A 112,967-nucleotide genomic window follows, 5' to 3' on the forward strand; every position below is an offset into this window, starting at 1 on the left:
GTGGATGAAACCTCCGTACTCGGCCTTCCGGTCACCGAAGAGCTGATCCTGCCGCCGGGCCCTCGGGACGGCGCCGTGAAAGTCTTCCTGTTCTGGTTCAACAATGCACCGGACGTGAAAACAGTGCCCGATGCCGCCAATGGCGCGGATTTCGGCCTCTTCGGCCAGTGTCGCAACCTGCCGCTGTTTCCGGGGCCGGTCGAGGCCGTCGACGAATTCTGGCTGCCGGACGAGGCCGCCGGGCTTGCCTTCGCGCAGGCCTGCCGCGACGCCGCCCCGGCGTTCGCTCCCTCCGACACACGTTACTGCCTGGCGATTGCCCGCGAACATGTTCTCCACGCAGGCTGATCAAGACTTCGGAATAGAAAGGAATGTCCCATGAACATCATCGGGCCTGATTATCTCGTCTTCGGCGTCGACGATGTCGCTGCCTGTTGTGAATACCTGACCGCCTTCGGCCTGAAGCCGACGGACGTTACCCCTGCCGGCGGCCTGTTCGAGACGCTGGACGGTACAGGCATCATCATCCGCCACAAGTCCGATCCGTCGCTGCCTCCGCCGCTGCCGACGTCGAACATGCTGCGTCAGCAGGTCTATGGCGTGCGCTCCGCCGAGGATCTCGACGCGATCGAAACGGAGCTTTCCAAGGACCGCCGGGTGGCGCGCCTGTCCGACGGCTCGATCGAACTGAAGGATGACCATGGCTTCGAGCTGAGGTTCCAGGTCACGATCCGCCGCGAACTCGTCATGCCAGCGGAAAAGATCAATGCGCCGGGCGCACCGGCGCAACGCAAGCCGAACGAAATCGGCGTCTGGGAAGAAATGCCGGCGCTGCCGCGCTCGCTCAGCCATGTCGTGCTGTTCGTTCCCGACATCGAGATCGCGACCCGGTTCTACTGCGACCACCTCGGCTTCGTGATCACCGACATCCTGACCGGTGCCGGTCCCTTCCTGCGGCCGAAGGCGAACGACGACCATCACACGCTCTTCTTCATCCGCACGCCTGAATACATGAAGGGGTGCGAGCACCTCGCCTTCCACATGGGCGGCCCGACCGAGCTGATGGTGGCGGGTACGCGCTTCGTGAAGAAGGGCTATCAGAGTTTCTGGGGCCCCGGCCGGCACAAGTTCGGTTCGAACTGGTTCTGGTACTTCAACAGTCCGCTCGGCTGTCACTTCGAATACGACGCCGACATGGACAAGCACGACGACACCTGGGTCGCGCGCGAAGCCCCGAACGGAGCCGAGGCCTCCCAGATCGTCCTCTTCGAATATCGAGAGAAATGGGCTCCCGGCGGCGGCCCTCCGCCCGGCGCGAAGCGCTGACATATGCAGAGCGCCACACGAAAACTCCACTATGTGTGCCGGTCTGACGAGATCGGCGAGGCCGAGGCGAAGGGCTTTGGCCCCTTTGATGGAGCGCGCCGGAAGATCGTCCTGACCCGGCGCCGGGGCGTTCTGTACGCCTGGCTTGATGCCTGCCCGCACTATTCCACCGGCACGCCGATGGCATGGAAGACCGACGCCTACCTGAATGGCGAAAAGACCCATCTGACGTGCCACTCGCATGGCGCGCTTTTCGAAATCGATACCGGTGAATGCGTTCTTGGACCTTGCCTGGGACAAAAGCTGACAGCCGTAGACATTGCCGTGAGCGACGAGGGGGAGATTTTCGTCGCCGCGCCCGCAGAGGAGGAAACCACATGAATTCAAATATCAAAGTGCTTGTCATCGGCGGCGGCTTCGCCGGCATGACCGCGGCGCTGCAATTGTCCCGCCAGGGGTTTGAGGTGGATCTCGTCGAGATCGACGCAGGGTGGCGCTCCTATGGCGCCGGCATCAGCCTGCACGGCTCGACGCTCCGGGTGCTGCGGGATCTTGGCCTGATCGACCGGTTTCTCGAGGAAGGCTTCGTCAGCGACGGCGTGCAACTGCGCGGGCCGGACGACTCCGTGCTTGTGACGCTGCCGACCCCGCGCGTGGCCGGCGCCGACATCCCCGGCGGCGGCGGCATCATGCGTCCGGCGCTCGCCAAGATCCTTTCCGAAGCCGTGCGCTCCTCCTCCACCAAGGTTCGCTTGGGGCTAACGTTCACCGATATCATGCAGGGCGAAGACGGAGTGCGTGTTAGTTTCGGTGACGGCAGTTCGGATACGTACGATCTCGTCGTCGGCGCGGACGGCCTCTACTCCGCCGTCCGTTCCAAGATCTTTCCCGAGGCTCCCAAACCGCGCTTCATCGGCCAGTCGGTCTGGCGCGCCGTGCTCCCGAGGCCCGAGGGCATCGATACCGTCACCATGTGGATGGGCCCGAAGCTCAAGGTGGGATTGAACGGCGTCAACAAGGACCAGGCCTACCTGTTCCTGACCGAAGATCGCCCCACCAACGACTTCGTTCCGCCGGAGGTGCTGGTTGAAAACTTGCGGGGCCTGCTGGAGCGCTTCCCCTCCCCGATCATCCGCAGGATTGCGTCGGAACTGTCCTCCGAACATCAGATCATCTACCGCCCGCTCGAGCAGATGCTGTTGCCACGGCCCTGGTTCAAGGGCCGCGTGGTGCTGATCGGCGATGCCGTGCATGCCACGACACCGCATCTGGCGGCCGGCGCCTGCATCGGTATCGAGGACGCGATGGTGCTGGCCGAAGAGCTTGGCCAAGGCGCCGATGTCGGCTCCGCCCTTGCCGCGTTCGAAGCGAGACGCTGGGAGCGCTGCCGGATGGTGGTCGAGAATTCCGGCCAGTTGGCCGACATCGAGATCCATGGCGGCAGCCGCGACGCGCATGCCGCAATCATGCAGGCTTCCATGAAAACGCTGGCGGAAGCCATCTGAAAAAAGTCGCGGCGGTGCGGCGATTTGGGAGATCGCGCGCCGATTGCCGCCGTTCAATTTTGCTGGAGGAGCACGAATGTCAGGACAAAAGTTCGGAGTGGCCGGGGTAACCGCCCTCATCATCGGCCACTTCTCGGGGATGCTGGATCTCATCGCGCTGCCCGTCTGGGTCGGCGCGCTGGTCGAGCGTTACGGCTTCAGCCCGCAGCAGGCGGGCGCGCTGGCAACCCTGTTCCTCGTCGGCGCGGTCGTCGCCAGCGCCTTGGTCGCCCCACGCTTCAACAGGATGAACCAGAGACTGGCCGCGACCTTGGGCTTCGGCGTGGCCGCAGCGGCTTTCCTGCTCGCGTCCACACAGGCCGGCTTCATACCGCTCGCCCTGCTCCACCTCGTCGCGGGCCTGTCGGTCGGCGTTGCGCTCTCCATGGTGCACGGGACAATGGGACACGCCGCCAATCCGCATCGCCTAATCGCGCTGGCCGGCATTGCGCTTGGCTTGCTCGCCATCATTCTGCTTGCCGTCATTCCACAGTTGCTGATCGCCCGTGGCGGCCCGGTCCTGTTTCAGGTTTTCGCCGGGATCATGGCGGTCGCCACCATCAGTTCCGCGCTGCTGTTCCGCAACCCCGTGAGCGGCGCCGAACATCAAAGGCGGCCTTTCAGCCGCGCGACCTGGCTCACCATCTTCGGTATCAGCATCATGACCTTCAACCAGGCGATGGTGTTTTCCTTCGTCGAAGTCATCGGCAAGACGCGCGGCTTCTCACCCGATAGCGTTCTCGCCGTCCTGATCGCGCTGGGCTTCGTCAACTTCATCCTGCCGTCGCCGTTGGCGGCGTTCCTTCAAACGCGCGTTTCGGCGACACTGGTCACCCAGATCGGACCTGCGGTTCAGGCCGTTCTCGCGGTCATCGTCACATCGGCGACGATCTTCACCCTCTGGGCGCCTGCGGCGGCGGTGTTCGTGTCCATCCAGATATTCACCCACACTTTCGCTTTCGGGCGACTGGCCAAGCTCGATCCGACCGGGCGCGCGGTTGCCGCCACGCCGGCGATGCTGATGGTCGGCGCGGCACTCGGGCCGATCGTCGGCGGAGCACTCGGCCAGAACCTCGGCTACTCGGCACTCGGCGTCGCCGCCGTCGTGGTGGGCATCATCTCCATCGGCTTCTTCACCAAGGCGAAAAGCGCATGACAGACTTCCCCCCCATCACCCGCGTCGTGACCGGACACAGCCAGGACGGGCGCTCCATTCTGACCGAGGTCGGACCGCTGCCGACCGTCGTGGAGATCACGGCGATCCCCGGGACCACGTTTCATGAGGTCTGGTCGACGGCGGAAAGCCCCGCGCGCGTGACCAACGGAGACGATCCGACACTTGGTTCGCTCGTGCTGCCCCCGCCTCCCGGCGGCACCCGCATTCGCTTCGTCGACATTCCACCGGACACCGAGGATTTCCTGAAGTCGGGGGCCGGGCGGATGGGCGAGGCGTTCGAGCAGATCGGCGACAAGGCCGCCTCGACTGTCAAGGAGAGCTCTCCGCATCCGCTGATGCACCGGACGGAGTCGATCGACTACGGCATCGTCATCGAGGGTGAAATGACCCTGGTGCTCGACGATGGCGAGGCCCTTCTGAAGCCCGGGTCCGTGGTCATCCAGCGCGGCACCAACCATGCCTGGGCCAACCGATCCGGCAGGATGTGCCGAATGCTCTTCGTCCTCGTCTCCGGCACTTACGATCCCGCCCTCGCCGCGAGCCTCGCCGGGCGATGAAGCGCAATTCCACGAAGGCCTAGCACGCCTCGAACGGCACCAATGAGGTCCCCATGAAGTTCGCAACCTACCATGACGGAAGCCGCGACGGCCAATTGTGGGTCGTCTCGCGCGATCTGACGCTGGCAATGCCGGCAACCGGCATTTCGGCCTCCCTGCTCTCCGCCATCGAAGACTGGGATGCCGTTTCTCCGCGCCTCGCCAGCCTCTATGATCGGCTGAACGCGGGCGAGGAACCATTTGCGACCCGTTTCGAGCCGCAACGTTGCCTGGCTCCCCTGCCGCGCGCGCCGCAATGGCTGGATGCGTCGGCGTTTCTCAATCACGGGCGGCTGATGGACAAGGCCTTCGACAATCCGCCCAGTCCGGACTTCGAGACGATCCCGCTGATCTATCAGGGCGCCAGTGACGACTTTCGTGGTCCGCTTGCCGATGTCGAGTTCCCCGACGACGCGCTGTTGATCGACGTGGAAGGCGAATTCGGCGTCGTGCTCTCGGATGTGCCGATGGGGACGGCGGCTGAGCAGGCGGAAGCCCATATACGCCTGCTGGTGCAGATCAACGACTGGTCGCTGCGCGCGCTTGGTCCCCGCGAAATGCGCGCCGGGTTCGGCTTCCTGCAGGCGAAGCCCTCCACCGCCTTCGCGCCCTTAGCGATCACGCCGGATGAGCTCGGCCCGCACTGGGCGAAGGGACGCGTCAACCTCCCGCTGCATGTCGAGATCAACGGCCGTGAGGTCGGACGCGCCCGTGGCGACGAGATGCATTTCTCCTTCGGCCAACTGATCGCCCATTGCGCCCGCACCCGCAGGCTTTCGGCCGGCACGATCGTCGGCTCGGGCACGGTTTCCAATGCGGATCGGGATGCAGGCTCGTCCTGCATATCGGAAATCCGCGTGATCGAGCTTCTCGATCAGGGCGCCGCGCGCGCGCCGTTCCTCACCTGGGGCGATCGCGTGCGGATGGAGGCGCGTCTGCCGGATGGCTCAGCCCCCTTCGGGGTGATCGACCAGAGCGTGGTGCGGACCTGATGCGTATTCTGGTCACCGGCGCCGACGGCTTTCTGGGACGGGGTCTGACCGCCGCGCTTGCGACCGCATATCCGGCGGCCCGGCGGCTGGTCTTGACCGACCGGGCCTTTGCCGGACCGGCTCCGTCCGGTTCGGAAGCGGTCGCCGGCGATCTGGGCGACCAGGATTTTCTCAGGGACCTGCTGGAGCCGGGTTTCGATCTCGTCTTTCACCTGGCAAGCGTTCCGGGCGGTCTGGCCGAGCGGGAACAGGATCTTGGCCACCACGTCAATCTGCTGGCGCCCGTGGCTCTGGCGCGCGCAGTGGCGGCGAACCGCCCCGGCGCCCGCTTCGTCTTTGCCTCGTCGATCGCCGTATACGGCGACCTGGATGAGCGCCCGGTGACGGCGGAAACGCGGCCGGCGCCGCTTCTCACCTACGGCGCTCACAAGCTGATGATGGAGATCCTGCTGTCCGACATGACACGGCGCGGGACGCTCTCGGCGATAAGCCTGCGCTTTCCCGGCATCGTCGCCCGACCGATCGGCGAGAGCGGACACGGATCGGCGTTCATGAGCCAGATCTTCCACCGCATCGCGGCAGGCGAGACCTATGACTGTCCCATCCCCGCGGCCAGCACCTGCTGGTGGATGTCGAGGAAAGCGGCCGTCTCCACCCTGTTGCACGCCGCACGGCTCGCCGACCCCATTCAGACCGCCGTCCAACCGCCGGTCCTGCATGCCGATCTGAACGAGGTCTGTGACGCGATCTGCCGCCTCACAGGCAAACAGGCCCGTATCCGCTGGGGCGATGACGACAACCTGCGACGTATCTTCGGCGCCATGCCGCCGCTCGACGCCACGCCGGCGCTCGCCCTCGGCTTCCGCGCCGACGCCAATCTCGACACGCTGGCGAAAGCCGCACTCTCAGGAGACTGACTCATGAAGATTATCGACCTCTCGGTGGCCATCGAGAACGACATTCCCGCCGACCCACCGGGACTCGGTCCAAGGATCAGCTACACCAACCATGCGGAGGGCTCGGACGAAGTGCTCCGTTTCTTCCCCGGCCTCGATATCGCCGACGTTCCGGGCGGCGAGGGCTGGGCGGTCGAACAGTTGAATTTGACCGCCCATGCCGGCACGCACCTGGATGCGCCCTGGCACTTCGCCTCCACCATGAACAACGGCGAGCGTGCCTGGACCATCGACGAGGTGCCGCTGGACTGGTGCATCCGACCGGGCGTAAAACTTGATCTGCGCGAGCTTCCCGATGGCCATGTGGCGACCGCCGCCGACATGGAGGCTGCCGTGAAGGCCACGGGCCGCGCGCTGCAACCCTACGACATCGTGCTGATCAACACCGCCGCCGGCGCCGCCTATGGCCGCCCGGACTTCCTCGGCCGCGGCTGCGGCATCGGCCGTGAAGCAACGCTCTGGCTGATGGCACAGGGTATCCACATCGCCGGCACGGACGCCTGGTCGTGGGATGCCCCCTTCCCTGTCACGGCAAAACGCTTCGCCGAAACCGGGGACGCAGGTCTTATCTGGGAAGGTCACAAGGCAGGTCGTGAAGGCATTTTCATGCACATGGAAAAGCTGACGCGGCTCGACGAACTGCCGCCGTCGGGTTTCACGGTCTCCTGCCTGCCGGTCAAAATCAAGGGCGGCTCTGCTGGCTGGTGTCGCGCCGTCGCCATACTTGAGGAGAGCACGCGAGCATCGTGGCGGTAAACGGCCGGCGGCCGGATCGAATCCCCTACCGTCTCGCGAGAAAGGCCTCGATGCCTTCTGCGGCTTCTGCGCTCTCCCACCGGTCCGCAAGCAGGGAGGCGGTTCGCTCGGCGAGACCGGCGGGGTCGTCACCGCCGAGTTCGAGGCAGAGCGCCTTTGCCGCCGCGACGGCGCACGGCCGCGTCGTGAGAATCGCCTCGACTTCGGCCTCCACGCAGGCATCCAGCGTTTCCGCGTCTGTCACGGTCGAGACGAGGCCGCATTTCAATGCGAAGGCGGCATCGAACGGTTTGGCCGTGAAGAAGACCTGACGGGCATAGCCCTCGCCCATGCGGCGAACGACGAAGGGGCCGATCGTTGCCGGGATGAGCCCGAGGCGGGTTTCGGTAAGCGCGAAACGGGCGGTGTCCACCGATATCACGATGTCGCAGACCGCCATCAGGCCGATGCCGCCGCCGAAGGCATTCCCGTGGACCCGGGCTATGAGCGGCTTCGGCAGAGCGTTGAGCTTGGCAAGCATCGTCGCCAGTGTCCGGGCCTCTTCCATTTTGCCGGCGCGGTCCTTGTCCCGCTGCTCCCGCATCCAGCCGAGATCGCCGCCGGCGCAGAAGCTCGCCCCGTTGCCGGCGAGCACGACGGCACGGACGCTTTCATCCGCACCGAGGATTTCCGCGGCTTTCGTGAGTTCGCCGATCATCCGGGCGTTCAGCGCATTGTGCTTGTCGGGGCGGTTCAGCGTCAGGCAAGCGATGCCCCGTTCATCAGTTTCGATCAGGATCGTTTCGAATTCCGTCATGCGTTCCTCCCGGAAAGACGCCCAACACGTCCCTTGATGAAAGCCTCGGCGCGCTTCAGTTTCTCCGCGTCGATTCCGGTTTCAAACCCGCAGCCTTCGAGCAGTTCGACGAGCGGGCCAGTTGCGACATTGCCCTTGGCGCCCGGCGCGTACGGGCAGCCGCCGAGCCCGCCGACGGAGGAATCGAACGTCCTCAGCCCGTAGCCGAGAGCGGTTTCGACATTGGCGAGCGCGCGATTGCCTGTGTCATGGAAATGCCCCGCCAGTTGGCGGGCCGGCACCGACCGCAGGACCTCCTCCAGCATGACGGAAATTGTCTCCGGTGTGCCCGCGCCGATCGTATCACCGAGCGAGATTTCGTGGCAGCCGAGGTCGATCAGGCGCTCGGCGACCATCCGCACGGCCTCCGGCGCGACGGGACCTTCATAGGGACAGGCGACGACGCAGGAGACATAGCCGCGCACCGGAACGCCGGCCGCCTTCGCCGCCTCCGTGACGGGCGCAAAACGCTCGAAGCTTTCGGCGATGGAACAGTTGATGTTCTTCCGGCTGAAGGTTTCGGATGCGGAGGCGAAGATCGCGACTTCGTCGGCCTTTGCGGCGAGCGCCGCCTCCAGCCCCTTGAGGTTTGGCGTCAGCGCGCTGTAGACGACGCCCGGCCGGCGCGAGATGCCGGCCAGCACCTCGGCGGCGTCGGCGAGTTGCAGCACCCATTTCGGCGAGACGAAGCTCGTGACCTCGATCTTGCGGAAGCCGGCCTCGGAGAGATGGTCGACCAACGCGACCTTGTCCTCGACCGGAATGATTTCCTTCTCGTTCTGCAATCCGTCCCGCGGACCGACTTCGTAGACCGTGACAAACTCAGCCATCGAGCCTCTCCTCGGTGATCCGGATGAGAACGGCTCCACCTTCCGCCTGCCCGCCTTCGGTGCAGAAGACGGCGTCGACGTGGCCGTCGCGCGGGCTCCTCAGCGTATACTCCATCTTCATCGCCTCCATGACGACGAGCCTGTCACCGGCCTTCACGGCAACGCCCGCCCCGACGTCGACGAAGCGGACGATGCCCGTCATCGGTGCCAGGATCTCGCCGGAGTGGTGGTGCGCGGCATCCTCGCCTTCCAACGGGTCCGGCCTCTCGAAGGCGTACGTCTCGCCGTCGAGCAAGACGGAGATGCGTCGCTCGCCGCCATGGACGTCGACGACAAGGCGGGCGAGCACACGATCGCTGCCGTTCTCGCGGACCAGACGAGCCGAGAAGGTCCGACCGTCGAAGGCGATTTCCTCGAACAGGACCTCCTCGCCGCCAGCCGAGAGCCGGACACGTCCGCCGCGGGGGACGATCCGCCGTTCGATGACCTCTTCGCCCGCATGCAGGGTCACGCGATGACTGGCCTCGCCCCAGAGCCTGAAGCCGCAATGCGGTCCGTTCGGATCGAGGCCGGAGGCCGCAAGCGCCGCGATCAGAATGGCCTCTTCCGGCACGTCGGGCCGTGCAACGAGACTGTCCATGCTCCGCTCGATGAGGCCGGTATCCATGCGTCCCTGCCGGAAGGTCTCGTCCCTGCAAAGCGCGCGCAGAAAGTCTCGATTGCTGGTGAGTCCGGTAATGTGCATGCCGTCGAGCGCATTCTTCAGCCGGTCGATCGCCTCGTCGCGCGACTTGCCGTGTGTGATCACCTTGGCGATCATCGGGTCGTAATAGGGTGAGACCTGATCGCCGGCGCGAACGCCGGCGTCGACGCGGACGCCCTCGCCGTCTCCAAATTCCAGATGATCGATCCGGCCCGCCTGCGGCAGGAAGCCGTTCGCCGGATCCTCGGCATAGAGACGCGCCTCGGCCGCGTGGCCGAGAAGCCGGATCGCGTCCTGCAGCACCGGCAGCGGCTCGCCCGCCGCCACGCGCAATTGCCACTCGACCAGGTCGAAGCCGGTCACCATCTCGGTCACGGGATGCTCCACCTGCAGGCGCGTGTTCATCTCCATGAACCAGAACCCGTCCGGGCGGAGCGGTCCCGAACCGTCGGCGATGAACTCGACTGTCCCGGCACCTTTGTAAGCGACGGCTTTCGCCGCAGCGACCGCAGCCTCAGCCATCGCAGCCCGCACGGCATCCGTCATACCTGGCGCTGGCGCTTCCTCGATCACCTTCTGGTGCCGCCGTTGCAGCGAACAGTCGCGCTCGAACAGATGAACGGCGTTGCCCTGCCCGTCACCGAAGACCTGCACCTCGATGTGGCGTGGCGAGGAGATGTATTTCTCGATCAGGACACGTTCATCCCCGAAGGCAGCCTTCGCCTCCCGACGGCAGCTCTGAAGCGCGGCGTCGAAGTCATCGTCCGTGTCGACGCGCCGCATCCCCTTGCCGCCGCCGCCCGCAGACGCCTTGATCAGCACGGGGTAGCCGATCCTGCCGGCTTCGAGCTTCAGGAAAGCTGCGTCCTGATTGTCACCGTGATAGCCCGGCACCACTGGAACGCCCGCTTCCTCCATCAGCCGTTTGGCGGCGTCCTTCAGGCCCATCGCGCGGATCGAGGCGGCGTCGGGACCGATGAAGGTAAGGCTTGCCTTCCCCACTGCATCGACAAAATCCGGGTTTTCCGACAAGAACCCATAGCCGGGATGGATCGCTTCGGCGCCGCTGGCAAGCGCTGCCGCGACGACCTTGCCGATGTCGAGATAGCTTTCGGTCGCCGGTGCGGCTCCGAGGAACACCGCCTCGTCGGCGAGCGCGACATGCAATGCGTCGCGGTCGGCCCGCGAATAGACCGCGACGGTTCTGATTCCGAGTCGCCTCGCCGTCTTGATGATGCGGACGGCGATTTCACCACGGTTGGCGATAAGAATCTTCGAGAACATGGCTCGCCTCACATCCTGAACAGGCCGAATTTCGTCTCTTCGATCGGCGCGTTGAGTGCGGCCCGGAGAGAAAGGGCCACGACGTCGCGGGTCTTTTCCGGGTCGATGATGCCGTCGTCCCAGAGCCGTGCGGAGGCATAGAGGGGCGCCGACTGGCGCTCGAACAGCTCGAGCGTCGGCCGCTTGAACTCGGCCTCGTCCTCGACCGACCACGTGCCACCTCGCGCTTCGATGCCGGCGCGCCTGACATTGGCCAATACGCCCGCCGCTTGTGGCCCGCCCATGACGGCGATCCGGGCGTTCGGCCACATCCAGACGAAGCGCGGCCCGAAGGCGCGGCCACACATGCCGTAATTTCCGGCGCCATAGGAGCCGCCGATGATCACCGTCACTTTCGGCACGGCGGCGGTCGAGACCGCGGTCACCAGTTTCGCACCGTCCTTGGCAATCCCGCCCGCTTCGTATTTCGAACCCACCATGAAGCCGGTAATGTTCTGCAGGAAGAGAAGCGGGATCTTGCGCTGGCAACAGAGCTCGATGAAATGAGCACCCTTCAGTGCACTTTCGGAAAACAGGACACCGTTGTTGGCAATGATCCCGACCGGCACGCCATCGACATGGGCGAAGCCGGTGACCAGCGTCGTGCCGTAGCGCGGCTTGAACTCGTCGAAATCCGAGCCGTCGACGATGCGGGCGATCACCTCGCGCACATCGTAGGGCAGCTTCGGATCGGCGGGCACGAGGCCCATGATCTCGGAGGCCGGGTAGAGGGGAGCGCGGGGCCGGCCGAGTGCGATGGCTGGCTGCGGGGCCGGCCCGAGATTCCGGACGATCTGGCGGGCGAGCGCCAGCGCATGATCATCATTGTCGGCGAGATAGTCGGCGACACCGGAAAGACGCGTATGGGTGTCGCCTCCGCCGAGCGTCTCGGCATCGATGACCTCGCCGGTCGCCTCCTTCACCAGCGGCGGGCCGGCCAGAAAGATCGTCCCCTGGTTCTTGACGATGATGGCCTGGTCGCACATGGCCGGAACATAGGCCCCGCCTGCCGTGCACGAGCCCATGACGACGGCGATCTGCGCGATCCCCTTCGCGCTCATCCGTGCCTGGTTGTAGAAGATCCGGCCGAAATGATCGCGATCGGGAAAGACCTCATCCTGGTTCGGGAGGTTGGCTCCACCCGAGTCGACAAGATAGAGACAGGGCAGACGGTTTTCCTCGGCGATTTCCTGCGCACGCAGGTGCTTCTTGACCGTCAGCGGATAGTAGGTGCCGCCTTTGACGGTGGCATCATTGCAGACGATCATGCAATCGCGGCCCTCGATACGGCCGATGCCGGCGATCAGACCCGCCGCCGGAATGTCCTCGTCGTAAACACCTGTCGCCGCAAAAAGCCCGAGCTCCAGAAAGGGTGAGCCAACATCGAGGAGTCCGGCCACCCGGTCACGCGGCAACAGCTTTCCGCGCTTGACGTGGCGATCGCGCGCAGACTCAGTCCCCCCGGCCATGATGCGCAGGGCCTCCGCCTCGATGGTGTCTCGCTGGGCGAGCATTGCAGCGCGATTGGCCTCGGCTTCGGGGGTAAGCGGCGTGCCAATGATCGTCATCTGTAGACCCTCCCCGCCTCAGCGCATCGCATTCATCATCTCACGGCCGATCAGCATCCGGCGGATTTCCGAGGTGCCGGCACCGATTTCCATGAGCTTGGCGTCGCGGAAAATCCGGCTGACCGCGCTGTCATTGAGGTAGCCGGCCCCGCCCATCGCCTGAACAGCCTGGTGGGCAACCTCCATCGCCATCTCGGAAGCGTAGAGAACGCAGGCCGCCGCATCCTGTCGCGTGACCTCGCCACGGTCGCAGGCGGCAGCGACGGCATAGACGTATGCGCGGGCGGAATTCATCTTCGTGTACATGTCGGCGATCTTGCCCTGCATCAGCTGGAAGTCGCCGATCGACTGGCCGAACTGCTTGCGGCTGACCATGTAGGGCATGATCTCATCGAGGCAGGCCGCCATGATGCCACAACCGATCCCCGAGAGGACGACGCGCTCGTAATCGAGGCCGGACATCAGCACGTTGACGCCTCGACCCTCCGAGCCCAGCACATTCTCGAACGGCACCTCGACGTCCTCGAAGATCAGCTCGGCCGTGTTCGATCCGCGCATGCCGAGCTTGTCGAAATGCCTGGACGTCGAAAAACCTCGCATGGTCTTCTCGATGATGAAGGCCGTGATCCCCTTCGAGCCGGCCTCGGGGTCCGTCTTGGCGTAGACGACCAGCGTATCGGCATCCGGACCGTTGGTGATCCAGTACTTGGTGCCGTTCAGGAGATAGCAGTCGTTGCGTTTCTCGGCGCGCAACTTCATGGACACGACATCGGAACCCGCACCTGCCTCCGACATGGCAAGCGCGCCGACATGTTCTCCGGAAACAAGCTTCGGCAGATATTTCCGTTTCTGCTCCTCCGTACCGTTGAGCTTGATCTGGTTGACGCAGAGATTGGAATGGGCGCCATAGGACAGCGAGACGGAGGCCGAAGCCCGCGCCAATTCCTCGACCACGATCGTGTGGGCAAGATAGGTCAGCCCGACCCCGCCATATTCCTCCGGAACGGTGACACCCAGCAATCCGAGATCGCCCATTTCCCGCCAGAGTTCGTTCGGAAAGGCGTTGCTGCGGTCGATCTCCGCAGCCATCGGCTTCACGCGCTCCTGGGCGAAGCGATGAACCGTGTCGCGAAGCGCCTCCGTCTCCTCGTCAAAGCCAAATCTCATCGTGCTGTTGAACATTCCCGCCTCCCAACAGAAAACAACAAATATCAGTGCGCGCAGCCGACGCTGCGCAGCACCATTTCCGCGTAGATTTCCTCGATCTTCTTCTCCGAAAGCCTTCCGCCGCTGCGGTACCAGGTGTTGACCCCCGTCAGCATGGCTATGATCGCCATCGCGCAGACATGGGAGTCCTCGATCCGGAACAGGCCACGCTCGCTTCCGCGAACGAGGATCGCCTTCAGCTCGTTCTCGTAGGCTTTGCGCAAGCTCTCGATTTCCCTGAACCCGGCAGGTTCCAGCGCGCGAAGTTCCATGTACGAAATGAAAACCTCGTCGGCGCGCGTCAGGTGATAGCGAATGTGGAAGCGTGCAAAATGTTCGAGTGCCGCCGCCGGTGGCTCGCCTTCGATCCCCTCGGCCTTCAACGACGCCAGAAGTTCCTCCATGTGCTCGCGCATGAGTGTCACGAGGATCTGCTGCTTGGTCGGGAAATACTGGTAGAGCGCGCCGGGCTGCACGCCGACGGCATCCGCGATCATGCGCATGGAAACGGCGTCATAGCCGTGCTGGGCGAAGAGCCTGAGGCTCTGCCTGCGGATCGCCGCTACGGTCTTTTCACCCGCCGAGCCGGCCCGACGTGCCACGGCCTCGCCTCCTTAATTGAATGAACGTTCATTTCTTTAACTGAGAATTTTATCGGTCGTCAAGACGGCCACGCCGCCGAAGAGGCAACCGGCCGAGTTGAAATGGCCGCCCAGCCTTCGACGTCAATTGAGAATGGAAACTCCATGCAATCTCTGGTATGCATCGCCGGTATCAGCAGGTGCGCGGCGGAGCACCTCCGGAAAGAAGGGGGAAGGGAATGACGAAACAGATCGACTATATCGCCAACGAGCTTGCGACGCTGCTCGATCTGACAAAGCTGCAGAAGGAGGAACGTCTCGCCCATCTCATCGGTCTGGCGCTCAGCGAGGCGAAAGCCGAGAAGACACGCCGCACGGAGCGACGGCAGCCGGACGAGGCATCCGACCTCTGAGGCCTGCACGGGTCCCATTGACAGGCGATTCTCGTCCGCAGGCTGACCGGCAATCGGGTCCTCGTTCACCACGAGATTCATCCCTATGTCTTTCAGCAGCCCCCGCATGATTCAGCCGATGCCGAAGCCACGTAAGGCCTTAACGCCACGGTGCTCTCCCGCCGTCACCCCATCGCCAGAATGATCTGTGATGCCTTGATCAGGGCACCAAGTCGCTTGCCGGGCCGTATCTCCAGATCCTCCGCACTGTCGTCGGTGACGATCGCGCAGAGCGTCTTGCCGTTTCCTATATCGAGCACGACCTCCGAATTGACCGCGCCCTTCTCGACCGAGATCACAGTACCGGAGAGACGGTTGCGCGCGGACGTCCGAAGCGGCTCGTCCTCGCTGACGAGGATCGGCGTGCTCGCCTTGATCAGGGCATAGGCCTCCACCCCGGGCGCGATGCCGAGGTTGTCGATGCTGCGCTCGGTCACGATGACCGTCAGCACGACGTCTTCGGCCACCTTCAGTGCGACCTCCGCGTTGACCGCCCCGTGTTCGACCGAGGTGACGATACCGTGATATGTATTACGAGCACTGGTTTTCATGATCGGGCTCCAAAGCAGGGACTGGGCAGGAAAGGAAACGGAGGGATCGCCGGAAATCGTCGTTTCGAGATTGGCAACGATCTCGCCGATCGAGGCTGTGAGCAGGCGATGAACCGTCAGCGCGCGCAGGCCCTCCGTTGTCACGCAGGCGCCGCCGCCGTGTCTGCCGCCAGCAGCGGCGATCACGATGGGGCGGGGAAAGAGGTTGTTCAGCGAATTGACCGCATCCCAGGCAGCGCGATAGCTGAGGCCGACCATCTTCGCAGCAGCCGCGATCGAGCCGGTATCGTCGATGGCCGCCAACAGGTTGAAGCGATCCTCTCCGGCCCGGTGGCCGTCGGCGCCCCGGAAATCAAGCAAGGGTGTCAGAGCCTGACGCATGAAAGTTTCCTCTGTTGTCGTTATGCAGCTCGGCTTCATATCGGTCGGCAAGACCGACGAGGCTCGCGACGCAAGCTCCGTGCCGAGCCATTCATTCAAGTATTTTCAAGCACTTGGCAACGTCACGCCCGGAGACTTTCCGACAATGTCGGAGACCCGACAGGTCCCCGTGTCATCTATCGGACAAGAGAGCAGCCACCTCGTGACCATTCTTCCACCGGGCCAGATGACTTTGGCCGCTCTCGTCCCCGAAACAGGCGTCAAAATCGCTGCATTCGCGGCAGCTCGGTGCTGTGCAGAGCGAAAAGCCCTCCACCTCGCAGAGCTTTCGGTAGAAGTACTTCTTCCATTTCATGTTACCGGTGTTGCCCCGTGCCAGCTCGGGGAAATGGCGATTGAGCAGACGCGTCAGTTCCGCGCGTTCGAAGAGCCCGAGATCCTGCCAGAGATGATCATTGCGCATTGCCCGCCTTGCGACGATGCGGGCGAACCAGCGGCTGTCGGAAAGGCCGGGATCGGCGTGCTCCATGAGCAGATCGAGGAGCAGGTCCTCTTCCACGCCGCGCTCGGTTTCGCCGGTGTCGGGGCCGAGCCCGAGCCTCTCCGGAGACACACAGGGAAAGTGCCGGTGTATGAGGCGGAGGAGCTCACGCGGACCAAGCCCCGTCGCCTCCTCGATCGTGGCGCGGCCGCTCAGCCCCTCCTCGCGGGCGACCGACAAGACGCAGGCGAGGGCATGGCGGTCGAACGCGGTTCCCTCGTCGATCGCGGGCCACTGGCCGGCGATCAGGCTGGCATAGTGATCTGCGAACACGCGCGCTTCTCCTTCCTTGTCAGGCGGCGGCAAGCTCGCTCGCGGCGACATGCGTCTGGCAGTTTTTCGGGCAGACACGGGCGCAGGCTCCGCAGCCGATGCAGGCGCCGGCCCTGTCGACGACCATGATCATGCGGTTGAGCTCGCCGTCGAAATCGCCGCCTTCCTCCTCGTCGTAGAGGCCGAGCACTTCGCCATCCTCGTCGACGCCATAGAGATGCATCACATCTCGCGAACAGACCTTATAGCAGCGACCGCAGCCGATACAGGTCTTGCCGTCGATCGAGGTCAGGTATTCCGGCATCCAGACCGAGCCGTCACGGGTGGAGAAAGGGTTGCCCATCACGCTTTCTCCAGTGCCGCGAGTTCGAGCTTCGCCGCCTCGAGTTCCGCAAACACGGCGTAAGTGCGCTCGGCGACGGCCCTGATTTCCGTCCAGTTGATCGGAAGGTCCTCGGCGAGATCGTGCAATTCCATCTTCGCGGCACCGGCTCTGGAATTGAGCTTGCGAACCTTTTTCTGCAGGTCTTCGAGTTCCGACATGGCCTGGCCTCCCGTCAGTACTTCGCGACGTCGGGGAACCTGGCGATCATCTCCACCGCCTCCCGCACCAGCTTGTTGCCGGCTTCAGAGAGCTTTGCGAGATCCTCGAAACCGAAGCGGTGGACGTCGCGCAGGGTCTTCGTCACCACGACCAGACGCCCCGCGGTGAGGAGCACCCGCCCGAAACCCTCGTGGCTCATTTTCATCATTGGAGCGGCAATGAGCCCGGTCTCCCGCTCGATCGCCAGCCCAACCGCCGAATAGAAGATTTCCAGCCTCCACAGCACATCCGGATCAGGATCCCCGATGATCGGGATTTCCCGGCGCTGCTCTTTCGTGACGATGAAATCATTGAGGATCGATGCGTCGGATCGACCCTCCCACGCGTCATAGGTATCCTGCGCGCGCATCAACCGGACGAGGCACTGCATGAACGGTGTTGTCATGACGGCCGGATCGGTAACGGTAGCGGTCTTTTCAAGCGTATCGGTGGTGGACATGCGCTTTCTCCTCAGTCTTCGTCGTCGAAGGAAGGCTTGGCGGTCGAAACGCCGGCCTCGGCCAGCACCTTGCGGAGCCAGGGCGGCGGTGCGGTTTTCAGCATGGACTGGGTGCGCGACAGGACTTCCTCCATCGAGGACGACTGCGGCACCTTGATCGGATGGATTTTCGCCGACACGACCTTCGCGGCGGACGGGCCGCCGATCGCCAGGCAGAACAGCAGGTGACACCCCTTGAGCGCCTCGACCTTTGGCGTGATCTTGTCGTCACCCTCGGTCCTGTGCTTGCCGCTCTCGTCGGAGACCTCTCCGAAACTGACGGCTTCAACGAAGGCCGACCCTTGCGGGGTCACGTCGTAGATCGCAAAGAACTTGGCCGAACCGAAGTGGGCATTGAGCCCCTTCATGTCCTGGGTGGCAATCGCGATGCGCAGGGCGCCTTTGGGGCGTTCCGGTGCTGGTCCCGGCCCCTCGTCAGTGACGAGTGAAAGACGTCGGACGGCTGTCATTGTCGGTCTCCCTGTTGCGGAAAGGATTGAGCTCCTCCGGCGTCGGCTGATGCCCGCCGGCCTGGAAGATATTGGCGGCCTCGAAGATCAGGTCGCGCGCGCCTTCGTAGAGAACGGTGCGTCTGTGCTGACTGCCGAGCCGATCGAAGATCGGGAAGCCGACACGCATCAGAGGTATGCCGAGCCGCTCGGCGGCCTGGCGGCCATGGGAATGTGTGACGAGAAGATCCGCACCCGCAGCCATGTCCTCGAGATCGGCGAGATCGCCGACCTGAACCGTCTCGGCCTGCACCTTCGCAAGGATCCCGCTGCTGCCCGTCGTCGTCACGGCCGCGACGATCTCAGCACCAAGCCCGGTGAAGAAGGTCGAGAGCTGGTAGAGATGATCCGGCTCGGCGGCGATCGCGATTCTCTTGCCGCCGAAGTGGAAATGGCCGTCGAGCAGCGCGTCCTGCAGCTGGGCTCGGCGGCGGCGCACCTTCGCCGGCACGCGATTTCCCGAAATCATCGCCAGCATGGTGACGAAACGGTCGATCGCCTTCATGCCGACGAGTTGCTGGAAAAGCACGTAGGGCACACCGGTCCTTGCCTGCAACGCCTCGGCCGCCGGTCGCATGTGTTCGCCGATGGCGATCGCCTGGAAACAGTCGCCGAGCGCGCGGATATCCTCCACCTTCGTTCCACCGTAGGTGGTCGGAATCCAGCGGTCCGGTACGGTGCCGTCGAGCGCGCCGGAAATGTCCGGGAGGATGACAGGCTGCAAACCGAAACTTTCGACGGTCTCGCGGATGAGCTCGATGTCGGCAACCGTCAGATGCCAACCGGGAAGGATCGCCACCTTTTTCGGATCACGGGGCTGCTCGCCCGGCCGCGTGACCCCCTCGATCATGGAGGTTACCGCCTTCCCCCAGCCTTCCTCGATGGCGCCGTCGAAATCCGGTGTGTTGGAGAGCACGACTTCGGTGTCGCCGAGGTCGTCTGCCCGGCGCATCCTGATCGCGGCGATGTCACCGGCAAAATCCTCGCCCCTTGTCTCCACCAGCGCAGTCGTGCAGACGCCAATGAGACTCGGCTTGGTGCGGCTCTTGAGATTGAGGATTGCCTCTTCCAGGTGGTCGGCGCCGCCGAGGATCGTCGCCACCTCGTCCATCGCGGTCGTCTGCAACGGGATCGTCTCCTTGAAATGGCGGACGAACAGCACGAGCGCAAAGGAGGTGCAACCCTGGCTGCCGTGGAAGAGCGGCATGGCGCGATCGACGCCGAGATAGGCGAAGGCCGCTCCGAGCGGCTGCGAAGATTTCAGCGGATTGATCGCCACTTGTCTTTTCTGCTGTACAATGCGGGCCATCAGCACTCTCCCATTTCGTCGGCAGTGGTGGAGGCGAATTTGCGGAACACGTGGACGGGAGCGGCAACCGGGCCGGCCTCGGCGTCGACGAATGCGGCATCGCCAGCTTCGACGAGATTGCCGTCGTCATCCCAGGGGCAGGCTTCGCGCACCGTCTCCCAGACCGGATTGTGGATCGCGACGTCGATCTGGTGGACGAGCTCGACCATGCCGTCATAGCCGGCATAGGGGTGGTGACGCTCCTGGTTGATGTCGAGCCATGGCATCTTCGCCTTGAGCGCGATGAACTGGGTGCGGCCGCCCGAGAGCATGATGTCGGCCTTGTGGTCACAAAGCATCGTGTAAAGATCGCGCGGTGCCATGGACTCGAAGGCGTGGTTGTCCTCCTTGAGCAACTGCTTGATGCGCTCCTTGTCCTCCGGCGTCGACTTCTTCACCGACGTTCCGACGATCTCCATGCCGATTTCCTGCAAGGCATGGACGACCGACCAGGATTTCACCCCGCCGGTGTTGAGCAGGACCCGCTTGCCGGCAAGACGCGGACGGAAAGCCTCGAGCCTGGCCCAGGCGATCGCCTCCTCCTCCGCGATCAGGCGTTCCGTCCGCTCCGCCAACGCCGGATCGGCCCCGCCTCGAACCAGCAGACTGGCAAGCTGGCGCAGGGCCTCCGACGTGTCCGAAATTCCGTAGAAAGACCCCTCGAAATAGGGAATGCCGAAGCGCTCCTCCATCTTGCGGGCGAGATTGATGAGCGCGGTGGAACAGACCATCATCGTCGCACGCGCCCGGTGAGCCGTTGCGATATCATGGTAGCGCGCATCGCCGGGAATGCAGGCGCGGATCCGCATGCCGAGCCTTTCGAGCAGCGGCTTCACCATCCAGAACTCGCCGGAGAGATTGAATTCGCCGAGGATGTTGACATCCATCTCGGTCGCGTCGTCAGGCTCCTCCGTCCCGATCACGTGATCGAGGAGCGCCTCGCCCGCGAGCTTGTTGCCGAGGTTCTTCGAACCGACGAAGCCGGGCGCGTTGACCGGAACGACCGGCAGGCCGAATTTTTCGGAGGCGCGCCGGCAGACGGTCTCGATGTCGTCGCCGATCAGCGCGGTCACGCAGGTCGAGTAGACGAAGATCGCCGGCGGCGAAAAGGTTTCGGCGATCTCGCGGATCGCCCTGAAGAGCTTGCGTTCCCCCTGCCCCATGACGATGTCGAGCTCGGTAAGATCGGTGGTGAAGCTGGTTCGCCAGAGGCTCGAGCCCGAGGAAGCGGCCCCGCGGTTATCCCAGCTGTTGCCCTCACAGGCGAGCGGTGCATGGATGAGATGGGCAACGTCGGTCACCGGCTGCAGCACGATCTTGGCGCCGTCGAAGGCGCAGCCGCCGGCCGCCGCCCCTGGCGTCAACGGCTTGGAGCAACCCTTCTTGCGGGCCTTGTCGTCCTTGCCCCGGTTCTTGTCGCAGCCGGGTTCGTTGAACACATCTTCGATCTTCGCCTTCAATGCCGACATCTGACCGTCTCCACCGTAAACGTTGAGAGTTCTGGACCGGCCCCCGCAGGCGGGGGCCGGCAAGGATCAGCGCGTGAGGTCGAAGGAATAGTCGGTCTTGGACGGCACGATCGTTTCCCGATCGTAGACGTCGAAGAACTTGTCGAGGATCGCGGTCAGCACGCGCAGGCCACCCTGGTAACCCATCAGCGGGAAGCGATGATGGTGGTGGCGGTCGAAGATCGGGAACATCAAACGCAAGAGCGGCGTGCCGGTGTCACGCTCGAGATACTTGCCGTAGGAATTGCCGATCAGGAGATCGACCGGCTCGGTGAAGAGCAGCGAGCGCATCGCCCACAGATCCTTGCCCGGCCAGACCTGACAATCCTTGCCGAAGGGCGAGGAGGCGAAGAGCTCCTTCATCTCTGCTTCCCAGGCAGGCGTGCCATTGGTGGCGAGGCAATGGGTGGGCTCGCCACCGGTTTCCAGAATGAAGCGCGCCATGCCGTAGACGAAATCCGGATCGCCGTAGATCGCGTATTTCTTGCCGTGCAGGTAGGCCTGGCTGTCGGCCATTGCATCGACAAGACGGCCACGCTCCATGCGAAGTTCCTCCGGGATTTCCTTGCCGGTCATCTCCGAAACCTTCATCAGCAGGTCGTCGGTGCCGCGAATGCCGAGCGGATAGTGGAGTGAGGCCGTCTTCTGGCCGACCTCCTTGCAGTAGTCCTCGGTCTTGCGGGTGTTGTAATGCTGCAGCGACAGCGTCCATTCGGCGTTCAGCGCATCCTTGACGTCATCGATTTTCGTGCCGCCGTCATACATGCGGTATTCGCCGTCGGAGGGCGTATCGTACTGGTCGGAGGCGTCCTGGATGAAGGTATAGTCGACGCCCATCAACGACAGCATGCGCTTCAGTTCACGGTTGTTGCCGACGCAAAAACCGTCGAAGCCGGGAATGAGGTTGAACCGCCCCTTGATCTCGGTGCGCGGCTGTCCTTTCCAGAAGTGTTCGAAGACCCCGCGGACCATGTTGTCGTAGCCGTCGACGTGACTGCCGACAAAGGCAGGCGTATGGGCAAACGGCACGTCGTAATCGGTCGGCACGGAGCCTTCGTTCTTGGCGTTCTCGATGAAGCTGCGCAGGTCGTCGCCAATGACCTCGGCCATGCAGGTGGTCGAGACCGCGATCATCTTCGGCCCGTAGAGCGTGTAGGTGTTGGCAAGGCCGTCGATCATGTTCTTCAAGCCGCCGAAGACAGCGGCATCCTCCGTCATCGAGGAGGAGACGGCAGACGAAGGCTCCTTGAAATGGCGGGAAAGGTGCGAGCGATAATAGGCGACGCAGCCTTGCGAGCCATGGACGAAGGACATGGTCTTTTCGAAGCCGGCGGCCGCGAAGACGGCACCGAGTGGCTGGCAAGCCTTGGCCGGATTGACGACGAGCGCCTCGCGGGCAAGGTTCTTCTCGCGATACTCCCAGCTCTTCGTGAATTCGCGCTGGTCATCGACCCATTCGCCCGGATGCGGGCATTCAAACATTTCCTTCTTGCTTTTCAGCATCTCGACATATTCCGGCTCGCGGAAGAGCGGGGCGTGATCGAGCACTTTCTCGGCGGACTGCGGCATGACTGGTCACCTCCATCCTGCGGGCCGCGCCATACGGCGGCTCCGGGACAAATGACGTTTCGACTGATCCCGACAGGTTTGTCCCGCGGGCGTTTTCATTCCGGATCGGCCCTGGGGCCGGACCTCCGCCCCGGGGGCGAAAGCCAACCGCTCATTCGGCGGCAATCGGCAGCGGCTGCGGCTGCTTCTTCTTCCACGGAGCGTCGTAGAGGCCCCAGACCGGATTGTTGATCGCGAGATCCATGTCGCGCGCGAAGATCGCAAAGCCGTCATAGCCGTGATACGGGCCGGAATAGTCCCAGCTGTGCATCTGGCGGAACGGAATGCCCATCTTCTGGACCGGATACTTTTCCTTGATGCCGGAGCCGACGAGATCGGGCCGGATCCCCTCGATGAACTTCTCCAGTTCATAGCCGGTCACGTCGTCGTAGATCAGCGTGCCGTTCTTCACGTAGTGGCTGGTGCGCTGGTAATCGTCGTTGTGGCCGAACTCGTAGCCTGTACCGACGATCTCCATGCCGAGGTCTTCATAGGCGGTGATGACGTGGCGGGGGCGAAGGCCGCCGACATAGAGCATCACGGTCTTGCCCTCGAGCCGAGGCCGGTACTTGGCGATCACTGCATCGACGAGCGGCTGATATTTCGCGATCACCGCCTCGGCTTTTTCCTCGATCTCGGGGCCGAAATGCTTGGCAATCTTGCGAAGCGATGCGGCGATCTGGGACGGGCCGAAGAAGTTGTACTCCATCCAGGCGATGCCGTACTTCTCCTCCATGTGACGGCAGATGTAGTTCATCGACCGGTAGCAGTGGATAAGGTTGAGCTTGGCTTTGGGGGCACGCTCGATCTCGGCGAGCGTCGCATCGCCCGACCAGTTGCCGACGACGCGCAGGCCCATTTCTTCGAGAAGGATGCGCGATGCCCAGGCGTCGCCGCCGATATTGTAGTCGCCGATGACGTTGACGTCGTAGGGACCGGTTTCGAAGGCCTCGTGCTTGTCTTCGCCGGAGAACACCCAGTCGCGGATCGCGTCATTGGCGATGTGGTGGCCGAGCGACTGCGACACGCCGCGGAAACCCTCGCAACGGACGGGCACGATCGTCTTGTCATGCTCCTTCTTCTTCTTGCGCGAGACGGCTTCGATGTCGTCGCCGATGAGGCCGATCGGACACTCGGACTGGATCGTCACGCCGTTGTTCAGCGGAAAGAGCGCCTGGATTTCGTCGATGACCTTTTCGAGCTTCTTGTCGCCGCCGAAGACGATGTCCTTCTCCTGGAAATCGGAGGTGAACTGCATGGTGACGAAGGTGTCGATGCCGGTCGTGCCGATGTAGTAGTTGCGGCGCTGGGACCAGGAATACTGGCCGCAACCCACCGGACCGTGGCTGATGTGGACCATGTCCTTGACCGGTCCCCAGACCACGCCCTTGGACCCGGCATAGGCGCAGCCGCGGATGGTCATCACGCCCGGAATGGACTTGATGTTGGATTTCACGTCGCACTCGGAAAGAGCCTTGCCCTCTTCCGCGTCGACCTCGTCGCCCGCCTTGGCGACGTTCAGATGCTTCTTGCGGCGCTTGGCCGTCTTGTCCGGATAATGCGACAGGACTTCCTCGATGAGCTTTTCATGGAGTCCGCTGTCGTTTTCATAATCGAGGCTCATGGCTTGCGATCCCTCGCTGGTGGCGGCGTGCCGCCGTTTCGACTGGAGCGCCGGGTCAAGGCCGGCGCCCGGTTGAATCCGTCGCTCAATGAGCCGCGGCCGAGGCTTCCTTGGCCTGAAGCTCGGCGAGCATCTGTTCGTCGGTCTTCATGATGCCGAAGGCGAGCAGCATGTCTTCGAGCTCCTCCATCGTGATCGGGGTCGGGATGGTGCCCTTGCCCGAATTGTTATGGATCTTCTCGGCGAGCTGCCGGTATTCCTGGGCCTGCTGGGAGTTCGGCGCGTATTCGATGACCGTCTGCTTGCGCAGTTCCGCGTGCTGGACGATGTTGTCGCGAGGCACGAAGTGGATCAGCTTGGAGTTCAGACGCGCCGCGAGAGCCTCGGCAAGGTCGAGTTCGCGGTCGGTCTGGCGCTCGTTGCAGATCAGCCCGCCGAGGCGCACGCCGCCGGAATTGGCATATTTCAGGATGCCCTTGGCGATGTTGTTGGCGGCGTAGAGCGCCATCATCTCGCCGGACATGACGATGTAGATTTCCTGCGCCTTGTTCTCGCGGATCGGCATCGCGAAGCCGCCGCACACGACGTCGCCGAGGACGTCGTAGGACACATAGTCGACGTCGTCGTAGGCACCGTTTTCCTCGAGGAAGTTGATCGAGGTGATGACCCCGCGGCCGGCACAGCCGACGCCCGGTTCCGGGCCGCCGGACTCGACGCACTTGATGCCCTTGTAGCCGATCTTCAGAACATCCTCGAGTTCCAGGTCCTCGACGGAGCCTTCCTGGGCGGCAAGCGACAGAACGGTGTCCTGGGCCTTGGAGTTGAGGATGAGACGGGTGGAGTCGGCCTTCGGGTCGCAGCCGACGATAAGGATCTTCTGACCCAGATCGACAAGTGCCGCGAGCGTATTCTGGGAGGTGGTCGACTTTCCGATGCCGCCCTTCCCGTAAAATGCGATCTGACGCAAACCTGACATGTTCATTCCTTCCTTGGCTGAAGCGTCCGCGGCCTCTCCCGCGGGGCTGAATATCGGATGGGTCGGCTCGACCGCCGCCGCTTTCTCCGTTTCAAGACCCGTGCCAACTCGGAAGACTGATTGCAGTATCTAGATTTTTCTCTTTTGAATCATCTCGTTAGCCTTTCCGACCGGCGAGACTTGGCCACGACATCGCTCTGTCGCAGACGCGACAAACCCGACAGGGCTCGACGTTTTTGTAGGAAGCCGACAGCTCCTGTCGAATTGAAGACGTTGTCGCAAAGCCGACAAGACGGAATTTCCCCATGTGACTGTTATTCCAAGGTCTTTTTCTCTGGCATGGCTGATGCATGGCGTTTCGCGTCGTCCTGCAAAACGGAGAAACGTGCCATGATCACTCTGACCGAGAATGCCATTTCCGCCGTCAAGTCCGCCCTCTCGAAGGCTGCCGAGCCCGCCGAAGGGCTTCGCATCATGGTCGAAGCCGGCGGCTGTGCCGGCTTCAAATACATGATGGGATTGGAATCGACCGTCCGACACGGCGACGCGGTGATCGACGCCGATGGGGTCAAGGTCTTCGTCGACGACCGCTCCCAGCCACATGTCGCCGGCATGACCATCGATTTCGTCACCGGCCTCGAATCCTCCGGCTTCGTCTTCGACAATCCCAATGCCGCGGACAAATGCGCCTGCGGCAAGTCCTTCAGCTGAGCGAGGGACGGCGATGCCGGAACAAAGCCGCGCCACACGCATCACACTATTCGACGGCCTCGGCGGCCGCTCTTCCCCCGCCGCGCCACGCCCACTGCCGGCAATCGTGACGACAACGCCGGAACCCCAGCCCGCGGCGCACGGAGTTCCCGACGGTCCGGACCTCAGGGCGGCCCTGATCGCCCGTCGGCGCCCGCTGATCGAGGCCGCGCTGGAGACGATCCGCCCGAACCTCAGGCGTGACGGCGGCGATTGCCAGCTGGTCAAGATCGAGGGAGACGCGGTCTTCGTGCGGCTGACCGGCGCCTGTGTCGGGTGCCAGCTCGCCTCAGTGACCGTCGCCGGTGTCCGTCAAAGACTGGTCGAAGCGGTCGGAATGCCGCTGCGGGTCATTCCCGTCGAGTGAGGGTGATCGCAATGCGCACCGTCTATCTGGACCATAACGCCACGACGCGGATCGATCCGGCGGTTGTCGAGGCGATGCTGCCCTTTCTCAGCGAGAGTTTCGGCAACCCTTCGTCGCACCATGCCGTCGGCGAGGCGGCGGCAGGTGCCGTGCGCAAGGCGCGGCGCCAGGTCCAGACCCTTATCGGCGCCGCGCAAGACAGCGAGATCGTCTTCACATCCGGCGGCACGGAGAGCGACAATACCGCCCTTCTCAGCGCACTTGCGGCCCTTGCCCCGCGCAACGAAATCATCGTGTCTGCCGTCGAGCACCCGGCCGTCCTGACGCTCTGCGAACGGCTGGAGGCGGAGGGACGCGCCCGGGTGCACCGCATCCCCGTCGACCGCTGCGGCCGCATCGATGTCGCGGCCTACGAGCACGCTTTGTGCGAACGCACCGCCGTCGTCTCGTTCATGTGGGCGAACAACGAGACCGGCACGCTCTTCCCCGTCGAAACCCTCGCCGGGAAGGCGAAAGCCGCCGGCGCCCTCTTCCACTCCGACGCGGTGCAGGCGGCGGGGCGGGTACCGATCCGGGTGGAAGAAACCGCCATTTCCATGATGAGTCTTTCCGCTCACAAGATCGCCGGGCCGAAGGGTATCGGCGCTCTCTATGTTCGGCGTAAGACGCCGTTCTACCCCCTGATCCTCGGCGGCCGGCAGGAACGCAACCGCCGCGGTGGAACAGAGAACGTGCCGGCGATCGTCGGCTTCGGCGAAGCGGCCGAACGCGCCACATCGAGACTGGAAAGCGAAGCGGCGCGGATGAAGGCGCTGCGCGACCGGCTGGAACAGGGCCTGCTGGGCGCGGTCCCCGGTGCCCGCGTCAACGGCGATCCGATGGCGCGGCTCGCGAACACCTGCAACATCGCCTTCGAGGACGTCGACGGCGATGGTCTCCTGGCGCTGCTTGCGCGCGAAGGCATTGCCTGTTCTTCCGGCTCGGCCTGTTCCGCCGGCTCCATGCAGCCGAGCCATGTCCTGCAGGCAATGGCCATACCGGCGAGCCACCTCGGCGGCGCCGTCCGCTTTTCTCTCGGACGGGACAACGACGACCGCGATATCGACCACGTTCTCGCCGTGCTGCCGTCGCTGGTGATGCGGCTGAGGCAACCCGCCGGCGCGCGGAAGGTCGCATGGGCCGGATGATGAAAGAGACCATGATGGGATCACCCAACCACCCCGCCGTCTTTCTCAACGACACGACCCTGCGTGACGGCGAGCAGACGCCGGGCGTCGCCTTCTCCGTGGCCGAGAAGGCGGCGATTGCCGAAGCGATCGCCGCGGCCGGCGTTCCGGAAATCGAGGCAGGCACGCCGGCCATGGGCGAGGAAGAGATCGCGGCGATCCGCGCCATCGTGGCGCGCCGACTGCCGCTCCGGGTCATGGCCTGGTGCCGTATGACCGAAGAGGACCTCGAAGCCGCGCTGAGGGCCGGCGTCGAAGCGGTCAACCTCTCGCTGCCCGCCTCCGATCTCCAGCTTTCCGCCAAGCTCGGCATTGGTCGCAGCGAAGCCCTCGACCGGATCGGGCGCATGACGCGCCGTGCCGTGTCCCTCGGGCTTTTCGTCGCCATAGGGTGCGAGGACGCCTCGCGCGCCGACCCCGACCATCTGCGGAACGTCGTCGCTGTCGCCGCCGCGGCTGGAGCACAACGGCTGCGCCTTGCCGATACGGTCGGCATCCTCGACCCCTTCTCCACGATGGCGCTCGTCCAGCCACTGGCGGAGGCCGGCCTGATCGACCTCGAATTCCACGCCCACGACGACTTCGGCCTGGCGACCGCCAATACCTTGGCCGCCTTCCGCGCCGGGGCGAAACATCTTTCCGTCACCGTCTCCGGGCTTGGCGAGCGCGCCGGAAACGCCGCACTCGAAGAGGTTGCGGCAATCCTGGCGCTGAAAGAGGCCGTCGCGACCGGAATAGACCTCTTGGCGCTGAAGGACCTTGCCGAACTGGTCGCCCGCTGTTCGGGACGCCGACTGCCGCCCTCGCAGGCAATCACCGGAGGCGACGTCTTCACGCACGAGTCCGGTATCCACGTCGCGGGCCTCCTCAGCGACCGGCGTACCTATCAGGGCCTAGATCCGGAACCTTTCGGGCGTGGTCACGAGATCGCCATCGGTAAGCATTCCGGGGCAAAAGCGCTTGCCCATGTGCTGGCGGACCACGACCGCGGGTGCGAACCGGCGATCCTGGCGCGGCTGATGCCCGAAATTCGCCGCCGCGCGGTGATGACGAAAAAGCCGGTGCCCCCCGAAGTGCTGCTCGAACTCTACGACCGCGCGGCGACGCATCCGGACCGGGAGGACCTGCCATGTCGTTCGTGATGGGCACCGGGCGAGGGCCGGCCGGCGCCGGCAGAGCGACGATCGACGCCGACCGACCGGGTGAGAGGCCGCCGGCGCCAAAGTCGCTGCTGCGACTTGTTCTGGACGACATCGCCTGCGTGAAGGCCCGTGACCCGGCCGCGCGTTTCGCGCTCGAAATCCTGCTGACCTACCCGGGCGTACACGCCATCATCTGGCATCGTCTGTCCCACGTGTTGTGGCGGAAACGACTACGTTTTCCCGCGCGCCTGCTCTCCTGGCTGTCACGCCTCCTCACCAATATCGACATCCATCCGGGAGCCGCCATCGGTGAGCGCTTCTTCATCGACCACGGCGCGGGTGTCGTGATCGGCGAGACGGCGGAAATCGGTGACGACGTGACGCTCTACCACGGCGTGACCCTCGGCGGCACGTCCTGGACGCCCGGCAGACGACATCCGACGCTCGGGAACGGCGTCCTCGTCGGGGCCGGCGCCAAGGTCCTGGGCCCGATCACGATCGGTGCCGGTTGCCGCATCGGGGCCAATTCCGTGGTGATCGAGGATGTCGCGCCCGGGATGACGGTCATCGGCATACCCGGTCGGGTGGTGAAGCCGGCGCAGGAACGACGAAGGTCCGGCGACCGCCGCATCGACCTCGAACATCACCTGATGCCCGACCCCGTCGGCGAAGCCATCGCGGCACTCGTCGACCGCATCGATTTCCTCGAGGTTCGCCTCGCCCGGTTGCAGGTGCGGACGAACCTTTCCCCGCTGACCGATGTCTCGGTCACATCCATTACAAATGCACCGGAACGCGCAGGAGCCCCCCATGAGTGACTGTTCATCCAATTCCCGCCCGATCGACGTCGACAACATCCTCGAACGTCTGCGCGGCCTGTCCTCCGCCGAAGACTTCTTTCACACCCTCGGCATCCTCTACGATGGCCGGGTGCTGAACGTCGCGCGGCTGCACATCCTGAAACGCATGGGCCAGTATCTCGCGGAGGAGGATTTCGAAGGCCTCCCCGACCGGGTGATCGCGGCCCGCGCCCGTTCGACGCTGGAGCGCGCCTATTCAGACTTCGAGAGTGCCTCGCCGCTTTCGCAGCGCGTCTTCAAGGTACTGAAGGAGCACGATCCGGAGAAGCCCGCGGAAAAACGTGGCGCCTTCGTCTCCTTCGAGGCCGCTCTGAAGCCGTTTGCCGAACAATAGGCCTGGTGCCCTTCCCGAGGCGGCTCGTCCGCTCGACATCCGCCTGCGTCGGGCCCGAAACGACACGATGCGACACGACAGTGTCGAGAACCCGACAAAACGTTCGATCACGACGGATGATGAAGACGGGAATGAAGAGATATCAAAGGGTTATTCTTCAATCAGCGACATGGCACGGATTATGCTGCTGCATCTGCGTAACCTTTGAAGAAACCTGATGGAGGTGCGCGGCATGCATATCGTCGTCTGTATCAAGCAAGTGCCGGATTCGGCGCAGATCCGCGTCCATCCGGTGACCAACACCATCATGCGGCAAGGCGTCCCGACGATCATCAACCCCTTCGACCTGTTTTCCCTGGAGGAGGCGTTGCGGATGCGAGACGCCCATGGCGGCGAGGTCACCGTGCTGACCATGGGCCCGCCGATGGCCGCAGACGCGCTGCGGAAGGCCCTGACCTTCGGGGCGGATCGCGGCGTGCTGCTTACCGACCGCTTTTTCGCCGGCTCCGACACGCTGGCCACGTCCTTTGCGCTGTCCGCGGCGATCGAAAAGATCGGCAAGGTCTACGGCAAGCCGGACGTGATCTTTGCCGGAAAGCAGACGATCGACGGCGACACCGCGCAGGTGGGGCCGGGCATCGCCAAGCGTCTCGACCTCCTGCAGCTGACCTATGTCGCAAAGATCGCGTCCGTCGACCCCGAGACACGGGCGATCACCGTCGAACGGCGGGCGGAAGGCGGCACGCAGGTCCTGCAGACGAGACTGCCCTGTCTCGTCACCATGCTCGAGGGTTCGAACGAAATCCGCCGCGGGACGCTCGATGATGCGTTGCGGGCCGCCCGGGCCGAAATCGTCACCTGGAGTGCCACCGACGCAGGGATCGAAGACCTGACCAAATGCGGCCTGCGTGGATCGCCGACCGTGGTGAAACGGGTCTTTGCACCGACGGCCCGTCAGGAGAAGGCGACGACGATCGGAGAACCGGGGGACAGCGCGCGCGATCTCGCCGACAACCTGATCGCGGAAATCTTCGCCCGCAAACCCGCGCTCGAAGGGGCTCTCGCGGCCGCCGGCTGCGCCGCATAGGAAAGATGAGGACATCATGACCGAAGAGGCCAAGAAACCCGCAGCACCCGCCGCCGGACGCGCCGGCATGAAGAAGGAACTGCCCGAGCACTTCAAATCCTACAAGCATGTCTGGGTGGCGATCGAAATGGAACGCGGCCAGGTGCATCCGGTATCCTACGAGCTCCTCGGCTGCGGCCGCACGCTCGCCGACAAGCTCGGCGTGCAACTGGCCGGCGCGGTAATCGGTCCGCCGGGAGAAGCGACCTGGCATGCCGTGGCAGAGGCCTTCGCCTACGGTGCCGACATGGTCTATCTGGTCGAGGACCCGGTCCTCAAGGACTATCGCAACGAGCCCTATTCGAAGGCGCTGACGGACCTGGTCAACACCTATCAGCCGGAGATCCTCCTGCTCGGCGCGACCACGCTTGGCCGCGACCTGGCCGGCTCTGTCGCCACCACGCTCAAGACCGGACTGACGGCCGATTGCACCGAACTCGACGTCGATGACGACAAGTCGCTCGCGGCCACCCGCCCGACCTTCGGCGGCTCTCTGCTCTGCACCATCTACACGCTGAACTTCCGCCCCCAGATGGCGACCGTCCGCCCTCGTGTCATGCCGATGCCCGAGCGCCAGGACCGGCCCGTCGGCCGCGTCATCCAGCACAGGCTGCCGATGGTGGAGGAAGACATCGTGACCAAGGTGCTGAGCTTCATTCCCGACAGCCAGTCTGCCAAGGTCAACCTCGCCTATGCCGACATTGTCGTGGCCGGCGGGCTCGGGCTCGGTGCGGCCGAGAATTTTCAGCTGATCCGCAACCTCGCCTCGACGCTCGGCGCGGAATACGGCTGCTCGCGGCCGGTCGTGCAGAAGGGCTGGATGCCGTCCGAACGCCAGATCGGCCAGACCGGCAAGACGATCCGTCCGAAGCTCTATATTTCGGCCGGCATTTCCGGGGCGATCCAGCACCGGGTGGGCGTCGAGGGCGCCGACCTGATCGTCGCGATCAACACAGACCCCAATGCCCCGATCTTCGACTTCGCCCATGTCGGCATCGTCACCGACGCGGTACGCCTTCTTCCTGCCCTCACCGAGGCGTTCATCCGCCGCCTCTCGCCCCACAACCGCGACAAGCTCGCCAGCTGACGGAGATGCGACCATGATCGAGGAGAAATTCGATGCCATCGTCATCGGGGCCGGCATGTCCGGCAATGCCGCCGCCTATACGCTGGCAAGCCGCGGGCTGAAGGTGCTGCAGCTGGAGCGAGGCGAATATGCCGGTTCGAAGAATGTCCAGGGGGCGATCATGTATGCCTCGATGCTGGAGAAGATCATTCCGGACTTCCGGGAGGATGCGCCGCTCGAGCGGCACCTCGTCGAACAGCGGTTCTGGATGATGGACGACAGCTCGCACACCGGCATGCACTACCGCTCCAACGACTTCAACGAGGAGAAGCCGAACCGCTACACGATCATCCGCGCCCAGTTCGACAAGTGGTTTTCCTCCAAGGTCAAGGAAGCCGGCGCGACGGTGCTGTGCGAAACGACTGTGACCGAACTTGCCCGCGATACCAGCGGCAAGGTGATCGGCGTTCACACCGACCGCCGGGGTGGCGCGATCTTCGCCGACGTGGTGGTGCTCGCCGAAGGCGTGAACGGCCTGCTTGGAACCCGCGCCGGCCTGCGCGACATGCCGAAGCCGGAAACGGTGGCGCTGGCGGTCAAGGAAATGCACTTCCTGCCGGAGGAAGTGATCTGTCAGCGCTTCGGGCTGACCGGCAATGAAGGCTGCGTGATCGAAGCTGCCGGCACGTTTTCGCAGGGCATGACGGGGCTGGCCTTCCTCTACACCAACAGGGAATCGATCTCGCTCGGCGTCGGCTGCCTGGTCTCCGATTATGCCAAGACCATGGAAAGCCCCTATGCCTTGCTGGAGGAATTCAAGAACCATCCCTCTGTGAAACCCCTGCTGGCAGGCTCCGAAGTCAAGGAATATGCCGCGCATCTGATCCCGGAGGGTGGATACAAGGCGATCCCGCAGCTCTTCGGCGACGGTTGGGTCGTGGTCGGCGATGCCGCCCAGCTCAACAATGCGGTCCATCGCGAAGGCTCCAACCTCGCCATGACCTCCGGCCGGATCGCGGCGGAGGCGATCTTCCAGGTGAGGAGCAGACGCGATCCGATGACGGCGGAAAACCTGAGCCTCTACAAGAAGATGCTGGATGACTCGTTCGTGGTGAAGGACCTAAAGAAGCACAAGGACATGCCCGCCCTGCTGCACACCAATTCGCACAACTTCTTCATGACCTATCCGCAGCTGATGTCGACGGCGGCGCAGAATTTCCTGCGCGTCGACGGCACGCCGAAGATCGACAAGGAGAGGGCGACCGTCGCCCAGTTCGTCAAGAGCCGCAGCCGCTGGGGCATGGTCTCCGACGCCGTGAAACTTGCCTTTGCCTGGCGCTGACGGGCGCGAAGGCTGCTTGCGAGACGCAACAACCGACAACGAGGTATACCGACATGACCATCGCCATCAAGAACGTCCGGGTCGAGGACAAGCTGTTCCAGAACCGCTATCTGGTCGACGTCGGCCGGCCGCACATCACGGTTCGTCCGCATGAGACGCCAAGTCCGAGTCTCTTGGCCCTGACAAGGGTCTGCCCTGCCAAGTGCTACGAGCAGAACGACAAGGGCCAGGTGGAGATCACCGCCGACGGCTGCATGGAATGCGGCACCTGCCGGGTCCTCTGCGAGGCATCCGGCGAGATCGAATGGAACTATCCGCGCGGCGGCTACGGCGTACTCTTCAAGTTCGGCTGACGTCCACGCCCCGAAAACGGGCGAGCCGGCTCCGAACCGAATTGACAAAGGGCGACGTCGGCGTAAGCTGATTTGCCATATAACAAAAGACGGTTTGGGGAGGTTGCCCTTGGAACAATCCGGCCTGGGATAGTCCAAGAGGTCTTCAGATGAACCGCTATGTCGAACATGTCAGTCCGCCCGGCAGGGAATCCGGCCCGTCGGACGCTGCCATTCGATCGAGCCGCCGCGCCACCATTTCCCTGAGCGGCATCTACGAAATCTCCAAGGTGCTCGCCGAGCCCGCCCGACTGGAGATCACGCTCGCCAACGTCGTCAACATCCTCTCCTCCTTCCTGCAGATGCGGCATGGTGCCCTGATCGTTCTCGACGACGGCGGCCTGCCCGAGATTATCGCTACCGCCGGCTACTTTCACAAACCGGACGAGAGCCATTTCATGCCGATCCCGCAGGCGGTCATCGACCAGATCGTAGCGACGGCGACCCCGCTGGTCATTGCCGATACGAGCAAGTCCGAGCTCTTTGCCGAGGAGGGTGAGCCGGGAGTGTGTCTCATCGGCGTCCCGGTCAAGGCCAATCACACCGTTCTCGGAACGCTGTCGATCGATCGCTCAGGCAAGGACGGTACCGATTTCACCCTCGATGACGACATGCGTTTTCTCACCATGGTCGCCAATCTCGCCGGGCAGACGATCCGCCTTCACCGGATCCTCAGCGAGGACCGGCAACGGCTGATCGACGAGCAGCGTCGGATCGAGAAGGCCTTCGGCGACGGCGCAGAGACATGGCCGCGCCGTTCGAACGCCAAGAACAGCCACATCGTCGGCGAAAGCCCGTCTGTCAAGAACGTGCTCGACACCATCAACATCGTCGCCAGGACCAATTCCACCGTTCTCCTGCGCGGCGAGAGCGGCACCGGCAAGGAACTGTTTGCGCAAACCATCCATGATCTTTCGCCGCGGCACGACAAGCCCTTCGTCAAGCTCAACTGCGCGGCCCTTCCCGAAACCGTGCTCGAGTCGGAGCTTTTCGGACACGAGAAGGGTGCCTTCACCGGGGCGACCAACCAACGGGTCGGGCGGTTCGAGCTTGCCCATGGCGGCACGCTGCTGCTCGATGAGATCGGCGAGATTTCCGCCGCCTTCCAGGCGAAGCTGCTGCGCGTGCTGCAGGAAGGTGAGTTCGAACGCGTCGGCGGCAACAAGACGCTGAAGGTGGACGTGCGACTGATCTGCGCAACCAACCGCGACCTGGAAGATGCCGTCCGCAAGGGCGAGTTTCGGGCCGATCTCTATTACCGCATCAGCGTCGTGCCGGTGACCCTGCCGCCGCTCCGGGAAAGGCCGGGCGACATCCCGCGCCTTGCAGAGGAATTCCTCCGCCGCTTCAATCGTCAGAACAGCCGGCGCCTCAGCTTCAGCAAGATGTCGCTCGACCTCATCTCCCGGTGCTACTTCCCCGGCAATGTGCGGGAGCTGGAGAACTGCGTGCAGCGGACGGCGACGTTGACCCGGGCCGAGGTCATCGGACCGAACGACTTCGCGTGCAGCAGCGGCCAATGTCTTTCCGCCCTCCTCTGGAAGGGCAACGGCAAGGTTCCGCACAATGCGATCGACATGCTCGCGAGCGGGCACATCCTGCCGGCCGGCACGCCAATACCGACCGTTCCCCCGGTGAGACCCGCCGCCGCATACGATGGCGGCGACAGTGACCCGGACATCGTGAACCATGCGGCGAACGGCGGTCGGCTGACCGAACGCGAGCGTCTGATCGAGGCGATGGACCGTTCAGGCTGGGTGCAGGCGAAAGCGGCCCGCATTCTCGGCCTGACGCCGCGGCAGGTTGGTTACGCGCTGCGACGCCACGACATCCCGGTCAAGAAGTTCTGAGCGCCCCGCCGTCCGAAGGTTCGGGCGCGGGCTCGGCGCCGATGACGAGATTGATCGCATCCGACAAGGGCATGTCGATGAGGGTGATGCCGTTCGCAATGAGAAACCGGCGCTCGTTCCTCGTCAATTCGGCTCCGCTCATCACGGCATAGTGCGGCCCCTTCGACCGCTTGATGATCTGGCGCGCATAGGTGCGCAGCATCTGGTCGTCGAAGCGGCAGCCGAGAAAGACAAACCCGAGAGAACCGCGGCGGTCCCGGACAACTTCGGGGATCGGCGTCTGGATGTCGATCTCAGTCAGAACCTCGACATAGTCGGAATCCGCCACGAGGAAATTGCCCGCGGGACGTGCCGAACCGTGGGGTTCGTAAAGGATCGTGGCCGCTGTGGAAGCGGCGGGATCGTCGGTCGCATTGCCGTCAGCGCCGTAGATCCGCGTCCAGATGTCCCGAACCTCGCCGGCGCGGGTGATCCCCTGGATACTGGCGAAATCCGTCCGACCGCTCTCCACGAGTGCGGCCCGCATGGCGCCGTCATACCAGCTGTCGACGATGAGCGGCAGGGCGAGCCCCGCCAGCCAGCGGTGCAGCGCCGCCGGCTGCGGTTCGGCGGAAAAGATCTCGGCCATCCACGCCTTCAGCGTGTTCCTGTGCCTGCGCTGCTCGATATGCTGGGCGACCGACCACATGTTGGTGCGGATGCGCGAAGGTGCCGGTGCCCGCAAATGGAGCGCTGCCGCGACCTCTTCCGGCGCCGCCGGCACGCGCCGTTCTCCGGCTTGCAGCGCGACAAGGCCCGGTCCAAGAAAGGGTGCAAGCACGCCGCGCCTCAGGCCTTGCCCGACATCGAGAAGCGCCTTTTCCGCGGCCTCCTCCGACACAACGAACAGGAAGTCCTCGTGCAATATCGCGTTCATGGCATCGATCCTTTGTCTTCGCGGGTTCCGTTATTCGTCGTCTCCGAGCTTGCGCGCCTCGACGGTGATCGGCAGCCGGGTATCGGCCGGCATCGGCGGAAGATCGAGACGCCAGCCGTTCTTCAGCGTGACGACGCCGCCCCAGAGGTCCTCCGTCTCCGCCCGCACGATCGGCTCCTCGAGATCCTTCTTCGGCACATAGGCGGAAAAGCCGCGCTCGGACTTGCGGATCATGACCTTCATCTTTCGTCTCTCCCGATGCTGCCAGCTTCCAGAATTTCGGAACGGTCGAGGCTGGCAAGCTCCCGCGCCCGCATGCCGACCAGGGTACCCCTGTCCACCCACTCGACCGAGTAGATGTAGAACTGCTGCAGGAAGGTGCCGATGTCGCGGACGTAGCCGACATCCCCCTTGCGGACGAGGTTTTCGCCGATGTCCTTGCCGGGATAGGTGCCGTCGTTGCGCACATGCCGGGTGGCCCGCACCCGCTCTCCGGGCCGGAACACCGGCGCCCTTCGGATTTCGATCTCCTCTTCACGCCCAAGACCCATGGAGCCCTATCCTTTCCCGTCTTTCGTCCTCTCCCGTGCGAGTTCCCGCACGGCCTCGTCCTCGTCCTCGAGGAACGGAGGGAGCTCATTGACAGCGATCCGCTCGGCAACCGCATAGCGCACGCGAAAATCCGGGTCGGCGGCCAGAAGATGAAGCCGCGCCGGCTCCAGCCTTCGGGCGACCTCGATCCGCACCAGCGGCTCCGGATCGGCAACGAGCGCGGGCAGATGCATGAGCGGTACCCGGCGGGCCGCCTCACGGCGGATGTCGGGCTCGGGATCGTCGACAAGACCGACGAGCAGGGCCTCGTTTGCCGAACGGGCTGCGCTCAGTCTCACCTGGTAGTCGGGATCGCCGAGCAGCGGCACCAGCTCTTCTCCCGCGAGCCGGCGGGCGAGCGCGATCCGCACCCGGCGATCCGGGTCCGACCGCAAGGCGAGCACGCGGGTCGCCGGCAGCCTGATCGCGGCCATGGCACGCACGTCGGGCTCGACATCGGAGAGAAGGGGCAGCAGCCTGAACGGCGACGCATAGCGGGCGGCAATGCTGCGCACCTCGAAGAACGGATGATCGAGGTAGCTGTCTGCGAGGCCCGGATTGATCGAGAAGAAGCGGTCGATCCGGCGCGCGCGCAAATCCCTGACACAGGCGCGACCGAGATCGCAAAGACCGGAGACACGGTTTTCCTCGTGCGGACAGTCGCGGCACGAAACCGGGTTACCGAGCCAGTCGATCGCCGGCGGCGCGTCGTCATCCTCCATCGGCTGAAGCCCACTCTTGTCCATACAGTCTCTCCGGGCTTGCCGGGCGGGACCCGACCGGAAACGGAAGCCCGGCCGTCTCCACGGGGAGTCAAGGTCCCTGGGCGACGGCCGTGTTTCCCACCTGACGGGCATCAGGCCGGAACGCAGGTCTTCGGCACCGGACAGATCGCGGCGCATTGCTGGGTCTCGAAATATCCCTCGCATTCGGTGCACTTGTTCGGGTCGATGACATAGGTCTCGCCCTTGAACTTGATTGCCCCGGTCGGGCACTCGAACTCACAGGCGGAACACTGGGTGCACTGCGATGCGATAATCTTGAAGGCCATTTTCGACTCTCCTGTCGGCTGCTTCGGTCACGGATTTCAAAAGGTCAGGCACTCTCGGCGAGAAGCTCCAGGCCAAATTCGGCGGCGTAGAGCGCGGCGATCGCGGTCTCGATATAGTCATACCCGTAGGCATCGGTGGCGCGGATGCCGGCGGTGCTGAGGCTGTCCTTCGGGCAATCGCCGATCTTGGCGCAAAGCACGACGTCGATCCCCTCCAGCGCTTCGATGACGCCGTCGAGCGTCGCGTCCTCACCGAAGCCTCCCATGCAATACTGGTCGACCTTGCGGTGCCCGACGAAGACGATGCCTTTCGGCGACGCCTCGTAAACCTGGAACTCCCTGGCATGGCCGAAATGTTCGTTGACACGGCCGCCGCCCTTGGTTGCCACGGCGACCAGCAGGGCGCCGGTGGCCTCGGTCTCCGCGACCGTGCTGAGGGCCGCCTGCTTGGCGGCAACGTGATCGCCCCGCTCACGCGCCACCACCTCGCGGTAGGTCTCGCGCGTGGAAGGATCATAGGTAACTTCCTCGGGGATCTGGTCGAGGGTGAATTCCTGGCCGCGGTCTTCGCCGAGCAGGCCGACCGCGTCGGCCCGACACTGACGGCAGTGGCGCATGAGCTTCGCCCCGCCTTCGAGCTTGTCCTGCAGGGCTTTCAGCTCCATGGCCTTCGGTCCCCGCTGTCCGGTGAGCCCGAAATGCGTGCCGTGCGCCGGATCGGAAATGAGTGGCATGACATTGTGGAGGAAGGCGCCGCGTTCCTTGACCCATTTGTTCACCTCGATGAGGTGCTCGTCGTTGACCCCCGGGATCATGACCGAATTGATCTTGGTCAGGATGCCGCGGGCGGTCAGCATTTCCAGTCCGAGCATCTGCCTCTCGTGCAGGATCTGGGACGCCTCGAGGCCGGTGTAGCGGCGGTTCCTGTAGAAGATCCATGGATAGATCTTCGTTCCGATCTCGGGATCGACCATGTTGATGGTGATCGTCACGTGATCGACGTTCATCTCGGCGAGCTCGTCGACACGATCGGGCAGCGCCAGCCCGTTCGTCGAAATGCAGAGCTTGATGTCGGGGATATCCCGCGACACCTCCTCGAAAGTCGCCCGGGTCTTCCTCCAGTCGTAGCAGGCATCGCCCGGTCCGGCGATCCCCAGGACGGAAAGCTGCGGCACTTCGTTCGCGACGGCAATCACCTTGCGACGGGCCTGATCCGGCGTCAGCTTCTCCGAAACGACGCCCGGCCGGCTCTCGTTGGCACAGTCGTATTTGCGATTGCAGTAGTTGCACTGGATATTGCAGGCGGGCGCCACCGCCACATGCATGCGGGCAAAATAGTGGTGCGCTTCCTCCGAATAGCACGGATGGTCCTTGATCTTCTCCCATACGGCCGGATCCATGTCGTCGGGCTTCGCCGAGGAACCACAAGACGACGATGAGCAACCGCCGGAGGCGGCCTTGGCGAGCAGAGCCTCCATGGAGGAGGCGGAGGCGAGGCTTTCCAGGGAGATGATGGGTGCGGACATCGTTTGCTCCGTGCGCTCTGTTTTCGACGAGCAATACGACGCAAGTGCCGTGCCAGGATATTTCCCAATTGAATTTCAATAGCTTGAAAGATCACCCCCCTTTCCGCATCCGTCTGCTTGACGACGATCTTGTCGGATGGCCGACAAAACGTGGCGAACCGGACAACAAGCGGCGCCACCCGCACATGTCGGCGTTCCCGGTTGACTTGCATCAAAACGTCGCAGACAACCATCCGATATATTTTAGCAATTGCGAAAGCGAGGGACGTCAGGGAACACGATCTTCTACAGATGCAGCCGGGACACGAGAGCCGGCAAAGCTGACGCTCACGCATGTGCCAGAGGGAGGAATGGCAGATGGTACCGAAGACGGCATCCCGCGCAAAGGACGGGTATCGTCCTGAAAATTTCCATGAGCGTCCCCACCCCGATCCGTGCACTTCAGCGCGTGTTCGCCGGATTTCGCCATGGCGGCATGCCCTTCGTTTCATCGCGACGCTCGCGATCAGTTCCGCCGGCCTGACGACATCTCATGTCGCCGCTCAGGAAGCATTGCAGCCGGGGGAAGCTGTCGTCACACGCTTCTCCGGAACCGTCGATGACGCCGGCCGCCGGATCATCGACACGAACGGGGCCTCGGCCAGCATCCTCGACCTGCGACAACCAGGCGGCCCGCCGATCGGCGCACACTGGTTCAACGAGAGCCAGCGCGGGGTCGTCACTGCCGGCGACATCGGTCAGGTGTTCGGTGTGGCGTTCGACGATGCCACACCGCCAAACATCTACCTGACCGCGACGGCCGCCTTCGGCCTGCACCGCAATGCCGACAATTCCGGCTGGATGACAGGCATGTGGGGCGCAGGCGGCGGGCCCGGCACCGTCTGGAAACTCGATGCCGCGAATGGCTACCGACCGCAGGTCTTCGCCGAGATCACTCTTAGCGGGCGCGCGAACTCCGCAGCAGCGCTCGGCAACATCGCCTTCGATCCGCAAAACCGGCAGCTTTACGTTTCCGACCTCGAGACGGGCATGATCCACCGCCTCCGCCTCACCGACGGTGCCGATCTCGGCACCTTCGACCATGGCGTCGCAGGGCGTACCGGCTTTCTCGACGTAGCGACGGGTGAATTCCGCTCGCTGCCGGAGGTCTCCTTCGACCCCGCCACCTCGGCCCATATCTCCGACTGCTCGAGCGGCGACTTCTCCCGCACGCCCTCCTGCTGGAATCTCGCCGACTTCCGCCGCCGGATCTGGGGCCTCGGCGTCCGCATGGAGCCGGGGACAGGTTCCGCGCGGCTCTACTACGCAGTGTGGGGAAGCCAGGGCTTCGGTAACCCCGACTATGCCGCCGCCGAAGACGACGACCGACGCAATGCGATCTGGTCGGTCGGCATCGCCGCCGATGGCAGTTTCGACAGCGGCAGCGTGCGCCGCGAGTTCTTCCTGCCCGATTTCTTCCGCTCGCCGGAAGCCATCGCCCGGGCGGGCCGCAGCCACCCGGTTTCCGACATCGCCTTCCCGGCCGTTGGCGATCAGGCCGTGATGCTTGTTGCCGAACGCGGCGGCATGCGCAATCTCGGCCTCGCCGCCGACGATGCCTTCGCCTATCCGCATGAGTCGCGCGTCCTGCGCTACGAGCTGACTGAGGCAGGTTCCTGGCGCGGAGCCGGACGCTACGACGTCGGCTACTACGATCGCAGCGAGGACGGCCCGCCCTATATACGCGCGAACGCCGCTGGCGGCGTGTCCTTCGGGCCCGGCTACGGCTCGAATTGGCAGACAGACCAGGCCCAGCCCGACGGCTTCGTCTGGATGAGCGGAGACGGCCTTTGCTCGCCACGCGGGCTCTGCCTCGACGGCAGCGTCGGCGAACACACCGACTCCTCTCAGGTGACCGGCATCGAGGGCCGCTCTTCCCAGCCCTATGAGGCCTTCGAGCCGGTCACCGCCTTCCAGCCCTATCCGTCGCCGGGTCCCGCCTCTCCGCCGGAGGGCCCAGACGGTTCCTTCATGGTCGATGCAGACATCAACACCGACGCCGCCGGTAATGCCATTGCAGCGGACCTGCAGCGCAACGATGCGACAAGAGTGGGCGACGTCGCGGTCTTCCAGCCGCCGCCGGGCGCGGGCGAAGCCGTGAGCGAAGGGACCGCGCCGCCTGCCGTAACAACCGAAGAAGAGATCACTTCCGCGTGGCCGGAAGGTCTGCCGCCGGAAGGCTGGCTGCCCGCCCCGCCGCCCGAGGACGGCTGGTTCCCGCCGCCGCCCTGGCCGATCGAGACCGATCTGGCGATCCGCAAGACGGGACCCGCCGAATGCCAGGAAGGCGTCGAATGCACCTACACGGTGACGATCCGCAATCTCGGGACGATCGCCTACATCGGCCCGCTGGCGATCACGGACACCATGCCGGCGGGCGCAACGCTTGCCTCGACCTCGCCTGGCTGGAACTGCACGCCCGCTGGGGGGGCCTTCTCCTGCATCACCAATGCCTTCGCGCTGCTGGCGCCCGGCGCCACCGCGGCTATCGAGGTCAACCTGCTGCTGCCGGCCGACATCCCCGGCCCGACAGTGCACAACTGTGCCGCCATCGACTGGTTCGAGATGGGGACGGATGACGGACCGGGGGACGGCAATGACGAGGACTGCGTCGACACGCCGGTGACCGACGGCTTCGACCTTGGCATCACCAAGGATGGACCGGTCAATTGCGTCGAGAATGCCGACTGCGCCTTCATGGTCCAGGTCGTCAACCACGGTCCGGGTGAATTCGACGGCGTGCTCGCCGTCCGCGACCCGCTGCCGGCCGGGGCGACGTTCGTCGCCGCCGGCCTCGATCCGGGCACGGTCACCTGCGCTCCGAGCGGCAGCGATATTCTCTGCCAGACACCCGACATGACCCTTCCTGTCGGTGGAATCGTGCCCATCTTCGTCCAGATGAAGCTGCCGGACGGCATCGCAGGCGGCACGATCGAGAACTGCGCCGAGATCAACTGGGGCGCCATGACCGCGAATGACGGCGCCGCAGACGTCCACCCCGACCTTGCCTGTTTCACCGTGAACGTGCTCGACAGCGCGGGGTTCTTCGATCTTTCCCTCACCAAGCAGGGACCGGCCCACTGCAATACGGGCGGCAACTGCACCTATCACATCACCGTCGCCAACAGCGGGCCGGACGATTACACCGGCCAGGTGGTCGTCGAAGATACGACGGAGCCAGGCGTTACACTGGTTTCAGCGAATCCCGAGTGGACTTGCGTTGCCGGTCCCCCGATCAACTGCACCTTGAACGGCGGTCCGCACACGCTCCATCCGGGAGATACGCGAAGCCTCACGCTGACGGTCGCAATCCCGAACCCCGCACCCGCCGACCCGATGTTCAACTGCATCACCTTCGACTGGGCAGCACCGGGCATGCCTCCGAACGACAACCCGGCGACCGGCGCTCCGGAGAAAAGCGACGCGACATGCGTCCCGACACTGGCCGACGAAGGCTTCGATCTGGAAATCGCCAAGACCGGCCCGGCCGAGTGCTATGAGGGCGGCGCCTGTGACTTTGCGATCGGCGTCACCAACCACGGACCTGCGCCCTTTGCCGGGCTAATGACCTTCACCGACGAGATGCCCGCGGGATCAACGCTCGAGGGTGTCACCGGTGTCTTCACCTGCAACAGCGCGATGCCGGGCAGCTTGACCTGCGTGACAGGCGGCGTCCTGCCACCCGGTGCGACGCAGGAAACGGCTCTGCATGTTCGCCTGCCAGATCCCGTCGCCGGCGACGTTGTCGAGAACTGTGCCGCGATGAACTGGGACGCGCCACCGCCGGACTGGTACATCGGATCGATCTACACCGGCGACGACAACGCCGCCAATGACGGACCGGCCTGCGTCACCGTGCCGGTGCTTGCCGCCGATCTCGCGCCCTGGGGCGCGACGACCTGCGAGCTCGGAACGTCCTGCCCGATCGACGTCAGGATCGAGAACCGCGGCGGAAGGCTGTTCAAGGGTGCCGCCGGCCTGCGCGGCACGCTCGATCCCGGTGTCACGATCAGCAGCATCGAGAGCCGGACCTCCGGTCTCACTTGCCGGGTGACGGGGACCGGACGTTATGAATGCGACAGCAGGGAGATGGTCCTGAAGCCGGGTGCTGCGGCGGACATTCACCTCACGCTCGACATTCCGGCCGATTTCCCCCACCGCCGCATCGTCCACCGCAAGGAGATGCTGTGGCCCGACATGCAGGTGAAGGACGGCAAGCCGGAGAACGATCGCCACACCAGCACGATCACGATCCTGCAGCCGCAGGAGCCGACGACCCCACCCCCGACGCCGCCGACATCTCCACCGCCGGCAAATGTCGCGGCTGCGGATCTCGCAGTCACCAAGTCGGCTGGTCGCGATACCTGTGTCGCCGGCTCGCCATGCGACTTCCTGGTCACCGTCACCAATGCCAGCCGCACGACCTATGTCGGGCCGCTCAGGGTCAGCGACGTCTTCACGCCCGGAAGTGCGAGGCTCGCAAGTTTCGAGCCTTCGCCCTGGACGTGCCGGGAAAGCCGCGGGACATTCCTCTGCAGTTACCCGCGCACGACGCTGAGGCCGGGAGAGTCGCGCACGCTCGCCCTGACACTCGAGCCGGTCCGCACCGGTTCGGGATCAGCGCGCAATTGCGCCCGTCTCGAATGGAACGAGACGGCCCTCGTCATGGCAGTCCAGCAGGCGTTGAACCAGCTCGGGCTTGCCGCGGGGGACGTCGACGGGCAGGCCGGCAGCAGGACGCGCAAGGCGATTGCCGACTACCAGAGAAGCGCCGGATTGCCTGCGACGGGCCAGATCGACACGGCACTCGTTCGCCGGCTCTTCGCCTCCTGGGGCGAGGGAGACGCCAACGCGGCAAACGACAGCGCCTGCGCCACAGTCGTCGTTCGTGAGCCCGTCGTGCCGCCGCCGGTCTGCAAGGCAGGCCAGACGCCGGTGGACCCTGCCCGCGCCGACGCCCTGCGCGCCCAGGGCTGGAGGATCACGGCGGTCAGCCGCGGCGGACGGACGATCCTGTGCGGCGTCGCTCCTCCGCCGCTCACATGCCCCTCCGGCTACACGGCCTATCGCGACAAGGACCAGATCCCGCCGAACTTTGAGGTGGTGCGTCGGGAACGTGGCGGTCAGGTGCTCTTCTGCGCCCGCCCGCAACCGGTCGTTTGCCCGTCGGGCTATCAGGCCTTCCAGAGCCAGAACCGCATACCGAAGGGTTGGGAGGTGGTCGCGCGCCGTAGCGGCGGGCAAGTCCTCTACTGTGCCCGTCCGCCACAACTTGTCTGCCCGTCCGGTTATCAAGCCTTCCAGAACCAGAACCGGATACCGAAGGGCTGGGAGGTGGTCGCGCGCCGCAGCGGCGGGCAAGTTCTCTACTGCGCCCGCCCGCCGCAACTCGTCTGCCCGACCGGTTACAAGGCCTATCCGAGCCGCAGCCGGATACCCGAGGGCTTCGAAGTGGTCGTGCGCCGCAGTGGCGACCAGGTGCTCTATTGTGCCCGCCCGCCGGCGACGACCGAAAGCTGCCCGCGCGGGTGGAAGCAGATCGACCCGAACCGTGCAGCGTCCCTCTCCCGGCAAGGCTGGCAGATCAGGCAGGTCGGAAGCCTGACCTGCGGGCGGCCCGGCGACATCGTCGTGCCGCCGACCACCAAGCCCCCGGCCTGCACGGGTGGCCGGACCTGGAGCGCCAAGCAACAGGCCTGCGTCTGCCCCCGCAACACGCGCTGGGATGCCCGACGCGAGCGCTGTGTACCGCTCCTGCTGCCGGTGGAGCCGGTTCCGGGCCAGACGACTCCGAAACCCCGCGAGACGATCCCGCCGCTGCTGCGGATACTGCCACCGGTGCAATAGATGCCGGTCCGGGATGTCCCCGATTTTCCTTCGGGGCATCCCGCCGGTTCTGGATTCTGGAGCTTGCCATCCGCCGTTTGCTCGCTCGCAAACAGGGACGAAGGGTGCCACGCCGAACTTCGCCCAGTCCCGACGATGTCGCGTTTCCGCCCTCGCGCGGAGACGCCGAGACAAAATGGCAATCGGCAGGGTAATCTACGGTCCGACTTCGATCTCGTTCACGACTTCGTCGACGCCGAATGTGTACCAGGCGTCATTCTCCGCCATGCGCCGTTGGTCGTCGCTCGGCAAATAGCCGGTGAGGCGGACGGTCCGGTTGCGAACGCCGATCTTGACCTGCGCCGCATCGATGTAGGGGTCCTTTTCCAATGCAAGCCGGATCGCCTCAGCAATCCTGTCGGCGCTGTCCTCGTCGTCGTCCCCGGCAACAACTCCGTTTATGACGTCACGCGATCCCGGCACCCACCACGCGAGCAGGCCGATGTAGCGCTTGACGGTCAGGCCTGGAACGGCTCCGTTCAACGTGACAACCCCGTCGACGACCTCGTAGTCGACGTCGCCATGGGCATCCGGCGATCTCGAAATCGTCTCGCGGTGGCCCCCCCTGATCTCCTCGACATTCAGACTCGCAAGAGCCGGATCTTCCGCGTATTCGCGCCGCAGACGGGCGCGAATTTCCGCGTCTCCCATGGGCGATGCCGGCTTCACTCGGACGCGGTCGACGATGGCGACGACGTCGGGCATCGCTGCAGCAATCTCAAGCGCAAGCTTCTTCTGGGCGACACCATCCACTTCCGCTTCGAAGATCAGCGTTCCGTCGCCTTCCAGCGAAAGGCCATCGGCCTTGAACCGGCTCCCGAGGCGGCTTTCCGCCGACAGCCGCCCACGCAGCTCGTCGACGATCGCGCGTATCCTTTCCGGCTCGAGACCGAACATGAGACCCTCCATAACCTCGTCAAGATGCATGTCTGTCCGTCTGAACATCGCTCAGAAACCGTTCGAACTTCTGCCGGTCCTGATCGGTCTCCAGCTCGACCGTCACCTGGGCCGTTCCCCGATCAGGTTTCACGAAATCCTCTTCGAAACCCTGGAGAGTCATCTCCTCCGGCTCGTCGGATACCGTTCCTCCCTCGGGTAGGCCGCTCCCCAGGACGTCTTCAATCCTGATCCGCAGCAGCCAGTGTCCGCCGCTGTCCACCAATGGCTTCACTTCCAGAATCCCGACGGTGGAAAGGGCTTGGAGGTCGTCAGTCTCCGCGATCGCCTCGAGCTGACCGCCGGCATCGTCCGTGAAAAACACCTTGCTCGCATCTATCTCGAATCGGGACCTCCCGCCCGATGCAAGCTCCCGCTTCAGCCATTCGACGACATGCGCCGCGTCCAGGTCGAGTTCGTATTCCATCGCCATCGCTCCGAAGTGTCAGGTTTCGATCTGTGCAATCGGATCTCCGATATGTTTCATGTTCTCCTCGAAGCACCCCTGCTTCCATGACGCATATCAATAAACTCTACTTTAGTTCTCGCTCACCGTGAAGCTGCAGACGGTCAACAGTGCGGGTGATCCCGAGCGCCTTCTTCTCCGTCGTCCGGATTAAAGTCGGCGGTGGACGCCAGCGGCAACGTCGCCGCAACCTGTACGGCCGGCACCGGACCCACGGCACGCCGGATGACACTCGCCGGCAGCCATGTGACCTATGGCCTGTTCAAGGACGCAGCCCGATCGCAGCCCTGGGGCAGTTCCGCCCCCATTCACACCGCAGCAAGCAAGATCCCCGCCACATGATTTGCTGACCGGCCTGTAAGAAACGCCGACCTCTCGCGACAAACGACCTGTGAGAAGCAACGAGACCATCCCTGGGGAGAAATAGGCATGAGCAGACAGGTATTGCTGGCGAGGCCCCATCCCTTCATTGTCAGTGAAATGAAGCCGTGGCTGGAACAGGGCGGATATTCGGTCAAACGACCGGATCACGTCGATGATCTTGCCAGCCATGCGCGCGCCTGCGCCGGGGCAGTCATTTCGCTCGCCGTGTCATCGTCGATCGCCGCCAGTGCCGCCGACGTTGTCAAGATCGTCCGGCAGGCAAATCCGTCCCTGCCGATCCTGTTTGCAGCACTCCGCCCCTATTCGCAGATCAGGCCGGAGATTGAACGCCTGCTTCAGGGCCTCGGCATCGCGGGAGCCGTTCTCGGCGCGGATCAGGGGACTGGTTCGCCCTTCCTTGGCGGCGGCAAAACGTTCCTCTACGTATCGAAGGACGATCTTGCCGACGCCGCACGAAGCAGCGCGGCCCGGACCCTCCTTGTCAGGCACTTTGGCTGACACCATGCGCCTGGTTCTTGTCGGCGGCGGGCATGCCCATCTGATCGTGCTGGAAGCGCTGGCGAAGCGGCGTGAGGCCACGCTCGACGTTACGCTGGTAACGCCCTCTCGATGGCAATACTATTCGGGCATGCTTCCCGGCTGGATCATGGGAAGATACGGCGACGATGATTGCCGCGTGGACCTGCGCCCTCTGGCATCCCGGGCCGGTGTGCACATGATCCTGGACCGTGTCACCGCAATGAATGCGGACCGGAACCTCCTGTGTCTGGGAGATGGCCGACACCTCGAATACGATCTTCTGTCGCTCGATACGGGCAGCGAGACCAATGTCGAATGGCTGGCGAGCCTCTCCGATCGATTGCTGACCGTGAAGCCGGTCGAGCAGTTTTGTGAACTGTGGCGGAAGGTCTACAATCAGCTCACAGCGCTCCGAAGCTCGCGCATCGTGGTCGTGGGCGGTGGAGCGGCCGGGGCCGAATTGTCGATCGCCATGAAGACAGCGTTGTCGGCGGCCGAAAGGAAATGCGCGGTGACACTGGTCACGGGTAACTCCGGATTGCTTTCCGGCCACAATCCCATGGTCCGGCGACGCATGCAGTCGGCGCTCGAGGCCGCCGGGATCAGGGTCCGGCGCGAGCGAGCTGCAGGGGTCGAGAACGGCGTTGTCTTGCCAAGCGGCGAGCTGGTCAGGGCAGATTTCGTGATCGCCGCAACCGGGGCCCGTCCGTCGGCATTTCTGGCCCAATCACGGCTTGGTCTCAGCGACAACGGCTTTGTCGCGGTCGATAGCTTTCACAGAAGCGTATCGCATCGGAATGTTTTTGCGGCAGGAGACGTGTCTGCCCGCTTGGACGACGCCACGACGAGATCCGGTATCCATGCGGTGCGCGCCGGACCGATACTGGCACACAACCTGATCGCGGCTGCAGAGGATCGACCCCTTCGACCCTACAGGCCCAGACGACGGTCCCTCTACCTGCTGGTGTCGGGACCGGACAAGGCGATCCTCTCGTGGGGTGGCCTGGGAGCTGCCGGGGGATGGGTCTGGCGCTGGAAAGACCGGATCGATCGCAATTTCATCAAGCGTTTCCGCCAAGGCTGAACGAGGCAGGGTCTCAAACATGCAGAAATTCTTCACTGTGGCCTTGCAGCGTCCCATCGTGACAAATTCGGTTCGCATCTCGCTCTTTGTCGGCACGGTCCTCAATCTCATCAATCAAGGGGGAACCATATTGTCCGGAGACGCCCCGTCGTGGCCTCACGTAGTCTTGAACTACGCAGTGCCGTATTGTGTCGCAACGTACAGTGCGGTGCGGATCGCAATGAAGCGCAAGGGGGAATGATGAGCCTGACTGCCGGTACTTTCGACGACCCTGCGTTTCTCAACAATCTTCGGGCCCAGATGCTGAAGTTCGCGACCCTGCAGCTTTCGGATCCGGTCGCCGCCGAAGACGCAGTTCAGGAGGCACTCACCGGCGCACTGCGCAATGCCACATCCTTTGGCGGTCGCTCCGCCTTGCGAACCTGGGTTTTCGCAATCCTGAAGAACAAGATCGTCGATATGATCCGGCAACGTCAACGGCGAGCCGAAATCCAACCCCTCCTGAACTTTGAATCCGACGACGAAGAGACAACGGAGCTCTTCGATCGCCGCGGCATGTGGCGACCGGAGGACCGGCCGACGGACTGGGGAAACCCGGAAGATGAACTGCTTGGCAAGGAGTTCTGGCGCGTGTTCGACGCTTGCCTCAATCACCTGCCCGCCCAGCAGGGTCGTATTTTCATGATGCGCGAATTCCTCGACATGGCGACGACGGAAATATGCGCCGAAGCCGACATTACGGTTTCGAACCTCAATGTCCTGCTTCACAGGGCAAGGCTCCGCCTGCGCGGTTGCCTTGAAAGCCACTGGTTCGCAAAGGAGACCGCCGAATGCTGAACTGCTGGACGGCAACCGGGCTCGCCTCGCAGGCGATGGAACGCAAACTGACGATGATGGAGCGTCTCAAACTGAACGCGCATATTGCCATGTGTTCCGGCTGTCGCAACTTCACGTCTCAGGTTCGCGACCTGCGGCAAATGTCCCGTTTCTACTGCTCCGGAGCCGGGCAGGGTGAAAGCCCGAAAAAGCAGGACTGAGTTCGGCCGGCTGTAAGATTACGCCCGGTTCCACGACGAAAGGGCATGAAGGCTCTTTCTCCGGGGTGGAACTTGAAACGCGCAATTACTGTCGCCCTCATAGGGATCGTCACGGGCATCGTCTACGTATATGGCAGGGAACACATCCCCTCCCTGCCCGAGCTGAAGGCGAATATGGCCTTCCTCACCGCGACGGTCGAAGACAAGCCGCTGACCTCGGTCCTTCTGTACTTCGGCATCTATGTCGCCGTTGCTGCGTTTTCCGTACCTGCCGGCACGTTGATGACCTTGGCCGGCGGTGCGCTTTTCGGTTTCTGGGGCGGATTGCTGATCGTCTCTTTTGCCTCGAGCCTCGGTGCTCTCCTCGCCTTTCTTGTGTCCAGGCTTCTTCTCCACGATGTCGTGCAGCGACGCTACGGTTCGCGTCTTGCACCGTTCAACGATGGCCTCAAGAAGGACGGTGCATTCTATCTGTTCACGCTGCGCCTCATTCCCGTGTTCCCCTTCTTTGTCGTGAACCTGGTCATGGGCCTGACCCCCGTTCGTGCCCGGACCTTCTACTGGGTCAGCCAGCTGGGCATGCTGCCGGCGACCGCCGTGTATGTGAACGCGGGAACACAATTGGCGCAAATCGACAATGCCCGTGATGTCCTGTCGCCGGGCATCCTCGCCTCGTTCGCCCTGATCGGCGTCTTTCCCTGGATCGCTAGGCGGATGCTCGCCTTTTGGAAGCAACGCAAGGTCTATGGCCGGTGGCGCAAACCCCACAGCTTCGATCGCAATCTGATCGTCATCGGCGCAGGGGCCGCCGGCCTCGTCAGCGCCTATATCGCTGCAGCCGTCAAGGCCAGGGTAGCGCTCGTCGAAGCCCATAAGATGGGCGGCGACTGCCTGAACTACGGCTGCGTGCCGAGCAAGGCCCTGATCAGAAGCGCCAAGCTTGCCCAGCAGATACGTAAGGCAGATCGCTATGGTCTGTTCGCCACCGAACCGGCCTTTTCCTTTCGCCGCGTCATGCAGCGAATTCACGATGTCGTCGCGGAAGTCGCACCCCACGACAGCGTCGAGCGATACGAAGGGCTCGGCGTCGAGGTGCTGCGGGGTCATGCACGCATCAAGGATCCATGGACCGTCGAGATCACCCTCCCGGACGGCAAGGTCCGGACGCTCACGACCCGAGCCATCATCATTGCAACCGGCGCCAGTCCATTCGTCCCGCCGCTCCCGGGCATCGACGAGGTCGGCTACCTGACCTCCGATACCTTGTGGGAACGATTTGCCGACCTCGACGTCCCGCCAGAACGGCTGGTGGTCCTGGGTGGAGGTCCCATCGGCTGCGAGCTCGCCCAGAGCTTCGCCCGACTCGGGTCCAGCGTGACACAAATCGAAATGGCGCCGAGACTGCTCGTCCGCGAGGACGACGACGTATCGCACTATGCACTCGAGGCACTGCAGAACGATGGCGTTCGTGTTCTCACGGGGCACAGAGCGCTTTCCTGCGAAGTCCATGACGGTGAAAGGGCTATCATCGTCGAGAAGGATGACGAGCGGGAGCGGATTGCATTCGATGAACTGATCTGCGCGGTCGGCAGGTCACCCCGCCTGAAAGGCTTCGGTCTCGAGGAACTGGGAATACCGGTCGGTCGGACGGTCGAGACGAACGCCTATCTGGAAACGATCTACCCGAACATCCTGGCCGCCGGCGATGTCGCGGGCCCCTATCAGTTCACGCATACGGCGGGACACCAGGCCTGGTTTGCCGCGGTCAACGCGCTGTTTGGAACGTTCAAGAAGTTCAAGGCCGACTACCGGGTCATCCCGTGGACCACATTCCTTGATCCGGAAGTGGCCCGCGTCGGCCTGAACGAGCAAGAAGCCCGCGAACAGGGCATTCCCTTCGAAGCGACTCGCTACGGCATCGATGACCTCGACCGGGCGATCGCCGATGGAACGGCACACGGCTTCGTCAAGGTGCTGACGGTTCCCGGCAAGGACACTCTGCTCGGGGTGACCATCGTCGGCGAACATGCCGGCGACCTTCTCGCGGAGTTCGTGCTGGCGATGAAGCACGGGCTCGGCCTCAACAAGATCCTGTCCACGATCCACACCTACCCGACCCTGGCCGAGGCCAACAAGTATGTCGCCGGCGAGTGGCGACGCGCCCACGTCTCTCGCCGCGTGCAATCGTTTCTGGAAACCTTCCACCGCTATCGGCGCGGAGAGCGCGCATGATCGATCGCTACGTCCTGCCTCTGCAGAAACGGATCTTGCAGCCGGTCGCAAGCCAGGTGGCCAAGCATGGAGTTCATGCGGACGCCATAAGCCTTTCGGGCTTCGCCATCGGCTTGTCGGCCGTTCCGCTCCTGGCATTCGACCTGTACCGCGAGGCACTTCTCGTCATTTTGCTCAATCGACTGTTCGATGGCCTTGACGGAGCGGTTGCGCGGGCGGCCGGGCCGACCGACCGGGGTGCGTTCATCGACATTGCCTTCGACTTCTTCTTCTACGCCGCGGTGCCGGTCGGCTTCGCGATCGCCGATCCGGCCGTGAATGCCCTGCCCGCGGCAATCCTGGTTGCGTCGTTCATGGGAACGGGGTCGAGCTTCCTCGCATTTGCCATCATCGCCGCGAAGCGCGGATTGACGGCCGCGGACTACCCGCAAAAGGGGATCTATTATCTGGGCGGCCTTGCAGAGGGGGCGGAAACGATCGCCGTCTTCGTCGCGATGTGTCTGTGGCCAGATCATTTTCCGCTTATCGCATTTTTCTACGCCCTGATGTGCCTGATGACGACGGTGACCCGTTGGCATCAGGGATGGGTCGCCTTCGCGCAGAAAAACATCGATGCGAATGTAAGAACTTAGCGGCTCTGGCGACCAACGCCCATAAGCCGATCTTTCCATGGGAGACTTCATGAAAAACGTTCTTCTGTTGACCGCAGCGCTGGTGGTCCACGCTGGGGGCGCCTTCGCCGACAGTGGTTGGGACGACACGCTCGCCAAGGCGCGTGGCCAAACCGTCTATTGGAACGCATGGGGCGGAGACGAGCGAACCAACGCCTTCATCTCCTGGGCGGGCGAACAGGTCAAGGCGCGCTACGGCGTGACCATTCAACAGGTCAAGCTGACCGATACGGCGGAAGCCGTAACCCGCGTTATCGCGGAGAAGGCAGCGGGCAAGACGAACGGTGGCTCCGTCGACCTGATCTGGATAAACGGTCCCAATTTTCTCTCGATGAAGGAAAAGGGACTTCTGCACGGCCCATTCGCAAATGAACTGCCAAATGCTCGGTTCCTCGACCTCGGCGCGAACTCCGCGGCATCGGTGGATTTCACGGTCCCGGTCGAGGGTTACGAATCGCCCTGGCGACTCGCCAAGTTCGTCTTCAACTATGATTCCGCGCGGGTTCAGGCGCCGCCGAAGTCCATGAGGGCACTGCTTGAGTGGGCAAAGGAGCATCCGGGACGCTTCACCCACCCCGATGTCAGTAACTTCATGGGCGCCACATTTCTCAAACAGGCCCTGATCGAACTCGCGCCTGACCGCAGCGTTTTGCAAAGCCCCGTGAGCGATGCCAGCTTCGAGACCGCATCCGCACCGCTTTGGGCCTGGTATGACGCGTTGCGACCGAATCTCTGGCAGGCCGGAACGACATTCCCTGCCAATGGTTCCGCCCAGCAGCAGTTGCTGAACGACCGAGAGATCGACATGTCGATGTCTTTCGATCCGGCCAGCGCCGCTGCCGCCATCGCCGGTGGCCAATTGCCCGACACGATCCGAACCTATTCGCTCAAGGGTGGGACCATCGGCAACATCAGTTTCGTCGCAATCCCCTTCAATGCGGCACACAAGGAAGGAGCGGAGGTCGTTGCAGACTTCCTGCTGGAGCCTGCGACACAGGCCCATGCGCAGGATATATCCGTTCTCGGCAGCTTCTCTGTCCTGGATCAGAACAAGCTGGATGAACAACAGAAGGCGCTCTTTGCCTCTCTGCCGACATCCCCTGCCCTGCCCGGCAACGCCGAGCTTGGAGCAACCTTGCTCGAGCCCCATGCATCATGGATGACCCGGCTTTCGGAGGAATGGGCAAAGCGCTACACGAAATGAGTAGTCGCACCGGCATCTGGTTGCAGTTCTGTGGAGCCGCCATTCTTTGTGGCGGCTTCGTCGCTCCCATTGCCCTTGGTTTCTGGGAGACGCTGCTCCCGGCATTCGGGATCCTTCCCGCTATCGGCGCCGACGGGTTCAGCCTGAAGGCCTGGACTGCACTTGCCGCCTTGCCCGGTGTATGGACCAGCCTTCGTCTGACCGTGTTCACGGGGCTTCTGTCCACACTGTTGTCGCTCGGACTTGCCGTCGCCTTTTGCGCGTCCATGCATGGACGCGTGGGCGCATGGCGGGCCGAGCGCGTACTTTCTCCGCAACTGGCCGCCCCCCATGCGGCGATGGCCATCGGGATCGCATTCCTGATTGCGCCTTCAGGCTGGCTGGCGCGGCTCTTCAGTCCCTGGGCGACGACGTGGGGAGTGCCTCCCGCCATTACGACGGTCCACGACCCGGCGGGCCTGTCGCTGGTCCTCGGTCTCGTGGTCAAGGAAGTTCCTTTTCTGCTCCTCGTGATCATTGCCGCGCTCAACCAGGTCTCCGCCCGACAGCAATTGGCCGCGGGACGCGCGCTCGGCTACGGCCACGGCGTCATCTGGATCAAGATCATCTTCCCCCAGGTCTACCGCCAGATCCGACTGCCGGTTTATGCCGTGCTTGCCTTTGCCCTCTCCGTCGTCGACATGGCGATCATTCTCGGGCCTTCAAATCCGCCGGTTCTCTCCGTCGCGGCCATGCGGTGGTTCATGGCGGCGGATGTCGATCTGCTGTTGCCGGCGGCCGCGGCTTCGATCCTTCAGATCGCCGTGGTCGTTGCGGGAATATCGGGCTGGTGGCTCGGCGAAAAGCTGGTCGCCGCCGCGGGTCGAGCGATGATCCGGCGCGGCGGCAGGGGACTTGAAAGCGAACCCTTGATCCGGTTCGCGACCGTCTGCGTCCTGGCGCTTCTGGCGGTCGGCTTTGCAGCAATCCTGTCCTTGATCATGTGGTCGTTCACCTGGCGCTGGTCCTTTCCGGATGCCATGCCCTCATCCTTCACGACGTCCATCTGGGTGCGATCGGCCAGCGGCTGGCTCCGGGCGCTCGCCAACACCGCAGGTCTCGGATTCGGTTCGACCCTGCTTTCGCTCCTCCTGGCAATCCTCTGGCTCGAAGGCGAGGACCGGAGTGGACGCAGGCTTCTGCCTGGTGCACCGGTCATACTCTATCTGCCTCTTCTCCTGCCGCAGGTCGGCTTCCTCTACGGGCTTCAAGTCACTTTCCTGCGCGCAGGGATAGATGGCTCCCTGGCCGCTGTTCTCTGGGGCCACACGCTTTTTGTTTTTCCCTACGTGATGCTGGCGCTCAGCGATCCATGGCGAGCACTGGACCGCCGCTATGTACGAACAGCGGCGGCGCTCGGCGCGTCGCCGCTCAGAACCCTGTTCCGCCTCAAACTCCCACTTCTCCTGCGTCCACTGCTGGCCGCCGCAGCCATCGGCTTTGCCGTGAGCGCCGCCCAATATCTGCCGACGCTATTTCTGGGAGCCGGCCGCATCGCCACGCTCACAACCGAGGCGGTAACGCTCTCGTCCGGCGGGGATCGCAGGATCATAGGTGTCTATGCAGCCCTTCAGGCCCTGGTCCCCTTGCTCGTCTACGGCATCGCCTTCTCTCTTCCCGGAATGATCTACGCTGGCCGCCGCGAACTCAACGGAGTGACAGTATGAACCAGCTCGTACTCGAAGAGATTTCGATAGCCGCACCCGGCGCGACGTCATCGCTGATCTCGGACCTCAGCCTGACCGTCGCTCCCGGTGAGATCGTCACCATCATGGGCAAGAGCGGTATCGGCAAATCAACGCTGCTCTCCTTCATCGGCGGACATCTGGACCGGGGTTTCAGCGCGAGCGGCACGGTGCGCATCGGGGGAAGAGATATCACCGACACGCCGGCAGAGAAGCGCAAGATCGGCATTCTGTTTCAGGACGATCTCTTGTTTCCGCATCTCTCGGTTGGGGACAACCTTGCCTTTGGCCTTTCTGCGGACGTCAAGGGACGTAAGGAACGCAGGAGATGCGTCGAGTGCGCCCTCGAAAGCGCCGGCCTTGATGGTTTCGCAGACCGGGATCCGGCGACGCTGTCCGGAGGACAGCGTGCGCGTGTGGCGTTGATGCGCACCTTGCTGGCCCGGCCCGACGCCCTGCTTCTCGATGAACCCTTTTCGAAGTTGGACAATGGCCTCAGGGATGACGTTCGTGCGTTCGTCTTTGCGCATGGAAAAGAGCAGAGGCTTCCGGTTCTGATGGTCACCCATGACGAGGCCGACGCGGCGGCTGCCGGTGGAAGACGGCTCCTGTTGTAGCCTATCGGACAGTGTCGCGTCTGGCCTTGTGCAACCCCAGGATCTCCCGGCGACCCGCCAGCCAGCGCCAGCTCTCGAGTACATCAAACAAGAGGGAAGTCCCGTTCACCGCGACAACTGCCGCAGCAAAGACGTACTCATCGCTGCCCGGCGCGATTGCGTGATCGACGAATAGCCTCTGGATGAGATGAATCAGCAGCGAGATCCATATGACATGCGGAACCGACAGCAGCCGCGTCAGCCCACCCTGAATATAGACCATGGGCATGTTGAACACGCCCACGGCCGCGAATGCCACCGCTGTCCAGCGGCCGCTGTCCGTGTCAAGAAACGCCAGGGACGACATATTCGTCAGGGCCAGAACGACAAGCCACAGCCTGACCCACAGCGGCAGGCCCGTAAGGGAGGCCCAGATCCTTCTCCATTTCGATGTCATGATCGGATATCCGAATTGAGAGCCCAGAGGAAATACGCCGTGTCGGCGGGCAGCGGGGCGGCAAGAGGCCGCCCGCGCCATGTTCTCGAACCGCCGTCAGGCATCCCAGCGGTAGCCGGAGAAAACCGCATCCAGTTCGGTATGAAAGAGATGGTTGGCGTAGTTGCTGATGGTCTTCACCGCGATCGCAAGAATGATCTCCAGGACGTGGCGTTCGCTGAAGCCGGCAGCAAGAAAGACCTGAAGCTCCCCGGGCGACGGATTCCCGCGGCCCTTCACCATCAGTCGTGTGAACACCGAAAGCGCCTGCAACCGGGCATCGGGCAGGATGTTTCCGGCGCGCAGCGCGCTGAGTACCGCCGCCGGTACGTTGGACATCTTCTCGCCGACCATGCTGTGCGCGGCCATGCAATACTGGCAGCGATTTTCATGGCTGATGGTCAGGAGCACGACCTCCTGCTCGGCAGGAGCGAGATGGCTCTCCGCCCGAAAATGCTTGTAACCGACCATGTAGGTGTCCAGCAGGCCGGACGAGTTGGCCATGTTGGTATACATGTTCGGCACGAAGCCGAGGGACTTCCGGGTCCCGTCGAGCAGGGCCTTCACAGTGGGTTCGGCGGCATCGGCGTCCACGCCGTCAAGTGTCAATCGTGCTATCTCGGCCATCGTCCAGTCTCCATTGTCAACACAGGTTTTATTTGCGAAACGTCGGGACAGCGCTGTGACAAACGCACCCCCGTGATCGCCTGGAGACTGTAGCAATGGCGAGCACGGGACCCCATGTGAGGGATTCCGGAATGCATGTCCGCCTGTCCGGGAGATGACGTTGGACGCACTGACAGCCTTGGCCAATGGCCTCAACCTGCGCGCAAAGCTCGCCTACGCCGGCGGGGTGTGCGGACAATGGACGATGGACCACAATTCCGACAGGTCGATCTGGTTTCACCTCGTCGGCAAAGGGCATGGATGGGTCCACTCCCCTGCGATCGATGGACCGCTGGAACTGGCCGAGGGCGACCTGATGGTTTTCTTGCCCCATGCCGCGGAACACTACCTGTCCTATAGTCCTGACCATGTGCCGCTGGGCAACGCGAGCGGCGATCTGACCACTTGGGCGGCAGGCGAGACAGGCTTCATCTGCGGCGAGATCGAGCTCACTGCGCCGCAGTCGCCGCTCTGGCATGCCCTGCCCGCCGAAATCGTCATCCGGAAGAAGGAGGCGGGCGACAGCCTTTCAAGCCTGATCGAGCTGGCTATCGCCGAGTCCGAGCATTCCCGTTTCGGCAGCGAGGCGGTGATCGAGCGCCTGTGTGACGGCTTCTTCATTCTGCTGGTCCGACATTGCATCGAGGCCGAACTGGTGCGCGACGGCGTGTTTGCAGCCATGAAGGATCGCCGGATCGCCACAGTTCTGGAACTGATTCACCGTGAGCCCTGGCATCGATGGACGATTGCCGAACTCTGTGGGCGAGCGGGCATTTCCAAGACCATTCTCGCCGAGAAATTCGCGTCCCGGATCGGCATGTCACCCATCGAATACCTCACGGACTGGCGGATGCAGATCGCCGCTCGTTGGCTGAAGGAAACCGCCATGACGCTCGATCACGTGGCGGAGCGCTGCGGATACGACACGGCATCCTCATTCAGCAAGGCGTTCAAGCGAGCCTTCGGCGTCTCTCCGGCGACGTATCGGCGCAGAGGTGATCCCATACCGCCCGCAACGGGTTCATGATCACACCGTGAAGTCGAATGTCGACCACGCCTGGTCTTGCACGAGACGCCACCCCTTCCGTCGACTTCTCTGCGACCTCGCCCCACCACCGGGTGATCCTCCCGCCCAGGGGGGATTGCCCTCCGCGCGCGCCATATTGCCGTCCCTCTTGCCTGAGGAATTCGCCAGCTAAACCCGCATGCGACGATGGTGCAGAAACGACGCCAGCTTCGGCCAGAGATGTTTGATCTGGGTATCTGCCCAAGCGATGTCGGCTCAGGTCGAAAACCGGGACACGGTTCGCGGCTATCCGGGCCTATTCACCGAAGAGTAGGCGACGTGCCAGATTTGGCGTCTTCTGCGCTCGTCCATGTCAACTGGTCGAGGGACGCCTTCAACCGGGGTGCTGCAAAGTCGATGAAGGCGCGGACCTTGGGGGCGACAAGCCTCGCCTGAGGATAGACCAGATGCACCGGCTGCGGCGGCAAAGCAAAGGCATCGAGGATTGGCACCAGCTTCCCGCGGCGGACCTGATCGCTCACCATATACGACAGCGCTACCGTGACACCATGCCCCTCCTCGGCGGCCTGAATGGCGGCCGCCGCGTCGTTGATCTCGAAGATCGGGCCAAGGCTCACGCTGCCCTGCTTTTGCCCGTTCAGGAATCGCCATTCGCGGTTCGGCATGAGGCCTGTGAAGGCAATCACCGAATGGAGCCTCAGTTCTGCCGGTGACGCAGGCATCCCTCGCCTGGCGATGTAATCCGGGCTCGCGACCAGGACCCGGCGGACGGCGCCAATCCGCTTGGCGATCAGGCCCGAGTCCGGCAGGTGACCGATGCGCACGGCGACGTCGACGCCCTCCTCGACAAGATTCACTACCCGATCGAGAAGGAGAACGGATGCCGTTACCCGCGGGTATCGACTGAGGAAACCGCAAACGACCGGCGAAAGGGCGGATCGGCCGAATGTCACAGATGCCGTGATGGTGAGGTGGCCTTGCGGCGTGGCGGTTTCGCCGATCGCCTCCTTCTCGGCCGTCTCTAGGTCCGAGAGCACGCGCCGCGCGCTTTCCAGGAAGCGTCGACCGACGTCGGTGATCGTCACGCTTCGCGTCGTGCGGTTGAAGACGCGCGCACCAAGTCGCTCTTCGAGCGCCGAGACAGCACGCGTCACGGCCGGCGGCGACAGGCGGAGCCGCGCTCCAGCCTTGGCGAAGCTGCCAGCCTCGGTCACGGCAACGAACACCTCAAGCTCATGGAAGCGATCCATCTTTATTCCTCCATTCGAAATAAGGTGTTTCACACGACGCGTATTCTTTCAATTGCGGCGATCAGTCAAATTGTGTGCGAGCGGCGCCCGAGGGCACCGCACCAACACTCAAGGAAGGACAAATCTCATGGCTCGTGTTGCCGTCATCGACCCCCAATCCGCTACCGGCGAGGCAAAGGAGCTTCTGGACGCGGTCCAGGCTGGCCTCGGAATGGTTCCAAACTTCATCCGTGTGCTGGCGAACTCGCCGGCAGCCTTGAGCGCCTTTCTCGGTATCCATGGGATTGCCGGTGCAGGTGTTCTCGACCCGCAGACGCGGGAACGGATCGCGCTCGCAGTCGCCGAGCAGAATGCCTGCCAGTACTGCGTCTCGGCGCACACGGCGATCGGTCGGAAAGCCGGCCTCGGCAACGAGGAGATGCTCGCCAACCGCAAGGGCCAGTCTTCCGACGCGAAGGCTGCGGCCGCGTTGGGCTTCGCCCGCGCTCTCGTCGATAGTACCGGCCAGGTGAGCAAAGCGGAGTTCGACGCGGTCCGCGCGGCCGGTCACTCCGACGCGGAGATCATCGAGATCATCACGCATGTCGCGATGAACATCTTCACCAACCTGCTCGGCAAATCGACCCAGGTCGAAATCGACTTCCCGAAGGTCGACCTGAACCAGTTTCTTTGAACAGGAAGACGACACTTGGCGCGGCTTCCGCCGCGCCATTTCCCCCGAACGGAAGGAAATTCCGATGACCCAGACGATCCAACCTGCCGCTCGCCCACCTCTGCCGCCCTTCACCCTCGACACTGCGCTCCAGAAGGTGCGGCTGGCTGAGGATGCGTGGAATACGCGTGACCCGGAGCGTGTTTCGCTCGCCTACACGGAAGACAGCCGCTGGCGCAACCGTGCCGAATTTCCGGTCGGCCGCGCCGACATCGTCGCTTTCCTCAAGCGCAAATGGGCCCGGGAGCTCGAATATCGCCTGATCAAGGAGCTCTGGGCCTTCGCCGGGAACCGCATCGCGGTACGCTTCGCCTACGAATGGCGGGATGATGCCGGAAACTGGTTCCGCAGCCACGGCAATGAAAACTGGGAGTTCGACGAGCACGGCCTGATGCGGCTTCGATTTGCCAGCATCAACGACCAGCCGATCCGCGAAGGCGAGCGGAAGTTCCATTGGCCGCAAGGACCACGCCCCGCGCATCACCCGGGTCTGTCGGACCTCGGGCTGTAACACGCGGGATCTCAGTCTCAGGAGGACGTCATGCCACATCATTTCGCGGAGATCGCCTTCACACCGAAAGTGAAGAAGGTGCAGGAAGAACTTGGCAGCCGGTCTTCCTATGCCGGCATGGAGGATGTGCCGGCCGCACTCAACCATCGGCTCACTGAAGCCGAGGCCAGTTTCATCGCCGCGCGGAATTCTTTCTACATGGCCACGGTCAGTGAGACGGGTTGGCCCTATATCCAGCATCGCGGCGGACCGACCGGTTTCATGCGCGTGCTCGACGAGAACACGATCGGCTTCGCGGACTTCCGGGGCAATCGGCAGTACATCAGCGTCGGAAACCTGATGACGAACGACCGCATATCGCTGTTCTTCATGGACTACCCGAACAGGATACGTCTCAAACTGCTGGGCCGCGCCCTGATCATCGGGCATGAGCGACAGGACATACTGTCACGCCTCGAGATGCCCGACTACAGGGCACGGATCGAGCGGGGCTTCGTCATCAGGGTCGAAGGCTTCGACTGGAATTGCCCGCAGCACATCACCGAGCGCTATTCGCTCGAAGAAATGAAGACGGTGACGGAACCGCTGACAAGGCGGATTGCCGAGCTTGAGGCCGAACTGGCGCAACGCATTACGCCACAGTCGGCGCGATGAGCTGCGTCATGTTGCCCGTGTCTCCTCGGCATTCTCAGTGGAAAGCGCAACCTGGCGCATGTGAGAGCGCGGCACCTCTTTTCGGCGATCGACGAACATCTCCGGACCAAGAGCAGGTTCCTGGCCGGCGCACTGCAGGCCACCACGGGCGTGCGTTCCACATGTACACAGCACATGCAACGCTGGGGTCGAAACCCCATCCCGTCATTCATACCCGACTGAAGACTATGGGGCCCCTCGCGGAGGTTCTTCCCGCTCATTCCGAGCGAGCCTCGCTTCGGATCAAAGGAACGATTGTGAGATGAACAAGAGTATGTCGCTCATTCCCCGGCCCCTTCTTGACGCATCAACCGGCGGTGCGAAGGCGGACGGCCTCTCAGGCGCAGGCAGTCTGCCGACGTCCGACGACGAGCATCTTCCGGTCGTTCCGGAGCAGCCTTTGATGCTCGCAGCAGCGCAGCAGGAAACCGAACTCGTCACCTCCTACTGGCTCGCGTCACCGGATGGTACAGCGTTGCCGACGCCTCTCGCCGGCCAGTACCTGCCCATCTCGGTGGAGGTACCCGGTCACGGTTTGCTGCGGCGAACCTATACAATATCGGCCTTTGAAGCCGGTCTCTACCGACTGAGCATCAAGCGCGAGTGTCTCCCGGACCGCCCACCAGGCCGGGTCAGCAACCACATCCACGACAATTGGACGGTTGGTGACCTCATCAGTGCCGGCGTACCGCAAGGCCACTTCGTCCTTGACGGAGCGAGCAGCCGGCCGATCGTCCTGCTTGCGGGTGGCATCGGCATCACGCCGCTGCTTGCCATGCTGCGAGAGCTGGCGGAACGCGAGGCGCGCCGCAACGTTGTCCTCGTACTGGCGATGCGCCATCAACACGATCATCCGTTCCAGAGCGAGGTGGCGGACCTCGCGTGTCGCATGCCGAACCTGACTGTCCATGTCCGTTACAGCGAACGGCTCCCGGGCGCCGTGAGCGATAGGGCACCTGACAGCCACGGACTGGTCGATGAGGCTCTCCTGCGCGACCTCGTCCCCTCGCCGAACGTCGACGTGTATCTTTGTGGTCCCGCCCCCTTCATGAACGCAATGGACCAGATCCTCACCGCACTCGGCGTGGCCGACGAGCGCGTCCGATACGAATCCTTCGGGCCTGCGACGCTGGAAAGCCGAAGCAAGCAGGCCCAAGTGACGAGATCCGGGGAGAATGCGGTCGTGCGCTTCGTCAAGGCGGGCATTGCCGCGCCGTTCGACCCGCGGGCACTGAACCTCCTCGAATTCGCCGAGGATCTCGGGCTCAATCCTCCCTTCAGTTGTCGTTCGGGGCGTTGTGGCGCGTGTACGACCAGAAAGCTCTCCGGCGCGGTCCGATATGACCACGTGCCGGCAGCCGCCATCGCGAAAGACGAGGTCCTGCTCTGCTGCGCTCTGCCGGACGGGCCCGTCAGCCTCGAACTTTGAAACAAGAACCTTCAACACTCGTAACCAGCTAACCGAAAGAATGAAGATCATGACGAACTTTAAGCGAACCCGGACCCTTTTCGTCGGCGGCGCCAGCGGCATGGGCAAAGCGACCGCTCGCATGTTGCTCAACGACGGCGGCGCGGTCGTCCTGCTTGGCCGCCAGCGCGCCAAGCTTGAAGCCGCGCGCAGAGAACTCGCGCAGATCGGGCGCGTCGACATCGAAGTGCTGGACATCACCGATACGGGGGCCGTGCGCGCCTTCACCGACCGGGTGCCGGACGATTTCTCCGATCTCACCGGTCTCGTGAACGGTGCCGGCGTCTTCCTGCCGAGACCTTTCCTCGAGCATTCGGAGGAGGACTATGACCGTTACCTCGACCTCAACCGTGGCACCTTCTTCCTCACGCAGGCCGTGGCCAGGGCTATGACCGTGCGCGGAAATGGAGGTGCAATCGTCAACATCGGGTCGATGTGGGCGCAGCAGGCCGTCCAGGCAACACCCTCCTCCGCCTACTCAATGGCGAAAGCCGGCTTGCACGCCATGACCCAGCATCTCGCGATGGAGCTGGCCGAGCATGGCATCCGCGTCAACGGTGTCTCACCGGCGGTGGTCGAGACACCTATCTACGAAGCCTTCATCCCGAGGGAACAGGTGCACGACGCGCTCCAGGGTTTCAACGGCTTCCATCCGATCGGGAGGATCGGAACTGCGGAAGATGTGGCAAATGTGATTGCCTTTCTACTCTCGCCCAAGGCGGGTTGGGTGACCGGGGCGGTTTGGGACGTGGATGGCGGCGTCATGGCAGGTCGCAACGCCCAGAGCTGAGAAACCTGCGTGCTCCAGGTCCGATGTGAGTACAGCGCTGCGAAATCACCCTGCGCGACGACCAGCCTTCACGTCCCATCACCTTTGCCCCAACCGGAGCACCTGTTGCTCAACCGTGAAGGCCGCGAGATTGCGCGGGTGATAATCATCATCCGCCATGGACCGGGATCTCGCGCCTCGTTCACTGAACATGGCGACGCAAGAGAATCCGGCGGGAAATCCGGCTACTTATCCGCAATCATCGAATGCCGCCCATGCAATCGCTGCGGCCTTTGACGCGGCTTGCGGGCCGGAACACTGCCTTTTCCTCCGTCGGTGCGAAAACGCACTGACGGACGAAGGCTGGCGGCATTGCCAGTAGCCGGTGCGGGAACCGGAGCAGATTTCAAAGTGCTTCGTGCCGGCCCCTCCGCATTGGACTGCGAGGATCAGCCTCCAACTGCCGACCGAACAGGCCGAAAATGTTCAGAGGAGGCTTGGGCAGGCCTTCCGGGCAACCTCAGAGCAGCAGCGTCAGGCTGTGCCCTCCCTCTCTGCGTGACTTACCGTCATTTCCGGCTCTTTCACGCAAACAATTGCGGCCCGGGCGAGGTTGCCGGGCCGCAAGGTGCGCGAGGAATCGTCGGCGGTGGATTTCTGAGGACCTGAGTTTCCTCGCGACAGGCTTGTTCTCTGGCGTCTCGGGGGAGGCGTAGAGGGGACTAGCCTCCCCCGAGCCAGTCACTGGGCGGCGGCAATACGGCCCAGTGCATCCTCCGTCGACCAAACGGCATTCGCCATGTATCGGAAGTTGGTGATGGCGGCGAGGTATCCGTCGCCTTCGGGAAGGATCGCAGCGGCAGTGGCATCCTTGACGACCGCCACCTCGAAGCCCTGCTCGAGAAGTTCGCGCATATGGGATTCGACGCAGAGGTTCGCTGACATGCCCGCCAGGATCACCTGGCTGACGCCGCGCTTGCGCAACTGAAGCACAAGGTCGTTCGTCTCGGGACCGTACACCTTGTGCGGCGATACGATCACAGTCTTGTTGTCTTCGATGTATTCCTTGTACTCCGGCATGAAGTCGGCACCCGAGTTGCGGAAGTCTGTCAGATCGAGGGGACCTTTTCGGTCGAACATGCCGATCGAATGCATGAGTTTCTCCAGCGCACCCTCGAATTTCCAGCCGTGGTCGGTGGGGTAATAGTAGTGCGGAGACACCGCCACCGTGAGGCCGCCGGACTTCGCGGCGGCGAACAACTTGCCGATGTTGCTGACGACGTTGTGCTCAGTGACGCTCGGCCCGACAACGCCCCATGTCACGCCCTTGGGGCTGAGGAAGTCGATCTGGGGGTCGATGACAACGAGCGCCGTCTCGGCCTTGCGCAACTGCATGGTCGATGCCGGGAGCGCGGGTTCCTTGGGGTCGGCGTACTTGTCATTCTTGCTGGCGGCGGCTTCCGCGGGGGTGCTCAAGGCGACCGACAGCGCTGCGGTGGCAGCGACACCCGCCGAGAGAATGGCTTTGCGTCTTGTCAGACCCGCGGGTTCGATCTCTGCGTGGTCACAATGGCGATGATCGTCGTGGCTGCACATTTCCGGTGTACTCCTGTAGTTTGGGACGCTACAGTCGTAACCGATCAAATGTTCTCTATCGTCTCATTTGCGTTTGAACCATGGAAATCGAAGAAATCCTCGAATCCATCGTCGTCGATACGAATCCCTTTTCTCTCTGCGAGCTCGAACCCCGCAGCAGGCTGGACATGCCGAGATCACAGTTGGTGAGCCTCCACTACGTTCTCGACGGAGCGGGTACGATGGAGATGCCGGGACAACGACCCCGAGCGCTGAGGAAAGGCGACCTCGTGCTCATTCCGGCAGCACAACACCATTGGCTGACCTCATCGCCCGGGACCTACCTCAGCCAAGCGGTATGCAAGCCTGCCAGCATTGGCCTGGACTCCGTCCGACAGGCTTCAGCAGATACCGACGGGTCCGCGAAGGTCGGCCTCGTGGTGCTGTGCGCCCATCTGACGGTGGGCTTTCGGGGAGCGGGCGCGGTCATCGACCTTTTGCAGGTTCCGATCGTCGAACCCCTGTCGGAAGACAGGCTTGCCATGCGCGGGCTAGACCTGATCCTGGCAGAATTGCAGGAGCCGCGCCTGGGAAGCAGGGTGATGATAAAGACCCTGCTCCTCGAGATAGTCCTGAACCTGTTACGTCTGCGGGTTGGGGCCAATGATCCGAGCACATCCTGGCTCGCGGCACTCGGCGACCAGAAGCTTTGGCCCGCTCTCAAGGCCATGCTGGAAAAACCCGGTGCGATGCACACGGTGGAAAGCCTCGCAGAGCTTGCGGGCATGAGCCGCTCTCGGTTCGCACACCGCTTTTCGGCGAGCTTCAGAACCGGTCCGATGGAAATGCTACGCGGTCTTCGCCTGCAGTCTGCTGCGAGACAATTGATCGAAACCGATGCGGGCATGGCGCGTATTGCCGAAAAGTGCGGCTTTCTAAGCCGGAGCTATTTCAGCATGCAGTTCGCTGCAGCCTTCGGCATGACACCAAGCGAGTTCAGGAGGAGCGCTCGGAGAAAGGAGAATTGAGCATGGCACGGAGACGTGGCTGGGGTGACCTGAACAGCCGCGACAAGCGGAATTTCCGCCTGACTTTGGCCCATATGCCGGAAACAGGAAAGACCACCGCGAAACGACCATGCCGCCTTCGTCCCGTCGTTCGCGGTCCGCTGGCGTAATCGCTCTCTGTCAAGGCGACTTGTCCCAACCACTCGCCATCTTTCGCCCGCTTGGCCACATAGGCCGCAAGCGACGCGGCCGCGCCAGCGGCGTGAACGTCACGGCTTCCTCCAGCGGCACGAAGCAGAGGTCACGTCCTTCTCAGGCGACGAAATGGCCTGTCTTGCCCGTTTGCGGCTCGGTCTCTTTCGGCATAGTCAAGAAAGTTGAGCAAGATTCTCCGCGCGACCGGAGTGTCCTTTAGTGCCTGCCTTACGGTGCGACCGACCGCCTCGTTCACCGCCACGCTTTCGGCGAGCACATCGATATAGCTGTGCATGACCGCTTCCGACATCTCCGGGTGAAACTGCACACCCCAGGCGCAGTCACCGACACGAATGGCTTGGTAGGGTTCAAGCGGGGAATGTGCGAGGACGATGGCACGTTCCGGCAGTTCGACGACAGACTGCCAATGCACGACCTGGGCCGGAAAAGTCGGCGTCAAATTGCCAAACAGAGGATCGTCGATAGCGGCGCTGGTCAGGCTGACCTCTACTGTGCCCAGCTCGGCACCGCAGACTCGATCTTCGACCGATCCCGCCATCGCTTGCGCCAATATCTGATGCCCGAAACAGATCCCCAAGAGCGGGATACGCCGGCTCACCGCTTGCCGAAGCCAGACCGCCAATGACCGCATCCAGCCTGTGTCATCGCTCAACATTGCGTGCGATCCACTGACGACAATTCCGGCCAAGACAGCGGGGTCCGGCATCGCGGCCTCATTTCGTGGATCCACAACGATAACGTCCACGTCCTTGGTCCCGAGGCCATCACGGATCCAGCGCTCGAAATCGCCGAAGCGGCGATTGATTTCGGGAAACGTTTCTCCGGTTTTGACGATCGCGATTGGGCAAGTCATTGAATGACCATTATCCATTTCCGCCTGCGACACCCTACGCTTCTCCACAACCGGCACCCTTCCGTGATGTTGAAACAGGCGAACCGGTTTGCCGTTCGCCTGTTTTCTCCTGTGTCTACGGCGTTTCAGCCGTCATTGTTGCGCTCAGGGCGCGATCACCACAGACTGCCATGGAAGTAGGCATTTGCTCCGAAGACGAGGGCAAGGCCGAGAGCGAGTGCGCCGAACGGAAGCCAGCCGGCCTTCGGAGCAGACAACAGACCGTCGGCGGTGTGCAAATCCTTCAGCATCTCGGCCGGGAACACGCCCTTGTCGACGATGTAGTGCCGATACCAGAACACCGGAAGAATGAGCGCCAGTGCGATGCTCCCGGTCACCAGCGTTCCCGCGCCCCAGACATTTGCCCCGGCTCCCAGCAGGAAGGCGTTGACGAAGCCGAGCGTGACGCCGATCGCCATGATCCAGTTCGGGCAGCGATACGGGCGCTTGATATGGGCATTGTCGATCCGGTGAATCCAGCCGGACTGCAGGTTGAGGAAGATGAAGACGAGATAGCAGATATTCGAGACCGCGAGCACGAACAACGAATCCGACAGGGTCAACAGCACGACATTGAACCCCAGGTCTGTCCACATCGCCCGGGTGGGAGCACCATGCTCGTTGACCTTGCTCAGGTAACGCGGCAGCCAGCCGTCGATACTGCCCTGATAGAGGGTGCGCGACGATCCGGCCATCGAGGTGCTGACGCCGAGGAGCAGTGCGAGAACCAGCATGACGATGATGATGTTGCCGATCACGCCGCTTCCGCCGGCCATGGTGGCCATGACTGCCGCCACACCGGAGCCATCGACGATTCCGGGCGCCGTCATCCCCTCCTGCCCGAGATAGCCCTGGAAGGCCATCGGAACAAACGTAAAGGCGACAAGGCAGAGCACGCCGGACCAGAAGATGGCCTTGAACGTGTCCGTCTCCGGATTGCGGAATTCACGCGTGTAGCAGACCGCGGTCTCGAAAGCGTAGGACGACCAGGCCGCCAGATAGATGCCACCGAGAAAGAGGGTCCACCCCGCCTTGTCCCATGCGCCGCTCAGCGGCACGAACGGCGTGAAATGCGACGACACCACGTCGCCGGTGATGAAGGGCACGACGCCGATCAGAAGAAGGGGCGTCAGAGCGACCAGCCCGATGACTGTCTGGACTTTTGCCGTTCCGAGGATACCGCGATGCTGGATCGCAAAGGTTCCGAGGAGAAGGATCGTGGCGACGACCGAAACGGCGTTGATGCGGACCTCGAGCCCTTCCTTGAGCATTCCCAGATCGAGAATGGTCAGCTTCGCCGTCATGATCGATGCGGTCGACGGGAACATGTTGGCGAGAATGTAGCTCGCTGCAACGCTGGATCCCACGGTCAGCACCGGCGTCCACGCGAGCCAGTTGGACCACAGGGACAGTGGAGCGATGATCTTCGAGTAGCGCACCCAGGCGGCGGCACCATAGACCGACGCACCGCCGGATTTTCCGGGAAACAGTCCGGCGATCTCTGCATAGACGAACGCCTGGAAGAAGCCAAAGATCACCGAAAGCGTCCAGCAGACCCATGATGGGCTGCCCACGAGCGCGGCGATGCCGCCGATCGAAAACAGCACCAGCGCCGGCACGCCGCTGGCGACCCAGAAGGCATCTTTCCACGTTATCGAGCGTTTCAGCTCATAGTTTTGAAGGGCCAAGCCTTCGGACACATCGTTGATGACACTCATCGTCATTCCCCTTTTTTGTTGGTTTTGACTAGTTATTCAATGTTCCCGTCGGCGCCCCCAATCCGCCGACGGGTTTCTGCGTTGCCCCTCCCAAGGCCATCAGGTCGGAGTGGCCAAAGCCTCCGGCGCCGTCCTCAGGCGCCCCATCAGGTCTCCGAAGAAGAAGATGCCGGAGGCTACGATCAAGAGCCCTCCTCCGAGGCGTTGATCCGGCACGGCATCCAGCAATGGCAGCCAGTTCACAGGCGGCGTGATACAGCCCGGCATGGGGTAGAGCGGCGGGCTTGTCATGAGATAGATGCCCGCCGCCGTCTGCGGCGCAGCTATGGCGATGTTGAAAGCCACACCGCGCAGGATATCCCTGCTCACGGCGTTGTTTTGGCCGGCGACGACGTTGCAAAGCAGGATTCCGCTGAGCGCCATGCCCCACTTCATGAGGCTGTAAAGACCCGCACTTTCCATCAGCGTCACATGCAGGTCGGGTGACAGCCACAGCAACGTCATGCCCGTAAAGGAGAACAGCACCAGGATGGTGGCCGGCGTGGAGCCGAAGACCCTTCCGGAGCCGGGCATGACACGACAGGGATTGATGCCCGCAAAAAGCATGAGAAGAGGGCCGAGATGGTGGATCATCAGGCTTTGAAGGCTATGGAGCCACACCGAGTGCCTGGCGATGGCATCGAGGCCCGGATACATGCCCGCGAAGAAGAGGAATCCGGCCGATGCAGTCAGAACCGGATGCTTCTGCCATGCTTGGCGATCCGCCATGATCGAGGCGACCAGAGCGACGATCAAAAGCAGCTCCCAAGGCACGTCAACTGCCAGCCCCATCGCATCTGTTCCCTCTTGATGTTCGCTATGATTAGGCACGCTTCCCCCCATATCCGTGCATGGGTGCCCCATGCACGGATCGCTTGACTTGGTTGGCCAGGAACCAAGGGAGCGCGCTTACTCGGCTGCGTGACAGCAAGCCGAACCGCTTCCGAGCACGCTCGCGTGATCGCGGACGGCCGGCAGATCCATGGCCGGGTTGGCTTCGAAAAAGTTGTTCGGCTGAAGTCGGAAGCCGACATACATCACCGGCATGACCGGAAAATCCTCCGGCTTGCATACATGCGTGTGGCCGAACGTATGCCAAACGACGAGATCGGTATTCTCGACCGGACGGTCCTGCTGCACCCAGATCGGCAGGCCATCGCCCTTGTTCTGGTTCGGATAGTCGCCGGAGCCGTAGCGTTCCTTTTCATCGTAGGGCGTTACCCACAGATGATGCCGGGCAAATCCCGCCCGCTTGCCGATATGGCTTTCCGGAGCGGCGAGGATGACCGGATTGTGCTCGGCAATCAGCTTGTAGCCCGGATTGTTGCCGACCGAGTTCCGGACGTTCGGATTGACGATCTTCCAGAAGCGTCCTGTCGCGCCGTTGGCGTCGCGGCAAGCCTCCAGTTCCGTCTTCAACGTGGTGGTCTCGATGTTGAAGACATTGCCCCATTTGTTGCCTTCACCGATCGGACGTGGCGTTGCATTGGTCTCGACCACCGAATTCTTCTCACCGTCGACCATCATGTGCAGGCGGGCGCTGAAGAAGTGTTGGTGCGACGGGCCGTAAATCTCCGGCGTCACCATGCCGCCGGCCGGCTTCTGGCCCGGCGTTACCGCGGCCGTCTGGATGATGCCCGTGAGCTTGGCCTCGAGTTGGATGGTGCCGTCCTGGTAGAGATACCAGTAGAAGCCGTAGTCGTAATTCGCGACGGTGCAGAAGAAGCTGATGACGAGACGGCGGGAACGGCGGATTTCGAAGACGCCGGTACGGAACTCGTAATGCTTCCAGAGTGTGCCGTAATCCTCCTCGTGCATGCAGACGGCGTTCTTCATCACGATCGGCTCGCCGAAGTCGTTGACCGATGGAATGTCAAAGTAGTGGATAGCGCCGAGGCAGTCGCAACCGAGTTCGAGCTGGTTGGCCAGACGACCGAGACCGTATTCCCCGCCATCGAAGGCGCATTTCCAATAGTGGTTGAGTGCTTCATCGGAATAGGGAACGCCCATGTCGGTGACGCTGGCGCGGTAGATGATGGGGCGCAGCTTGCCGTTGTCGCGATAACCGAGCTCATGCAGGACCAGGCCCTCGCGTGGCGTGAAGCCCACGCGGAACTCCCAGTTCTGCCAGTTCACCTTCCAACCGTCGACGGAGAAGCTGACACCTTCAGGCTGGACGATGTGGAGGGGCTTCAGGCCTTCGCGCGGCTCGCCGAGGGAGGGGGTGTCGTAGTTGCGGATATCCTGTGGGATCGGCGCGGCCGGGCCGTCGTCGAGGAGCTCGATCACCTTGCCTTCGTTGAGGTCGATGATGGCCACCAGCCCCTCGATCGGATGGGCGTACCCGTTGTCCGTCCTCTTGTTGCGATGGAAAGCGACGCCGCGCATCAGCCGCTTGCCACGGTATTTCTCCTCGTCACCGAAATAGCCGAAGGACCAGGGATCGATCTGGATGTTTTCGATGTCGGCTTCGGTGAGGCCTCTCTTCTTCACGGCTTCGCGCCAGGCCGCATCGTTCTGGACAATCTCGACGCAGGTGTCGAATTCCTCGATCATGATCGGCGCCTGGCCCCGTGTCTCGATGTCGAGCTTCTCCCAGCTCGTCACCTTTCCGGCGTGAAGATCGACGACCGCCTCGAAAGTGTCGCCTGTGGCGCGGTCGAGCGCCAGCGCAAAGGCCTTCCGGCTGAACGGCTTGCCGGGTTCGAAGGCAACGACCTCGGCCTTATCCGGTTCCTGCAATTGCAGATAGGGGAAACGCCAGGTGCCTCCCAATCCCTTCTCCTGCCGCAGGATGCCGGTCGCCTTTGCCAGTTCCGTCGTGCTCAAGGGATCGAGAGGGTGGATGGCAGCTTCCGATTGCCCGGATTTGGCGCAGCCGTGATCACTGCCGCTCTTGACGGCGTTTTCGATGTTCATGGTACTATTTCTCCTCTCCTGGCGCGCATACACGCGCAGGATTACTTTGTTCCCAGGTTCTTGCTTATGATGGGTGGCGATGATGAGCTTTCACAAAGCCACTTTTACGTCAAAATTTGCTCGGATCAGTCTTCGGTAATTTCAGAACCTGCGGCTTGGATCCGTTTAGTCTGAGAAACTGAAGCACTATGTCCGTTTGAGCTAATTTGACACTTGACAAATGATACACTTGCATTTCGTCAAAAAAATTGCAAAATACGACAAAACAGATGCAATACGTGCCAATTGCATTTCTTTTTGTCGTGCGCAAATTTTGTGCGAGTGCGTTCGAATTTGACTTGTTTTGGGCCGTCTGTGGTTGGCGATGACACACTCGAAACAGCTGTATTCCTTGAACAAGTCCTCCGCGAACCGATGTGCGCGACGGATACTGCGTCGCAGCAGATAGCCCCGGGAATACGTCGATGCCCCCACGCCTGACGAAATCCTACGAGGCCGGTCTGCAACCGCTGGCGAGCATCCGCTCCTCGGTCCTCGGCGTCGTGGTCGATGCATTGGAAGCGAGACAGTTTCCGACTGACGACGTGTTGATGCGGCACAATCTCTCGAAAGCTACCCTCGAGGACCCCTACGATCCGGTGTCGCTCAAAAGCTATGTTGCTTTCTTCGAGGATGCGGCACGCCTGAGCCGGCAGCCTCTGCTCGGGATGCGCCTTGGAGAGACCATCAAGCCGGAGGATTTGGGTCCTGTCGGCGTTCTCTACACCATGATGCAGTCGCTACGCGTCGCCATCGTCCGCTTCAGCCGGTTTTTTCCTGCGCTGCAAAGCAGCACCAGACTGGGACTTCGCATCGAAGGTGACGAAACATGGTTGGAATACCAGATCGAGGATCCGGCAATCTGGCCGCGGCGTCACGACTCGGAATTCACGCTTGCGCTGATTTGTGCGCTGACCCGTAGCCGCCTCGGGAAAGGTTGGGCGCCCGAGGAAGTGCATTTCGAACATGCTGGTCCGCGCGACCATACCGAGATGTCACAATTCTTCGGGGCGGTGGTTCGCTTCGAGCAGCCGATCAACCGAATGTTGATCCGTTCGGAAGATCTCGATCTCTCGTTCGCCTCGGCGAATGCAGCCGCAATCGCCATCATCGAACAGCATCTCACCGACCTTATTGGCGACTCGGTTCTACAAACCTTTGACGATGCCGTTTCCAATGCCATCATGCGGTGCATGAAACAGGGAAAAGTCACACTGGAGGCCGTCGCCTCGCGGCTCGGAATGGGACCTCGCACGCTCCAGCGCCGTCTTCATGATCGAGGGAAGACATTTCGCGACGTCGTGCAGGAGCAACGCCATCGGACCGCTGAAGCTCTGCTCAGAAACGAAAAGATGTCGTTGGGAGCGGTCGCCGGGGGCCTTGGCTATGCGGATGCGGCATCGATGTCTCGTGCGTTTCGAGCCTGGACCGGGCAGTCTCCTCGCGCTTTCTCCAGAAGCCGTTGACCAATAGTCAGTCGATTTCATCGATCATTATCAATGCTGGTTTTATTTGCGAAACGTCGGGACAGCCCTGTGGCAAACGCCCCCAGTCACCTGGAGACTGTACATCGGACCTCAGCGTGCCCTTCGAGATAGAAGACGCAGCCGCCCGCGAGCTCGACCCTCTCGCCGAGAAGACGGCACCCGCTCTCACCACCTCGACCGGCCGCGCTGCGAGCGCTTCCGTCAGTCCCTGAGGCGGCTCGACAGGCTCGGTCGGACGGGCCGGAAAATTCATCACATAGCCGTCGGGCCGACGATCGACGGTCAACGCCCCGCTGATTGAATGAAAGACGACACGCCGCCGATGCGGCGACAAACCCTCCATCGCGACAGCGGCGCTGGCGAGGGCGGCGGGTCGTTTCCCCGCTGAAAGCCACAGAGTCACAAACAACCGTCAATCAAAAATCCACGTTAAGCTGAGTTCCCAGCCGTGCGTCACCTGCGACGCCATTGACGGTACTCATCTTATCTGTAAACTATTTCATAGTATGACTTTCAAATAAGCATGCCAGCTTGCCGGAAGGCGTTTCGAGCGGCCATGAGGAGGAGAATTTCCCATCGACCCTGAGCTTGGCGCTCGCCGTTGGCGGCAGTAACTGCCTTTTCTCTCTGGCTGCCATCCATGCCATGGGCGGCTCCGCCCGCACGCGCCCCTTTGTATGCAAGCCTTAGCTACCTATTCAAATACGGGAGTATCCAAAATGTATGTCGGAACGCAGCTTCCAGCGCGCCATGACGATGACTACCGCGTCATGAAGCAACTCGGCGTCAACAATGTCTCTGCCAATCCGGATGGTTCCTGGCGCGACTGGGATCGCCCGACATTGGAGCGCTTTCGCGAGAAGATCGAGGGTTTCGGGCTGACGCTGGACATGCTGCAATTGCCTTTGCATTCCGCCCCGGTTGATGGCGCTCCGTGCAAGGATATCCTGCTGGCCGGACCCAATCGGGACGAGCAGATCGACGGCCTATGCCGGCTGATCGAGAACTGCGCCGCCGCCGGCATTCCGTCGGTGCGCTACAACTTCAACTATATCGGCATTCCCCGCACGCCGATGGAGCCGGGCCGGGGGGGCTACATGGCCGAAGCCTTCCGCTGGGATCTGGTCGACCAGAACGAGCCAGGCCCGGCCGGCGTCATCGCGGAGGAGACGATCTGGGAAAGGGCCGATTATTTCCTCGCCCGTGTCGTGCCCGCGGCGGAGGCGGTCAATGTCCGGCTTGCCTGCCATCCGCACGATCCGGCGACGCCGCCGGGCTACAAGGGGGTGACCCGAATTCTCGGCAGCGTGGAGGGCATGAAGCGCTTTGTGCAAATGCATGAGAGCCCCGTCCATGGCCTCAATTTCTGCATCGGCACGCTTGGCGAAATGCTGGAAGACGTGAGCGAGGCCGCCGAGGTCACGAGGTGGTTCGGCGAGCGCGGCAAGATCATGAACATCCATTTCCGCAACATTGTCGGCAAGCGCTATTCGTTCCGGGAGAGCTTCCTGGACGATGGCGACATCGACATGCCTTCGATCATCGATGTGCTGCGCGACGTTGGCTACAAATACATGGTCATGCCCGACCATGCGCCGACCCTGGCCGGAGACAATCAGCAGCAGGTGGCGTTCGCCCACTGCTATGGCTACATCGCCGCGCTCCTGCAGACGCGCGGCTGAAGTCCTCGTCACTTTCGGGTCGCCGGTCCTCGGGCCAGCCGGCGTCCGGCGTCCAACCGAGAATCACGGATAGACTCATGTCCTCTCCTCATCATCTGAGTGTTTCCTCGCGGCCGGGAAATGTGAGCGCGTCCCTGCAGGCCATTCTTGACGACCATGAAGGCCCCTTGCACATGAGGTTCGAACCGGGCGTTCATCGCTGCGGCGGATTGCGTTTGCGCTCGGATCTGACAATCGAAATTCCCAAGGGGGCGGAGCTTCACTTCATCCCGGACTACGCGGCCTATGAGGCCACATCCGTGTCCATTGTCGCCGAAGAGAGCGACCGGGGCATGTTGGTCGCCGCCGACGCGAGCAACATTTCGATCATTGGTGGTGGTCGCATCTTTGGTGATGGCGCCACTGCCTTTACCCATGGCGAGGATGGTGACATGGGCACGCTCGTCGCCCACAAACTCAGGCCTCGCGTGCTGGTTCTCGAGAACTGCCGGAATGTTCGGGTCGAGGGTATTCGCATCGACGATTCTCCCATGTGGACCATGCATTTCGCCGGCTGCGAAAATCTGGAGATCGTTGGCGTTTCCGTCGACAACAATCGTCGCATGCCCAATACGGACGGGATCGTGATCGACGGATGCCGTAATGTCCGCATCCGCGGATCGAGCTTTCGCACAGCTGATGACGGCATCGTCCTGAAGACGACGCGGCGCGAAGATGGGCGATTGACGGGGGATTGCGAAAAGATCCAAGTCAGCGATTGCGTCGTGGAAAGCCGCTCCTGCGCGCTCAAGATCGGCACGGAGAGCTTCTCGCCGTTCCGCGATATTTCGTTCGAACGGATAAGGATCGAGGGTTCCAACCGCGGGCTCGGCATTTTCTCGCGGGATGGCGGTCTGGTCGACGGCGTGCGGTTTTCCGGCATCACCCTGGCCTGCCACGAAACGCCGGCGGGGTTCTGGGGCTCGGGCGAGGCCGTGACGATCAACACGATCGATCGTCGACCGGAGGAAGGTCCGGCTGGCCGGGTGAGCAACATCGTCATCGAGAATGTCACGGGCTCCATGGAGGGCGCTATCAACCTCGTTGCGGAGCGTCCCGGCGATATCGCCAATGTCGCGATCCGGGGCGTGCACCTCAAGCAGCGTCCCGGACCGCTGGGAACGGCGCTCACCTATGACATTCGCCCGACGATCGATGACCGTTTTGATCGCTTTCCGCAGGACAAGGGGGCCGGTCGCGTCAATGCGTGGCGTTTCGGTCCGGACGGCAAGATTATCGGGCTGGTCCCTTATCCGGGCGGCATGCCTGGCGTCTTCGCCAGGGGAGTTTCCGGATTGTCGCTGGACGACATCGAAATAGATCGGCCGGCGCAGTTGCCAGAAAGCTGGAACGCCTCGGTGATCGTTGAATTGGATAGGATGGTGGGCGCCTGATTGGCGTGGATTTTCCGTGACAGGCCCTCCCAGGCCCTGTGCCCGACACCGCGATCAGACGCGGTGTCGGGCACAGTCTTTTATAGCCTCGCGATTTCAATCCTCTTTGAAGATAGGGTACTCGGTAAACGGGCCGCCCTGGTATAACGCGGAGCTAGACTGCGGATCCGGGAGCGGTACCGTCTCCTCGATCCTGGCACGATGGAGCCCTGCATTGTCTCTGGGCTGCCAACCGAGGAAGTTCGCCCGGCTATTGTCCCACCAGCGGGCGTCGTTATTGGATACGCCCCATATGACGGGGCAGCCGAGCCTAGGCGCCTTGAACACGCATTCGGCCAGCGAGGCGAAGTCGCCGTAGGACAACCACGACGCCAGCATGCGGTGATCGCGCGGATGCTCGAAGCAGGAGCCGATGCGGACCACGGCCGTCTCCTGTCCGAACTTGTCGAAATACATCCGGGCAAGCGCTTCGCTGAAGCACTTCGACACCCCGTAAAGCCCATCCGGACGCAGAGGGACGTTGGCATCGAAATACTCGTCCTGCCGGTAGAATCCGACCGTATGCAACGAGCTTGCAAGCAAAATCCGCGGCATGCCATTGGCCCTTGCCGCCTCGTACAGGTTGTAGCAACCCGCGATGTTGGCATTCATGATCTTTGCGAAGGATGCCTCGCCGGACATGCCTCCGAGATGAACGATGGCGTCGCAGCCCTTGACCAGATCATGAACGCCTTTGTCGTCCCCCAGATCACAGGAAACAAGCTCCTCGTTCGGGGCGGCTTCACCCAGGTCACAAATGTCCGAAAGACGCACTATCGTCGCAAGAGGCGCAAGCCGCTGGCGCATGATCCGGCCGATGCCGCCGGCCGCGCCAGTGATAAGAAGTCGATGCACGGAAATCTCCAAATGGTCGGTGCGTGGGAAGCTGACACGGATAGATCATATATAAAGGCCGATTTTGCAACAACCTATCATATGACATGACCCGTGGTTCTCTTGATGTCGGTTGATATTTATGACAACGTGAGCGCGAACTCTTCGGTAACGGACGTCTGATCAAGGTCACTGCATGCTGAGACGCCGCCATTCGGTGGCATGGTGGCAGCGAACTGGATTCGGGCGACAGTCAACGGCATCTAGCACGGGAACTCAAGGTGATAGCAGACGCACGGCAGGCTTCCAGGACGCGAAAAGGTACAGGAACGCTTGTATCTCAACTTGTCGACAAGCTTCGGAAGTCGATCCTGGCCGGGGATTTCCAGCCCGGCGACAGGCTGCCCAGCGAAGCGCAGATGACGATCGATCATGACGTGAGCCGTACCGTGATCCGCGAGGCTATCGCGGTGCTGCGGTCCGAGGGGCTGGTCGAACCGCGCCAGGGGGCGGGGGTCTTTGTGCTTGATCCTCCCGCGCCCGTAAATCTGCCGTTTCAGGACGTCGACAGCACCCGGATTTCCTCCGTCATCGAACTGCTCGAACTGCGCACGGCCGTGGAAATAGAGGCCGCAGCGCTTGCCGCCTTGCGCCGTTCGCCGCAGCAGGAAGAAGCGATCCTCGCGCGTCAGCGTGACCTTCTTGTCCTGATCGAGGCAGGGAAAGCCACCGCCGACGCGGATTTCGCCCTTCATCTGGCAATCGCCGAGGCCACGAACAATCCGCGCTTTCCGGAGTTTCTGCAGATGATCGGCAAGGGTGGCATCCCGCGTGCGGCCCTGCAGGACGGTCAGGATACTTCCCTTCAGCACGAATATATCTCGCAGATCCACCGAGAGCATGCCCAGATCGTCGAAGCCATCTCGAACGGCGACGAGGCCGGCGCCCGCGCGGCCATGAAGCTGCATCTGCGCGGTAGCCTGTCGCGGTATCGAGCCATTCATCAGAGGACTTTGTCGAAGTTATAATATGACATGTTGACAGCCGCGCCGCGCTGGTGGTAGCGTTCCCTCAATGGACTTGATATTGAAGGAATTGTTGTATGCGGCCGCAGGAAATCAAAACCATCCTTGGTTCCGGACTGCTGTCATTTCCGGTCACGCATTTCGATGCGAACGGTGAATTCGCGGCGGACAGCTACCAGTCGCACGTGAACTGGCTTTCGGGTTTCGATGCCCCTGTTCTGTTTGCCGCCGGCGGCACGGGTGAGTTCTTTTCGCTCACGCCCTCCGAGATTCCGCGGATCGTCCGGGCCGCCAAGGAGGCTGCCGGCGATACGGCAATCGTGTCGGGTTGCGGTTATGGCACTGAGATGGCGGTGGCGATCGCGCAGTCCGCTCAGAAGGCTGGGGCCGATGGGATTCTGCTGCTTCCGCATTATCTCATCGATGCTCCGCAGGACGGCATGCGCGAACATGTCCGGCGTGTCTGCCAGTCCGTCGACATCGGCGTCATGGTCTATAATCGCGACAACGCGGTGTTGCAGGCCGACACGCTGGCTCGTCTCTGCGATGAGTGCCCGAACCTGATTGGTTTCAAGGATGGAACCGGCGACATCGGCCTCGTTCGCCAGGTTACAGCCATGATGGGCGATCGCCTGACCTATCTGGGCGGAATGCCGACGGCGGAGCTTTTCGCGGAGGCCTATCTGGGTGCCGGCTTCACCACGTATTCCTCCGCTGTGTTCAATTTCGTGCCGGGACTGGCGGTGGATTTCTATCGCTCTCTGCGGTCGGGAGACCGCGCCGACTGCGAACGCGCCCTGAACGAGTTCTTCTACCCCTTCATGGCCATTCGTAACCGGCGCAAGGGGTATGCGGTGTCGGCCGTCAAGGCCGGCGTCCGGCTTCAGGGCTTCGCGGCAGGCAAGGTGCGCAGTCCTTTGTGTGACCTGACGGACGAGGAGGAGGGCATGCTTGAAGCCCTCATAGTGCGTAACCAGAGCCGGCGGGCTGCCTGACAACAGGCCGGTCTCGCAGCGAACGGTGCGCCGCGGCGGAGCTGCGGCGGACATCCGGGTGATCGTCATGGGCCTGGTGGTCAGGCGGTCATTCATATGATGACTTGAATTGCCTGTTTCGGATACTTGCCATTCCCGGGAGGAAGGCAGGTTTGAATATCCGAGAGGGCTCTTGTATCTCAACACAAGGGAGGAATGAAATGCGTAGACATTCGAAAGTGGCGTTGATGGCAGGGGCGGCGCTCATGGCGATGAGCACTCAGGCCCTGTCGGCCGAGACGATCAAGGTGTGGTCGCGTCAGACCGATGAATCCGTCAGCGTTCTGAAGGCGCTGACGGCGGCGTTTACCGCCGAAACCGGCATTGAGGTCGAGACCTATAATACCGGTACGGATTTCGAGCAGCGCCTGGCTCGCGCGGCGGCGGGGCGTGATCTCCCCGATGTTGTCGTCAACGACGATTCGGCGATGGGGCAAATGCTCCGCATGGGGATCATCGAGGACATCGATCCGTCCACGATCAAGGGCAATGAAGACGTCTCGCCCGCCGCCTGGAACAGTGCCAAGGCGAGCGACGGCAAGTTCTACTCCGTTCCGGTCTCCGCGCAGGCGTTCGCCTTCTTCGTGCGCAAGGACTGGCGTGAAAAGCTCGGCCTGCCGCAGCCCAAGACCTGGGATGATCTTCACAAGCTGGCGGTAGCCTTCACCAAAGACGATCCCGATGGCAACGGCAAGGCCGACACTTTCGGCATGACCATCCCGGCATCAACCGTTCGCGGCTATACCAGCTGGTTCATGAGCAATTTCATCTGGGCCGCCGGGGGCGATTTCGTCCAGCAGAGCGCGACCGGCTTCAAGCCCGACCTCAACACCAAGGCGGGGGCCGAGGCGCTGGGGTTCGTGCGGTCGCTGTTTTGCGAAGGCCTGACCCAGCCGGGCGCCATCAACGCCACGACGGGTGACGCTCTGCCGACCTTCCGCTCCGGCCAGACCGGTATCTTCCTGTCGGGTCCCTATCACATCGCGCAGATTGACGAGCAGCCGGGCAAGGACAAGATCGAGGTCCTGCCGCCGCCGGCAGGTCCGGGTGGGCCCGCTGCTCTCGCGGAGGGTACCAGCGCCTATATCATGAAGGGTACCGAGCATCGCGAAGCCGCGACAAAGTTCATCGAATTCTTCATCTCGCCCAAGGGGCAGGAAATCGGCATGGCGCAGGGTTCCGGCCACACGCCGCTTGTGCGTCTTCCGGTGAACAAGAACATCGATGTGAACGCCGTTCGTCAGGATCCGCGTTGGCAGACCTTCAAGGAGGTGTTCGACAACCACTCGCACTACGTTCCGCCGGTGCCGAACTGGACTCCGATCCGCATGTTGACGGCGGAAGGCTTCAACAAGATCCTGTCGAACTGCGATGCCGACATCGCCGCCGAACTGAAGGCGGTCGATGACAGCATGGCGGATGAGCTTCGCAAGCAAAAGGCGCTTGCCACGGCCACGCAATAATCTTGTCGTCATTCCGCGCCGACGAGAGATCGTTCGGCGCGGATATTCCTTGCTGACAGCTGCGAGATTTCCATGCTCGGATCGATCAAATCCTCCTCGGAGGGCCCCGCGTTGCCAACGGCTTCGGCCGGTACCGCGCGCACGGCGGTGCGGCGCCGCGCCGGTACGTGGCGGGTGGCCCTCGTGCCTTGGTTGTTCCTTGCCCCTGCCTTGGTGATCTTCACCTGGTTCAAGTTCTATCCAATGCTGTCCGGCTTCATCATGTCGTTCTATGACGTGCAGTTTTACAGCGACAGCGAATGGATCGGCCTCGACAACTTCGCGCGCGCCCTGAGCGACGCGGATTTGCGCGTTGCCGTGTGGCACACGGTCATCTACGTGGTCGTTGGCACGGTCTGCTCGAGCATCATCGCCTTCTTCATGGCGCTGGCTCTGGAGGGGCAGGCACGGCATCTGCGCGTTCTGCGCACCGCGATCTTCCTGCCGGCGATCACCAGCGCGGCCATCATCGCCGAAGTCTGGCGCATTCTGTTCAACTCAGCCCATTACGGCGTGGTCAATTCGCTGCTCGGCTTCGTCGGCGTCGATCCGCAGGGCTTTCTGACGGATCCCTCACAGGCCCTGTGGGTGCTGATCCTGATGCAGGTCTGGAAAAGCACGCCCTACGACATGGTCATCTTCATCGCCGGTCTCGTCGGCATTAATCGCGAGCTGTACGACGCGGCCAATGTCGATGGTGCAAGCCGCCTGCGCAGTCTTTGGCACGTAACCCTGCCCGGCATCATTCCGTCGATCTCCGTGGTCGTCATGCTGTCATTCATTCGCGGCATTCGCGTCTTCGCTGAGGTCTATGCCACCACCGGCGGCGGTCCGGCGGGGTCGACAGAGACGATCATGACCCATGTCTACAAGGTGGGCTTCGAGGATCTCGATTATGGCTATGCCTCCGCTGTATCGCTTCTGCTCCTTCTGTTCACGGTTCTGCTGACCTTGATCCACATGGCGATCAAGACGCGGATTTCCAACTGACGAGGAGAACTCCGATGCATCAGTCCGTCGCAATCCGGGTTTCGCGGATCCTGTTCTACATCTTCGTCTTCATCGTTTTCGTCGGCCCCTTCTGGGGTATCGTCGTCACCGCCTTCAGCGGACAGATCCTCAAGCCTGGTCAGCTGTTTCTCTGGCCCGTGCAGCCGACGCTGGCCAATTTTCGCACCGCGCTGATCGACCTCAATGTCTGGCGTTACCTTCTGAACTCGCTGGTCGTCGTCGCGCTTGGCACCACGCTGCAAGTGATTGTCAGCGCGCTGGCCGCCTATGCGCTGGCGCGCAAGAAGTTCCGCGGCGCCGCCATCGTCTCGCTGCTGATCCTGTGCACCATGATGCTGCCGGAGGAAATTATCTCCATTCCGCTGTACCTGATCGTCCAGAAACGCTTCCCTCTGCTGGATGTCTCGATCTACAACACCTACGCCGCGATGGTTCTGCCCGTCGTCGGCTGGGCGTTTGCAATCTTCGTGCTGACCGAGTTCATGCGGGCGATCCCCAAGGAACTGGAGGAAGCCGCGCGGATAGATGGCGCCAACGAGTGGCAGGTCTTCGCCTATGTGGTGCTGCCGCTGGTGCGGCCGGCACTCGGTACAGTGGTAATTTTCGGCTTCATCATGATCTGGGATCAGTATCTGCTGCCGCTGATCGTGGTGAACGACAAGTCGCTGTTCACCATACCGGTAATGCTGGGCATGCTGCGCGTGGACGAGACGATCACGCCCAACATCTTCGTGGCCGCCACGCTGCTGGCGATGGCGCCGCCGATCATTGTCTATCTGTTGCTCCAGAAGCAGTTCAATCGTGGCATCACCGCCGGTGCGGTCAAGGGCTAACCGCGCCTTCGCGCGAGAATACAAGAGGAATGACATGGGAGCTGTATCGCTGCATGGTGTCTGCAAGTCGTTCGGGGCGGTGAACGTCATCAAGGACGTGTCGATCGACATCGCCGAGGGCGAATTCTGTGTGCTGATCGGTCCGAGCGGTTCGGGCAAGTCGACACTGCTGCGCATTATTGCCGGGCTTGAGGACTGCACGGCGGGCGAGGTCCATATCGGCGGCCGCGACGTGACAGATATGCAGGCCAAGGAACGCAACATCGCGATGGTGTTCCAGAGCTATGCCCTCTATCCGCAGATGACGGTGCGGGAGAACATGAGTTTCTCGCTGCGCCTCGCGCGCCGGCCGAAGGAGGAGATCCGTCGCAAGGTCGACGCGGTGGCCCAGATGCTGGAATTGGAAACCCTGCTCGACCGCCTGCCGAAGGAGTTGTCCGGCGGCCAGCGTCAGCGCGTGGCCATGGGCCGCGCGATCGTGCGCAATCCGGCCGTGTTTTTATTCGACGAGCCTTTGTCCAATCTCGACGCGAAGCTGCGTAGCCAGGTTCGCGGAGAAATCCGCGACCTGCACCAGCGGCTGGCGACGACGTCCGTCTACGTCACGCACGATCAGGTCGAGGCCATGACCATGGGACAGAAGATCGTCGTCTTGCGCGACGGTCGGGTCGAACAGGTCGGTTCGCCGCTCACGCTCTACGATTCGCCCGACAGCGTCTTCGTCGCGGGCTTCATCGGCTCGCCGGCGATCAACATGATCAAGGCTTCGGTCAGTGACGATGCGCGGACATTGTTGGTGCCGGAAAGCCAGACCAGCCTGGCGATGCCAGAAGGCTTCGCCGACATGAATGGTCGCAAGGTGCTGTTGGGCGTGCGGCCCGAATTTCTCGAACTGAGCGAGCTTGGCACGCCGGGAACCATTCCCTGCGTCGTCAATGCGGTCGAGAGCACCGGTTCGGACACCACCGTCATCTGCGATACCGGCAGCGGCAAGATGCTTCTTTCATCCAAGCAGCGCAGCCAGCTAAGGCCCGGCGAGCGGCTCGGACTGGCGATGCGGCCGGAGAAGGTGTTGATGTTCGACACGGCGACGGAGCGCAGGATCGCGGCGCGCTGATCGTTGAATTACGACATCTGGAAGGTGCAATGCCGGAGATTTCATCCTCGATGACTGTCCGAAGCTATGTTGCCGAATGCATTGCGAGGCCGAATTGCAAGGTTGGCGAGTCCCCGGTCTGGGACCAACTGACCGACGATCTCTACTGGGTCGATATCACCAGCCGGCGTTTCTTCCGCATGCCGGCCGCCGGGGGAGCGTTCCAAAGCTGGTCGCTACCCGCGACGGTCAGCGCCTTCGCCTTGCGGCAGGATGGAGGTTTTATCGCGGCGACGGATCGTGGGTTTGCCCGTCTGGACCTGGAGCGGGACGGGCCGGTCCTTACCTTCGGGTCCAGTCCCGACATTCCGCAAGGTGGGCGGATGAACGATGGCGCCTGTGACCGGCAGGGTCGGTTCTGGTCGGGCACCCTGTCGCCGACACCGGCCGCGCCCGAAGCGTCTGGAGCGTTGTACAGCATCGGACGGAACCGGGACCTTCGCGCTCGCGGCGGGCGCTTCCGCGTCCAGAACGGACTTGCCTGGAGCCCTGACGGACGGCGGATGTATGTTTCGGATTCCCATGTCTCCAATCCGCATGTCCTGTCCTTTGACTTCGACCCCGATACGGGCGAGCGCGCCAATGCCACGCTTTTCGCCGATTACGGCAAGCTTGGCGGTCGACCGGATGGCGCGGCCATCGACGTCGATGGCTGCTACTGGATCGCGGCCAGCGATTCCGGTCGTGTCTTGCGGCTTACGCCGGCTGGCAAGATCGATGCCGAAATCATCGTGGCGACGCGAAACCCGACCAATATCTGCTTTGGTGGAAGTGATCTAAGAACGGCCTATATTACATCCTTGCGTCCGGATGGCGGGACGGGCGGTGACCTCTATGCGGTGGCCACGCCCTTCCAGGGCTTGGCTGAACCTCACTATCGGCCTTAGATTAGATTGGACCCGGTAGGCTTCGACAGCCGCGCCGAGCGCAAGCGCGAGTTAGCAGCCGAGATGGGACTTCAGGCCCACATTACTTCGCATGGCAGCCGAATGTGCCGTCTCCGCTTACGAGCAAATCACCGGCGCAAGCTGGAAGCCATACGAGCGCACGGTCGAACAGCCTGCCAATTCCGTTGATCAAAAGGCCGCAACGGTCCAGATGGCAGCCTTCGAATGTATTTCGGCGTGGGGCTTGGCTCCACTGTTAATAAATTCGCTAGTTGATCTGGGTCACGATGAAATGAAAAACTAGATCAATCGCACCCGATAATCAACCGTCGCGCCTCTTCTATAGCACGTTTACGGAAATTTTAGGCATCATACTGTTCTTACGTGGTGAAATGATATCGTTTACAACACGGCTCACCCTCAAACTGCGCAACGGTTTTGCACTTTGGTAAGCATCGCCCGTACGAACTTGCCCCATTATTTCATGCCGGCGCGCTTCTCGGGCATGTAGTTCCAGCGGTCGTGGTTCTTCGAACTGACGTCCTGCAGCGCATGATTTTGCAGGCGGTCGCGGAGCTCCTTCGAGACACCGGCCTTGCCTGCCAGCGTTTTGAAAGTCCGGCGCAGATCACGATTGGCGGCGTAGGGAATTACGCCACCATCACGCTGCCGCCAGACGAAGCTGTAGAGCGTCGCATGGCTGACAGGCTTGGACGGATCCTTCGCCGAAGGAAAGAACCAGCCGTACTCGTTCGGCTTGATCGACTCGATCAGCTCGGCGGCGAGCGACGGGACCGGAACGGCATGCGGCGGGAGGTTCTTAGTCTTCGACCAGTCGATGATCCGCTCCTTGGCATCCCATTGATCGACATGCAGGCGGGCGATTTCCTCGACACCCTGACCCGTCAGCATGATGATCTGCACGGCGCGCGGATAGGAGGGATGAACCGGCGTGTCAGGGCATCCTAGCCAGCGATAGAGCTGCACGAACTCGTCCTCGCTGAGCCAGCGCGTGCCCTGGACCTTTGGCTCGGTCGGAATGCCGGATGCTGGACTAAGGCAGATTGAAGCCGCCGATCTGATGATCGGCTAGAACAATTTCACGGTGATGGACCCAGGGGAAGCGGTCCACCTTCAGCTCGGCGATAATCTTGCCGGTGATGTCGTCGTAAAGGCTCGTCCTGTCGGAGCCGGCATGCCCGCTGCGGTCATTCCTGAACATCGTTGTTCTCCGCGACGGGCGCCGGAGACCTATTCTCCAGCCCTTAACCCGTCACGGAAAACCCGTCAGCACTCTCACTCTGCACACCGAATTTCGGCATTTCGATCGACGGTCCTGGAGCTACGAGGATCGTTTGATGAAGATCAGATCATTACCTGCGGATACGCTCCCGGTAACGCCGCTCGCGAGGTCTCGGCACTCAGCGACCGTATCGGCGGATTGCCCGCCGGGTTGTTCATCAACTCGATCAGAGCGTTCGAAGGTATCGTCAGCGAGTTTGTCCACCTTCCCTCGGAAGCATTCGAACAGAGCGTCTTCGGCTGCTACGACTATGACCCGTTCGCGGCATTCCTCGAATTTCCTGTGCACATGGTACGGCAGAACTCGAACCAACTCATCGCCACCGCCTTTGAATTGGTCGACAGCGGTGTTACCGACCCGGTGCTGATACAGGTGGACCCGGAACTGATCCCTCCCCGAACCGTCTATAACGGTCCGTTCAGCCAACTGGGGTAAGATTGAAGCTTGAGCCCCTCGGCCAGGGTCATACGCTCATTTCCGGGACGCGAATGGTGCGACAGGAGTGTCGGCAAGTGCGGACATCGTCTGCTCCGGGGGACGCGGAACACGTCGTTGCCGTGTCCACTACAGGTCCGATGACTTCTCCCGACTGCCTCTCAGCCCGTACCGCGCGATCTTCTCGTTGAGGGTCCGGTGCGGTATGCCGAGGCTCGCGGCTGCGCGCGCCGTATTGCCGTCGTGCTCGTCGATCGCCGCCCGGATCAACTGCACCTCGTAGGCGGCAAGCCGGTCCGGCAGTGTCAACTCACCGTGTGGACCCGTTTGCGCGGCGGCGCCGGTGCCCTGTTCATCGAGACCAAGTGCGAAGCGCTCTGCCCGCGCCTTGAGTTCGCGAACATTCCCTCTCCATTCCTCCTGTTGCAGGCTCGCAAGCAGATCGGCGGACACGATACGCTCGGCACGGCCGTAGCGATGGGCAGCGAGCGAGGCGAAATGGCTGAACAGCAGGCCGATATCGTCCCTCCGCAGACGCAACGGCGGAATTCGAATGTCGACGGTCGCTAACCGATAGAACAGGTCCTCACGAAATCTTCCGGCAGCAATCTCTCGGGAAAGGTCACTCTTGGCAGCGGCAATGATCCGCACGTCGACCGGCCGCAGCCGGTTTTCGCCGAGCCGTTCGATCACCCGCTCCTGAAGCACACGCAGGATTTTCGCCTGCAGGGCGAGAGGCATGGATTCGATCTCGTCGAGGAAGACGGTTCCGCCGGCGGCATGTTCGAATTTGCCCTCACGCTCGGAAAGCGCGCCAGTGAAAGCACCTTTCGCATGGCCGAAGATCTCGCTTTCGAAAATGCTTTCCGGCAGGGCGGCGCAGTTGATCGCGACGAAGGGGCCGGCCCGGCGGCGACCTTGCCGATGCAGCGCCTGCGCGACGAGCTCCTTGCCGGAACCGGTTTCGCCGATGATCAGCACGTCGATATCGACATCGGCCAGCATTGCCACGCGGCTGCGAAGCTCGCACATGGCGGAACTGTCCCCGACGATTGGCGGGCCACCGCCCTCCTCCTGAACCAGGCCCTGCAGACGGGCGATCTCCCGTTTCATCCGGCGCTTCTCGACGGCCTTGTCGAGAACGGAGAGGAGGTACTCCGCGTCGTATGGCTTCTCTATGAAGTCCTCCGCGCCCTGCTTCATCGCCTTGACCGCGAGCGTGACATCGCCATGCCCGGTCATCAGGATGACAGGCACGTCGCTACGCACCTTGATGACGGAATTCAGGAGCGTCATGCCGTCGATGCCCGGCATGCGGATGTCACTCACCACGACATCCGGCTCGGTGCGCAGGAGTTGCTGATAGGCTTCTTCAGGCCGATGGAAGGCGGTCACGGAGAACCCGCTGACCTCCAGCCAGTCGGTCGCCGCCTTCAGGAGATCGCGGTCGTCGTCGACGAGGAGAACGTCTCCGCGGCTCATTGTGCTGCCTCGAGTGGATGCGCCGATCGCTTGTCGATCGGCATCGACATCGTGGCGATGGTACCGCCGCCGGGTGCTTCGGCAAAGGTGATTTCGCCACCGTATTCCCGCACGATTGCGGTCGCGATGGAAAGGCCAAGGCCGAGACCTTCGCCGGTCAGCTTGGTGGTAAAGAACGGTTCGGTGACGCGATCGCGGTGTTCCGGCGCGATGCCGGTCCCGTTGTCGATGACGGTCACGTTCACCTGTCCGGCCTCCGCGGTTCGCTGAACAATCACCGAAGGAGCAGGACGGCCCTCGACGGCGTCGAGCGCGTTCAGAAGCAGGTTGAGCATCACCTGCTCCAGTTTGACCCCGACCGCAGTGATGACGGGAGCCGGGCCCTGCGCTTCGACGGTCGGCACGACGCCGAGCGCCTTCGCCCGCGGCGCGGCGAGATCGATCGCGTTGCGAATGACGGTGTCGATGTCGACTGCCTCGAGTTCGGAAGCGCCCTTCCGGCCGAAGGTTTTCAGGTGCTTGACGGTACGCTGCATGCGCTTGACGAGCGCGCGCGCGTCGAGAAGCCGCTCGCCGACCTTTGCCGCCTCATCCTTCTCCGCAAGGACACCGGCCGTCGCCAGTGTTGCCTCGAGTGCGGCAAGCGGCTGGCTCACTTCATGCACGATCGCCGTCGACATCCGTCCGAGCGCCGCCATCTTCTCGGAATGGATGAGCCCTTCCTGCGCGCGGCGCAACTCGTCCTCGGTCCGCCTGCGCATGTCGATCTCGCGGGCGAGATCCTGCGTTCGTTCGGCGACCTTGAGTTCCAGGATCTCGCCCTGGCGCAGGCGCATGCGGATCAGCAGGGCCCGCTGATGGAGAAAGTAGAGCGCGCCCGTCGCGACGAGGCCGGCAATGAGCGCGGCGAGCGCCCAGAAGCCGGCGAGCTTTGCGATATCCTCTGTGCTGGTCGCCGCAAGCACGATCCAGCTGTCCGGCTCGATGGCGGAAAACTTCGCCAGAAGCTGCTGTCCCTCGCCGTCGACCCGAAGCGCCGGCATGTCGGCCGCGTTGATCGGCGGCACGACGCCTGCGGGCAGGATCGGCTTGGCTTCGGCAAGATCGGTGCCGTCATAGGTTCTCTCCGCTGCGACCCGTTCGGCGGCCTCTCGCGAAAGCGGTGCAAGCGGTCGATATTTCCAGTCGGGATTGCCGGAGAGGAAAACAATGCCCCAGCGGTCGGCGATTGCCGTCTGGACGCCCGCGGCTTCCCAGGTCACCTCGAGCGGTTGCAGATCGGCCTTGACGACGACGACGATCGGCTGATGACCGGGGATATCGATGCGCGAACTCAGGAAGTAACCCGGCTTCTTTGTCGTGACGCCGATCGCGTAATAGCGGCCCTCGCCGTTGCGAATCGCGTCCTGAAAATAGGGACGGAAACTGTAGTCATGTCCGATGAAGCTCTCGGCGGTCGCGAAATTGCTGGCTGCAAGCGTCACGCCACGATTGTCGAGCACGTAGAGCTCGGCCGCGCCCGCCTGCCGCACGACCGTCTGGAGATAGAGATTCGCGGCATCGAGAACGGCGGAGCTGCGCTCGTTCTCGGCAAGGGCGCGGATGCGGGCATCCTCGCCGATCACAAGCGGCAGATACCGGAACCTCTCGACCTCCGTGGCGATCGCCCTGTTGGTGAGCACCAGGCTGCGCTGGAGTTGCGCTTCCAGTGCGCTGACGGCCGCCCCGCTCGCCACATAATAAGCAGCAAAAGGCGCCGTGAAAGTCGCCACCAGCATTAAGGCAGTCATTCTGCCGATGTTACGCGCCATCACCGAGCCGACGTGGTTGGATCCTGTCTTCTGCATCGAGTGTAGCGTCTCCTCGGTCAAGAGAGAACAGCCGCCGCCCCTATCCTTCATTAGGCGATCGCGGCGTCGGGATATCCTCTGACTGCTCTTGGTCACAGGGCCGCAGGACGAGCGGCTCCTGAGCCTGTCGTCCGAGCTCGCGGCATCCCTCGGCATCGCAAAGTCTCCAGCCCGAGACCGTCGCCCCCGAGGCCGCGAGGACCAGCTCGGGAACTGGCGCGAGGTTTGGTGTCCAGACCCACCATTTCCCCTCCCGGTGGGCGCCGTCGCCGGGCTCCATGCCGGCACCGGAGCCCTGAACGCGCGCCTCTTCGAGAACGAGCCCCTGTGGTGTCGGCGTCCAGCGCTCCTGCCACTCGGTTTTCTCGACTGAGTGTGTCCAGCCGAGCGTGAAGACGCCGGCGGCAACGGCCATCGCCTTGCCGCCGGCAATGATGCAGACCGCCATGGTCATGCGGCACCCGGTACCGACTTGCCGCCCACCTGTCGTCCCCGACGCCAGATCCAGACGGCGAACAGGATCGAAAGCGCAAAGCCGATCTCGTCCGTCAGCGGCAGCGCCGCCAGAAGGGTGAAAGCTGCCGCGGCGGCCAGAAGCCGTTCCGCGACCGAAAGACGGACGACCAGGAAACCAATGACGGCCGCGCCCCAAAGACCGATCGCAAGACCGGTCTTGACGACGACGTAAGCGACCGCCGCCGGATAGCCGACGCTGACGGCCATGGTCCCGCCATCCTGGAGCATCAGGGCCGGTGAGTAGACCGCCATGAAAGGAATGACGAAACCGGCCGCCGCCACCTTGATCGCCTGGATCGCGATCTTCAGTCCGCTTTCACGCGCAATCGGCGCCGCGGCGAAGCAGGCGAGCGCAACCGGCGGCGTCAGGTCGGCAAGGATGCCGAAGTAGAAGACGAACATGTGGCTGACGATGAGCGGAACGCCGAGCTCGAGAAGAGCCGGGCCGGCGATGGACGAGGTGATGATGTAGTTCGGGATCGTCGGTATCCCCATGCCGAGAACAAGACAGGTCACCATGGTGAGCAAGAGTGACAGGAACAGGCTCTTGTCGCCGACAGAGACTATGAACTGGCCGAAGGTGTTCGCCGCCCCGGTCAGCGTCATCGTACCGATGATGATGCCGACCAGCGCACAGGCCGTCGCCACCGGCAACGCGGTCTTTGCGCCTTCCGCAAGTGCGTCGCGGCAGGTGACGAGCGTCTCCCGTCCGCCTCGCGAGAAGGCGTTGACCGCAATCAGCACCGCCAGTGCAGCGAGAACGACACCGATACCGAACTGGAAGAAGGCGGCCGCCACCAAACCGAGGGCCACCCAGAAGATGATCCGGATCACATTCGAGGGAAGACCGAGCGCCACGGAACTGCCGAGAATCAACAACGCGGTGAAGGCAAGACCGACCGTTCCTGCAAACAATGGCGTGTAGCCCGAAAACAGCAGCCAGACGAGCGCCGCCAGCGGAAGGATCAGGTACCACTGCTCGATGAGCGCGGCCTTTGCCGAAGGAAGTTCGTTCTTCGGCAGGCCGAGAAGCCCGTACTTGCCCGCCTCGAGATGAACCATCCAGAAAGCCGAAGCAAAATAGAGGATCGCCGGGATGATCGCCGCCTTGACGATCTCGTGATACTCGACACCCAGTGTTTCGGCCATGATGAAGGCAACCGCGCCCATCACCGGCGGCATGATCTGTCCGCCCATCGAGGCCGTCGCCTCGACACCGCCGGCAAAGGCGGCGCGATAGCCGAACTTCTTCATCAGCGGAATGGTGAACTGGCCGGTGGTGACGACATTCGCCACCCCGGAACCCGAGATCGTTCCCATCAGCCCGGACGAGATGATCGCGACCTTCGCCGCACCGCCACGCTTGTCGCCGACGAAGCTCAGCGAAACGTCGTTGAAGAGTTTGATCATTCCGGCTCTTTCAAGGAAGGCGCCGAAGAGAATGAACAGGAAGATGTAGGTCGAGGACACGAAGGTCGGAATGCCGTAGATTCCTTCCGTGCCGTAGGCCATGTGGTCGATCACCTGCGTGAAATCGTAGCCGCGGTGGTCGAGCGGCGGCGGCAGGTATTCGCCGAACAGGCTGTAGGCGAGGAACAGGCCGGTGATGATCGGCAAGGCCGGGCCCATAAGCGCCCAGGCCGCGGCAAACACGACCCCGAGTGCGACAACGCCGACCGCAACGTCCCGCGGCAGGGGATCACCGGCGCGGATAAGCAGTTCACTGTACTCGTAGCATTGGTAGAAGGCGACTGTCGCACCCAGCAGGGCCATAGCCCAGGCAATCGCCTTGGCGATGCCGCCGCGCCGCGAAAACATGGCCAGCAACGGAAAGACCAGTACCGTGACGAAACCGACGTGAACGGCGCGCACGATCTGGCTCGGCAGGTCGATGAGATGCGCGGCGGTCGCGATCTGGAAAACGGAGAAGGCGAGCGCAATCCCGAAGAGAAGCCGACCGTCCCAGGTCTTCGGAAACGCCTGGGTTGCGGCGGCGTGCCCGTGCAGTTCCGCAGGTGCAGCCTGCTCTTGTGCATTAGTCGTGTCGTGCATGGATTCCTCCCGAAAATCCGAGCATGCGCAGGCGGCGGCGCCCAAGACACCGGATGAGCCGGTGATAGTGGTCGCGACCGCCGCCCGTCGCTGTCAGAGCAGGCCCTTTTCCTTGTAGTAGCGCTCGGCGCCCGGATGCAGCGGCACCGGCATGCCCTTGAGCGCGTTCTCGAGCTTGATCTGGGCCGCCGCCTTGTGCGCCGCTTCCATCTCCGGCAGGTTTTCGAAGAGCTGCTTCGTCATCTGATAGGCCGTTTCGTCGGACACATCGGAATGGGTCACGAGAAAGTTGACGACGGCGACGGTCGGGACATCGGCGTCCTGTCCCTGATAAGTACCGGCCGGAACGGTGGCAGCGATATAGGGTGCACCGAGCTTACCGGCGATTTCTTCCGGCACCGCGACCATCTGCACATCGACCGAAGTCGCCAGATCCTTGAACGACGAGACGCCGAGACCTGCCGACTGCAAGGTGGCATCGAGCTGGCGGTTCTTCATCAGCTCGACCGATTCCGCGAAAGGCAGATATTCTGTCTTCGCGAGATCGTCGTAGCTCATGCCGGCCGCGGCGAGGATTGCGCGGGCGTTCAGTTCGGTGCCGGATTTCGGCGCACCGACGGAAAGGCTCTTGCCCTTGAAATCGGCGATCGTCTTGATGCCGGACTCCTTCGACGACATGATCTGGATGTAGTTCGGATAGATCGCGGCAATCCCGCGCAGCTTGTCGAGCGGCGCCTTGAAGCCCGCATCGGCATTGCCTTCCCATGCGAGCTTGACACTATCGCCGAGGGCAAAGGCGATCTCGCCGCGGCCCTGCTGCAGAAGGTTGAGGTTTTCGACGGACGCCTTAGTCGCCTGGACCTGGGTGCGCGCACCCTCGATTTTCTCCCCGTAGATCTTCGAAAGAGCAACGCCGAGCGGGTAATAGACGCCCGAAGTACCACCCGTCAGGATGTTGATGAATTCGCTCGCGCCGGCCAACGCCGCGGAAAACATGATGGACGTACTAGCGATCGCCGCAAAGGCGGCGCGTTTCAGTCTAAGGTTCACTTGAGAATCCTCCCGTTCAAGTTTCACATCGATGCAGCCGTCCTCCTCGGAACCGGTCCGCATACAGGGTCCATAGCAATTGATGGGCCATTTTCAACCATTTGAAATCATTGGTACCGCACGCGAAAATCGAGCAACAGCCAGCAAGTTTCTGCCTGAGTTAGCCGCACTTCTGGCAAGATTTTGCCAGCACGACTACCAATTCCCCCGCGCCTGTGGGCGCGTAGCACCTCCGGGATATGCAGGAGGCTCGGCGCGATCTTCATCTACGCCCCGAGAGACTTTACCCCTTGATGCCGGTCGAAGCGATGCTGGCAATAAAGAAGCGTCGCAGGAGCAGGTAAGAAGTGAAGACGGAGCTTGTTCAAAAGCACTGCAGCCGAGAGATACCAGGCCGGCCACAGGCAAAATCGGCTCTCCCGCAAAATTCTGTTAGCTCTCGCTTGTATAAGTAATAGCCTGATTGGCGAAACTGCCCTTCACTGCAACCATGAGGGGCAGGGACGAGGAGACAGCCGACGAAATGACGCCTCCCGACGGCGGGAATGGCGCTGTGAGGAGTTTTGTCTTCACAACCGCCGGCGCCGACGATCCCCTTGGCGCATGGCGAACTGTCCTCGATTTGCTCTTCGAATGTGTTCCGCCGCCGCGGTCGGCGGCGATTTCCTTCAATGCCAGCCTCGTCGTGCACCACTTCGGGACATTCCTGCTGTGCAGGAGCAATGCCAGCGGCGGACGCTATCACCGCAGCCGGCACAAGCTCGCCGGCGACGACCTCGACCATATCGTCGTCTCCTGTCTGCTGAGCGGAGGAATTGCCCTCGGCCACCCGGCAGTCAAACGACTTCGCCCGGGCGACGTTTCGATCGTCGATCTCTCCGCACCGCTCGCCTTTGCGGTGACGAACGCGGACGTGCTGCATCTCGTCCTGCCGAAATGGGCGCTCCCCGCTTCGATCGCGGCCGAACAGCCCGCCTCACCTCGCATCCTGCTTGGCGGAAGCGCCATGGGCATATTCGTGCGCGGTATGCTGGAAGCGCTGGCGGCTGCCGCCCGTCACTTCGCTGGCGGAGAGGTGGTGGCGCTTTCCGGAGCAGTCCCGGAATTGCTGGCATCATGTCTCGGCGCGATGGCGCCGGTGTCCCCTGCCGGTGGGAGAGCAAGCCTCGGACAGCGATTGCGGCGCCATATCGAGGAGAACCTTCCACGCGACGATCTGACCCCGGCATCCATCGCACGCGAACTCGGCGTCTCCCGTACCCAACTTTACAGACACTTCGATAAAGTTGGCGGAGTGAATACCTACATTCGCCGCAGGCGTCTCCGCCGCGGCCTGGCCGCCCTTTGCGATCCTCGCCACGCCGATCGTCGGATCGGTGAAATCGCCTACGACGCCGGCTTCGCCGACGAGGCTCATTTCAGCCGGCTCTTTCGACAGAGATTCGGAATGTCTCCGCGGGAGGCTCGTGCCTCCGCCCGCACCGGCAGTCATCCCGGTGTCTCACCGGCGTCCCCCGCCGGTCCATCCCTCTCCGACTGGCTGCTTGCACTTATCAGCGGTTGAAATTCGGGACGCACGTCCAAGTTTCCGGGACGTCCGTCCAAGGACAACCGGAAGGAATGGCCATAGGCTATCCACACATAAAACGAGAAACCCGAAGGAAGTTGCAGTCAGCCCATCAGCCCCCGTTCGCCGAAAGGAGACCAAAAATGTCGACACAGGTGGCCAGTTCCGACTCCAGCATCGCCGCTAACGACCCACCCGCGACCGGGGCCATTTCCTTCCAGTTGACCGCGACGAACGCCTCAAGCGTTCCCGGCTCCGTCTATTTCAACGTCTTTCCGCCGGCGCTCAAGAATCTCCCCGCGAACGCACAAGTGATCACCGCGCTCGTGTCCCCCGCGACGACCAATACATCCCCGCCGGTGAACCTCACCTGGAACGGCGGAGCCGATGCCTTGAGTATGCTCGCGCTCGCCGCGGGTGCGGATCCGGCACCTGCGGCGAAGACACCGGTGGCGCTCGGCGACAACGTCGCCGTCGCCTGGGCGAACGGGACGTTCACGATCACGCCCTCGCCCGGCGGACCCGAAGGTGTCCTCACCGTGACCTTCGCTCCGGGCATTCCCGTGGGCGGTTCGGTGGGTCTTGTCGTAGGCCCTGCCCCGATCCTCGTGCCGATCCCCGTCAGCCTCTCGCCTTTGACGCTCGAACCAGATCTCTCGCCCGCCGTCACGGTGATGTTCGGCACCGCTTTCCAATTGCCGGCACCCGCCATCTCGGACGAGAGCCAGGCACAGACCGTCACTTTCAAGACGGATGCGACGAGCACGAGCCCGACGGCGACCGCGGCCATCACGGTCGGTCTCGACAACCAGATCGTCGAGACCGGTTGACAGCGAACCAGCTTGCCCGGCGCCCGCCTCCTGCCGGGCGGATCCTCGCCACTCCCGATTCTCCGCCTGATCCGTGGGCGGCGAGGCAACGGCCGGTATCGTTTCAGCCCCCGAGGCGATACCGGCTCCTTCAAACCGGGGGATGTTCCTCGAAGAAAGGCAAAGCCAATGACCACCTACTCTCTGACGTGCGTCAACAACTCCCAGCTTTCCGGAAGCTTCGCCGTGTTCCAGAAGGCACCGCCGATGACCATTCCGGGCAATGTGTTCTCGCTCGCCTGGTTTGCCCGCCCGACCGCTCCGAAAAGCAAGGTGACCTTCACCTGGAATCTCGAGTACAGCTTCGTCTGGTCTGAAACCGGGGTACTCCAGCCGGGGATCAACTTCTCGGCGTCGCAGACCATGCCGGCAGATCCGAACGGCCAGAACCTGATCCAGCTGACGCAGGACACCTACGGTGCGACGACCTTTGCGAACCCGAACGCCAGTGGAGCCATCGGTTCCCTGACCATTCAGCAGCTCCCGAATGTCGCGCCGAACCGGACCTCCGTCGGCGTCGGCATGTCCGGTTCGGGCACATTCGCCGTGCAGGCAGCACCGAACATGACGGCCGTGTTCACGCCTCACCCGAACTACTGGGTCATCTTCGGCAATTTCGTGACCGGGGATGTCATCGACATCGAGGATGTCACCAATGCCGTCGAAGTCACCTATGGCGGCGCCCTGACGACGCGGAGTGCCGCTCTCGGCATCGACAACCTGATCACCGTCTCCTGACGCCCTGGGGCGGCGCTCCTCCCCGCCGTCGGTCAAACTAGACGCCAGGAGAGGCGATGCCGGGGGGCACCCCTCGGCATCGCCGGCAACGAGGCCGCAGAGCGGCCAATAGATCCCGGCAACGAACGCGTCCGACATAAACGGGCCGTCCTGAACCGGAAACCGGGACGATCTGAAGACGTCCCCCACAACATCCACAGATACGGGCCTCTCACCGAGGACCGACAGCTTGAAAGCCGGCGAGAGGCCTCGCCGGTCAGCGCTCCTCGCATGGTGCGGTGAGCGTCCATCCTCCCTGTTGCGAAAAGGAATGCAGTCATGAAAACCAGCAGACTTCGTTTCCGCCACCGTCTCGCCATCGCTCTTGCCGCATTTGCGGCACTCGGGCTCGCCAGTCCCGCGATGGCCTATTCGGTCTACCGCGCCGTCAATGCGGATGCGACGACCGGCGCCGTCGCATGGAACGCCGCGAACTTCGGTGTGAGCGGCAATCCCCCGACCCTCTCCTTCTTCTATTTCGCAAGCGACGTTGCGGCACAGGCCGGATTTCCGGCTGCGCAGTGCTTCGTCAAGGTCGACCTTCCAAACACGAACGCTCCGGCACAGGGCGATCACGATCAGGTCGGCAATGCCGGGATCCCTGTCGGAGCCAATCCGGCCGACCAGCCTCGGGCGTTTCCGTGGCAGATCGATTTCGACAACAACCCGGCCGGCCACTGGAGCATCCCGAAAGCCCAGATCACGACCGCGCCGGCGAACAATGCGGCCAGCCGGGTTGCTGCTGCCGGCTTCCATTCCCTCGCGATAACCCCGGCTTCGGGCGTGACGATCGTCAACGGGACCTTGGTCAATTGCGGACCGTGACATCGTGCCGGTAGAATTGCATTGAACGGAACAAGGATGAATACCCTCGCCGTCGGGCCTTCGGCCCGGCGGCTCTTGCCAGAGGAGCGTGCAAGACATGGCCGTACTGCATCACGCCTTTCGTTGCCCCGTCACGCCGGCCTTCGAAGAGACGGTCCGCGAGGTATTATCGGCATGGGATGCCGGCGACCATGAGAAACTCTCCGCAATGGCGCTGCGTCGCCTGCCCCGGATCGCGGAACGCGAGGATATCCAGGCGGCGTTTCGCCTCGATCCGGACGGGGCGGTGCCATCCTGGCTGCAGCCGGAATTCGCGAGCCCCGGGCTCGCTGCCTTGGTCCTGCTTGCCGACAGTTTCGTGCCGATACCGTCCCTCAGCGCCAGCAAGGACACGAACCACTACCTGCTTACAACGCATCTACCAGTGCTCGGCTGGAACGAGAGAGAGGTGCAGCTTCTCGTCCGCGGTGATCCGATCGAGGTTATGCTCGCCCGGCATTCAGTCTCTTCCCGCGAGCTTGTCGCGAGCAAGTTTCGCGAGACAGGCGGCTGGACGGACGGAACCGTGGCAAGGACACTCGGGGACTTGCTCTCCCGCCTTGCGGCGACAGTCGATTCCGGCGCCTCGCCGGCGGTTCAGGAGAGCTGGAACGCTCTTCGTCACAGTGGTGCAATCGACGATGCGCGTGCGATGCTCGCGGCGGTCGAGGACACCGATTGGCTCGTGACCAGCGTTACCCACTAGCGCATGTGACGATACAGCCGGCAGGATAATCCGCCCGATCACGCAAGATCTCCGTTGGATCGCTCTCGCCTGAAGTTGGTCAGGCCCAAGAACTGCTCGCAAGCATCCCTGCGGGAAAAGACATCCGGGCGACATGCGCGAAAGGGCTGCGGGCCTGCTCGACCCGCACCGCCCCCTACCTAGGCCGCAGCGATGCAAGCCGCGGCATCTTGGTGCTTCCGGTACCGGATCAGTTCCTCGATCGTGATGATCGGGAGATCATGGAGTTTGCAGAACGCCTTGAGTTCGGGCAGGCGCGCCATGGTGCCATCATCATTTGCGACCTCGCAGATCACTCCGGACGGATTCTTGCCCACCAGGCGCGCGAGGTCGACCGCGGCCTCGGTATGGCCGGGGCGGCCAAGGACGCCTTTCGGGTGGGCGCGTAGCGGAAAGATGTGTCCCGGCCGGGCAAAGTCCTCAGGCGCCGACGTCTCGTCCATCAGTGCACGCACCGTTGCGGCACGGTCGGCGGCCGAAATTCCCGTCGTCGTTCCGTGGACATAGTCGACCGACACGGTGAACGCTGTCTTGAGATACTCCGTGTTGTACGGGACCATCAGCGGGATGCGAAGAGCGTCCAGCCGTTCCCCTTCCATCGCGACGCAGATCAGGCCGCGCGCATGCTTCATCATGAATGCGATAACCTCAGGCGTCACGTGATCGGAAGCGACGATGATGTCTCCTTCATTCTCGCGGTCCTCGTCGTCGACGACCACGACCATCCCGCCGCGCGCAAAGCTATCCAATGCGTCTTCAATTTTCGAAAGTGTCATTTCAATGCCTTTCAAGGGTAACCGCGTGAGCGGCCAAACCACGACCTTCCGGCCGCCATCCATCCCTTGGGCGAACACAGCACACACGTCTCCCCGTGGGGGGAGGCGCCATGGCCGATGTTCTCTTTCATCCGGACTGTGACCGTCGGCTCCGGCATCGCACCGGATCTGCTGCCTTTCACCGGAGTGAAAGCGCTCGCGGGCTCCCGGCAAAGCCGGATACCGCCGGTGGGGAATTTCGCCCCGCCCTGAGAACCCTTTGAAAATAGGCGCAAGACCACAGCGATTTCAAGTGCAAAGGAACCGGTGGCGGCAATTGGTCGGCGAATGTCGCGTTTGCCTTTCTTAATCGTCGCGCACAGAAAACGGCACGGTGCTCGAGAGCACCGTGCCGTATTCGATGAAAGCCGGTATTGGTCGGCAGACGTTACCAGCAGCAGAAACCACCGTCGACGAGAAGGTCGACACCGGTGACGAAACTGGCCGCACCGGAAAGCAGGAAGACGGCGGGCCCGACCATCTCGTCGACCGTCGCCATGCGCTGCATCGGGGTCTGCTCTTCGAACAGTTTCGTCTGGTGCACCATCTCGGGCCGCGTGTTCATCGGCGTGGCGGTGTAACCGGGGCTGATCGTGTTGACGCGGATGCCGCGCCCGACCCATTCCATGGCCATCGACTTCGACATGTGGATAACGCCCGCCTTCGAAGCGTTGTAGTGGCACTGGCTCAGCCCACGATTGACGATCACGCCCGACATCGAGGCAATGTTGATGATCGACCCACGTCCGTTCTTCAACATCGCCCGTGCTTCCGCCTGGCAGGAGAGAAAGACCCCCTTCAGGTTGATGTCCATCATCGTCTGGAACTGGCTCTCCTCCATCTCCTCCGCCGGGTTGGCATTGGCAATGCCGGCGGCATTGACCGCGAGCGTGAGAGGGCCGAGCTCGGCCTCGGTCCGGGCGACCGCCTCGTTGAGCGCGGCGGCCTGGGTCACGTCGGCCGCAATCCGGATGCTGCGGCGGCCCGTTCCGGCTATGAACTCCGCCGTCCGCGCCAGCCCGTCATCGGTCCGACGGTCAAGCAGCGCGACGTCGGCGCCGCACTGGGCCAGGCCCATGGCGATACGCTGACCGATCCCGCTGCCCGCCCCCGTCACCAGCGCGACATTGCCGCCGAGGTCGAACAGTTTCGGTGCATTCAGTGTGATGTCCGGCATGACATTCTTTCCTTCTTCAAATCGTCGCCAGTTCCATGACCGAGACGTCGTTCGCGTCCTTGCGATCCAGAATACCGGCCTGCTTGCCTTGCGCCATGACCATGATGCGATTGGAGACGCCCAGCACCTCTTCGAGGTCCGAGCTGACGACGATCACCGCCACACCCTCCCGAGCCAGGTCCATGATCATGTCATAGATAGAAGAGCGCGCGCCGACATCGATGCCGCGGGTCGGTTCGTCCAGCACCACCACCTTGGGCTTGCGCGCGAGCCATTTCGCCAGCACGACCTTCTGCTGGTTGCCGCCCGACAACTCGCCGGCGTCCTGCCTTCCGCTGCCCTTGACGCCGAACTTGCGGATGTAAACCTCGGCGAATTGGCCAAGGCGACGTGAGGTCAGCCAGCCACCGCGGGAGATTTCCTGCAGGTTGGCATAGCCGATGTTTTCCTGGATGGAATGTTCGAGGACCAGTCCTTGCAGCTTGCGATCCTCCGGAACCAGGACAATGCCTTTCCTGATCGCCTCGCCCGGCGAGCGCGGCGTCACGACATCGCCGTCGAGGAGCACCTCGCCGCTCGCGATCGGGTCTGCACCGGTCACCGCACGGACGAGTTCGGTGCGCCCGGCACCGACGAGGCCCGCAATTCCGAAGACTTCGCCCCGCTTTACCGAGAAGCTGATGTTGTTGAAGGTCCCGGCCGGCGCGCAGAGATCGCGTACCTCCAGCATCACCTCGTCCTGCGGTGCGGGAACCGCCGGGAACATCCGCTCCAGCGAGCGGCCGACCATGGCTTCGACGATGGTGCGGACCGGAACGTCGCCGCTGTCGAACTCCTGCACCTTTGCGCCGTCGCGCATCACCACGATGCGATCGGCGATCTGGCGAATTTCTTCCAGCCGGTGGGAGATATAGATGATACCGACCCCGTCGGCCTTGAGGCGCTCGATCTGTCGAAACAATAGCTGCGTCTCTTCGCCGCCGAGGGCAGCCGTCGGTTCGTCGAGGATCAGAAGCTTCGCGTTGAGCGTCATCGCCTTCGCGATCTCGATCAGCTGCTGCTTGGCGGTCGAAAGACCCTCCACCCGCCGGCGCGGAGAGATGTCGAGCCCAAGGCGCTGGAGGCCAGCATGGGCACGTTCTTCCATCGCCTGCCGGTCCACGCGACCGCCCTTCATCAGGTAACGTCCGACAAAGACGTTCTCCGCGATCGACAGTTGCGGCAGGAGCTTCAGTTCCTGATGGATCATGCCGACGCCCGCGTCCATCGCCGCGCGTGGATTGGCCGGGGCGTAGGGCGCCCCGAGCCATGTCATGTCACCGGCCGTCGCCTCGACGGCCCCGGAGATGATCCTCGACAAGGTCGATTTTCCGGCTCCGTTCTCGCCGAGCAACGCCACGACCTCCCCGGACCGGACATCGAGATCGATGCCGTGCAGCACTTCCATCGAACCGTAGACCTTGCGGATCTTCCGGAGAGAAAGGATGGGTGCGGTGTCCTTGGCGGTCATGGCGCTCTCTTCCGATCGGAATCAGGGATGCTCGGCAACGAACTTCGCGGCATTCTCCGGCGTCGTCAGGAAGCCCGGCAGCAGCTGTTCGGCCGGGAGCTTTTCGCCGGCTGCAAGCTTGACCGCGCTGTCGACTGCGAGGCGACCGATGCCGCGAACCTGCTGCGTCGCGGTCGCGTCGAAACCGCCCTGGGCGAGGATCGGCAGGGCCGTCGTGTCGCCGTCGAAGCCGCCGATATAGACGCGCTGGGAGACGCCGGAGACCTTGACCGCCTGGGCGGCGCCGAGAGCGAGACCATCAGCCTGGGCGAAGATCAGCGAAACCTCGGGGTTTGCCTGCAGCAGGTTCTGACCGATGTTCAGGCCTTCGGCCTGCGACCACTGCTCGCTCCACTGTTCGGCGACGAGTTCGACGCCGGCGTTTTCGCCGATCGCCTTCTGGCAGCCCTTGGTACGCTCGACTTCCGGCGTCGTGCCCTTCTGGCCGTGGATCATCAGCATCTTGCCCTTGCCGCCGGCAAGACCGATGATGTGCTTGCAGACTTCGTAGGCCGAGGTGGCGTTGTCGGTGGCGATGAAGGTGTCACCGGGCGCCTCATCAGCATTGCGGTCGACGTTGACGACCGGAATGCCGGCTTCCTTGGCGAGACGGGTCGGCACGGCCGCAGCTGCGGCACCCGCCGGGATGTAGATGAAGGCGTCGATGTCCTGGGTCAGCAGATCCTGGACCTGGCTGATCTGGGTCGCGCTGTCATTCTTGGCGTCGACGGTGATGACCTCGATGCCCTTCTCCTTGGCATAGGCTTCGACGCCGATCTTGATCTGGTTGAAATAGTCCGCCTGCAGGTTCGAGACCGCAAGGCCGATCTTCTTCACCTCTGCGGCCGAAGCGCCGAGCGGGCTGAGCGTCGTGGTTGCCAGTGCAGCGGCAGCCAGAAGGACTGTCTTGAAATTCATGGTAGATCTCCTCCGTTGTTTTCGGGACCTCGCTACCACCGCAGGCCCGATGTTTTGCCTGGCGATTTGCCCGGCGGTGAACTGGCGGCATCGCCGCCAAACTGTGCACGAGGCCGAAGCGTTACCTTCGCTTGACGGCTTCGGCTGCGACTGCAAGCGCGATGACGACGCCAATGACCACCGCCTGCGTGAAGGGCGAGACCCCGAGAAGGTTCAAGCCGTTGCGCAGCACGCCGATGATCAGCACGCCGATGATGGTTCCGGGAACGCCACCCTTGCCGCCGCTCAGGCTCGTCCCGCCGATGACGACGGCTGCAATGGTGTCGAGCTCGTAGGAGACGCCGGCGGTCGGCTGCACGGAGTCCAGGCGCATGGCGAGAACCACACCCGCCAGCCCCGCCAGCAGTCCCGAGATGACATAGACGCCGACGGTGTAGAGCTTGACATTGATGCCGGCGAGCCGCGCAACCTCCTGGTTGCCGCCGATGGCGTAGAGAGAGCGGCCGCCCGACGTGTAGCGCAGGTAGAGCCAACCCAAAATGAACACCACCAGCATCACGGCCACGGTGAGGGTGAGAAAGCCGCCGTAGCGGGTGTAAGCCAGAAGGCTGAACCAGGACGGAAAGCCGACGATCTGTTGCCCGTCGGTGATCATGTTGGCGAGACCACGCGCCACGGACATCATTGCGAGCGTCGCGATGAACGCCGGCACGCCGAGCGCCGTGATCAGAATGCCCGATATCGCCCCCGTGGCGGCCGCAACAGCCAGCGCCACGAGAATGCCGAGAGGCAGCGGCAGGCCGATCTGGTTGGAGAGATATCCCATCACCATCATCGTCAACGCCAGCACGGAGCCGACGGCGAGATCGATTCCGCCGATCAGGATCACCATGGTCATGCCCACCGCCATGATCCCGAGAACGGTGATCTGGTCGAGGACATTGAGCAGATTGCGGACGGACATGAACTTGTCGGTCGCGAAGGAAAGAAAGATGCAAAGCAGGATGAGGCCAACCAGAGGGCCGGTCGCTCCTCTCAATGCCGACAAGGCACTCGAGCCTGCGCTGCGATCTTGGTCTGTCGCTGATACCGACATCCAGCCCTCCCATGCTGCCGCCGACCGGTTTACGTCGGCATAATTATTCATTACTGTCTGTAAATTCGTAACGCACGAATTGTTGGGCTGTCAACTGCCGATCTACGCGGGATCATCAGTTTTATTTCGACGGAAAGGCTTGACAGTCGGAACGCAAGTGCAATTATATGACGCACGGCATATTTATTCACAATGAGGATTTCATGCAGCCGAACGATCTCGACCGCATCGCCAGACAGATACGTCTTCGCGATCTCCAGGCGGTATACGAAGCGGGCGCCGGCCATATCGGCGGTGAAATGTCTGCTATCGACATTCTGACTGCGCTTTACTTCCAGGTGCTGCGAATTTGGCCCGACCAGCCGAAGCATCCGGATCGGGACCGGTTCGTCCTGTCGAAAGGTCATGTCGCCTTGGCGCTGTACGTGACGCTGGCAAAGCGTGGCTTCATCCCGGAAGACGAGATCTCGACATTCCTGAAGCCCCACTCGCGCCTGAACGGGCACCCGAACTGCAACAAGGTTCCCGGCGTCGAGACGAATACCGGACCACTCGGGCACGGTTTGCCCGTCGCTGTCGGCATGGCGAAGGCCGCGAAGCTGACCGGTGCGGCCTATCACACCTACGTGCTGACCGGTGACGGCGAGATGCAGGAAGGCTCCAACTGGGAAGCGATATCGTCCGCGGCCCAGTTCGGCCTCGACAATCTCACCCTGATCATAGACCACAACCGCTTCCAGCAGGGCGCGGCGCTGAAGGACACGAACGACCTCGCCCCCTTCCCGGCCAAGCTCGAAGCCTTCGGATGGGACGTGAGCGAGATCGACGGCAACGACATCAGCCAGATCGTTCCAGCTCTTCAGCGACGTGGCGAACGCCCGCATTGCATCGTCGCCCACACCAACAAAGGCCACGGAATCTCCTTCATGCAGGACAAGGTCGACTGGCACCACAAGGTGCCGAATGCCGAACAGTACAAGATTGCCATCGCCGAACTTTCGGAGGCGCTGTGATGAACGCGGTGACGTCCCCCAAGCTCCACGATTGTCGCGACGCCTTCGTTTCCGTGCTGGAAAGGCTCGGGGCGAAAAATCCGAAGGTCGTTGCCGTCTGCAACGACTCGGTCGGCTCGTCGAAGCTCGGCGGCTTCAAGTCGAAATGGCCGGAGCGCCTGGTGAATGTGGGCATTGCCGAGCAGAACATGGTGGGCGTTGGCGCCGGTCTCGCGAACGGCGGTCTTCTGCCATTCGTTTGCGGCGCCTCCTGCTTCCTCACCGGCCGCTCGCTGGAACAGGTCAAGGCCGACATCGCCTATTCGAACGCCAACGTGAAGCTGGTCGGCATCTCGTCCGGCATGGCCTATGGCGAGCTCGGCCCGACGCATCACTCGATCGAGGACTTCGCCTGGACGCGCGTGCTGCCGAATCTTCCGGTGATCGCGCCCTGCGACTCAATCGAGACGGCCGCCGCAGTGGAATGGGCGGCAGCTTACGAGGGTCCGGTCTTCCTGCGCCTGTCGCGTGTCGGGGTCCCCGACCTCCTGGCACCGGGCCACCAATTCGAGCTCGGCAAGGCCAACCTCTTGCGCGACGGCGACGCCGTCACGCTGATTGCCAACGGCACCCTCACACACCGCATGATGAAGGCTGCGAACATCCTGGCCGCTGAGGGGATCGAAGCACGCGTCCTCAACATGGCGACGGTGCGCCCCATCGATGTCGCGGCAGTTGTTGCGGCGGCGCGGGAGACCGGCGCCATCGTCACGGCAGAGGAGCATTCGACCTTCGGCGGGCTCGGCTCTGCCATCGCCGAGGTCGTCGTCGCCGAGGCACCCGTGCCGATGAGAATCCTCGGCGTTCCGGGGATATTTGCGCCCACCGGCTCGGCCGAATTCCTCCTGGACGAATTCGGCATGTCGCCCGCCGGGATCGCGGAGGCGGCAAAGACCCTGATCGCACGGAAGTCTTCACGCATCTGACGATGCGCGTTTAAAATCCGTGCCGGGCGCGGCAGAACACCCCTCTTGCCGCGCCCGCCAACGTCCGTCTGTGGAGACATCATGATCACCGCCATCCTCGCCATCGACCAAGGCACCACGAATTCAAAGGCCGTGCTCGTCTCGACTGAAGGGGAAATTCTGGCGCGCGGATCCGCGCCCGTCGGGATCTCGCACCCGCAACCCGGCTGGGTCGAACAGGACCCCTTGCGGATCTGGCAGTCGGTGCAGGAAGCGATTGCCGAATGCCTCGGCGCCGGGCCTCCGGTCGATGTGCTCGGCATCGCGATCTCCAACCAGCGGGAGTCGGTGACCATCTGGGATGCCGAGACCGGCGAGCCGCTCGGCCCCGTGGTCAGTTGGCAATGCCGCCGCAGCGCACCGGTCTGCACCGACCTGAACGCGGCCGGGCATTCGCACCGCGTCCAGGCGCTCACGGGTCTGCCGATCGACCCGATGTTTCCCGGCCCGAAGATGAAATGGCTGCTTGACCGCGCGCCGGCCGGCCGGACGATCCGGCTCGGGACGATCGACGCGTGGCTGATCCATTGCCTGACAGACGGCGCCATTCACGCCTGTGATGCCTCCAATGCCGCACGCAGCCAGCTCTACGATCTCAATCGCAATACCTGGAGCGACGAACTGTGCGAGCTCTTCGGCGTGCCGAGAGCGGTCCTGCCGGAGGTGCACGACAGTGCCTCCGACTTCGGCGCAACGCGCAACGTGCCGGGCCTGCGCGACGGAATCCGGATAGCGGCAGCGATCGGCGACAGCCATGCAGCCCTTTTCGGCCACGGAGCCTTCAGCCCCGGCGACGGGAAGGTCACCTTCGGGACCGGCTCGTCGATCATGACGACATTGCCCCGCTTCATCGCGCCCGAGCACGGCATTACGACGACGATCGCCTGGTCGATCAACGGCGAGCCGACCTATGCCTTCGAGGGCAACATTCTGGTCTCTGCCTCGGCCCTGCCGTGGATGACCGAAATCCTCGGCCTTCCCGACGTCCAGGCTCTCGTCGACCTCGCGGCAACGGCAGCGCCCGGCGGGCCCGGCTTCGTCCCGGCCTTCGTCGGCCTCGGCGCACCCTACTGGCAGGCCGACGCCCGGGCGCTCTTTGCGGGCATCACGTTCAACACGACCCGCGCGCAGATGGCCCGCGCGGTGACGGACTCGATGGCCTTTCAGGTGCACGACGTGTTCAGGGCGATGTCGGCACAGTCGCCCGCCCCCCTCGGTCGCCTTTATGCGGACGGAGGGCCCAGCAAGAACACCTTCCTCATGCAATGCGTCGCAGATACGCTCGCCCACGCCATCATCCAGAGTGAAGCGCCGGAGGCGTCGGCGCTCGGAGCCGCCTATCTGGCGGGTCTCTCCCTCGGCGTTTGGCCCGATCTCGACACCATTGCCGCTCTGCCGCGCAGCAGAATCACGCTTGCCCCGCGAGCCTCCGACGCCGCCGAGCGACTTCGGGTGTGGCAGGACGCAATCTTCCGCTCGACGGTTCCCGCGACTTCAATTATGGGTGAATAAAAATTCATCCCGGAGGGACCATGGGACGCCTGAACGAGTTGCGACTGATCGCCCGCGTTGCACAGATGTATCACGTCGAGGGCAAGCGGCAGGCGGAGATCGCCGATGGCCTGCACATGTCTCAGGCAACCGTCTCTCGGATGCTGAAACGGGCCGAGCTGGAGGGTATCGTCCGGACCACCGTCATTCCGCCGCCGGGCACGTTTGCCGATCTCGAAACCGCACTTCGCGAGCGTTACGGCCTGACGGAAGCGATCGTCATCGACTGTTCCGAGGATCGTGACGGCGCCATCATGGCGCGCATCGGCGAGGCCGCGGCACATTTTCTGGAGGTGACCCTCCGGCAGGACGAGATCATCGGCGTCTCGAGCTGGAGCCAGACCATCCTGCGCATGGTCGACAACATTCATCCGCTGAAAAGCGCCAAGGCCAAGTACATCGTGCAGATCCTCGGCGGCATGGGCGACGCCTCGGTCCAGACCCATGCCACGCAGCTGACTGCCCGGCTCGCCAAGTTGACGGGCGGCGAACCACGGCTGCTGCTCGTCCAGGGCATCACCTCGTCGCGCGAGGCGAAGCTCGTCATGCTCGCCGACCCGGTCGTGCGCGGCACCATGGACCTGTTCGGGCGGCTGAGCCTCGCGATCATCGGCATCGGTGCGGTCGAGCCTTCGGAACTCCTGGCCCGTTCCGGTAACGTCTTTTCGCGGCAGGAAATGGCGATGCTGCAGGAGGCAGGCGCGGTCGGCGAAATCTCGTTCCGCTTCTACGACCGTGACGGCAAACCGGTCGAGACGCCGCTCAACGAGCGGGTCATCGGCATGTCGCTCGAGGACCTGAGGAAGGCGGACCGCGTGATGGCGGTTGCCGGCGGGGAATCAAAGACCCAGGCGATCGCCGGCGCCTTGAAGATGGGTATCATCGACGTCCTTGTGACGGACAAATTCACGGCAGCGAGGCTGACAGCCTGACCTCCTGGGGACGGACTGCCGGATCGGCTGCAAGCGGAGGAGTGAGACGATGCAGCGTTTTTCCAAACGGTCCGTCTTCGTCACGGGGGGAAACAAGGGGATAGGACTGGGCATCGCCCGGCGCTTCGCTGAAGAAGGCGCGAAGGTCGCCATCGCCGCGATCGAAAAGAACACCACAGACGCCGCGGCGGATCTCGCACGGGAGACCGGGGCGGAGGTCATCGGGCTCGTGCTGGACGTGACCGATGCCGACGCAGTGCGGAAGGCCTATGCGGAGGCTGAGGCAAGGCTCGGGACGCTGTCTGTCTCGGTCCAGAACGCCGGCGTGATCACGATCGCCAAGGTGGAAGACCTCACCGAGCGGGAATGGGACCTCAATCTCGACGTCAACACCAAGGGCGTGTTCCTCTGCTGCCAGGAGGCGATCCGCCGTTTCCGCGCCAGCGGAACAAAGGGGCGGCTCATCAACACCGCCTCCGGCCAGGCACGCCAGGGCTTCATCTATACGCCGCATTATGCAGCCTCGAAATTCGGGGTCGTCGGACTGACCCAGAGCCTCGCGAAGGAGCTGGCCCGCGAAGGGATCACCGTCAATGCCATCTGCCCGGGCATCATCCACACCGAAATGTGGGATTACAACGACCGCGTCTGGGGCAAGATGCTCGGCGACTACGGACCCGGTGAACTGATGGCAGAATGGGTCGAGGGCATTCCGATGGGCCGCGCCGGCACGCCGGCCGAAGTCGGCGCACTCGTCGCCTTTCTCGCCTCCGCCGATGCGGCTTACATCACCGGGCAGACGATCAACGTCGATGGCGGGCTGATCATGTCGTGAGCGTGTCGCCGGTGGCTGCCGATCCGCCCATCTCGGCTGAGCCTGCCTTCGCACCGGGCGGATCTACGATCCCACGTCGCATTCCGTTATCCCCGAGCCAGGTGCCGGACTTGACCTGTGTCAGTCTCCATTCGCGCATTCGTGCTAATATACACCGGCTATCGGCCCCAAGAGGATCTCGCCATGACCCGTGAGAGAATATCCGCCACAGTCTCGATGCTCGCAATTGTCGTTCCGCTTTACGCCGTGACCTCCGCGCAGGCATTCGCGCAGGATTACGGCCGGATGAGCTGTGACGAACTCTGGTACGAGAGGAACGCCATTTATGCCGCCAAGGGGTACTGCTTCAAAACCGACCGCGTGCGCAGCGTTTTTGGACGGGGATGTTTCCCACCTTTCGGCAAACTCACGCGCAGCGAAACACGACGCGTCAACCTCATAGAGCAGTGGGAACGCTATTACGGTTGCCGCTGATCCCCAAATCGCCGGCTCACCGAGTTCACTTCTCGTCTCCCGGCCTGGAATCGCGCTTCCCGGCTGAACAGGCTCGTGGCCTGGGAAGCCGAGCCTTTCGCGCATCGTGATCACGGCGGACAGCCGCCCGACGGGACTCCGGGGGCTGCTCGTGGTTTCTTTCGAGTTATTACTTGTCTTTTTTACTCATGTTTATTATCAGGTCTCCAGAGGCGGTTGCACGGTCCGCGTCTCGGACCATTGCGTCACCGACCTGCTTTTGTGAAAGGACCTGACGGTGCGGACCCGTTCTCTCCCATTTGCCGCTATGGCTCTTCTCATCACATGTCTTGCGCTCTGGAGCGATGGCGCAATGACGACAGCCCTTGCGCAGCAACAGAGTGGTCCGACGTCGACGGACATCGTGCAGTCGCTGCCTTCGCCTGCGCAGCCGTCCGTGGAAGACGCTACGGTCGAGCTTCCTCCTTCCGCACTGCCGCACAATCTCTCGCCCTGGGGAATGTTCCTGGCCGCTGACAACGTGGTCAAAGCCGTGATGATTTCTCTGGTCTTCGCGTCCGTCGTGACTTGGACCATATGGCTCGCCAAGACGCTGCAGCTTGCAACCGCAAGATATCGTGCCAGCCGCGGTCTGCGCCTCCTGTCGGAAAACCCCACGATGGCGGGCGCACTCACTGCGCTCGCAGGACGCAACGGCACGGTCGCTGACATGCTCCTCGCTGCTCAGCGGGAAATCGAACTCTCTGATCCGGCGATCGATCATGCGGGCAGCGAGGGCCTGAAGGCCCGCGTCGGCTCCGCTCTCGAACGAACCGAAGCACGAGCGGGCCGCCGCATGGCAAAGGGCACCGGCGTGCTGGCGACGATTGGTTCCACGGCTCCATTCGTCGGCCTGTTCGGCACCGTCTGGGGCGTCATGAACTCCTTCATCGGCATTTCGCAGGCCCAGACGACCAATCTTGCCGTCGTGGCTCCCGGGATCGCTGAAGCACTGCTCGCGACAGCGATCGGCCTTGTGGCGGCCATTCCCGCTGTCGTCATCTATAACGTCTTCGCGCGATCGGTCACGGGCTACCGGCATCTTCTGGCCGACGCGTCCGCCGGGATAGAACGAATCGTCAGCCGCGACCTCGATTTTCGCAAGCTCTCCGGCGCCGGCCGCGCGAAGCCGACATTCGCAGGAGAATAGGTCGATGGCCGGAGGAATCCGCGAAAGCCACGGCGACGAACTCTCGGAAAACCACGAGATCAACGTCACACCCTTTATCGACGTAATCCTGGTGCTTCTCATCATTTTCATGGTCGCCGCACCGCTCGCCACCGTCGACGTCAATGTCGACCTGCCGGCATCGACGGCGAAGGCCGCTCCGCGGCCTGAAAAGCCGATCTACCTGACGCTCAAGGACGATCTTTCACTGATGCTCGGCGACAGTCCCGTCAGCCGGGACGGGCTGGGGGCGAGCCTCGAACGACTAACCGAGGGAAATCACGAAAACCGCATTTTTCTTCGGGCGGACAAGGTCGTCGATTATGGGCACTTCATGGAGGTCATGAACCTCGTGCGCGATGCCGGCTACCTGAAGATCGCGCTCGTGGGCCTCGAGAGCGTACCGGCTAATGCGGAAGGCGCCGGGGCTGCGCCGCGCAATGAGGCAAAGGCGCCGTGACCGTATTGCTCAACGACTTTCGCCGCAGTCTCGCCGGGGACAGTCTCGCCTGGGGCGCTGCGGCACTGATCGTTGCATCCGCCCACGCTGCTGCCCTTGCCGTTATGATGCACACGCCCACGGAGATCGGCGCCGATCCGGGCCCGCAGGCGGCGATCATGATCGAGCTCGCCGCAGAACCGGAAGCGACGGAACCCCGGGAAGAAGAGATCGTTCCCGACAATGTGGATGCGGACGAGATCATCTCCCCTGCAGCAGATCCCGCGCCCGCCCCCGACGAACCGAAACCGTTGGAGACAAGCGATACGACGACGCCGGAACCGCTCGCTCCGGCGGAGGACAGACCGGCGGAGAAGGTTATCCCCAGCCCCGAACCGACGACGGTGCCACCGCAGCAGGAGGAGCCGGATCCGGTCGAACAGCAGGTTCTCGCGGCTCTCGAGAACGTCGAAGTTCCTCTACCCGTCACTCGCCCTGCGCCCCCGACGCCGGCGCCCGCCCACAAGACACCGCCGCCCTCGCAGGCGGCCCGCAAAGCCAAGATCGACGTCACCAAGTCCGAACGCACCGCAGCTCCCGAGACAACCGCCGGCCGGGGCGCGGCAGTCTCTCCCGCGCGCTGGCAATCTCGGCTCATGGCACATCTCGAACGGAGAAAGCGCTATCCTGCGGCGGCACGATCGGCTCATGAGGAAGGCACGGTCTATGTGCGTTTCCGGATCGACACCTCCGGGAATGTGCTGTCCGTCTCGCTTTCGAGGTCGTCAGGTCATTCTACCCTCGACGAGGCGGTTCTGGACCTTGTCCGACGCGCCTCTCCCGTACCGGCGCCGCCGCCGGGCGCCAGTACGACAATCGTCGCGCCGGTTCGCTTCGACATACGCTGAAGACACCCCCACGGCGAGCGGTGCGACCTGCTCCCTCGAACGAATGCGCGAGACAC

At 62.9% G+C, this 112,967-nt stretch carries 109 protein-coding genes, 3 pseudogenes and 1 riboswitch (1 of these 113 only partly in view); of the genes and pseudogenes, 66 read left to right on the forward strand and 46 right to left on the reverse strand.

Annotation, left to right across the window (positions count from 1 at the left end):
• The 9 genes from DFR48_RS12300 to DFR48_RS12340 form a co-directional block, all read left to right on the forward strand.
• Positions 1–348, forward strand: the 3' portion of a protein-coding gene (locus DFR48_RS12300) for an EthD domain-containing protein (RefSeq protein WP_114363444.1). The gene continues 315 nt to the left of window position 1, outside the view; only the last 348 of its 663 coding nucleotides appear in the window; the start codon falls outside the window, past its left edge; its stop codon occupies positions 346–348.
• Between the two features lie 30 nt (positions 349–378).
• Positions 379–1,326 (forward strand): VOC family protein, encoded by a 948-nt coding sequence (locus DFR48_RS12305; protein ID WP_114363445.1) that lies wholly within the window; start codon positions 379–381, stop codon positions 1,324–1,326.
• Positions 1,327–1,329: 3 nt separating this feature from the next.
• Positions 1,330–1,707: a Rieske (2Fe-2S) protein gene (locus DFR48_RS12310; RefSeq protein ID WP_114363446.1), complete on the forward strand. Its 378-nt coding sequence runs from the start codon at positions 1,330–1,332 to the stop codon at positions 1,705–1,707.
• Positions 1,704–2,831 (forward strand): FAD-dependent oxidoreductase, encoded by a 1,128-nt coding sequence (locus DFR48_RS12315; protein ID WP_114363447.1) that lies wholly within the window; start codon positions 1,704–1,706, stop codon positions 2,829–2,831. Before DFR48_RS12310 ends, DFR48_RS12315 begins: the two co-directional genes overlap by 4 nt.
• Positions 2,832–2,907: 76 nt before the next feature.
• On the forward strand, positions 2,908–4,026 hold the full coding sequence (locus DFR48_RS12320) for an MFS transporter (protein ID WP_114363448.1): 1,119 nt from the start codon (positions 2,908–2,910) through the stop codon (positions 4,024–4,026).
• The gene (locus DFR48_RS12325; RefSeq protein ID WP_114363449.1) at positions 4,023–4,604 is read left to right on the forward strand and encodes a cupin domain-containing protein; all 582 of its coding nucleotides are present in this window, start codon (positions 4,023–4,025) and stop codon (positions 4,602–4,604) included. The genes DFR48_RS12320 and DFR48_RS12325 overlap by 4 nt, the downstream gene beginning before the upstream one ends.
• Before the next feature lie 53 nt (positions 4,605–4,657).
• The gene (locus DFR48_RS12330) at positions 4,658–5,635 is read left to right on the forward strand and encodes a fumarylacetoacetate hydrolase family protein (protein ID WP_114363450.1); all 978 of its coding nucleotides are present in this window, start codon (positions 4,658–4,660) and stop codon (positions 5,633–5,635) included.
• Positions 5,635–6,552 carry an NAD-dependent epimerase/dehydratase family protein gene (locus tag DFR48_RS12335; protein WP_114363451.1) on the forward strand — a complete coding sequence of 306 codons (918 nt, stop codon included), beginning with the start codon at positions 5,635–5,637 and terminating at the stop codon, positions 6,550–6,552. Before DFR48_RS12330 ends, DFR48_RS12335 begins: the two co-directional genes overlap by 1 nt.
• Positions 6,553–6,555: 3 nt before the next feature.
• Positions 6,556–7,347, forward strand: coding sequence for a cyclase family protein (locus DFR48_RS12340; protein WP_114363452.1), 792 nt, complete (start codon positions 6,556–6,558; stop codon positions 7,345–7,347).
• 25 nt (positions 7,348–7,372) lie between these two features.
• Here the strand turns inward: DFR48_RS12340 and DFR48_RS12345 are convergent, their stop codons facing one another.
• The 6 genes from DFR48_RS12345 to DFR48_RS12370 are packed head-to-tail and all read right to left on the reverse strand — an operon-like array spanning position 7,373 to position 14,414.
• On the reverse strand, positions 7,373–8,143 hold the full coding sequence (locus tag DFR48_RS12345; protein ID WP_114363453.1) for a crotonase/enoyl-CoA hydratase family protein: 771 nt from the start codon (positions 8,141–8,143) through the stop codon (positions 7,373–7,375).
• Positions 8,140–9,012: a hydroxymethylglutaryl-CoA lyase gene (locus DFR48_RS12350; protein WP_114363454.1), complete on the reverse strand. Its 873-nt coding sequence runs from the start codon at positions 9,010–9,012 to the stop codon at positions 8,140–8,142. Before DFR48_RS12350 ends, DFR48_RS12345 begins: the two co-directional genes overlap by 4 nt.
• Positions 9,005–10,999 carry an acetyl/propionyl/methylcrotonyl-CoA carboxylase subunit alpha gene (locus tag DFR48_RS12355; RefSeq protein WP_114363455.1) on the reverse strand — a complete coding sequence of 665 codons (1,995 nt, stop codon included), beginning with the start codon at positions 10,997–10,999 and terminating at the stop codon, positions 9,005–9,007. The genes DFR48_RS12350 and DFR48_RS12355 overlap by 8 nt, the downstream gene beginning before the upstream one ends.
• Before the next feature lie 8 nt (positions 11,000–11,007).
• Positions 11,008–12,606, reverse strand: coding sequence for a carboxyl transferase domain-containing protein (locus DFR48_RS12360; protein ID WP_114363456.1), 1,599 nt, complete (start codon positions 12,604–12,606; stop codon positions 11,008–11,010).
• Between the two features lie 18 nt (positions 12,607–12,624).
• Positions 12,625–13,773, reverse strand: coding sequence for an isovaleryl-CoA dehydrogenase (locus DFR48_RS12365; RefSeq protein WP_483458456.1), 1,149 nt, complete (start codon positions 13,771–13,773; stop codon positions 12,625–12,627).
• A gap of 44 nt (positions 13,774–13,817) precedes the next feature.
• Positions 13,818–14,414, reverse strand: coding sequence for a TetR/AcrR family transcriptional regulator (locus DFR48_RS12370; RefSeq protein WP_114363458.1), 597 nt, complete (start codon positions 14,412–14,414; stop codon positions 13,818–13,820).
• A 218-nt stretch (positions 14,415–14,632) separates the two neighbouring features.
• Between DFR48_RS12370 and DFR48_RS21960 the strand changes: the two genes are divergently transcribed.
• Complete coding sequence (locus DFR48_RS21960) at positions 14,633–14,806, forward strand: hypothetical protein (RefSeq protein WP_170141861.1); 174 nt, start codon at positions 14,633–14,635, stop codon at positions 14,804–14,806.
• Positions 14,807–14,970: 164 nt separating this feature from the next.
• On the opposite strand, the gene DFR48_RS12375 is transcribed toward DFR48_RS21960, so the two are convergent.
• From DFR48_RS12375 to nifH, 11 genes are all read right to left on the reverse strand, one after another.
• On the reverse strand, positions 14,971–15,777 hold the full coding sequence (locus tag DFR48_RS12375) for a TOBE domain-containing protein (RefSeq protein ID WP_114363566.1): 807 nt from the start codon (positions 15,775–15,777) through the stop codon (positions 14,971–14,973).
• Positions 15,778–15,949: 172 nt separating this feature from the next.
• Positions 15,950–16,591, reverse strand: a complete 642-nt coding sequence (locus DFR48_RS12380) for a nitrogen fixation protein NifQ (RefSeq protein ID WP_245415599.1) — start codon at positions 16,589–16,591, stop codon at positions 15,950–15,952.
• 19 nt (positions 16,592–16,610) lie between these two features.
• Entirely contained in the window at positions 16,611–16,934 is a 324-nt protein-coding gene (gene fdxB, locus DFR48_RS12385; RefSeq protein WP_114363460.1) for a ferredoxin III, nif-specific, read from the reverse strand.
• Positions 16,934–17,134: a CCE_0567 family metalloprotein gene (locus tag DFR48_RS12390; protein WP_114363461.1), complete on the reverse strand. Its 201-nt coding sequence runs from the start codon at positions 17,132–17,134 to the stop codon at positions 16,934–16,936. Before DFR48_RS12390 ends, fdxB begins: the two co-directional genes overlap by 1 nt.
• Before the next feature lie 14 nt (positions 17,135–17,148).
• On the reverse strand, positions 17,149–17,634 hold the full coding sequence (locus DFR48_RS12395) for a NifX-associated nitrogen fixation protein (RefSeq protein ID WP_114363462.1): 486 nt from the start codon (positions 17,632–17,634) through the stop codon (positions 17,149–17,151).
• 11 nt (positions 17,635–17,645) lie between these two features.
• A complete protein-coding gene (gene nifX, locus DFR48_RS12400; protein WP_114363463.1) occupies positions 17,646–18,143 on the reverse strand; it encodes a nitrogen fixation protein NifX in 498 nt (165 codons plus the stop codon).
• The gene (nifN, locus tag DFR48_RS12405) at positions 18,109–19,491 is read right to left on the reverse strand and encodes a nitrogenase iron-molybdenum cofactor biosynthesis protein NifN (RefSeq protein WP_114363464.1); all 1,383 of its coding nucleotides are present in this window, start codon (positions 19,489–19,491) and stop codon (positions 18,109–18,111) included. The genes nifX and nifN overlap by 35 nt, the downstream gene beginning before the upstream one ends.
• Positions 19,491–20,999: a nitrogenase iron-molybdenum cofactor biosynthesis protein NifE gene (nifE, locus tag DFR48_RS12410; RefSeq protein ID WP_114363465.1), complete on the reverse strand. Its 1,509-nt coding sequence runs from the start codon at positions 20,997–20,999 to the stop codon at positions 19,491–19,493. Before nifE ends, nifN begins: the two co-directional genes overlap by 1 nt.
• 66 nt (positions 21,000–21,065) lie before the next feature.
• Positions 21,066–22,607, reverse strand: coding sequence for a nitrogenase molybdenum-iron protein subunit beta (nifK, locus tag DFR48_RS12415; RefSeq protein ID WP_114363466.1), 1,542 nt, complete (start codon positions 22,605–22,607; stop codon positions 21,066–21,068).
• A 151-nt stretch (positions 22,608–22,758) separates the two neighbouring features.
• Positions 22,759–24,270 carry a nitrogenase molybdenum-iron protein alpha chain gene (nifD, locus tag DFR48_RS12420; RefSeq protein ID WP_114363467.1) on the reverse strand — a complete coding sequence of 504 codons (1,512 nt, stop codon included), beginning with the start codon at positions 24,268–24,270 and terminating at the stop codon, positions 22,759–22,761.
• An 85-nt stretch (positions 24,271–24,355) separates the two neighbouring features.
• Complete coding sequence (gene nifH, locus DFR48_RS12425; RefSeq protein ID WP_112691676.1) at positions 24,356–25,246, reverse strand: nitrogenase iron protein; 891 nt, start codon at positions 25,244–25,246, stop codon at positions 24,356–24,358.
• Positions 25,247–25,636: 390 nt separating this feature from the next.
• Between nifH and DFR48_RS12430 the strand changes: the two genes are divergently transcribed.
• From DFR48_RS12430 to nifA, 11 genes are all read left to right on the forward strand, one after another.
• Positions 25,637–25,957 carry a HesB/IscA family protein gene (locus tag DFR48_RS12430; protein ID WP_112691657.1) on the forward strand — a complete coding sequence of 107 codons (321 nt, stop codon included), beginning with the start codon at positions 25,637–25,639 and terminating at the stop codon, positions 25,955–25,957.
• Between the two features lie 13 nt (positions 25,958–25,970).
• Entirely contained in the window at positions 25,971–26,363 is a 393-nt protein-coding gene (locus tag DFR48_RS12435; protein ID WP_245415600.1) for a NifU family protein, read from the forward strand.
• An 11-nt stretch (positions 26,364–26,374) separates the two neighbouring features.
• Entirely contained in the window at positions 26,375–27,550 is a 1,176-nt protein-coding gene (gene nifS, locus DFR48_RS12440; protein ID WP_114363567.1) for a cysteine desulfurase NifS, read from the forward strand.
• A gap of 14 nt (positions 27,551–27,564) precedes the next feature.
• Positions 27,565–28,731 (forward strand): homocitrate synthase, encoded by a 1,167-nt coding sequence (gene nifV / locus DFR48_RS12445; protein ID WP_245415601.1) that lies wholly within the window; start codon positions 27,565–27,567, stop codon positions 28,729–28,731.
• Positions 28,731–29,549, forward strand: coding sequence for a serine O-acetyltransferase (cysE, locus tag DFR48_RS12450; protein WP_210205992.1), 819 nt, complete (start codon positions 28,731–28,733; stop codon positions 29,547–29,549). Before nifV ends, cysE begins: the two co-directional genes overlap by 1 nt.
• Positions 29,542–29,925, forward strand: coding sequence for a nitrogenase stabilizing/protective protein NifW (nifW, locus tag DFR48_RS12455; protein WP_114363471.1), 384 nt, complete (start codon positions 29,542–29,544; stop codon positions 29,923–29,925). Before cysE ends, nifW begins: the two co-directional genes overlap by 8 nt.
• 232 nt (positions 29,926–30,157) lie before the next feature.
• Positions 30,158–31,012, forward strand: coding sequence for an electron transfer flavoprotein subunit beta/FixA family protein (locus DFR48_RS12460; RefSeq protein ID WP_114363568.1), 855 nt, complete (start codon positions 30,158–30,160; stop codon positions 31,010–31,012).
• Between the two features lie 16 nt (positions 31,013–31,028).
• Entirely contained in the window at positions 31,029–32,138 is a 1,110-nt protein-coding gene (locus DFR48_RS12465) for an electron transfer flavoprotein subunit alpha/FixB family protein (RefSeq protein ID WP_114363472.1), read from the forward strand.
• Positions 32,139–32,151: 13 nt separating this feature from the next.
• Positions 32,152–33,459, forward strand: coding sequence for an FAD-dependent oxidoreductase (locus DFR48_RS12470; RefSeq protein WP_114363473.1), 1,308 nt, complete (start codon positions 32,152–32,154; stop codon positions 33,457–33,459).
• A 53-nt stretch (positions 33,460–33,512) separates the two neighbouring features.
• Positions 33,513–33,812: a ferredoxin family protein gene (locus DFR48_RS12475; RefSeq protein WP_112691649.1), complete on the forward strand. Its 300-nt coding sequence runs from the start codon at positions 33,513–33,515 to the stop codon at positions 33,810–33,812.
• 149 nt (positions 33,813–33,961) lie between these two features.
• On the forward strand, positions 33,962–35,701 hold the full coding sequence (gene nifA / locus DFR48_RS12480) for a nif-specific transcriptional activator NifA (RefSeq protein WP_114363474.1): 1,740 nt from the start codon (positions 33,962–33,964) through the stop codon (positions 35,699–35,701).
• Here nifA and DFR48_RS12485 read toward each other — a convergent pair.
• The 6 genes from DFR48_RS12485 to nifB all read right to left on the reverse strand — a co-directional run bounded on the left by DFR48_RS12485 (position 35,688) and on the right by nifB (position 39,785).
• A complete protein-coding gene (locus DFR48_RS12485) occupies positions 35,688–36,617 on the reverse strand; it encodes an SIR2 family NAD-dependent protein deacylase (protein ID WP_114363475.1) in 930 nt (309 codons plus the stop codon). The genes nifA and DFR48_RS12485 overlap by 14 nt on opposite strands.
• A gap of 30 nt (positions 36,618–36,647) precedes the next feature.
• Positions 36,648–36,860, reverse strand: a complete 213-nt coding sequence (nifT, locus tag DFR48_RS12490; RefSeq protein ID WP_114363476.1) for a putative nitrogen fixation protein NifT — start codon at positions 36,858–36,860, stop codon at positions 36,648–36,650.
• Positions 36,857–37,168, reverse strand: coding sequence for a nitrogen fixation protein NifZ (locus DFR48_RS12495; protein ID WP_114363477.1), 312 nt, complete (start codon positions 37,166–37,168; stop codon positions 36,857–36,859). The genes nifT and DFR48_RS12495 overlap by 4 nt, the downstream gene beginning before the upstream one ends.
• A gap of 6 nt (positions 37,169–37,174) precedes the next feature.
• Positions 37,175–37,954 carry a 4Fe4S-binding leucine-rich repeat protein gene (locus DFR48_RS12500; RefSeq protein WP_245415602.1) on the reverse strand — a complete coding sequence of 260 codons (780 nt, stop codon included), beginning with the start codon at positions 37,952–37,954 and terminating at the stop codon, positions 37,175–37,177.
• A gap of 110 nt (positions 37,955–38,064) precedes the next feature.
• A complete protein-coding gene (locus tag DFR48_RS12505; protein WP_112691644.1) occupies positions 38,065–38,259 on the reverse strand; it encodes a 4Fe-4S dicluster domain-containing protein in 195 nt (64 codons plus the stop codon).
• Between the two features lie 44 nt (positions 38,260–38,303).
• A complete protein-coding gene (gene nifB, locus DFR48_RS12510; protein ID WP_114363478.1) occupies positions 38,304–39,785 on the reverse strand; it encodes a nitrogenase cofactor biosynthesis protein NifB in 1,482 nt (493 codons plus the stop codon).
• A gap of 357 nt (positions 39,786–40,142) precedes the next feature.
• Here nifB and DFR48_RS12515 point away from each other — a divergent pair, with 357 nt between their 5' ends.
• A complete protein-coding gene (locus tag DFR48_RS12515) occupies positions 40,143–45,671 on the forward strand; it encodes a peptidoglycan-binding protein (RefSeq protein WP_170141862.1) in 5,529 nt (1,842 codons plus the stop codon).
• A gap of 195 nt (positions 45,672–45,866) precedes the next feature.
• Here the strand turns inward: DFR48_RS12515 and DFR48_RS12520 are convergent, their stop codons facing one another.
• Both DFR48_RS12520 and DFR48_RS12525 read right to left on the reverse strand, forming a co-directional pair.
• A complete protein-coding gene (locus DFR48_RS12520; protein WP_170141863.1) occupies positions 45,867–46,607 on the reverse strand; it encodes a BON domain-containing protein in 741 nt (246 codons plus the stop codon).
• Between the two features lie 19 nt (positions 46,608–46,626).
• Positions 46,627–47,073, reverse strand: a complete 447-nt coding sequence (locus tag DFR48_RS12525) for a hypothetical protein (RefSeq protein WP_147273536.1) — start codon at positions 47,071–47,073, stop codon at positions 46,627–46,629.
• Between the two features lie 201 nt (positions 47,074–47,274).
• Here DFR48_RS12525 and DFR48_RS12530 point away from each other — a divergent pair, with 201 nt between their 5' ends.
• The 11 genes from DFR48_RS12530 (at position 47,275) to DFR48_RS12580 (ending at position 56,584) form a co-directional block, all read left to right on the forward strand.
• Positions 47,275–47,454 carry a spore coat protein U domain-containing protein gene (locus DFR48_RS12530; RefSeq protein ID WP_114363482.1) on the forward strand — a complete coding sequence of 60 codons (180 nt, stop codon included), beginning with the start codon at positions 47,275–47,277 and terminating at the stop codon, positions 47,452–47,454.
• 87 nt (positions 47,455–47,541) lie between these two features.
• Positions 47,542–47,994 carry a hypothetical protein gene (locus tag DFR48_RS12535; RefSeq protein WP_114363483.1) on the forward strand — a complete coding sequence of 151 codons (453 nt, stop codon included), beginning with the start codon at positions 47,542–47,544 and terminating at the stop codon, positions 47,992–47,994.
• Positions 47,995–47,998: 4 nt separating this feature from the next.
• Positions 47,999–49,099 (forward strand): FAD-dependent oxidoreductase, encoded by a 1,101-nt coding sequence (locus DFR48_RS12540; RefSeq protein WP_114363570.1) that lies wholly within the window; start codon positions 47,999–48,001, stop codon positions 49,097–49,099.
• 19 nt (positions 49,100–49,118) lie between these two features.
• Positions 49,119–49,340, forward strand: coding sequence for a nitrate/nitrite transporter NrtS (nrtS, locus tag DFR48_RS22390; protein ID WP_114363484.1), 222 nt, complete (start codon positions 49,119–49,121; stop codon positions 49,338–49,340).
• Positions 49,340–49,936 carry an RNA polymerase factor sigma-70 gene (locus DFR48_RS12550; protein ID WP_114363571.1) on the forward strand — a complete coding sequence of 199 codons (597 nt, stop codon included), beginning with the start codon at positions 49,340–49,342 and terminating at the stop codon, positions 49,934–49,936. Before nrtS ends, DFR48_RS12550 begins: the two co-directional genes overlap by 1 nt.
• A complete protein-coding gene (locus tag DFR48_RS12555; RefSeq protein WP_114363485.1) occupies positions 49,930–50,136 on the forward strand; it encodes an anti-sigma factor family protein in 207 nt (68 codons plus the stop codon). Before DFR48_RS12550 ends, DFR48_RS12555 begins: the two co-directional genes overlap by 7 nt.
• 72 nt (positions 50,137–50,208) lie before the next feature.
• Positions 50,209–52,368, forward strand: a complete 2,160-nt coding sequence (locus DFR48_RS12560; RefSeq protein WP_210205989.1) for an FAD-dependent oxidoreductase — start codon at positions 50,209–50,211, stop codon at positions 52,366–52,368.
• Positions 52,365–53,000, forward strand: a complete 636-nt coding sequence (locus tag DFR48_RS12565) for a CDP-alcohol phosphatidyltransferase family protein (RefSeq protein ID WP_114363487.1) — start codon at positions 52,365–52,367, stop codon at positions 52,998–53,000. Before DFR48_RS12560 ends, DFR48_RS12565 begins: the two co-directional genes overlap by 4 nt.
• 37 nt (positions 53,001–53,037) lie before the next feature.
• On the forward strand, positions 53,038–54,243 hold the full coding sequence (locus tag DFR48_RS12570) for an ABC transporter substrate-binding protein (RefSeq protein ID WP_245415604.1): 1,206 nt from the start codon (positions 53,038–53,040) through the stop codon (positions 54,241–54,243).
• Positions 54,240–55,949 (forward strand): ABC transporter permease, encoded by a 1,710-nt coding sequence (locus DFR48_RS12575; RefSeq protein WP_114363489.1) that lies wholly within the window; start codon positions 54,240–54,242, stop codon positions 55,947–55,949. The genes DFR48_RS12570 and DFR48_RS12575 overlap by 4 nt, the downstream gene beginning before the upstream one ends.
• Positions 55,946–56,584, forward strand: a complete 639-nt coding sequence (locus DFR48_RS12580) for an ATP-binding cassette domain-containing protein (RefSeq protein ID WP_114363490.1) — start codon at positions 55,946–55,948, stop codon at positions 56,582–56,584. The genes DFR48_RS12575 and DFR48_RS12580 overlap by 4 nt, the downstream gene beginning before the upstream one ends.
• A gap of 1 nt (position 56,585) precedes the next feature.
• Here the strand turns inward: DFR48_RS12580 and DFR48_RS12585 are convergent, their stop codons facing one another.
• Positions 56,586–57,020, reverse strand: a complete 435-nt coding sequence (locus tag DFR48_RS12585) for a hypothetical protein (RefSeq protein ID WP_114363491.1) — start codon at positions 57,018–57,020, stop codon at positions 56,586–56,588.
• A 96-nt stretch (positions 57,021–57,116) separates the two neighbouring features.
• Positions 57,117–57,686 (reverse strand): carboxymuconolactone decarboxylase family protein, encoded by a 570-nt coding sequence (locus tag DFR48_RS12590; RefSeq protein WP_114363492.1) that lies wholly within the window; start codon positions 57,684–57,686, stop codon positions 57,117–57,119.
• 160 nt (positions 57,687–57,846) lie between these two features.
• On the opposite strand from DFR48_RS12590, the gene DFR48_RS12595 reads away from it, so the two are divergent.
• The gene (locus tag DFR48_RS12595) at positions 57,847–58,752 is read left to right on the forward strand and encodes an AraC family transcriptional regulator (RefSeq protein WP_114363493.1); all 906 of its coding nucleotides are present in this window, start codon (positions 57,847–57,849) and stop codon (positions 58,750–58,752) included.
• A 299-nt stretch (positions 58,753–59,051) separates the two neighbouring features.
• Here the strand turns inward: DFR48_RS12595 and DFR48_RS12600 are convergent, their stop codons facing one another.
• Positions 59,052–60,002, reverse strand: a complete 951-nt coding sequence (locus DFR48_RS12600) for a LysR substrate-binding domain-containing protein (RefSeq protein WP_114363494.1) — start codon at positions 60,000–60,002, stop codon at positions 59,052–59,054.
• A 127-nt stretch (positions 60,003–60,129) separates the two neighbouring features.
• Between DFR48_RS12600 and DFR48_RS12605 the strand changes: the two genes are divergently transcribed.
• The 5 genes from DFR48_RS12605 to DFR48_RS12625 all read left to right on the forward strand — a co-directional run bounded on the left by DFR48_RS12605 (position 60,130) and on the right by DFR48_RS12625 (position 64,176).
• Complete coding sequence (locus tag DFR48_RS12605) at positions 60,130–60,675, forward strand: carboxymuconolactone decarboxylase family protein (RefSeq protein ID WP_112691621.1); 546 nt, start codon at positions 60,130–60,132, stop codon at positions 60,673–60,675.
• Between the two features lie 64 nt (positions 60,676–60,739).
• On the forward strand, positions 60,740–61,225 hold the full coding sequence (locus DFR48_RS12610) for a nuclear transport factor 2 family protein (protein ID WP_114363495.1): 486 nt from the start codon (positions 60,740–60,742) through the stop codon (positions 61,223–61,225).
• 30 nt (positions 61,226–61,255) lie between these two features.
• Complete coding sequence (locus tag DFR48_RS12615; RefSeq protein ID WP_114363496.1) at positions 61,256–61,879, forward strand: pyridoxamine 5'-phosphate oxidase family protein; 624 nt, start codon at positions 61,256–61,258, stop codon at positions 61,877–61,879.
• 301 nt (positions 61,880–62,180) lie between these two features.
• Positions 62,181–63,347 carry a 2Fe-2S iron-sulfur cluster-binding protein gene (locus tag DFR48_RS12620; RefSeq protein WP_114363497.1) on the forward strand — a complete coding sequence of 389 codons (1,167 nt, stop codon included), beginning with the start codon at positions 62,181–62,183 and terminating at the stop codon, positions 63,345–63,347.
• A gap of 49 nt (positions 63,348–63,396) precedes the next feature.
• Positions 63,397–64,176 carry an SDR family NAD(P)-dependent oxidoreductase gene (locus tag DFR48_RS12625; protein WP_114363572.1) on the forward strand — a complete coding sequence of 260 codons (780 nt, stop codon included), beginning with the start codon at positions 63,397–63,399 and terminating at the stop codon, positions 64,174–64,176.
• 720 nt (positions 64,177–64,896) lie between these two features.
• Here the strand turns inward: DFR48_RS12625 and DFR48_RS12630 are convergent.
• Positions 64,897–65,751 (reverse strand): cysteine hydrolase family protein, encoded by an 855-nt coding sequence (locus tag DFR48_RS12630; protein WP_114363498.1) that lies wholly within the window; start codon positions 65,749–65,751, stop codon positions 64,897–64,899.
• An 80-nt stretch (positions 65,752–65,831) separates the two neighbouring features.
• Between DFR48_RS12630 and DFR48_RS12635 the strand changes: the two genes are divergently transcribed.
• Positions 65,832–66,758 carry an AraC family transcriptional regulator gene (locus tag DFR48_RS12635; RefSeq protein WP_114363499.1) on the forward strand — a complete coding sequence of 309 codons (927 nt, stop codon included), beginning with the start codon at positions 65,832–65,834 and terminating at the stop codon, positions 66,756–66,758.
• Between the two features lie 280 nt (positions 66,759–67,038).
• Here DFR48_RS12635 and DFR48_RS12640 read toward each other — a convergent pair whose 3' ends face one another.
• The 4 genes from DFR48_RS12640 to DFR48_RS12655 form a co-directional block, all read right to left on the reverse strand.
• A complete protein-coding gene (locus DFR48_RS12640; protein ID WP_114363500.1) occupies positions 67,039–67,839 on the reverse strand; it encodes a glutamine amidotransferase in 801 nt (266 codons plus the stop codon).
• A gap of 122 nt (positions 67,840–67,961) precedes the next feature.
• On the reverse strand, positions 67,962–69,563 hold the full coding sequence (locus tag DFR48_RS12645) for a trimethylamine N-oxide permease (protein ID WP_425359251.1): 1,602 nt from the start codon (positions 69,561–69,563) through the stop codon (positions 67,962–67,964).
• A 99-nt stretch (positions 69,564–69,662) separates the two neighbouring features.
• Positions 69,663–70,445 carry a cytochrome c oxidase assembly protein gene (locus tag DFR48_RS12650; RefSeq protein WP_170141864.1) on the reverse strand — a complete coding sequence of 261 codons (783 nt, stop codon included), beginning with the start codon at positions 70,443–70,445 and terminating at the stop codon, positions 69,663–69,665.
• A 66-nt stretch (positions 70,446–70,511) separates the two neighbouring features.
• Complete coding sequence (locus DFR48_RS12655) at positions 70,512–72,521, reverse strand: primary-amine oxidase (RefSeq protein ID WP_114363503.1); 2,010 nt, start codon at positions 72,519–72,521, stop codon at positions 70,512–70,514.
• A gap of 464 nt (positions 72,522–72,985) precedes the next feature.
• Here DFR48_RS12655 and qhpR point away from each other — a divergent pair, with 464 nt between their 5' ends.
• The 3 genes from qhpR (at position 72,986) to pglB (ending at position 77,162) form a co-directional block, all read left to right on the forward strand.
• Positions 72,986–74,026: an AraC-like transcriptional regulator QhpR gene (qhpR, locus tag DFR48_RS12660; protein ID WP_114363504.1), complete on the forward strand. Its 1,041-nt coding sequence runs from the start codon at positions 72,986–72,988 to the stop codon at positions 74,024–74,026.
• Positions 74,027–74,766: 740 nt separating this feature from the next.
• Positions 74,767–75,729 carry a mannonate dehydratase gene (locus DFR48_RS12665; RefSeq protein ID WP_114363505.1) on the forward strand — a complete coding sequence of 321 codons (963 nt, stop codon included), beginning with the start codon at positions 74,767–74,769 and terminating at the stop codon, positions 75,727–75,729.
• A gap of 77 nt (positions 75,730–75,806) precedes the next feature.
• The gene (pglB, locus tag DFR48_RS12670; protein WP_114363506.1) at positions 75,807–77,162 is read left to right on the forward strand and encodes a polygalacturonase PglB; all 1,356 of its coding nucleotides are present in this window, start codon (positions 75,807–75,809) and stop codon (positions 77,160–77,162) included.
• A gap of 96 nt (positions 77,163–77,258) precedes the next feature.
• On the opposite strand, the gene DFR48_RS12675 is transcribed toward pglB, so the two are convergent.
• Positions 77,259–78,056, reverse strand: coding sequence for an NAD-dependent epimerase/dehydratase family protein (locus DFR48_RS12675; protein WP_114363507.1), 798 nt, complete (start codon positions 78,054–78,056; stop codon positions 77,259–77,261).
• Between the two features lie 260 nt (positions 78,057–78,316).
• Between DFR48_RS12675 and DFR48_RS12680 the strand changes: the two genes are divergently transcribed.
• The 8 genes and pseudogenes from DFR48_RS12680 to DFR48_RS22235 form a co-directional block, all read left to right on the forward strand.
• On the forward strand, positions 78,317–79,063 hold the full coding sequence (locus DFR48_RS12680) for a FadR/GntR family transcriptional regulator (RefSeq protein WP_308218665.1): 747 nt from the start codon (positions 78,317–78,319) through the stop codon (positions 79,061–79,063).
• A 74-nt stretch (positions 79,064–79,137) separates the two neighbouring features.
• Positions 79,138–80,055 carry a 5-dehydro-4-deoxyglucarate dehydratase gene (gene kdgD, locus DFR48_RS12685; protein WP_114363508.1) on the forward strand — a complete coding sequence of 306 codons (918 nt, stop codon included), beginning with the start codon at positions 79,138–79,140 and terminating at the stop codon, positions 80,053–80,055.
• Between the two features lie 200 nt (positions 80,056–80,255).
• Complete coding sequence (locus DFR48_RS12690; protein ID WP_114363509.1) at positions 80,256–81,557, forward strand: ABC transporter substrate-binding protein; 1,302 nt, start codon at positions 80,256–80,258, stop codon at positions 81,555–81,557.
• A gap of 111 nt (positions 81,558–81,668) precedes the next feature.
• A complete protein-coding gene (locus tag DFR48_RS12695; protein WP_210205991.1) occupies positions 81,669–82,586 on the forward strand; it encodes a carbohydrate ABC transporter permease in 918 nt (305 codons plus the stop codon).
• Between the two features lie 14 nt (positions 82,587–82,600).
• Positions 82,601–83,440 (forward strand): carbohydrate ABC transporter permease, encoded by an 840-nt coding sequence (locus DFR48_RS12700; protein WP_114363511.1) that lies wholly within the window; start codon positions 82,601–82,603, stop codon positions 83,438–83,440.
• A 34-nt stretch (positions 83,441–83,474) separates the two neighbouring features.
• Positions 83,475–84,557, forward strand: a complete 1,083-nt coding sequence (locus tag DFR48_RS12705) for an ABC transporter ATP-binding protein (protein WP_114363512.1) — start codon at positions 83,475–83,477, stop codon at positions 84,555–84,557.
• A 29-nt stretch (positions 84,558–84,586) separates the two neighbouring features.
• The gene (locus tag DFR48_RS12710) at positions 84,587–85,483 is read left to right on the forward strand and encodes an SMP-30/gluconolactonase/LRE family protein (protein ID WP_114363513.1); all 897 of its coding nucleotides are present in this window, start codon (positions 84,587–84,589) and stop codon (positions 85,481–85,483) included.
• A 12-nt stretch (positions 85,484–85,495) separates the two neighbouring features.
• Positions 85,496–85,709 (forward strand): annotated as a pseudogene (locus DFR48_RS22235) (hypothetical protein); the annotation flags it as partial.
• 251 nt (positions 85,710–85,960) lie between these two features.
• Here DFR48_RS22235 and DFR48_RS12720 read toward each other — a convergent pair.
• Together DFR48_RS12720 and DFR48_RS12725 are read right to left on the reverse strand one after the other, a co-directional pair.
• Positions 85,961–86,539, reverse strand: a pseudogene (locus tag DFR48_RS12720) (site-specific integrase); the annotation flags it as partial.
• A gap of 55 nt (positions 86,540–86,594) precedes the next feature.
• A pseudogene (locus tag DFR48_RS12725) lies at positions 86,595–86,705 on the reverse strand (antirestriction protein ArdC); the annotation flags it as partial.
• Here DFR48_RS12725 and DFR48_RS21785 point away from each other — a divergent pair.
• Positions 86,679–87,221 (forward strand): type 1 periplasmic-binding domain-containing protein, encoded by a 543-nt coding sequence (locus DFR48_RS21785; protein ID WP_147273537.1) that lies wholly within the window; start codon positions 86,679–86,681, stop codon positions 87,219–87,221. The pseudogene DFR48_RS12725 and the gene DFR48_RS21785 overlap by 27 nt on opposite strands.
• Before the next feature lie 129 nt (positions 87,222–87,350).
• Here the strand turns inward: DFR48_RS21785 and DFR48_RS12735 are convergent, their stop codons facing one another.
• The 5 genes from DFR48_RS12735 to DFR48_RS12755 form a co-directional block, all read right to left on the reverse strand.
• Positions 87,351–88,703: a sigma-54-dependent transcriptional regulator gene (locus DFR48_RS12735; RefSeq protein ID WP_114363515.1), complete on the reverse strand. Its 1,353-nt coding sequence runs from the start codon at positions 88,701–88,703 to the stop codon at positions 87,351–87,353.
• Positions 88,700–90,550, reverse strand: coding sequence for a sensor histidine kinase (locus DFR48_RS12740; protein WP_170141865.1), 1,851 nt, complete (start codon positions 90,548–90,550; stop codon positions 88,700–88,702). Before DFR48_RS12740 ends, DFR48_RS12735 begins: the two co-directional genes overlap by 4 nt.
• Before the next feature lie 43 nt (positions 90,551–90,593).
• Positions 90,594–91,007 (reverse strand): DUF1850 domain-containing protein, encoded by a 414-nt coding sequence (locus DFR48_RS12745; protein WP_114363517.1) that lies wholly within the window; start codon positions 91,005–91,007, stop codon positions 90,594–90,596.
• Positions 91,004–93,121, reverse strand: coding sequence for a TRAP transporter permease (locus DFR48_RS12750; RefSeq protein WP_114363518.1), 2,118 nt, complete (start codon positions 93,119–93,121; stop codon positions 91,004–91,006). Before DFR48_RS12750 ends, DFR48_RS12745 begins: the two co-directional genes overlap by 4 nt.
• 93 nt (positions 93,122–93,214) lie before the next feature.
• A complete protein-coding gene (locus DFR48_RS12755) occupies positions 93,215–94,159 on the reverse strand; it encodes a TAXI family TRAP transporter solute-binding subunit (RefSeq protein ID WP_114363574.1) in 945 nt (314 codons plus the stop codon).
• A gap of 535 nt (positions 94,160–94,694) precedes the next feature.
• Between DFR48_RS12755 and DFR48_RS12760 the strand changes: the two genes are divergently transcribed.
• The 5 genes from DFR48_RS12760 to DFR48_RS12780 all read left to right on the forward strand — a co-directional run bounded on the left by DFR48_RS12760 (position 94,695) and on the right by DFR48_RS12780 (position 98,954).
• Entirely contained in the window at positions 94,695–95,735 is a 1,041-nt protein-coding gene (locus DFR48_RS12760; RefSeq protein WP_170141866.1) for a helix-turn-helix domain-containing protein, read from the forward strand.
• Positions 95,736–95,881: 146 nt separating this feature from the next.
• On the forward strand, positions 95,882–96,568 hold the full coding sequence (locus DFR48_RS12765) for a hypothetical protein (protein ID WP_114363520.1): 687 nt from the start codon (positions 95,882–95,884) through the stop codon (positions 96,566–96,568).
• A gap of 168 nt (positions 96,569–96,736) precedes the next feature.
• Complete coding sequence (locus tag DFR48_RS12770; RefSeq protein ID WP_114363521.1) at positions 96,737–97,345, forward strand: protein rhiA; 609 nt, start codon at positions 96,737–96,739, stop codon at positions 97,343–97,345.
• A gap of 318 nt (positions 97,346–97,663) precedes the next feature.
• A complete protein-coding gene (locus DFR48_RS12775) occupies positions 97,664–98,209 on the forward strand; it encodes a hypothetical protein (protein ID WP_114363522.1) in 546 nt (181 codons plus the stop codon).
• Positions 98,210–98,306: 97 nt separating this feature from the next.
• Positions 98,307–98,954 (forward strand): hypothetical protein, encoded by a 648-nt coding sequence (locus DFR48_RS12780; RefSeq protein WP_114363523.1) that lies wholly within the window; start codon positions 98,307–98,309, stop codon positions 98,952–98,954.
• 179 nt (positions 98,955–99,133) lie between these two features.
• Here DFR48_RS12780 and ribB read toward each other — a convergent pair whose 3' ends face one another.
• The 5 genes from ribB to DFR48_RS12805 form a co-directional block, all read right to left on the reverse strand.
• Complete coding sequence (gene ribB / locus DFR48_RS12785) at positions 99,134–99,769, reverse strand: 3,4-dihydroxy-2-butanone-4-phosphate synthase (RefSeq protein WP_114363575.1); 636 nt, start codon at positions 99,767–99,769, stop codon at positions 99,134–99,136.
• Positions 99,770–99,884: 115 nt separating this feature from the next.
• Positions 99,885–100,029: riboswitch (FMN riboswitch) on the reverse strand.
• 167 nt (positions 100,030–100,196) lie between these two features.
• The gene (locus DFR48_RS12790; RefSeq protein ID WP_114363524.1) at positions 100,197–100,985 is read right to left on the reverse strand and encodes an SDR family oxidoreductase; all 789 of its coding nucleotides are present in this window, start codon (positions 100,983–100,985) and stop codon (positions 100,197–100,199) included.
• A gap of 16 nt (positions 100,986–101,001) precedes the next feature.
• Positions 101,002–102,495: a sugar ABC transporter ATP-binding protein gene (locus tag DFR48_RS12795; protein WP_114363525.1), complete on the reverse strand. Its 1,494-nt coding sequence runs from the start codon at positions 102,493–102,495 to the stop codon at positions 101,002–101,004.
• A 21-nt stretch (positions 102,496–102,516) separates the two neighbouring features.
• Entirely contained in the window at positions 102,517–103,452 is a 936-nt protein-coding gene (locus DFR48_RS12800) for a substrate-binding domain-containing protein (protein ID WP_114363526.1), read from the reverse strand.
• 121 nt (positions 103,453–103,573) lie between these two features.
• Entirely contained in the window at positions 103,574–104,548 is a 975-nt protein-coding gene (locus tag DFR48_RS12805) for an ABC transporter permease (protein ID WP_114363527.1), read from the reverse strand.
• Positions 104,549–104,751: 203 nt separating this feature from the next.
• On the opposite strand from DFR48_RS12805, the gene DFR48_RS12810 reads away from it, so the two are divergent.
• The 9 genes from DFR48_RS12810 to DFR48_RS12850 all read left to right on the forward strand — a co-directional run bounded on the left by DFR48_RS12810 (position 104,752) and on the right by DFR48_RS12850 (position 112,911).
• A complete protein-coding gene (locus DFR48_RS12810) occupies positions 104,752–105,561 on the forward strand; it encodes a transketolase (RefSeq protein WP_170141867.1) in 810 nt (269 codons plus the stop codon).
• The gene (locus DFR48_RS12815) at positions 105,561–106,526 is read left to right on the forward strand and encodes a transketolase family protein (protein ID WP_114363529.1); all 966 of its coding nucleotides are present in this window, start codon (positions 105,561–105,563) and stop codon (positions 106,524–106,526) included. Before DFR48_RS12810 ends, DFR48_RS12815 begins: the two co-directional genes overlap by 1 nt.
• A gap of 81 nt (positions 106,527–106,607) precedes the next feature.
• Positions 106,608–108,077, forward strand: a complete 1,470-nt coding sequence (locus DFR48_RS12820; RefSeq protein ID WP_114363530.1) for an FGGY family carbohydrate kinase — start codon at positions 106,608–106,610, stop codon at positions 108,075–108,077.
• Positions 108,078–108,097: 20 nt separating this feature from the next.
• Positions 108,098–109,048, forward strand: a complete 951-nt coding sequence (locus tag DFR48_RS12825) for a sugar-binding transcriptional regulator (RefSeq protein WP_114363531.1) — start codon at positions 108,098–108,100, stop codon at positions 109,046–109,048.
• Positions 109,049–109,097: 49 nt separating this feature from the next.
• On the forward strand, positions 109,098–109,883 hold the full coding sequence (locus tag DFR48_RS12830) for an SDR family oxidoreductase (RefSeq protein WP_114363532.1): 786 nt from the start codon (positions 109,098–109,100) through the stop codon (positions 109,881–109,883).
• Positions 109,884–110,066: 183 nt separating this feature from the next.
• Complete coding sequence (locus DFR48_RS12835; RefSeq protein WP_245415605.1) at positions 110,067–110,357, forward strand: YARHG domain-containing protein; 291 nt, start codon at positions 110,067–110,069, stop codon at positions 110,355–110,357.
• Between the two features lie 307 nt (positions 110,358–110,664).
• Complete coding sequence (gene exbB / locus DFR48_RS12840; protein ID WP_114363533.1) at positions 110,665–111,546, forward strand: tonB-system energizer ExbB; 882 nt, start codon at positions 110,665–110,667, stop codon at positions 111,544–111,546.
• Positions 111,547–111,550: 4 nt separating this feature from the next.
• Entirely contained in the window at positions 111,551–112,024 is a 474-nt protein-coding gene (exbD, locus tag DFR48_RS12845; RefSeq protein WP_114363534.1) for a TonB system transport protein ExbD, read from the forward strand.
• Positions 112,021–112,911, forward strand: a complete 891-nt coding sequence (locus DFR48_RS12850; RefSeq protein WP_245415607.1) for an energy transducer TonB — start codon at positions 112,021–112,023, stop codon at positions 112,909–112,911. Before exbD ends, DFR48_RS12850 begins: the two co-directional genes overlap by 4 nt.
• Positions 112,912–112,967 lie beyond the last annotated feature (56 nt).

This window comes from Ciceribacter lividus, from assembly GCF_003337715.1.
In the GTDB taxonomy this organism is placed as follows: domain Bacteria; phylum Pseudomonadota; class Alphaproteobacteria; order Rhizobiales; family Rhizobiaceae; genus Allorhizobium; species Allorhizobium lividum.

What these genes read in the sequence shown, in the direction of transcription:
- DFR48_RS12815 (WP_114363529.1), top strand. Translation starts at nt 105,561, where the DNA reads ATGAACGCGGTGACGTCCCCCAAGCTCCACGATTGTCGCGACGCCTTC.
- DFR48_RS12485 (WP_114363475.1), bottom strand. Translation starts at nt 36,617, where the DNA reads ATGAACGCGATATTGCACGAGGACTTCCTGTTCGTTGTGTCGGAGGAG.
- DFR48_RS12475 (WP_112691649.1), top strand. Translation starts at nt 33,513, where the DNA reads ATGACCATCGCCATCAAGAACGTCCGGGTCGAGGACAAGCTGTTCCAG.
- nifD (WP_114363467.1), bottom strand. Translation starts at nt 24,270, where the DNA reads ATGAGCCTCGATTATGAAAACGACAGCGGACTCCATGAAAAGCTCATC.
- DFR48_RS12335 (WP_114363451.1), top strand. Translation starts at nt 5,635, where the DNA reads ATGCGTATTCTGGTCACCGGCGCCGACGGCTTTCTGGGACGGGGTCTG.
- DFR48_RS12465 (WP_114363472.1), top strand. Translation starts at nt 31,029, where the DNA reads ATGACCGAAGAGGCCAAGAAACCCGCAGCACCCGCCGCCGGACGCGCC.
- DFR48_RS12460 (WP_114363568.1), top strand. Translation starts at nt 30,158, where the DNA reads ATGCATATCGTCGTCTGTATCAAGCAAGTGCCGGATTCGGCGCAGATC.
- nifE (WP_114363465.1), bottom strand. Translation starts at nt 20,999, where the DNA reads ATGTCGGCATTGAAGGCGAAGATCGAAGATGTGTTCAACGAACCCGGC.
- DFR48_RS12550 (WP_114363571.1), top strand. Translation starts at nt 49,340, where the DNA reads ATGAGCCTGACTGCCGGTACTTTCGACGACCCTGCGTTTCTCAACAAT.
- pglB (WP_114363506.1), top strand. Translation starts at nt 75,807, where the DNA reads ATGTCCTCTCCTCATCATCTGAGTGTTTCCTCGCGGCCGGGAAATGTG.
- DFR48_RS12780 (WP_114363523.1), top strand. Translation starts at nt 98,307, where the DNA reads ATGGCCGTACTGCATCACGCCTTTCGTTGCCCCGTCACGCCGGCCTTC.
- DFR48_RS21960 (WP_170141861.1), top strand. Translation starts at nt 14,633, where the DNA reads ATGACGAAACAGATCGACTATATCGCCAACGAGCTTGCGACGCTGCTC.
- ribB (WP_114363575.1), bottom strand. Translation starts at nt 99,769, where the DNA reads ATGACACTTTCGAAAATTGAAGACGCATTGGATAGCTTTGCGCGCGGC.
- DFR48_RS12795 (WP_114363525.1), bottom strand. Translation starts at nt 102,495, where the DNA reads ATGACCGCCAAGGACACCGCACCCATCCTTTCTCTCCGGAAGATCCGC.
- DFR48_RS12665 (WP_114363505.1), top strand. Translation starts at nt 74,767, where the DNA reads ATGTATGTCGGAACGCAGCTTCCAGCGCGCCATGACGATGACTACCGC.
- DFR48_RS12585 (WP_114363491.1), bottom strand. Translation starts at nt 57,020, where the DNA reads ATGACATCGAAATGGAGAAGGATCTGGGCCTCCCTTACGGGCCTGCCG.
- DFR48_RS12575 (WP_114363489.1), top strand. Translation starts at nt 54,240, where the DNA reads ATGAGTAGTCGCACCGGCATCTGGTTGCAGTTCTGTGGAGCCGCCATT.
- nifN (WP_114363464.1), bottom strand. Translation starts at nt 19,491, where the DNA reads ATGGCCCGCATTGTACAGCAGAAAAGACAAGTGGCGATCAATCCGCTG.
- DFR48_RS12330 (WP_114363450.1), top strand. Translation starts at nt 4,658, where the DNA reads ATGAAGTTCGCAACCTACCATGACGGAAGCCGCGACGGCCAATTGTGG.
- exbD (WP_114363534.1), top strand. Translation starts at nt 111,551, where the DNA reads ATGGCCGGAGGAATCCGCGAAAGCCACGGCGACGAACTCTCGGAAAAC.
- DFR48_RS12740 (WP_170141865.1), bottom strand. Translation starts at nt 90,550, where the DNA reads ATGCAGAAGACAGGATCCAACCACGTCGGCTCGGTGATGGCGCGTAAC.
- DFR48_RS12565 (WP_114363487.1), top strand. Translation starts at nt 52,365, where the DNA reads ATGATCGATCGCTACGTCCTGCCTCTGCAGAAACGGATCTTGCAGCCG.
- DFR48_RS12525 (WP_147273536.1), bottom strand. Translation starts at nt 47,073, where the DNA reads ATGGAATACGAACTCGACCTGGACGCGGCGCATGTCGTCGAATGGCTG.
- DFR48_RS12625 (WP_114363572.1), top strand. Translation starts at nt 63,397, where the DNA reads ATGACGAACTTTAAGCGAACCCGGACCCTTTTCGTCGGCGGCGCCAGC.
- DFR48_RS12360 (WP_114363456.1), bottom strand. Translation starts at nt 12,606, where the DNA reads ATGACGATCATTGGCACGCCGCTTACCCCCGAAGCCGAGGCCAATCGC.
- DFR48_RS12805 (WP_114363527.1), bottom strand. Translation starts at nt 104,548, where the DNA reads ATGTCGGTATCAGCGACAGACCAAGATCGCAGCGCAGGCTCGAGTGCC.
- DFR48_RS12630 (WP_114363498.1), bottom strand. Translation starts at nt 65,751, where the DNA reads ATGTGCAGCCACGACGATCATCGCCATTGTGACCACGCAGAGATCGAA.
- DFR48_RS12580 (WP_114363490.1), top strand. Translation starts at nt 55,946, where the DNA reads ATGAACCAGCTCGTACTCGAAGAGATTTCGATAGCCGCACCCGGCGCG.
- DFR48_RS12535 (WP_114363483.1), top strand. Translation starts at nt 47,542, where the DNA reads ATGAGCAGACAGGTATTGCTGGCGAGGCCCCATCCCTTCATTGTCAGT.
- DFR48_RS12820 (WP_114363530.1), top strand. Translation starts at nt 106,608, where the DNA reads ATGATCACCGCCATCCTCGCCATCGACCAAGGCACCACGAATTCAAAG.
- DFR48_RS12310 (WP_114363446.1), top strand. Translation starts at nt 1,330, where the DNA reads ATGCAGAGCGCCACACGAAAACTCCACTATGTGTGCCGGTCTGACGAG.
- DFR48_RS12645 (WP_425359251.1), bottom strand. Translation starts at nt 69,563, where the DNA reads ATGAGTGTCATCAACGATGTGTCCGAAGGCTTGGCCCTTCAAAACTAT.
- DFR48_RS12825 (WP_114363531.1), top strand. Translation starts at nt 108,098, where the DNA reads ATGGGACGCCTGAACGAGTTGCGACTGATCGCCCGCGTTGCACAGATG.
- DFR48_RS12345 (WP_114363453.1), bottom strand. Translation starts at nt 8,143, where the DNA reads ATGACGGAATTCGAAACGATCCTGATCGAAACTGATGAACGGGGCATC.
- DFR48_RS12355 (WP_114363455.1), bottom strand. Translation starts at nt 10,999, where the DNA reads ATGTTCTCGAAGATTCTTATCGCCAACCGTGGTGAAATCGCCGTCCGC.
- DFR48_RS12700 (WP_114363511.1), top strand. Translation starts at nt 82,601, where the DNA reads ATGCATCAGTCCGTCGCAATCCGGGTTTCGCGGATCCTGTTCTACATC.
- DFR48_RS12495 (WP_114363477.1), bottom strand. Translation starts at nt 37,168, where the DNA reads ATGGGTCTTGGGCGTGAAGAGGAGATCGAAATCCGAAGGGCGCCGGTG.
- DFR48_RS12520 (WP_170141863.1), bottom strand. Translation starts at nt 46,607, where the DNA reads ATGTTCGGTCTCGAGCCGGAAAGGATACGCGCGATCGTCGACGAGCTG.
- DFR48_RS12775 (WP_114363522.1), top strand. Translation starts at nt 97,664, where the DNA reads ATGAAAACCAGCAGACTTCGTTTCCGCCACCGTCTCGCCATCGCTCTT.
- DFR48_RS21785 (WP_147273537.1), top strand. Translation starts at nt 86,679, where the DNA reads ATGCCCGCTGCGGTCATTCCTGAACATCGTTGTTCTCCGCGACGGGCG.
- DFR48_RS12395 (WP_114363462.1), bottom strand. Translation starts at nt 17,634, where the DNA reads ATGTCCACCACCGATACGCTTGAAAAGACCGCTACCGTTACCGATCCG.
- DFR48_RS12615 (WP_114363496.1), top strand. Translation starts at nt 61,256, where the DNA reads ATGCCACATCATTTCGCGGAGATCGCCTTCACACCGAAAGTGAAGAAG.
- nifB (WP_114363478.1), bottom strand. Translation starts at nt 39,785, where the DNA reads ATGTCCGCACCCATCATCTCCCTGGAAAGCCTCGCCTCCGCCTCCTCC.
- DFR48_RS12750 (WP_114363518.1), bottom strand. Translation starts at nt 93,121, where the DNA reads ATGCACGACACGACTAATGCACAAGAGCAGGCTGCACCTGCGGAACTG.
- DFR48_RS12800 (WP_114363526.1), bottom strand. Translation starts at nt 103,452, where the DNA reads ATGAATTTCAAGACAGTCCTTCTGGCTGCCGCTGCACTGGCAACCACG.
- DFR48_RS12835 (WP_245415605.1), top strand. Translation starts at nt 110,067, where the DNA reads ATGACCCGTGAGAGAATATCCGCCACAGTCTCGATGCTCGCAATTGTC.
- DFR48_RS12470 (WP_114363473.1), top strand. Translation starts at nt 32,152, where the DNA reads ATGATCGAGGAGAAATTCGATGCCATCGTCATCGGGGCCGGCATGTCC.
- DFR48_RS12705 (WP_114363512.1), top strand. Translation starts at nt 83,475, where the DNA reads ATGGGAGCTGTATCGCTGCATGGTGTCTGCAAGTCGTTCGGGGCGGTG.
- DFR48_RS12605 (WP_112691621.1), top strand. Translation starts at nt 60,130, where the DNA reads ATGGCTCGTGTTGCCGTCATCGACCCCCAATCCGCTACCGGCGAGGCA.
- nifW (WP_114363471.1), top strand. Translation starts at nt 29,542, where the DNA reads ATGAGTGACTGTTCATCCAATTCCCGCCCGATCGACGTCGACAACATC.
- cysE (WP_210205992.1), top strand. Translation starts at nt 28,731, where the DNA reads ATGGGCACCGGGCGAGGGCCGGCCGGCGCCGGCAGAGCGACGATCGAC.
- nifS (WP_114363567.1), top strand. Translation starts at nt 26,375, where the DNA reads ATGCGCACCGTCTATCTGGACCATAACGCCACGACGCGGATCGATCCG.
- DFR48_RS12435 (WP_245415600.1), top strand. Translation starts at nt 25,971, where the DNA reads ATGCCGGAACAAAGCCGCGCCACACGCATCACACTATTCGACGGCCTC.
- DFR48_RS12765 (WP_114363520.1), top strand. Translation starts at nt 95,882, where the DNA reads ATGTCGACACAGGTGGCCAGTTCCGACTCCAGCATCGCCGCTAACGAC.
- DFR48_RS12430 (WP_112691657.1), top strand. Translation starts at nt 25,637, where the DNA reads ATGATCACTCTGACCGAGAATGCCATTTCCGCCGTCAAGTCCGCCCTC.
- DFR48_RS12745 (WP_114363517.1), bottom strand. Translation starts at nt 91,007, where the DNA reads ATGACCATGGCGGTCTGCATCATTGCCGGCGGCAAGGCGATGGCCGTT.
- DFR48_RS12620 (WP_114363497.1), top strand. Translation starts at nt 62,181, where the DNA reads ATGAACAAGAGTATGTCGCTCATTCCCCGGCCCCTTCTTGACGCATCA.
- DFR48_RS12570 (WP_245415604.1), top strand. Translation starts at nt 53,038, where the DNA reads ATGGGAGACTTCATGAAAAACGTTCTTCTGTTGACCGCAGCGCTGGTG.
- DFR48_RS12830 (WP_114363532.1), top strand. Translation starts at nt 109,098, where the DNA reads ATGCAGCGTTTTTCCAAACGGTCCGTCTTCGTCACGGGGGGAAACAAG.
- exbB (WP_114363533.1), top strand. Translation starts at nt 110,665, where the DNA reads ATGGCTCTTCTCATCACATGTCTTGCGCTCTGGAGCGATGGCGCAATG.
- nifV (WP_245415601.1), top strand. Translation starts at nt 27,565, where the DNA reads ATGGGATCACCCAACCACCCCGCCGTCTTTCTCAACGACACGACCCTG.
- DFR48_RS12650 (WP_170141864.1), bottom strand. Translation starts at nt 70,445, where the DNA reads ATGGGGGGAAGCGTGCCTAATCATAGCGAACATCAAGAGGGAACAGAT.
- kdgD (WP_114363508.1), top strand. Translation starts at nt 79,138, where the DNA reads ATGCGGCCGCAGGAAATCAAAACCATCCTTGGTTCCGGACTGCTGTCA.
- DFR48_RS12365 (WP_483458456.1), bottom strand. Translation starts at nt 13,773, where the DNA reads ATGAGATTTGGCTTTGACGAGGAGACGGAGGCGCTTCGCGACACGGTT.
- DFR48_RS12760 (WP_170141866.1), top strand. Translation starts at nt 94,695, where the DNA reads ATGACGCCTCCCGACGGCGGGAATGGCGCTGTGAGGAGTTTTGTCTTC.
- DFR48_RS12320 (WP_114363448.1), top strand. Translation starts at nt 2,908, where the DNA reads ATGTCAGGACAAAAGTTCGGAGTGGCCGGGGTAACCGCCCTCATCATC.
- DFR48_RS12810 (WP_170141867.1), top strand. Translation starts at nt 104,752, where the DNA reads ATGCAGCCGAACGATCTCGACCGCATCGCCAGACAGATACGTCTTCGC.
- DFR48_RS12590 (WP_114363492.1), bottom strand. Translation starts at nt 57,686, where the DNA reads ATGGCCGAGATAGCACGATTGACACTTGACGGCGTGGACGCCGATGCC.
- DFR48_RS12555 (WP_114363485.1), top strand. Translation starts at nt 49,930, where the DNA reads ATGCTGAACTGCTGGACGGCAACCGGGCTCGCCTCGCAGGCGATGGAA.
- DFR48_RS12790 (WP_114363524.1), bottom strand. Translation starts at nt 100,985, where the DNA reads ATGCCGGACATCACACTGAATGCACCGAAACTGTTCGACCTCGGCGGC.
- DFR48_RS12305 (WP_114363445.1), top strand. Translation starts at nt 379, where the DNA reads ATGAACATCATCGGGCCTGATTATCTCGTCTTCGGCGTCGACGATGTC.
- DFR48_RS12600 (WP_114363494.1), bottom strand. Translation starts at nt 60,002, where the DNA reads ATGGATCGCTTCCATGAGCTTGAGGTGTTCGTTGCCGTGACCGAGGCT.
- nrtS (WP_114363484.1), top strand. Translation starts at nt 49,119, where the DNA reads ATGCAGAAATTCTTCACTGTGGCCTTGCAGCGTCCCATCGTGACAAAT.
- nifA (WP_114363474.1), top strand. Translation starts at nt 33,962, where the DNA reads ATGAACCGCTATGTCGAACATGTCAGTCCGCCCGGCAGGGAATCCGGC.
- fdxB (WP_114363460.1), bottom strand. Translation starts at nt 16,934, where the DNA reads ATGGGCAACCCTTTCTCCACCCGTGACGGCTCGGTCTGGATGCCGGAA.
- nifT (WP_114363476.1), bottom strand. Translation starts at nt 36,860, where the DNA reads ATGAAGGTCATGATCCGCAAGTCCGAGCGCGGCTTTTCCGCCTATGTG.
- DFR48_RS12505 (WP_112691644.1), bottom strand. Translation starts at nt 38,259, where the DNA reads ATGGCCTTCAAGATTATCGCATCGCAGTGCACCCAGTGTTCCGCCTGT.
- DFR48_RS12735 (WP_114363515.1), bottom strand. Translation starts at nt 88,703, where the DNA reads ATGAGCCGCGGAGACGTTCTCCTCGTCGACGACGACCGCGATCTCCTG.
- nifH (WP_112691676.1), bottom strand. Translation starts at nt 25,246, where the DNA reads ATGTCAGGTTTGCGTCAGATCGCATTTTACGGGAAGGGCGGCATCGGA.
- qhpR (WP_114363504.1), top strand. Translation starts at nt 72,986, where the DNA reads ATGCCCCCACGCCTGACGAAATCCTACGAGGCCGGTCTGCAACCGCTG.
- DFR48_RS12500 (WP_245415602.1), bottom strand. Translation starts at nt 37,954, where the DNA reads ATGGACAAGAGTGGGCTTCAGCCGATGGAGGATGACGACGCGCCGCCG.
- DFR48_RS12350 (WP_114363454.1), bottom strand. Translation starts at nt 9,012, where the DNA reads ATGGCTGAGTTTGTCACGGTCTACGAAGTCGGTCCGCGGGACGGATTG.
- DFR48_RS12770 (WP_114363521.1), top strand. Translation starts at nt 96,737, where the DNA reads ATGACCACCTACTCTCTGACGTGCGTCAACAACTCCCAGCTTTCCGGA.
- DFR48_RS12690 (WP_114363509.1), top strand. Translation starts at nt 80,256, where the DNA reads ATGCGTAGACATTCGAAAGTGGCGTTGATGGCAGGGGCGGCGCTCATG.
- DFR48_RS12610 (WP_114363495.1), top strand. Translation starts at nt 60,740, where the DNA reads ATGACCCAGACGATCCAACCTGCCGCTCGCCCACCTCTGCCGCCCTTC.
- DFR48_RS12515 (WP_170141862.1), top strand. Translation starts at nt 40,143, where the DNA reads ATGGTACCGAAGACGGCATCCCGCGCAAAGGACGGGTATCGTCCTGAA.
- DFR48_RS12315 (WP_114363447.1), top strand. Translation starts at nt 1,704, where the DNA reads ATGAATTCAAATATCAAAGTGCTTGTCATCGGCGGCGGCTTCGCCGGC.
- DFR48_RS12340 (WP_114363452.1), top strand. Translation starts at nt 6,556, where the DNA reads ATGAAGATTATCGACCTCTCGGTGGCCATCGAGAACGACATTCCCGCC.
- DFR48_RS12655 (WP_114363503.1), bottom strand. Translation starts at nt 72,521, where the DNA reads ATGAACATCGAAAACGCCGTCAAGAGCGGCAGTGATCACGGCTGCGCC.
- DFR48_RS12375 (WP_114363566.1), bottom strand. Translation starts at nt 15,777, where the DNA reads ATGCGTCAGGCTCTGACACCCTTGCTTGATTTCCGGGGCGCCGACGGC.
- DFR48_RS12390 (WP_114363461.1), bottom strand. Translation starts at nt 17,134, where the DNA reads ATGTCGGAACTCGAAGACCTGCAGAAAAAGGTTCGCAAGCTCAATTCC.
- DFR48_RS12635 (WP_114363499.1), top strand. Translation starts at nt 65,832, where the DNA reads ATGGAAATCGAAGAAATCCTCGAATCCATCGTCGTCGATACGAATCCC.
- DFR48_RS12540 (WP_114363570.1), top strand. Translation starts at nt 47,999, where the DNA reads ATGCGCCTGGTTCTTGTCGGCGGCGGGCATGCCCATCTGATCGTGCTG.
- DFR48_RS12325 (WP_114363449.1), top strand. Translation starts at nt 4,023, where the DNA reads ATGACAGACTTCCCCCCCATCACCCGCGTCGTGACCGGACACAGCCAG.
- nifK (WP_114363466.1), bottom strand. Translation starts at nt 22,607, where the DNA reads ATGCCGCAGTCCGCCGAGAAAGTGCTCGATCACGCCCCGCTCTTCCGC.
- DFR48_RS12710 (WP_114363513.1), top strand. Translation starts at nt 84,587, where the DNA reads ATGCCGGAGATTTCATCCTCGATGACTGTCCGAAGCTATGTTGCCGAA.
- nifX (WP_114363463.1), bottom strand. Translation starts at nt 18,143, where the DNA reads ATGACAGCCGTCCGACGTCTTTCACTCGTCACTGACGAGGGGCCGGGA.